Source organism: Nocardioides sp. Z30_9 (assembly GCF_058215735.1).
On the sequence record NZ_JBZAJF010000001.1, the window covers coordinates 54,799 to 166,373 of the forward strand.

At 69.8% G+C, this 111,575-nt stretch carries 106 protein-coding genes and 1 riboswitch (2 of these 107 only partly in view); of the genes, 62 read left to right on the forward strand and 44 right to left on the reverse strand.

Annotation, left to right across the window (positions count from 1 at the left end; all coding sequences use genetic code 11):
- Positions 1-112: the start of a transketolase family protein gene (locus AC4BGB_RS00290; RefSeq protein WP_490543963.1), read on the reverse strand. The gene continues 959 nt to the left of window position 1, outside the view; the window shows 112 of its 1,071 coding nt (coding positions 1-112); the start codon lies at positions 110-112; its stop codon lies off the left edge, out of view.
- Positions 109-927, reverse strand: coding sequence for a transketolase (locus tag AC4BGB_RS00295; protein ID WP_490543964.1), 819 nt, complete (start codon positions 925-927; stop codon positions 109-111). The genes AC4BGB_RS00290 and AC4BGB_RS00295 overlap by 4 nt, the downstream gene beginning before the upstream one ends.
- A gap of 304 nt (positions 928-1,231) precedes the next feature.
- Between AC4BGB_RS00295 and AC4BGB_RS00300 the strand changes: the two genes are divergently transcribed.
- On the forward strand, positions 1,232-2,713 hold the full coding sequence (locus tag AC4BGB_RS00300) for a GntP family permease (RefSeq protein WP_490543965.1): 1,482 nt from the start codon (positions 1,232-1,234) through the stop codon (positions 2,711-2,713).
- An 8-nt stretch (positions 2,714-2,721) separates the two neighbouring features.
- Here AC4BGB_RS00300 and AC4BGB_RS00305 read toward each other — a convergent pair whose 3' ends face one another.
- Positions 2,722-3,378 carry a GntR family transcriptional regulator gene (locus AC4BGB_RS00305; RefSeq protein ID WP_490543966.1) on the reverse strand — a complete coding sequence of 219 codons (657 nt, stop codon included), beginning with the start codon at positions 3,376-3,378 and terminating at the stop codon, positions 2,722-2,724.
- Between the two features lie 365 nt (positions 3,379-3,743).
- Here AC4BGB_RS00305 and AC4BGB_RS00310 point away from each other — a divergent pair, with 365 nt between their 5' ends.
- The 3 genes from AC4BGB_RS00310 to AC4BGB_RS00320 are packed head-to-tail and all read left to right on the forward strand — an operon-like array spanning position 3,744 to position 6,627.
- Positions 3,744-4,850: a FecCD family ABC transporter permease gene (locus AC4BGB_RS00310; RefSeq protein ID WP_490543967.1), complete on the forward strand. Its 1,107-nt coding sequence runs from the start codon at positions 3,744-3,746 to the stop codon at positions 4,848-4,850.
- A gap of 17 nt (positions 4,851-4,867) precedes the next feature.
- Complete coding sequence (locus AC4BGB_RS00315; protein ID WP_490543968.1) at positions 4,868-5,851, forward strand: ABC transporter substrate-binding protein; 984 nt, start codon at positions 4,868-4,870, stop codon at positions 5,849-5,851.
- Entirely contained in the window at positions 5,848-6,627 is a 780-nt protein-coding gene (locus AC4BGB_RS00320; RefSeq protein ID WP_490543969.1) for an ABC transporter ATP-binding protein, read from the forward strand. Before AC4BGB_RS00315 ends, AC4BGB_RS00320 begins: the two co-directional genes overlap by 4 nt.
- Before the next feature lie 83 nt (positions 6,628-6,710).
- Here AC4BGB_RS00320 and AC4BGB_RS00325 read toward each other — a convergent pair whose 3' ends face one another.
- Complete coding sequence (locus tag AC4BGB_RS00325) at positions 6,711-7,964, reverse strand: acetamidase/formamidase family protein (RefSeq protein WP_490543970.1); 1,254 nt, start codon at positions 7,962-7,964, stop codon at positions 6,711-6,713.
- A gap of 926 nt (positions 7,965-8,890) precedes the next feature.
- Between AC4BGB_RS00325 and AC4BGB_RS00330 the strand changes: the two genes are divergently transcribed.
- The 7 genes from AC4BGB_RS00330 (at position 8,891) to AC4BGB_RS00360 (ending at position 16,362) form a co-directional block, all read left to right on the forward strand.
- On the forward strand, positions 8,891-10,057 hold the full coding sequence (locus AC4BGB_RS00330) for an ABC transporter substrate-binding protein (protein WP_490543971.1): 1,167 nt from the start codon (positions 8,891-8,893) through the stop codon (positions 10,055-10,057).
- A gap of 86 nt (positions 10,058-10,143) precedes the next feature.
- Entirely contained in the window at positions 10,144-12,942 is a 2,799-nt protein-coding gene (locus AC4BGB_RS00335; protein ID WP_490543972.1) for an ABC transporter permease subunit, read from the forward strand.
- A complete protein-coding gene (locus AC4BGB_RS00340) occupies positions 12,939-13,667 on the forward strand; it encodes an ABC transporter ATP-binding protein (RefSeq protein WP_490543973.1) in 729 nt (242 codons plus the stop codon). Before AC4BGB_RS00335 ends, AC4BGB_RS00340 begins: the two co-directional genes overlap by 4 nt.
- 18 nt (positions 13,668-13,685) lie before the next feature.
- Positions 13,686-14,036, forward strand: a complete 351-nt coding sequence (locus AC4BGB_RS00345; protein ID WP_490543974.1) for a hypothetical protein — start codon at positions 13,686-13,688, stop codon at positions 14,034-14,036.
- Positions 14,033-14,584, forward strand: coding sequence for a UGSC family (seleno)protein (locus tag AC4BGB_RS00350; RefSeq protein ID WP_490543975.1), 552 nt, complete (start codon positions 14,033-14,035; stop codon positions 14,582-14,584). The genes AC4BGB_RS00345 and AC4BGB_RS00350 overlap by 4 nt, the downstream gene beginning before the upstream one ends.
- Entirely contained in the window at positions 14,578-15,444 is an 867-nt protein-coding gene (locus AC4BGB_RS00355; protein ID WP_490543976.1) for a DUF6081 family protein, read from the forward strand. Before AC4BGB_RS00350 ends, AC4BGB_RS00355 begins: the two co-directional genes overlap by 7 nt.
- Positions 15,445-15,897: 453 nt before the next feature.
- A complete protein-coding gene (locus tag AC4BGB_RS00360) occupies positions 15,898-16,362 on the forward strand; it encodes a carboxymuconolactone decarboxylase family protein (protein WP_490543977.1) in 465 nt (154 codons plus the stop codon).
- A gap of 24 nt (positions 16,363-16,386) precedes the next feature.
- On the opposite strand, the gene AC4BGB_RS00365 is transcribed toward AC4BGB_RS00360, so the two are convergent.
- Together AC4BGB_RS00365 and AC4BGB_RS00370 are read right to left on the reverse strand one after the other, a co-directional pair.
- The gene (locus AC4BGB_RS00365; RefSeq protein ID WP_490543978.1) at positions 16,387-17,052 is read right to left on the reverse strand and encodes a GntR family transcriptional regulator; all 666 of its coding nucleotides are present in this window, start codon (positions 17,050-17,052) and stop codon (positions 16,387-16,389) included.
- 41 nt (positions 17,053-17,093) lie between these two features.
- Positions 17,094-18,089 carry an AraC family transcriptional regulator gene (locus tag AC4BGB_RS00370; RefSeq protein WP_490543979.1) on the reverse strand — a complete coding sequence of 332 codons (996 nt, stop codon included), beginning with the start codon at positions 18,087-18,089 and terminating at the stop codon, positions 17,094-17,096.
- A gap of 182 nt (positions 18,090-18,271) precedes the next feature.
- Between AC4BGB_RS00370 and AC4BGB_RS00375 the strand changes: the two genes are divergently transcribed.
- Positions 18,272-19,900, forward strand: coding sequence for a sensor histidine kinase (locus AC4BGB_RS00375; RefSeq protein WP_490543980.1), 1,629 nt, complete (start codon positions 18,272-18,274; stop codon positions 19,898-19,900).
- 8 nt (positions 19,901-19,908) lie between these two features.
- Here AC4BGB_RS00375 and AC4BGB_RS00380 read toward each other — a convergent pair whose 3' ends face one another.
- The gene (locus AC4BGB_RS00380; RefSeq protein ID WP_490543981.1) at positions 19,909-20,460 is read right to left on the reverse strand and encodes a hemerythrin domain-containing protein; all 552 of its coding nucleotides are present in this window, start codon (positions 20,458-20,460) and stop codon (positions 19,909-19,911) included.
- A gap of 117 nt (positions 20,461-20,577) precedes the next feature.
- A complete protein-coding gene (locus AC4BGB_RS00385) occupies positions 20,578-21,387 on the reverse strand; it encodes a sigma-70 family RNA polymerase sigma factor (RefSeq protein WP_490543982.1) in 810 nt (269 codons plus the stop codon).
- 723 nt (positions 21,388-22,110) lie between these two features.
- Between AC4BGB_RS00385 and AC4BGB_RS00390 the strand changes: the two genes are divergently transcribed.
- The 6 genes from AC4BGB_RS00390 to idi are packed head-to-tail and all read left to right on the forward strand — an operon-like array spanning position 22,111 to position 27,334.
- Complete coding sequence (locus tag AC4BGB_RS00390) at positions 22,111-22,863, forward strand: UbiA family prenyltransferase (protein WP_490543983.1); 753 nt, start codon at positions 22,111-22,113, stop codon at positions 22,861-22,863.
- On the forward strand, positions 22,863-24,056 hold the full coding sequence (locus tag AC4BGB_RS00395; protein ID WP_490543984.1) for an NAD(P)/FAD-dependent oxidoreductase: 1,194 nt from the start codon (positions 22,863-22,865) through the stop codon (positions 24,054-24,056). Before AC4BGB_RS00390 ends, AC4BGB_RS00395 begins: the two co-directional genes overlap by 1 nt.
- Positions 24,044-25,135 (forward strand): type III polyketide synthase, encoded by a 1,092-nt coding sequence (locus AC4BGB_RS00400; RefSeq protein ID WP_490543985.1) that lies wholly within the window; start codon positions 24,044-24,046, stop codon positions 25,133-25,135. The genes AC4BGB_RS00395 and AC4BGB_RS00400 overlap by 13 nt, the downstream gene beginning before the upstream one ends.
- Complete coding sequence (locus AC4BGB_RS00405; protein WP_490543986.1) at positions 25,132-25,671, forward strand: isoprenylcysteine carboxyl methyltransferase family protein; 540 nt, start codon at positions 25,132-25,134, stop codon at positions 25,669-25,671. The genes AC4BGB_RS00400 and AC4BGB_RS00405 overlap by 4 nt, the downstream gene beginning before the upstream one ends.
- The gene (locus tag AC4BGB_RS00410; protein ID WP_490543987.1) at positions 25,668-26,690 is read left to right on the forward strand and encodes an NAD(P)/FAD-dependent oxidoreductase; all 1,023 of its coding nucleotides are present in this window, start codon (positions 25,668-25,670) and stop codon (positions 26,688-26,690) included. Before AC4BGB_RS00405 ends, AC4BGB_RS00410 begins: the two co-directional genes overlap by 4 nt.
- Positions 26,687-27,334, forward strand: coding sequence for an isopentenyl-diphosphate Delta-isomerase (gene idi, locus AC4BGB_RS00415; protein WP_490543988.1), 648 nt, complete (start codon positions 26,687-26,689; stop codon positions 27,332-27,334). The genes AC4BGB_RS00410 and idi overlap by 4 nt, the downstream gene beginning before the upstream one ends.
- Before the next feature lie 6 nt (positions 27,335-27,340).
- Here idi and AC4BGB_RS00420 read toward each other — a convergent pair whose 3' ends face one another.
- Both AC4BGB_RS00420 and AC4BGB_RS00425 read right to left on the reverse strand, forming a co-directional pair.
- Positions 27,341-28,153 carry an ABC transporter permease subunit gene (locus tag AC4BGB_RS00420; protein WP_490543989.1) on the reverse strand — a complete coding sequence of 271 codons (813 nt, stop codon included), beginning with the start codon at positions 28,151-28,153 and terminating at the stop codon, positions 27,341-27,343.
- Positions 28,150-29,049 (reverse strand): ABC transporter ATP-binding protein, encoded by a 900-nt coding sequence (locus AC4BGB_RS00425; RefSeq protein WP_490543990.1) that lies wholly within the window; start codon positions 29,047-29,049, stop codon positions 28,150-28,152. Before AC4BGB_RS00425 ends, AC4BGB_RS00420 begins: the two co-directional genes overlap by 4 nt.
- A gap of 130 nt (positions 29,050-29,179) precedes the next feature.
- Between AC4BGB_RS00425 and AC4BGB_RS00430 the strand changes: the two genes are divergently transcribed.
- From AC4BGB_RS00430 to AC4BGB_RS00440, 3 genes are all read left to right on the forward strand, one after another.
- Positions 29,180-30,319 carry a sensor histidine kinase gene (locus AC4BGB_RS00430; protein ID WP_490543991.1) on the forward strand — a complete coding sequence of 380 codons (1,140 nt, stop codon included), beginning with the start codon at positions 29,180-29,182 and terminating at the stop codon, positions 30,317-30,319.
- Positions 30,316-30,972, forward strand: coding sequence for a response regulator (locus AC4BGB_RS00435; RefSeq protein ID WP_490543992.1), 657 nt, complete (start codon positions 30,316-30,318; stop codon positions 30,970-30,972). Before AC4BGB_RS00430 ends, AC4BGB_RS00435 begins: the two co-directional genes overlap by 4 nt.
- Positions 30,973-31,286: 314 nt before the next feature.
- Positions 31,287-32,093: an SDR family NAD(P)-dependent oxidoreductase gene (locus AC4BGB_RS00440; protein ID WP_490543993.1), complete on the forward strand. Its 807-nt coding sequence runs from the start codon at positions 31,287-31,289 to the stop codon at positions 32,091-32,093.
- A gap of 31 nt (positions 32,094-32,124) precedes the next feature.
- Here the strand turns inward: AC4BGB_RS00440 and AC4BGB_RS00445 are convergent, their stop codons facing one another.
- The gene (locus tag AC4BGB_RS00445) at positions 32,125-32,823 is read right to left on the reverse strand and encodes a GAF and ANTAR domain-containing protein (RefSeq protein WP_490543994.1); all 699 of its coding nucleotides are present in this window, start codon (positions 32,821-32,823) and stop codon (positions 32,125-32,127) included.
- Between the two features lie 270 nt (positions 32,824-33,093).
- On the opposite strand from AC4BGB_RS00445, the gene AC4BGB_RS00450 reads away from it, so the two are divergent.
- Together AC4BGB_RS00450 and AC4BGB_RS00455 are read left to right on the forward strand one after the other, a co-directional pair.
- Positions 33,094-33,798 (forward strand): GAF domain-containing protein, encoded by a 705-nt coding sequence (locus tag AC4BGB_RS00450; RefSeq protein ID WP_490543995.1) that lies wholly within the window; start codon positions 33,094-33,096, stop codon positions 33,796-33,798.
- A 138-nt stretch (positions 33,799-33,936) separates the two neighbouring features.
- Positions 33,937-34,644 (forward strand): GAF and ANTAR domain-containing protein, encoded by a 708-nt coding sequence (locus AC4BGB_RS00455; RefSeq protein WP_490543996.1) that lies wholly within the window; start codon positions 33,937-33,939, stop codon positions 34,642-34,644.
- A gap of 24 nt (positions 34,645-34,668) precedes the next feature.
- Here AC4BGB_RS00455 and AC4BGB_RS00460 read toward each other — a convergent pair whose 3' ends face one another.
- Entirely contained in the window at positions 34,669-36,447 is a 1,779-nt protein-coding gene (locus AC4BGB_RS00460) for a PKD domain-containing protein (RefSeq protein ID WP_490543997.1), read from the reverse strand.
- A gap of 163 nt (positions 36,448-36,610) precedes the next feature.
- On the opposite strand from AC4BGB_RS00460, the gene AC4BGB_RS00465 reads away from it, so the two are divergent.
- The 3 genes from AC4BGB_RS00465 to AC4BGB_RS00475 all read left to right on the forward strand — a co-directional run bounded on the left by AC4BGB_RS00465 (position 36,611) and on the right by AC4BGB_RS00475 (position 40,927).
- Entirely contained in the window at positions 36,611-37,297 is a 687-nt protein-coding gene (locus tag AC4BGB_RS00465; protein WP_490543998.1) for a DUF2238 domain-containing protein, read from the forward strand.
- Between the two features lie 110 nt (positions 37,298-37,407).
- A complete protein-coding gene (locus AC4BGB_RS00470) occupies positions 37,408-38,325 on the forward strand; it encodes a universal stress protein (protein ID WP_490543999.1) in 918 nt (305 codons plus the stop codon).
- Between the two features lie 37 nt (positions 38,326-38,362).
- Positions 38,363-40,927 carry a cation-translocating P-type ATPase gene (locus AC4BGB_RS00475; protein WP_490544000.1) on the forward strand — a complete coding sequence of 855 codons (2,565 nt, stop codon included), beginning with the start codon at positions 38,363-38,365 and terminating at the stop codon, positions 40,925-40,927.
- A 7-nt stretch (positions 40,928-40,934) separates the two neighbouring features.
- On the opposite strand, the gene AC4BGB_RS00480 is transcribed toward AC4BGB_RS00475, so the two are convergent.
- On the reverse strand, positions 40,935-41,102 hold the full coding sequence (locus tag AC4BGB_RS00480) for a DUF8730 family Cys-rich protein (protein WP_490544001.1): 168 nt from the start codon (positions 41,100-41,102) through the stop codon (positions 40,935-40,937).
- Between the two features lie 128 nt (positions 41,103-41,230).
- Here AC4BGB_RS00480 and AC4BGB_RS00485 point away from each other — a divergent pair, with 128 nt between their 5' ends.
- On the forward strand, positions 41,231-41,497 hold the full coding sequence (locus AC4BGB_RS00485) for a metal-sensitive transcriptional regulator (RefSeq protein ID WP_490544002.1): 267 nt from the start codon (positions 41,231-41,233) through the stop codon (positions 41,495-41,497).
- Between the two features lie 10 nt (positions 41,498-41,507).
- Here AC4BGB_RS00485 and AC4BGB_RS00490 read toward each other — a convergent pair whose 3' ends face one another.
- The 3 genes from AC4BGB_RS00490 to AC4BGB_RS00500 all read right to left on the reverse strand — a co-directional run bounded on the left by AC4BGB_RS00490 (position 41,508) and on the right by AC4BGB_RS00500 (position 45,784).
- Positions 41,508-42,161, reverse strand: coding sequence for a DUF2238 domain-containing protein (locus AC4BGB_RS00490; RefSeq protein ID WP_490544003.1), 654 nt, complete (start codon positions 42,159-42,161; stop codon positions 41,508-41,510).
- A gap of 76 nt (positions 42,162-42,237) precedes the next feature.
- Positions 42,238-43,560, reverse strand: coding sequence for a Na+/H+ antiporter NhaA (nhaA, locus tag AC4BGB_RS00495; protein ID WP_490544004.1), 1,323 nt, complete (start codon positions 43,558-43,560; stop codon positions 42,238-42,240).
- 82 nt (positions 43,561-43,642) lie between these two features.
- The gene (locus AC4BGB_RS00500) at positions 43,643-45,784 is read right to left on the reverse strand and encodes a hypothetical protein (protein WP_490544005.1); all 2,142 of its coding nucleotides are present in this window, start codon (positions 45,782-45,784) and stop codon (positions 43,643-43,645) included.
- Between the two features lie 93 nt (positions 45,785-45,877).
- Here AC4BGB_RS00500 and AC4BGB_RS00505 point away from each other — a divergent pair, with 93 nt between their 5' ends.
- On the forward strand, positions 45,878-46,486 hold the full coding sequence (locus AC4BGB_RS00505) for a TetR/AcrR family transcriptional regulator (RefSeq protein ID WP_490544006.1): 609 nt from the start codon (positions 45,878-45,880) through the stop codon (positions 46,484-46,486).
- 74 nt (positions 46,487-46,560) lie between these two features.
- Positions 46,561-47,583, forward strand: a complete 1,023-nt coding sequence (locus AC4BGB_RS00510; RefSeq protein ID WP_490544007.1) for a M48 family metallopeptidase — start codon at positions 46,561-46,563, stop codon at positions 47,581-47,583.
- A 6-nt stretch (positions 47,584-47,589) separates the two neighbouring features.
- On the opposite strand, the gene AC4BGB_RS00515 is transcribed toward AC4BGB_RS00510, so the two are convergent.
- A complete protein-coding gene (locus tag AC4BGB_RS00515) occupies positions 47,590-49,443 on the reverse strand; it encodes an FAD-dependent oxidoreductase (protein WP_490544008.1) in 1,854 nt (617 codons plus the stop codon).
- A 38-nt stretch (positions 49,444-49,481) separates the two neighbouring features.
- On the opposite strand from AC4BGB_RS00515, the gene AC4BGB_RS00520 reads away from it, so the two are divergent.
- The 8 genes from AC4BGB_RS00520 (at position 49,482) to AC4BGB_RS00555 (ending at position 59,114) form a co-directional block, all read left to right on the forward strand.
- Positions 49,482-50,135: a PaaI family thioesterase gene (locus AC4BGB_RS00520; protein ID WP_490544009.1), complete on the forward strand. Its 654-nt coding sequence runs from the start codon at positions 49,482-49,484 to the stop codon at positions 50,133-50,135.
- A gap of 26 nt (positions 50,136-50,161) precedes the next feature.
- Positions 50,162-50,539, forward strand: a complete 378-nt coding sequence (locus AC4BGB_RS00525) for a PaaI family thioesterase (RefSeq protein ID WP_490544010.1) — start codon at positions 50,162-50,164, stop codon at positions 50,537-50,539.
- 121 nt (positions 50,540-50,660) lie between these two features.
- Positions 50,661-51,893 carry an MFS transporter gene (locus AC4BGB_RS00530; RefSeq protein ID WP_490544011.1) on the forward strand — a complete coding sequence of 411 codons (1,233 nt, stop codon included), beginning with the start codon at positions 50,661-50,663 and terminating at the stop codon, positions 51,891-51,893.
- The gene (locus tag AC4BGB_RS00535; RefSeq protein WP_490544012.1) at positions 51,890-55,633 is read left to right on the forward strand and encodes a nitrate reductase subunit alpha; all 3,744 of its coding nucleotides are present in this window, start codon (positions 51,890-51,892) and stop codon (positions 55,631-55,633) included. Before AC4BGB_RS00530 ends, AC4BGB_RS00535 begins: the two co-directional genes overlap by 4 nt.
- Before the next feature lie 2 nt (positions 55,634-55,635).
- Positions 55,636-57,303: a nitrate reductase subunit beta gene (narH, locus tag AC4BGB_RS00540; RefSeq protein ID WP_490544013.1), complete on the forward strand. Its 1,668-nt coding sequence runs from the start codon at positions 55,636-55,638 to the stop codon at positions 57,301-57,303.
- A complete protein-coding gene (gene narJ / locus AC4BGB_RS00545) occupies positions 57,300-58,004 on the forward strand; it encodes a nitrate reductase molybdenum cofactor assembly chaperone (protein WP_490544014.1) in 705 nt (234 codons plus the stop codon). Before narH ends, narJ begins: the two co-directional genes overlap by 4 nt.
- On the forward strand, positions 58,001-58,732 hold the full coding sequence (gene narI, locus AC4BGB_RS00550; RefSeq protein ID WP_490544015.1) for a respiratory nitrate reductase subunit gamma: 732 nt from the start codon (positions 58,001-58,003) through the stop codon (positions 58,730-58,732). The genes narJ and narI overlap by 4 nt, the downstream gene beginning before the upstream one ends.
- 49 nt (positions 58,733-58,781) lie before the next feature.
- The gene (locus AC4BGB_RS00555; RefSeq protein WP_490544016.1) at positions 58,782-59,114 is read left to right on the forward strand and encodes a cupin domain-containing protein; all 333 of its coding nucleotides are present in this window, start codon (positions 58,782-58,784) and stop codon (positions 59,112-59,114) included.
- Between the two features lie 19 nt (positions 59,115-59,133).
- On the opposite strand, the gene AC4BGB_RS00560 is transcribed toward AC4BGB_RS00555, so the two are convergent.
- Positions 59,134-60,501: a serine/threonine-protein kinase gene (locus AC4BGB_RS00560; protein ID WP_490544017.1), complete on the reverse strand. Its 1,368-nt coding sequence runs from the start codon at positions 60,499-60,501 to the stop codon at positions 59,134-59,136.
- Positions 60,502-60,634: 133 nt separating this feature from the next.
- Here AC4BGB_RS00560 and AC4BGB_RS00565 point away from each other — a divergent pair, with 133 nt between their 5' ends.
- Positions 60,635-62,896: a catalase gene (locus tag AC4BGB_RS00565; RefSeq protein WP_490544018.1), complete on the forward strand. Its 2,262-nt coding sequence runs from the start codon at positions 60,635-60,637 to the stop codon at positions 62,894-62,896.
- Positions 62,897-62,904: 8 nt separating this feature from the next.
- Positions 62,905-63,642, forward strand: coding sequence for a TetR/AcrR family transcriptional regulator C-terminal domain-containing protein (locus tag AC4BGB_RS00570; RefSeq protein WP_490544019.1), 738 nt, complete (start codon positions 62,905-62,907; stop codon positions 63,640-63,642).
- Here the strand turns inward: AC4BGB_RS00570 and AC4BGB_RS00575 are convergent.
- The 8 genes from AC4BGB_RS00575 to AC4BGB_RS00610 all read right to left on the reverse strand — a co-directional run bounded on the left by AC4BGB_RS00575 (position 63,634) and on the right by AC4BGB_RS00610 (position 69,623).
- Entirely contained in the window at positions 63,634-64,146 is a 513-nt protein-coding gene (locus AC4BGB_RS00575) for a MarR family winged helix-turn-helix transcriptional regulator (protein WP_490544020.1), read from the reverse strand. The genes AC4BGB_RS00570 and AC4BGB_RS00575 overlap by 9 nt on opposite strands.
- A 265-nt stretch (positions 64,147-64,411) precedes the next feature.
- Positions 64,412-64,903: a hypothetical protein gene (locus AC4BGB_RS00580; protein ID WP_490544021.1), complete on the reverse strand. Its 492-nt coding sequence runs from the start codon at positions 64,901-64,903 to the stop codon at positions 64,412-64,414.
- A gap of 16 nt (positions 64,904-64,919) precedes the next feature.
- Positions 64,920-66,059 carry a zinc-dependent alcohol dehydrogenase gene (locus AC4BGB_RS00585; RefSeq protein ID WP_490546761.1) on the reverse strand — a complete coding sequence of 380 codons (1,140 nt, stop codon included), beginning with the start codon at positions 66,057-66,059 and terminating at the stop codon, positions 64,920-64,922.
- A gap of 71 nt (positions 66,060-66,130) precedes the next feature.
- Positions 66,131-66,913: an MBL fold metallo-hydrolase gene (locus tag AC4BGB_RS00590; protein ID WP_490544022.1), complete on the reverse strand. Its 783-nt coding sequence runs from the start codon at positions 66,911-66,913 to the stop codon at positions 66,131-66,133.
- Between the two features lie 10 nt (positions 66,914-66,923).
- Entirely contained in the window at positions 66,924-67,082 is a 159-nt protein-coding gene (locus AC4BGB_RS00595) for a hypothetical protein (protein ID WP_490544023.1), read from the reverse strand.
- 20 nt (positions 67,083-67,102) lie between these two features.
- Positions 67,103-67,324, reverse strand: a complete 222-nt coding sequence (locus tag AC4BGB_RS00600; RefSeq protein ID WP_490544024.1) for a siderophore-interacting protein — start codon at positions 67,322-67,324, stop codon at positions 67,103-67,105.
- A gap of 13 nt (positions 67,325-67,337) precedes the next feature.
- A complete protein-coding gene (locus AC4BGB_RS00605; protein ID WP_490544025.1) occupies positions 67,338-68,345 on the reverse strand; it encodes an ATP-dependent DNA ligase in 1,008 nt (335 codons plus the stop codon).
- Positions 68,346-68,438: 93 nt separating this feature from the next.
- Positions 68,439-69,623 (reverse strand): MFS transporter, encoded by a 1,185-nt coding sequence (locus tag AC4BGB_RS00610; RefSeq protein ID WP_490544026.1) that lies wholly within the window; start codon positions 69,621-69,623, stop codon positions 68,439-68,441.
- A 159-nt stretch (positions 69,624-69,782) separates the two neighbouring features.
- Here AC4BGB_RS00610 and AC4BGB_RS00615 point away from each other — a divergent pair, with 159 nt between their 5' ends.
- Positions 69,783-70,292, forward strand: coding sequence for a DUF2243 domain-containing protein (locus AC4BGB_RS00615; RefSeq protein ID WP_490544027.1), 510 nt, complete (start codon positions 69,783-69,785; stop codon positions 70,290-70,292).
- Here AC4BGB_RS00615 and AC4BGB_RS00620 read toward each other — a convergent pair.
- Positions 70,286-70,783: a hypothetical protein gene (locus tag AC4BGB_RS00620; RefSeq protein ID WP_490544028.1), complete on the reverse strand. Its 498-nt coding sequence runs from the start codon at positions 70,781-70,783 to the stop codon at positions 70,286-70,288. The genes AC4BGB_RS00615 and AC4BGB_RS00620 overlap by 7 nt on opposite strands.
- 145 nt (positions 70,784-70,928) lie before the next feature.
- Here AC4BGB_RS00620 and AC4BGB_RS00625 point away from each other — a divergent pair, with 145 nt between their 5' ends.
- Positions 70,929-71,429: a hemerythrin domain-containing protein gene (locus AC4BGB_RS00625; RefSeq protein ID WP_490544029.1), complete on the forward strand. Its 501-nt coding sequence runs from the start codon at positions 70,929-70,931 to the stop codon at positions 71,427-71,429.
- Positions 71,430-71,543: 114 nt separating this feature from the next.
- Positions 71,544-71,972 carry a pyridoxamine 5'-phosphate oxidase family protein gene (locus AC4BGB_RS00630; protein WP_490544030.1) on the forward strand — a complete coding sequence of 143 codons (429 nt, stop codon included), beginning with the start codon at positions 71,544-71,546 and terminating at the stop codon, positions 71,970-71,972.
- Between the two features lie 10 nt (positions 71,973-71,982).
- Here AC4BGB_RS00630 and AC4BGB_RS00635 read toward each other — a convergent pair whose 3' ends face one another.
- The 3 genes from AC4BGB_RS00635 to AC4BGB_RS00645 are packed head-to-tail and all read right to left on the reverse strand — an operon-like array spanning position 71,983 to position 75,159.
- The gene (locus tag AC4BGB_RS00635) at positions 71,983-72,684 is read right to left on the reverse strand and encodes a glycoside hydrolase family 16 protein (protein WP_490544031.1); all 702 of its coding nucleotides are present in this window, start codon (positions 72,682-72,684) and stop codon (positions 71,983-71,985) included.
- Positions 72,685-72,709: 25 nt separating this feature from the next.
- Positions 72,710-74,344 (reverse strand): sensor histidine kinase, encoded by a 1,635-nt coding sequence (locus AC4BGB_RS00640; protein WP_490544032.1) that lies wholly within the window; start codon positions 74,342-74,344, stop codon positions 72,710-72,712.
- Between the two features lie 2 nt (positions 74,345-74,346).
- Complete coding sequence (locus tag AC4BGB_RS00645) at positions 74,347-75,159, reverse strand: alpha/beta fold hydrolase (protein WP_490544033.1); 813 nt, start codon at positions 75,157-75,159, stop codon at positions 74,347-74,349.
- Between the two features lie 191 nt (positions 75,160-75,350).
- On the opposite strand from AC4BGB_RS00645, the gene AC4BGB_RS00650 reads away from it, so the two are divergent.
- On the forward strand, positions 75,351-75,671 hold the full coding sequence (locus tag AC4BGB_RS00650) for a hypothetical protein (protein ID WP_490544034.1): 321 nt from the start codon (positions 75,351-75,353) through the stop codon (positions 75,669-75,671).
- A 14-nt stretch (positions 75,672-75,685) separates the two neighbouring features.
- The gene (locus AC4BGB_RS00655; RefSeq protein ID WP_490544035.1) at positions 75,686-76,540 is read left to right on the forward strand and encodes an NAD(P)-dependent oxidoreductase; all 855 of its coding nucleotides are present in this window, start codon (positions 75,686-75,688) and stop codon (positions 76,538-76,540) included.
- Here AC4BGB_RS00655 and AC4BGB_RS00660 read toward each other — a convergent pair.
- From AC4BGB_RS00660 to pcaH, 7 genes are read right to left on the reverse strand one after another with little or no spacing between them, the layout of a single operon-like run.
- Positions 76,537-77,190 (reverse strand): 3-oxoacid CoA-transferase subunit B, encoded by a 654-nt coding sequence (locus AC4BGB_RS00660; RefSeq protein WP_490544036.1) that lies wholly within the window; start codon positions 77,188-77,190, stop codon positions 76,537-76,539. The two genes, AC4BGB_RS00655 and AC4BGB_RS00660, sit on opposite strands and share 4 nt — an antisense overlap.
- Entirely contained in the window at positions 77,187-77,870 is a 684-nt protein-coding gene (locus AC4BGB_RS00665) for a 3-oxoacid CoA-transferase subunit A (RefSeq protein WP_490544037.1), read from the reverse strand. The genes AC4BGB_RS00660 and AC4BGB_RS00665 overlap by 4 nt, the downstream gene beginning before the upstream one ends.
- Positions 77,867-79,069, reverse strand: coding sequence for a thiolase family protein (locus AC4BGB_RS00670; RefSeq protein WP_490544038.1), 1,203 nt, complete (start codon positions 79,067-79,069; stop codon positions 77,867-77,869). The genes AC4BGB_RS00665 and AC4BGB_RS00670 overlap by 4 nt, the downstream gene beginning before the upstream one ends.
- Positions 79,069-80,271: a bifunctional 3-oxoadipate enol-lactonase/4-carboxymuconolactone decarboxylase PcaDC gene (pcaDC, locus tag AC4BGB_RS00675; RefSeq protein WP_490544039.1), complete on the reverse strand. Its 1,203-nt coding sequence runs from the start codon at positions 80,269-80,271 to the stop codon at positions 79,069-79,071. Before pcaDC ends, AC4BGB_RS00670 begins: the two co-directional genes overlap by 1 nt.
- Positions 80,268-81,527, reverse strand: coding sequence for a lyase family protein (locus AC4BGB_RS00680; protein ID WP_490544040.1), 1,260 nt, complete (start codon positions 81,525-81,527; stop codon positions 80,268-80,270). The genes pcaDC and AC4BGB_RS00680 overlap by 4 nt, the downstream gene beginning before the upstream one ends.
- Positions 81,527-82,081, reverse strand: a complete 555-nt coding sequence (gene pcaG, locus AC4BGB_RS00685; RefSeq protein ID WP_490544041.1) for a protocatechuate 3,4-dioxygenase subunit alpha — start codon at positions 82,079-82,081, stop codon at positions 81,527-81,529. Before pcaG ends, AC4BGB_RS00680 begins: the two co-directional genes overlap by 1 nt.
- A complete protein-coding gene (gene pcaH / locus AC4BGB_RS00690) occupies positions 82,078-82,887 on the reverse strand; it encodes a protocatechuate 3,4-dioxygenase subunit beta (RefSeq protein ID WP_490544042.1) in 810 nt (269 codons plus the stop codon). Before pcaH ends, pcaG begins: the two co-directional genes overlap by 4 nt.
- Before the next feature lie 124 nt (positions 82,888-83,011).
- Between pcaH and AC4BGB_RS00695 the strand changes: the two genes are divergently transcribed.
- The 17 genes from AC4BGB_RS00695 (at position 83,012) to AC4BGB_RS00775 (ending at position 100,635) form a co-directional block, all read left to right on the forward strand.
- Positions 83,012-84,244 (forward strand): MFS transporter, encoded by a 1,233-nt coding sequence (locus AC4BGB_RS00695; protein WP_490544043.1) that lies wholly within the window; start codon positions 83,012-83,014, stop codon positions 84,242-84,244.
- A 52-nt stretch (positions 84,245-84,296) separates the two neighbouring features.
- The gene (locus AC4BGB_RS00700; protein ID WP_490544044.1) at positions 84,297-85,973 is read left to right on the forward strand and encodes a long-chain-fatty-acid--CoA ligase; all 1,677 of its coding nucleotides are present in this window, start codon (positions 84,297-84,299) and stop codon (positions 85,971-85,973) included.
- 32 nt (positions 85,974-86,005) lie between these two features.
- Complete coding sequence (locus AC4BGB_RS00705) at positions 86,006-86,782, forward strand: IclR family transcriptional regulator (protein WP_490544045.1); 777 nt, start codon at positions 86,006-86,008, stop codon at positions 86,780-86,782.
- A gap of 49 nt (positions 86,783-86,831) precedes the next feature.
- Positions 86,832-88,022 (forward strand): 4-hydroxybenzoate 3-monooxygenase, encoded by a 1,191-nt coding sequence (locus AC4BGB_RS00710; protein WP_490544046.1) that lies wholly within the window; start codon positions 86,832-86,834, stop codon positions 88,020-88,022.
- A gap of 362 nt (positions 88,023-88,384) precedes the next feature.
- A complete protein-coding gene (gene clsA, locus AC4BGB_RS00715; protein ID WP_490544047.1) occupies positions 88,385-89,005 on the forward strand; it encodes a cardiolipin synthase ClsA in 621 nt (206 codons plus the stop codon).
- A 1-nt stretch (position 89,006) separates the two neighbouring features.
- Positions 89,007-89,825 carry a DUF881 domain-containing protein gene (locus AC4BGB_RS00720; RefSeq protein ID WP_490544048.1) on the forward strand — a complete coding sequence of 273 codons (819 nt, stop codon included), beginning with the start codon at positions 89,007-89,009 and terminating at the stop codon, positions 89,823-89,825.
- Between the two features lie 9 nt (positions 89,826-89,834).
- Positions 89,835-90,167 carry a small basic family protein gene (locus AC4BGB_RS00725; protein WP_490544049.1) on the forward strand — a complete coding sequence of 111 codons (333 nt, stop codon included), beginning with the start codon at positions 89,835-89,837 and terminating at the stop codon, positions 90,165-90,167.
- Positions 90,168-90,172: 5 nt separating this feature from the next.
- A complete protein-coding gene (locus AC4BGB_RS00730) occupies positions 90,173-90,934 on the forward strand; it encodes a DUF881 domain-containing protein (protein ID WP_490546762.1) in 762 nt (253 codons plus the stop codon).
- A 29-nt stretch (positions 90,935-90,963) separates the two neighbouring features.
- On the forward strand, positions 90,964-91,347 hold the full coding sequence (gcvH, locus tag AC4BGB_RS00735) for a glycine cleavage system protein GcvH (protein ID WP_490544050.1): 384 nt from the start codon (positions 90,964-90,966) through the stop codon (positions 91,345-91,347).
- A 19-nt stretch (positions 91,348-91,366) separates the two neighbouring features.
- On the forward strand, positions 91,367-91,960 hold the full coding sequence (locus AC4BGB_RS00740) for a double zinc ribbon and FHA domain-containing protein (RefSeq protein ID WP_490544051.1): 594 nt from the start codon (positions 91,367-91,369) through the stop codon (positions 91,958-91,960).
- 2 nt (positions 91,961-91,962) lie between these two features.
- Complete coding sequence (gene ftsR / locus AC4BGB_RS00745; protein WP_490544052.1) at positions 91,963-92,697, forward strand: transcriptional regulator FtsR; 735 nt, start codon at positions 91,963-91,965, stop codon at positions 92,695-92,697.
- Between the two features lie 29 nt (positions 92,698-92,726).
- Positions 92,727-93,212 carry a bifunctional nuclease family protein gene (locus tag AC4BGB_RS00750; RefSeq protein WP_490544053.1) on the forward strand — a complete coding sequence of 162 codons (486 nt, stop codon included), beginning with the start codon at positions 92,727-92,729 and terminating at the stop codon, positions 93,210-93,212.
- Positions 93,213-93,422: 210 nt separating this feature from the next.
- Positions 93,423-94,010, forward strand: coding sequence for a MerR family transcriptional regulator (locus tag AC4BGB_RS00755; RefSeq protein WP_490546763.1), 588 nt, complete (start codon positions 93,423-93,425; stop codon positions 94,008-94,010).
- Positions 94,011-94,028: 18 nt separating this feature from the next.
- A riboswitch (glycine riboswitch) is annotated at positions 94,029-94,133 on the forward strand.
- A gap of 80 nt (positions 94,134-94,213) precedes the next feature.
- Positions 94,214-97,099: an aminomethyl-transferring glycine dehydrogenase gene (gcvP, locus tag AC4BGB_RS00760; protein ID WP_490544054.1), complete on the forward strand. Its 2,886-nt coding sequence runs from the start codon at positions 94,214-94,216 to the stop codon at positions 97,097-97,099.
- Entirely contained in the window at positions 97,096-98,355 is a 1,260-nt protein-coding gene (locus AC4BGB_RS00765; RefSeq protein WP_490544055.1) for a serine hydrolase domain-containing protein, read from the forward strand. The genes gcvP and AC4BGB_RS00765 overlap by 4 nt, the downstream gene beginning before the upstream one ends.
- A gap of 5 nt (positions 98,356-98,360) precedes the next feature.
- Positions 98,361-98,816, forward strand: coding sequence for a DUF3817 domain-containing protein (locus AC4BGB_RS00770; RefSeq protein WP_490544056.1), 456 nt, complete (start codon positions 98,361-98,363; stop codon positions 98,814-98,816).
- Between the two features lie 178 nt (positions 98,817-98,994).
- Positions 98,995-100,635 (forward strand): ATP-binding protein, encoded by a 1,641-nt coding sequence (locus tag AC4BGB_RS00775; RefSeq protein WP_490544057.1) that lies wholly within the window; start codon positions 98,995-98,997, stop codon positions 100,633-100,635.
- A 22-nt stretch (positions 100,636-100,657) separates the two neighbouring features.
- On the opposite strand, the gene AC4BGB_RS00780 is transcribed toward AC4BGB_RS00775, so the two are convergent.
- The 5 genes from AC4BGB_RS00780 to AC4BGB_RS00800 all read right to left on the reverse strand — a co-directional run bounded on the left by AC4BGB_RS00780 (position 100,658) and on the right by AC4BGB_RS00800 (position 108,019).
- Entirely contained in the window at positions 100,658-102,049 is a 1,392-nt protein-coding gene (locus AC4BGB_RS00780) for a metallopeptidase TldD-related protein (RefSeq protein WP_490544058.1), read from the reverse strand.
- Positions 102,049-103,572, reverse strand: coding sequence for a TldD/PmbA family protein (locus tag AC4BGB_RS00785; protein WP_490544059.1), 1,524 nt, complete (start codon positions 103,570-103,572; stop codon positions 102,049-102,051). Before AC4BGB_RS00785 ends, AC4BGB_RS00780 begins: the two co-directional genes overlap by 1 nt.
- Positions 103,573-103,582: 10 nt before the next feature.
- Complete coding sequence (locus AC4BGB_RS00790; protein WP_490544060.1) at positions 103,583-106,594, reverse strand: AAA family ATPase; 3,012 nt, start codon at positions 106,592-106,594, stop codon at positions 103,583-103,585.
- Positions 106,594-107,763: an exonuclease SbcCD subunit D gene (locus AC4BGB_RS00795; RefSeq protein WP_490544061.1), complete on the reverse strand. Its 1,170-nt coding sequence runs from the start codon at positions 107,761-107,763 to the stop codon at positions 106,594-106,596. Before AC4BGB_RS00795 ends, AC4BGB_RS00790 begins: the two co-directional genes overlap by 1 nt.
- 76 nt (positions 107,764-107,839) lie before the next feature.
- Positions 107,840-108,019 (reverse strand): hypothetical protein, encoded by a 180-nt coding sequence (locus AC4BGB_RS00800; RefSeq protein WP_490544062.1) that lies wholly within the window; start codon positions 108,017-108,019, stop codon positions 107,840-107,842.
- A 67-nt stretch (positions 108,020-108,086) separates the two neighbouring features.
- On the opposite strand from AC4BGB_RS00800, the gene AC4BGB_RS00805 reads away from it, so the two are divergent.
- Positions 108,087-109,598 carry an amidase gene (locus tag AC4BGB_RS00805; RefSeq protein ID WP_490544063.1) on the forward strand — a complete coding sequence of 504 codons (1,512 nt, stop codon included), beginning with the start codon at positions 108,087-108,089 and terminating at the stop codon, positions 109,596-109,598.
- Positions 109,599-110,360: 762 nt separating this feature from the next.
- On the opposite strand, the gene AC4BGB_RS00810 is transcribed toward AC4BGB_RS00805, so the two are convergent.
- Together AC4BGB_RS00810 and AC4BGB_RS00815 are read right to left on the reverse strand one after the other, a co-directional pair.
- The gene (locus tag AC4BGB_RS00810) at positions 110,361-111,164 is read right to left on the reverse strand and encodes an NYN domain-containing protein (RefSeq protein WP_490544064.1); all 804 of its coding nucleotides are present in this window, start codon (positions 111,162-111,164) and stop codon (positions 110,361-110,363) included.
- 260 nt (positions 111,165-111,424) lie between these two features.
- On the reverse strand, positions 111,425-111,575 hold the 3' portion of the coding sequence (locus tag AC4BGB_RS00815; protein WP_490544065.1) for an AzlD domain-containing protein. Its footprint extends 167 nt past the window's final position; the window shows 151 of its 318 coding nt (coding positions 168-318); the start codon falls outside the window, past its right edge; it ends in the stop codon at positions 111,425-111,427.

Below are 111,575 nucleotides of genomic sequence, written 5' to 3' on the forward strand. Positions count from 1 at the left end.
CCGGGGTCGTCTGCTGCCCAGGATCGGCGAACGAGGCGATCATGGCTGACGTCTTGAGCCTGGGCGGTGCCACCCGGGTGCTCGACTGGTCGCTGGTCTGGTTGGTGGTCATCGGGTGGACCCCTCCTCGAGCTGGGTGCGGGCGACCTGCCATTCGTGTTCCTCGACGCGCATGAAGTGCGCCTTCTCCCGCTCCATGAGCAGGGGTACGCCGTAGCCGATGCGGGTGTCGCAGATCAGCACTGACGGGGAGCCGCGGTGCTCGGCGATCTCGTCGAACGCGGCCACCAGGGCGGCGATGTCGTTGCCGTCCACGCGCAGGGCGTGCCACCCGAACGCCTGCCACTTCTCCAGCACCGGTTCGGTGCGCAGCACCCCGACGGTGGGCCCGTCGGCCTGGAGGGCATTGACGTCCACGATGGCGGTGACGTTGTCCAGTCCGTGATGAGCACACGCCATCGCGGCCTCCCAGGTGGAGCCTTCGTCGAGCTCACCGTCGGAGAGGAGGTTGAACACCCGGGCCGGGTTGCCCTGGTGGCGCAGGCCCAGGCCCATGCCGGTGGCCACGGTCAGCCCGTGACCGAGGGAGCCGCCAGAGATCTCCACCCCCGGGGTGTAGGAGGCCATGCTCGACATCGGCAGGCGCGAGTCGTCCGAGCCGTAGTTGTCCAGCTCGTCGAGGGGGATGGTGCCGGCTTCGGCGAGGGCGGCGTACAGCGCGATGGCGTAGTGACCGATGGAGAGCAGGAACCGGTCGCGGTTCTCCCAGTGTGGATCCTCGGGACGGTGCCGCAGCTGGTCGCAGTAGATGACCGCGAGGACGTCTGCGACGCCGAGCGCCTGGCCGATGTAGCCCTGGCCCTGCACCTCGCCCATGTGCAGGGCATGACCCCGGACCCGCTGGGCAGCGGCGCGCAACCTCTCCACTCGTTGTTCGGTGGCCTCCGGGGCCGGCGAGCCAGCCTGGTCTGTGTGTAGCGACGTCACGACGTCACTTCCCTTTCCTGGATGGGTTCTGCGAGACCTGCGCGCAGCCGCTGGGCTGGGAGTCCGCGTCATCCAGCGTGACGGCGATCACTCTTGATGTCAACACTAAATCGTCCGAAAGATGACTGTTGACATTCAGCAGTGATCCTCGTCACTATGAAATCCAAGGCACGTTGACCTGACCCTCACCGCCCGATGGAGATCACGATGAACACACCGCATCTGTCCCTGCAGGAGCGATGACATGGTCGGCACCACGGCGCTCCTGATCCACACCGCGATCACGGTGGGCATCGTCGTCGGGCTCATCGTGATCGCCAAGCTGAACCCGGTCATCTCGCTGGTGATCGGGGCCCTGTACCTCGGGCTCGCCGCCGGACTTGGATACGAGGCCACGACGGTCGCCATCTCCGCAGGTTTCGGCAACCTGATGGCCGAGGTGGGCCTGATCATCGGCTTCGGGGTGATGTTGGGCGCGCTGTTGTCAGCGATGGGGACCCTGCACCGCGTGGTGGAGGGGATGCTGCGGCTCGTCGGGGCGAAGCGCTCGCCCTACGTGGTCGGCCTGGCCTCGGGAATCGTGTTTCCCGCGATCTACTTCGACGTCGCGCTGATCATCTTGGGGCCGATGGCGCGCTCGATCGCCCTGCGGACCGGCATGAGCATCGCTCCGCTGGCCGGGGCTCTGGCCATCGGCCTCGAGGTCGGTCTGCTGATGGTCCCGCCAGGTGCGGCCGCACTTGCGATCGCAGCCTCCCTGGACCTGTCGCTGGGCACCATGCTCCTGTGGGGGGTCCCGTTCGGCACCGTGGTGATCATCGTCAGCGTCCTGCTGCACACGCTGCTGATGCGCTTCACCTGGAACGACGCGAAGGATGACGACCCGCTGACCGACCCCGAGCACACTGGCGAGATCGCGGGTCAGGGCCTGCCATCGGTTGCTGAGAGCGCGCCGGACCAGGCAGTCATCGCTGAGCACCAGGGGATCTCCCCGGCTGAGGGCGGGGGTGGCGGGGCGACCGTGACCGAGCGTCGGCGGGGCAGCGGCGGTGAAGCCGGTGTGCACGACGACACAGCGAAGCAGCAGCCCCTGTTCATCGCCTTGATCCCACTGCTCGTCCCGGTGGCCCTGATCGTCGCGGACACCAGCACGAGTGCAGCCGGCACGGAGATCGCGCTGCTCGGGTTCCTGGGGAACCCCGTGGTGGCCCTGCTGATCGGGTTGCTCCTGGGCGTCGCGATCGCTGTGCCGTCGCTTGGGCGGACGGGGGTCGAGGAGGTGATCGTGGCAGCGGCTGGGACCAGCGGCGTCATCCTGCTGTTCACCGGGGTCGCCGGTTCGCTGGGACAGGTCATCGCGGAGACCAACGTCGGGGGCCTCGTGGCCGGTCTCTTCAGCGCCAACGCCGCCTTCCCGCTGGTCCTGGCCTGGCTGGTCGCGGCGATGCTGCGACTGGCCCAGGGTTCCGGGTCCGTGGCCGCGATCACCGCAGCGGCCCTGCTGGCGCCGGTCGTCCAGGACCTGGGCCTTTCCGCCGTGCTGATCTGGCTCGCCGCGGCATCCGGAGCCGCCTTCGGCGGGCAAGTCACCGACAACACCTTCTGGATCTTCAAGACCTTGCTGGGCCTGTCGGTGCGCGGTGCCTTTCAGGTCTACACGGTGGCCCAGGCGGTGCTGTCCTTCGTCGGTCTCGGCGCGGTGCTCCTGCTGAGCATCTTCGTGTGACGGCAGCCTCAGTCGCCGGCGTAGACGTCAGCCGCGGCGTTCATGTGGTCCGCCACGATGCGCAGTGCCGCCGCGATGTCGCCCTCCTCGATGGCGTCGACGATGGGCGAGTGTCGGTGCTCGGACATGATGTCCGGTAGGTCGGTCGCGTCGTGACTCATGATGGAGACCCTGATCCGTCCCTCGAGATGGCGCCAGGTCTCGACCAGCATGGTGTTCTCCGCCAGCTCGCACAGCAGCAGGTGGAACGCGAGGTCTGCTTCCACCCGCTCCAGGAAGTCCACGTCCTCGCTGCTCAGTCGGGCGAGTGCGGCGCGCAGGGCCGCCACCGATTCGTCGCGGTTCGCGGACTTGATGATGTTGGTCGCAGCCAGCCCTTCCAACGCGGCACGGACCTGGTAGAGGCCGCGGATCTCCTCGGCCGAGAGCTTGTTGACGCGGAGACGCCCACGGGAGGCGGCCTCGACCAGCCCTTCCTGCTCGAGGTGCCTCAGTGCCTCGCGAACCGTCCCGCGGCTGACTCCGAGATGCGTGGCGAGCTCCACCTCGCCGAGGTGGTCGCCAGGGCGGTACTGGCCGTTGGTGATCGCAGCCCGCAGCGCCGCGAGGGCCCGCTCGCGGAGTGTGCTGCGGTCGAGGCTGACCAGAGGCTCGAGGTTGCTCAACACTGCTCCTGACGAGTGGGGTGCGCCTGGATTCGTAGTACGGCGCCTAGTGTCAACATGCGAATGTTAGCAAGGGGTTCCTCGCAAGCCCGCCAAAACGGGCCAGCGTGCTCGCCGTGCCGCGCTACGGGGCGGCCGGGGTGACGCTGTCTCGGTAGTCCGGCGGGTCTTTTCTCCGTGGCGGGGGCTGCTACGCCGGGCGGCGGGCATGGCCAGCGGCCTGCGGCTTCGGCGACGTACGTCGCATCCCGGCCATCTATCTACACCACGGCATTCGGGTGGAGGGCCCGGGGCCCGGGTTCGGAGTGTCGGCACCCGCCGGTAGGTTATTGCGAACTATTCGCAATAACGAGGAGCTCGGCAGCGTGGCAGGGGGTCTGGCGGCGGCAACGGGGGCAGCGCAGCAGGCGGCGTACGACCCGTTGGGGATCCGGCAGCGCAGGCGCCGGACGACGACCTGGCTGGTCGGCCTCACCGTGGGACTGCTCGCCACGATCGTGGCAGGCGTCGCCTCGGGCGCGGTGTTCATCCCGTTCACGACGGTGGTCCAGGTGCTCGGTCATCACCTGGTGGGACAGCCGAGCGGCGCGTCGTGGAGCCTGCCCACCGACGCCATCGTCTGGCAGGTGCGCCTTCCGCGGGTGCTGCTCGGTGTGCTCGTCGGTGCCGGCCTCGCGGTGTGCGGGGTGGCGCTGCAGGCGATGGTGCGCAACGTGCTCGCCGATCCCTACCTGCTCGGCATCAACTCCGGTGCCTCGAGCGGGGCGGCGGCCGCGATCCTGTTCGGCTTCGGTGCCGGCTTCGGCGAGCACGCACTGCAGGTGAGTGCCTTCTCCGGTGCGCTCGCCGCGTCCCTGCTGGTCTTCCTGGTCGCGCGCAGCGGTGGTCGGGTGACCTCGATCCGGTTGCTGCTCGCGGGTGTGGCCGTGGGTTACGCCCTCTATGCCGCCACCAGCTTCCTGATCTTCGCCTCCGGGTCGGCCGAAGGGGCGCGCTCGGTGCTGTTCTGGCTGCTGGGCTCCCTCGGGCTCGCCGAGTGGAACAGCGCGCTGGTCGTGGTGGCCCTCGTCGTCGGCGGGACGGTGCTGTCGCTGACCCTGTGGGGCCGGCGGCTGGACGCCCTGGCGATCGGTGACGAGACCGCACACACGCTCGGGGTCTCTCCGGAGCGGTTCCGCACCCTCCTGCTGGTGGTGGTCTCGCTGTGCGTGGGCGTGGTGGTCTCCGCCGCAGGAAGCATCGGCTTCGTGGGGCTCGTCGTACCCCACGTCGCGCGGCGGGTCGTCGGAGCCGTCCACACCCGCGTCGTCCCGGTGGCCGCGCTGATGGGAGCGATCCTGCTCGTCTGGGCCGATGTGATCGCCCGGGTCCTGCTCCAGCCCCAGGAGATCCCGATCGGGATCATCACCTCCCTTGTCGGGGCTCCGTTCCTGCTCCTGCTCATCCGCCGACTGCAGTCCACCGGTTCATGAACCCAACGAGGAGCACCATGAGACGCCGATCAGCCCTGGCCGCCGCGGCCGCTGCGCTCGCGCTCGCGACGACGGCCTGCGGGTCCGCAGCAGCACCCGCCGATGGCCCGGGCGCGGACGCCGAGACCGTCACCGTCGAGAACTGCGGCGCGAAGGTCACCTTCACGGCAGCACCGGAGCGGGTGGTCCTGCTCAGGAGCGGTGCCGTGCCGTTCCTGCACGAGCTCGGCGTGCTGGATCGAGTCACGGCCAGGGCGGGGCAGTACCCCGAGGAGTACTACGACGAGGACACCCTCGCCGAGCTCGAGGACATCCCGCTCCTGACCGACAAGGTCGACACCAGCGGGCACCTGCAGATCTCGAAGGAGGTCGTCATCAGCCAGGAGCCCGACCTCGTCCTCGGACAGGTGGAGAACCTGTCCCGGAGCAGCCTGTCCGCGGTGGGCATCCCGCTCCTGGAGGAGCCCGCCCTGTGCGAGCAGGCCACGCAGAACCCCGACTTCGACGACGTCTTCTCGCAGATGACCACCTACGGACGGGTCTTCGGCAAGGAGCAGGAGGCCGCTGCCGCAGTGGCCCGGCTCGAGAAGCGCCTGGCCGAGGTGCAGCGCAAGGTCGGCGCCTCCAGCGGGCGAACGGCCGCGGTGCTCTATCCCACCGTCGGAGGTGGCGTCACCTACGCCTACGGCAACAGGTCCGCCGCCGACCCGCAGCTGCGCGCGGCCGGGCTGGAGAACGTCTTCGGTGACGTCGAGGAGCGGGTCTTCGAGGTCACCCTCGAGGCGCTCCTGGACCGGGACCCCGACGTCCTGGTCCTGCTCCACAACGACGGCTCCCCTGCGCAGGTGGAGCAGGCGGTCACCGAGCTTCCCGGTGCGGAGCGGCTCACCGCCGTACGGGAGGGCGAGGTGATGACCCAGCTGTTCAACTTCACCGAGCCGCCCACACCGCTCACGGTCGACGGGCTCGAGCGGATCGTGGAACGGTTCGGGCCCGGATGATCCGTGCCGAGAAGCTCGCCTGGTCCTACGGGCTCGACGAGGTCCTGGCCGGCGTGGACATCGCAGCCGGACCGGGCCGGGTGCTGGGCCTGATCGGCCCCAACGGCAGCGGCAAGACCACGTTGCTGCGCCTGCTCTACGGGGCCCTCCGGACGTCCACGGGCGAGGTGCGGGTCGACGGTGACCGGCTCGGCGAGCTCACTCCCCGGGAGACCGCGCGCCGCCTCGCGGTGGTGGTCCAGGAGTCCGGCGCTGAGTCGACGATGACGGTGGTGGAGATGGTGCTGCTCGGGCGGACCCCGCACCTGAGCGCCTTCCAGCGCACCTCCGAGCACGACCACCGGATCGCGGCGGACGCGCTGAGCCGGGTCGGCGGCCTCCACCTCGCGACTCGCGCGTTCGCCGACCTCTCGGGTGGCGAGCGGCAGCGGGTGCTGATCGCGCGCGCCCTCGCCCAGGAGGCCACCCACCTGCTCCTCGACGAGCCGACCAACCACCTCGACATCCGGTTCCAGCACGAGGTGCTCTCCTTGGTGCGTGGCCTCGGGACGGTCACGATCGTGGTGCTCCACGACCTGAACCTGGCGGCGCGCTACTGCGACGACCTGGTGCTGCTGGACCAGCAGGGCGGGGTCGCTGCCAGCGGTGAAGCGGGCGACGTGCTCGAGCCGGACCTGCTCGCACGGATCTACGGCATCGGCGTACAGCGCGTCGATCTCGACGGCGAGATCCATCTCCTGTTCCGCCCGGACGCGGGGGAGTGCTCGCCCTCCTGATCACCACCTGTGACGCTCCACCGCACGACGGGTCAGGTCACGGTGGTCGTGACCTGACCCGCCGATGCGGCCGCGACCAGGGCCTAGCGGCGGCGCTTGAAGACGTCCTTGGGGATGTAGCCCGTGACGACCTGGGTGCGGTCCACGACCTCGGCGTTGTGGTAGTTCACGGCGATGGAGGCGAACGAGTAGGCCTTGGGCACGGTGAGCCCCTGGGTGGTCACCAGGAAGTCGACGGTCTTCTCGACCGCCATCCGCATCGCGCGGTCGAGGTCCCAGTGGATGCCCATCATGATCCAGTGTGTGTCGTTCTCGGCCCAGGGCAGCTCGGTCTCGGTCTTCTTGATCAGGGTGATCCGGAAGTTGCCGACGCACGAGTGCTCGACGGCAGTGCCGCTGACCTCGCCGTCGCCCTGGCAGCTGTGCGGGTCGCCCATGAACACCTGGCCACCGGGCTGGAACACCGGCAGGTAGAGCGTCGAGCCCGAGCACAGGTCACGGACGTCCATGTTGCCGCCGAACGTCCAGGGCGGCGTCGAGTTCTGCACCCCGCTCTCCGGCGGCGCTGCGTCCTCGGTGTTGCCGATGAAGACCCCGCTCTCCGGCGCCACCGCGATGATGCCCGGGAAGGGCTGGGCCGGGATCTTCAGGCCGCCGGAGAAGAACACGACGTCCTCTCCCTTGTGCTTGCCCACGCGATACATGTGGGTGCGTACGTCGGGCCACACCCCAGCCGGCATGTTCGGCGGGATCACCGCGGGGATGTCGAGGCCGACGTCGCCCTGGCGCCAGCCGGGGTAGAACTCCGCCATCACGCCGCTGGTCGGTGAGGTGTTGTTGAAGCCGTACGGCGCACGCGTCTCCACGTCCATGATGTCGATCGCGAGCGTGTCACCGGGCTCGGCGCCCTCGACGTAGATGGGACCGGTGAGCACGTGGCCGCCGTACTGCCGTCCGCTGGCCGTGCGCTCGGCCCGGGTCTTCCAGAACTCGATCGCGTCGGGCAGGACCGCCTCCGGTCCGGCACCGAAGGCCGCGAAGTACTCGATCGGGTGCGTCGCCTGGGTCGCGCCCTGGTGGGAGAGCATGTCGACCCGGACGGTCTTGCCCGACCTGATCACCATGCCCGGCTTCGCGCCGATCGGGAACCCGCCCCAGTGCAGGTTGGCGGGGGTCGCCTTCAGGTGGTGGTCCCAGCGCCCCTTCTTCCCCGGAGGACGCCCGTGGTGCCGGGGGCCGTTGGCCTGGGCCGGTGCGGCGGCGCTCGCCGCGATCGGGGTGGCGAGTCCGGCAGCCAGCAGGCTGCGCCGGCTGGCTGAGCTCCAGTGGTTGGACAAGGTGAACTCCTTCGACGTGGATGTCGGCGCCCGAGACAGGGAGCCGTGCGTTGCGGCATCTCCGCGCAGCCGTGGCTGCACGGACCCACGTTCGCCTGCTCACATTTCGGGCACGTCACGGCTGTGCAAACAGTCGACGCGACCGGTCCGAGTTACTGGGTGGCGTCCCTATGGCATGGGCGAGAGTCGGGTCACCGTGCGGGGATGTCATACCTCGATGACCTGACAGAGGAGCACTGAGCGCGAATCGCGAGCTGAGCAGATGCGGCGGTGGGCAATCGTTGCTCAGTCAACATCCTATTCGCGCACGTAGCGCCCTTTGTCGATTTTGGCCTGGCATCAACCACCGGCACTCAATAGGACTTGGCACGAGATTCGGTGTGCGAACCACCAACTCCGTGCAGGACCCGAGACGGTTGCCGTTCTCGGGTCCTCGGCCCATAAGCGCCGGCCGCAGTCCCATCACCCTCCCACGGGCCAGCAGCTCTGGGCAGCCGCGTGGCGAACGTGCAGGTGGGGGTGTGGCCAGGCGGAATGGCTGCCACGCGCCCAACAATGTAATGGATGCACGGATTCCGGATTCGTGTGTGGTGGGCGCGTCCTTCGCGTGCTGGGAGTTGTTGTCGGCGTCATCGACCCATCGCGCAGTGGGGCAGAAACGAGCCTGATTGTTCTGGGTTTGGCACTCGGGGACGTGGTCTGAGAATGGCACATCGTATGCAATGCGAGAGCGAGGACGCCGGCGCCTGACTCAACCAGAGGGTCCAGTGTTACGTCAATCACAATCAATGGAGCCTTCCTGTATACATTTCTGTAGAACCTTGCTAGCCTCCCCGAAATCGTCTGCAGTCAGGGATCGAATTCTGCTCTGAAGAGGGCATTCGGACCCGTAACCGCGGGTGCCGATGCCACTCGAGAGGACCAAAATGAAGTTCACAAGAATCCAGGGCGTTGGCTTTACGCTCGCCTGCCTTGCGGTCGGAACGCTGTCAGCTTGTGGCGGTGATGCTGCGAGTGACGCCACGTCGCCAATTGATATCGGGGTGATCTTCGCCCAAACAGGGGAGGCGAGCGCGCTGGGCGTCTCCGCACGCACCGGCGCCGTCGCCGCGGTCGAGCACGTGAACAAGGACGGCGGAGTCAAGGGCCGTGACCTGAAGATCCACTTTTGTGATGACGGTGGAAAGGTCACCGGTTCGGTGAACTGTGCACGAGAGCTGATCGACAAGAAGGTGGTCGCCATAGTCGGCCCCATCACCAGCCCGCTCGCCCTCGCTGCGGCTCCTTTGGCTGAGGCGGCGAAGATCCCACAGTTCGGCGTGGCGTCCGCCAGCGACCTCACGGATCCAGTCCGGCCCTACTTGTTCCGTGCGAGCTCTGGCAATAGCGATGAAGTGCAGATGATGGCTGACTGGGTCAAAGAGCAGGGTGTCAAGAAGGTTGCGCTGATTACGGACAGCGGAGCATCGGGTCAGGACCAGGCCGAACTGCTCACCAAGGAGTTGCCAACTCGGGGCGTTGAGATCGTTGGGGCGGAGAGCTACCAGCTCACGGACACGGACATGACCGCGCAACTCACCAAGTTGAACGGATCCGGTGCGGAAATGTTGCTGGCTCCGGGGTCAGTGCAGCCGGTCGCCATGGTCGCAAAGAACAGAGCAGCGCTCGGTATGACGATGCCAATCGTCTCCGGTGCAGGGATTTCAAGCGAGTCCTTCACGAAGCTCGCCGGGAAGAGCGCGGAGGGCATCATTGCGTTCGGGTGGAAAGTCTCGGTTCTCGACCAGCTGGAGACGTCGGACCCGCTGTACGAGGCCATCGACCTCTTCGCCAAGAATCTTCCGTCCGGCACTGCGCCAGACGCGTTCAGTGGATTGGCCTGGGACGCAGTGCACCTCCTGGCAGTTGCAATGGAGACGCTCGAGGATCCGACTGATGCCAAGCTGGTTCGGGACGCGATCGAGAAGACGACCGACCATGTCGGAGCGACCGCCGTGTGGGGCTATTCATCGAAGAACCACCGGGGAAACGATCAGTCGGGATTCATCGTGTCCACGCTCAAGAGCGGCAAGTGGGCACCTCTCACTGACTGAGGACGCCGGTGCGGACCGGCGGAAATCCCGCCGGTCCGCTCCGATCGGTGCACGCAGAAATCCGTACCCTCACTGAAGGACCCTCCATGGACGTCTTCGCCCAGTTGACCGCCACCGGCATCGTCAACGGAATGATTTACGCGTTGGTCGCATTCGGCTTCATCGCCATCTACCGGGTGACGAATGTGGTCAACTTCGCGCAAGGTGAATACCTGATGCTCGGCGGGTTCATCTTCCTCGCCTTGGGTCGCCTAGGACTTCCTTGGCCCATCTCGATCCTCGGGGCAGTGGCTGTCACTGCGTTGGCGGGGATGCTCATGCACAGAACGGTCATCCAGCCGGCCGGGAAGAACGCGAGCGTCGAGGCGCTGGTGATCATCACAATTGGCGCGTCGTTGTTGTTGCGCGGAGGTGCGCAACTCATCTGGGGTTCAGACCCCATCACTGTCCCAGCCTTTGTAGCCGGGGAACCGGTCAAATTCCTCGGGATCTCGCTGGCTCGCCAGTCCTTCTGGGTCGTGGGTTTCGGAGTTGTTGTCTGCCTTCTGCTTTGGTTGTTCTTCACTCGAACGACTTTGGGTCTAGGGCTGCGGGCATGCGCGGACAGTCGAGCGGGGGCAGACCTGGTGGGCATCGATAGTTGGACCATGGGGCGGACGGCGTTCGCGCTTGGGTGCGGCTTAGCCGGACTAGCAGGTGTGCTTATGGCGCCCCTCTCATTCGTGTCCTTCAGTGTCGGCGTGATGCTGGGGTTCAAGGGCTTCACCGTGGCAATTCTGGGTGGTCTGCGCAGCTTCTCCGCGGCCATGGTGGGTGGTTTGGTGCTGGGAATTCTCGAGTCGTACTCCGCCGGTTACGGATCGTCCGCCTACCGCGACGCGACTACGTTCTTCCTCTTGCTCGTCGTGCTGATTCTCAGGCCGCAAGGATTCACGCGCGGCCCGAAGCCGAGTCACGCTGTGATTGGCGGTGGAGCGTCGCACGATGGGATGGCGGCCGTGGCGGGCGGGCTCCGTCGCCACTGGCCAGGTATCGCGGTGGCGGCGCTGATCGTCGTGCTCATCCCGAAACTCGTGGAGACCTCATCCGTGTCCGCGTTCGTCTTCGCCGGGCACTTCGCCTTGGTCGCCGTGGGGGTTGTGCTTCTGCTCGGATACACAGGGCAGATCTCCCTTGGGCACGCAACTCTCATGGGAATCGGGGCGTACAGTTCCGCCATCCTGACGAGTCGCTGGGGATGGACACCTGTGTTCTCGCTTTTAGCGGGAGTAGTTGCCGCATGCGTAGTGGCGTGGTTGGTCGCCAAGATCTTGTTCCGCTTCGAAGGCTTCTACTTGGCTATGGTCACGCTTGGACTGGCCGTGATCTTCACGGTGACTGTCTCACAGCCGAACTCCTTCACCGGAGGATCCAACGGACTGCCGGGGTTGGTGCCCTTCCGGATCGCTGGCTTTGAAGTGATCGGGACGGAGCACAGTTTCTATCTGGCTTGGGCAGCGGTGTTGATTGCCATCGTTCTCGCGTTCCAGCTGATCGACTCGCGTTTCGGCCGGTCGATGCGGGCCATCAAGGGGAGCGAATCTGCAGCAATCGCGGCAGGGATCGATCCCGCTCGAGTCAAGCGGCAGGTATTCGTGATGGCCGCCGGGTTGGCCGCGATTGCTGGGTCTCTCTATGTGCATTATGCCTCTATCGCTGACCCGGGCAGTTTCGACCTCTTCAGGGCGATCAATATCCTGGCGATGAACGTGGTAGGTGGCATGCAGACCATCTGGGGGGCGGCGCTTGGCACCGTCTTCATGACGGTGCTGCCACAGACAGTGCAGCAGTTGGTGCCGGGCCCCAGAGCGGGGCAGATCGAACAGGTTGTCTTCGGCCTCATCTTGATGACTGTCATGGTGATGAAGCCGGAGGGACTGTCCGGTCTACTCAGGTCGGGGACGCAGTTCGCACGTCGAGGAGTTCATCGGCTCCGGCCCGGCCTTCGGGATTCAGCAGCCTCGACGCTCGTCCCCGACGGGCCAGAACTGGTCGACAGCGAAACGCTTACCCGTCCTCCGGCCGTCACCAGCCTTTTAGCGCCTCCACAATGGAACCTCACAGCGACCCGGTCTGAGCCGGGACAACCCTTGCTTCAGGTGGCCGGACTCGGCAAGGCCTTCGGTGGGTTGCAAGCTCTGAAACCGCTCGACCTGACCGTGACCAAGGGATCGATCACTGCGCTCATCGGCCCTAACGGTGCGGGAAAGACCACCGCGTTCAACTGCATTTCCGGTGCTATCAGGCCGGACACGGGAAAGGTTTCCCTGGACGGTCAAGAGTTGGTTGACCTATCACAGCACAACGTGGTTCGGCACGGTCTGATGCGGACGTTCCAGAATGTGCAGCTGTTCGGAAACATGACGGCGTTGGAGAACGTGATGGTCGGTTGCCACTCCTGGACCGGGGCGGGCGTTGCCGGGGCAATGTTGCGGGTCGGGACGCACAAGCGTGAGGAAGCGAAGATCGCCGAGGCAGCCCGATTCTGGGTCGAGTACGTAGGTCTGAGCGGTGTTGCAGATAGGCCAGCCGGGACATTACCTTTCGGCCATCAGCGAATGCTCGAACTGGCGCGCGCCATGGCCGCCCAGCCTCGGATCCTTCTCCTTGATGAGCCGGCAGCAGGCCTGAACCGGGTAGAGAAGAACGGCCTCAGCGAACTGATCCTGCGTATCCAATCTCTTGGTGTGACTGTGCTGTTGGTTGAACACGACATGACCTTGGTGATGCAGCTCGCCGAGTCCGTGGTGGTGCTCGACCACGGCTCCGTCATCGCGCAGGGGTCGCCTCTTGCGGTGCGCGAAGACAGTGCCGTGGTGCAGGCCTATCTGGGAGCGAACGCATGATCGAGTGCACTGATCTGTCCGTTCGCTACGGCGGGATCCGAGCCCTTAGCAACGCCAGCCTATACGTTGCCGACGGCGAATTCGTCGCCCTGACGGGAGCCAACGGGGCGGGTAAGTCCAGCCTCATCAAGGCGCTGATGGGCATTGTCGATGTTGCCGAAGGGGAGATCCAGTTCGACGGGGAACAGATCACCCGGCTGAGTACGCAGCGGCGGGTACGGATGGGCATCGGCCTCGTGCCCGAAGGGCGTGACCTGTTCGCGGGGATGACCGTGCGCGAGAACCTCACCCTCGGGGCCTACCAGCATTTGGGTCGGCGCCCCCAGATTGGCGGCACCAACCTTGAGCGGATCTTCACCATGTTCCCTCGGCTGGAGAAGCGCCAGACACAGGTAGCAGGGACGCTCTCCGGTGGCGAACAGCAGATGCTGGCTCTCTCGCGAGCTTTGATGGGACAGCCGAAGGTGCTGATTTGCGACGAACCCTCCACTGGGCTGGCGCCACTGCTCGTCACTGAGATCTTCTCCACTCTTCGCTGGCTGTGCAACGAAGGAATGACCATTCTGCTCGCGGAGCAGAACGCTGCTGCGGCCCTGGAGATTGCCGACCGCGGCTATGTCCTTGAGAACGGCGAAGTGGTCATGCAAGGGCCGTCCCGGGAACTGCTCAACGACCCGGCAATCATCAATGCATATCTCGGGGAAGCACCTCGAGATGCCGGCTAGGAATCAAAGGAGAAACCCATGAAGTTGATCACTACCCTGCGCCACCTGGACCAGCCACCTACCCCGGCGACAATCGCTCGGTTGACCGATTTCCTGGACAATGAAGTGATCGATCTGGCCGTCACGTACGCCGACTTGAACGCTATTGCTTTCATGTTGTCAGCAGACGGCAGTCACATGCTCTCCTTCACAGCGTGGCCAGACGCGGTGTCCACGCAGGATGCCGAGGTCAGTTACCAACATCAGCACAACAGTCAGTTGATCGAGGAGATGCTGCGGGTGACCCGTCCGAGGGAGCAGGGACACTATCGAGTCTTGACTTCGCGCAACCTCGGAGGGTCGATCGTCGTGCCCCGGGGACCGGCATGACATTCCCGCCGCCACAACTGGCCGTCCGTCCCACAGAACTGGATGGTGCACGTCTCAGCGTGATTGCGGGTCCGTCATCGACGGCGGGGCAAGGGGCTGAATCGCTGCTTGCGGTGCTGTCCAAGCGCCACTACCTAGGTTCGGTGGAGGTCAGGCGGGTGACATCCGATGATCTAGGAGGCCAGTCAGTGACGGCCCAAGAGATCGCGAACAGTTGGGATCTCGTTGTCTTGCTGACGATCGAGGACGCTGAATCTCTGTGGCTCGTGGATTTTGGACTCACCTTGGAGGCGCTCGGCACCCCCTGTGTGGTTCTGGTGATGGAGACGGCCAGGCCTGCCGCAGACAGCCGGCTCGCCACGCTTGGTGCTCCATCGATCCCCTTCGTCGAATTGTCTGATGGTCAGCTGGGGGTGCTCGGATCTCCGGGGCCGGTGGTGACGAAGGTTGAACGAGGCCTGACGAAGAGCACAGAGCCTTCACCCGCCCCGAATGGATCCCTGAGCTCAGACTCGCCCACCGGCTCTGGGATCGAGTGCGCATGCTGAGTGAGGACGACAAGGTCGTGCTGTTCATGCGCCAGGGATGTCACGTATGTGCTCGGGTAAAGAAGCATCTGGCGGAGCGTGGCATCGATTTCACCGTCCGCGATGTGGATCGCGAGACCCTGACTCCGCGTGAGCTCTGGGAGATCTTCAACCGCAAGGCGAGCCGGCTACGCGTCCCGTTCACGGTCCTGAACGATGGTGAAGATGTCGTCCTTGGGTACGACCCGCTCCGGCTCGACGGAGTGTTCCAGCACGGAGACCACGGTGGATGGCAAGCATCGAGCCCAGTGATCGAGCCTCGAATCTACGACCCCTTCGCAGAAGGTGGGCTTGACCCCCTGTACTGGGAGATTGCCGGGGGAAGGATTTCGGAGCCCGAGATCGGTGACGGATGGCTAAAGATGTCAGCCGGGACGTCGCCGTCGCAACTGAGATCGCGTGAGCGCTTCGCGACGCCGCCTGGCTCGCGCGTCACTTTTGAGGTGCGGATGTCTGCGGAAGCAGGGGAGTCTGGCTACGGTTCCATGACAGTTACGGATGTCGCAGGCGGAATGCGGTTCGGGTTTCGCCTGGAGCGCGGAATCACGTACGCCGAGCACGAGCGACAGCTCATCGCCGGCGTGACCTTGAAAGAAGAGCAGTATCGGCACCAAGTGCTGCTCACTCTCCCTGATCCGACAAGTGAAGCTCGCCACTACGCCGTTCAATACACTCACTCGACAGGTGCGGTGAAGTGGCTCGTCGATGGCTTGTGCGTGTACTGGGCCACGGCGGCCACTCCGTTGGAAGGTTGCACGCTGGAGGTGGCAGCCGCGTCGGCTCAAGTGCGGTTGGGACCCTGGGTGATCTCTGCCGGGTGAACGCTGACGGGCATGTCACTGTGCGGGACCTCGTTCGTTGGCAGACCGCACGCCCCAGGCGGCCTCGACACGGCGCCACGGCTCGTGCCCGGCAGTCGAATCCCTGGCGTGCACGTCGGCCATGCGCGACGTTCAGACGCCAGACAGGTGGTCGCCAATCAACGCCCTTACCCGTGAAGTGAACGGCGACCTTGCGTCGGTCCAGACATCGATCCCGTGACGATGACGACGCATCCAGGACGAAGGACAGATGCTTGTATACATACGACGCAGGTGACTTCCCCGTTGGCCAATTAATCCTTGCTATCGAGGGCGATTTGCATACAAACTGGCAGTCTTCAAGTGAAAGAGGTAATCGTGTTCATCAGCCCCAAAGCCCCCGAGGACATGCTCCCCGTAGCCCGTGAGGCGTGGGAGAAGTCGTCTGCTGGTGCCCGACACTTCGTGGAGGCGGTGACGCACGCTCCGGAGCACGCCGAGCGCCTGCTGCCGTACTACAACGAGCTCCGGTTCAACACGATCATCGGGCCGAAGACCTCCGAGCTGCTGCGGCTGGCGATCGCGCAGACGACCCAGTGCCCGATCTGCCTGGCCGGTCGTCGCGAGGAGGCCTTCGCCGAGGGGCTGACCGAGGAGCAGATCGCGGCCATCGTCGCCCCCGACGAGGAGTCCTTCACTGCGGCCGAGCTGGCCGTGGTGTCGTACGGGACCAAGTTCGGCGCTGACCACTTCGCGATCGGGGAGGCCGACTTCGTCGAGCTCCGCCGGCACTTCACGGAGGAGGAGCTGATGGAGATCTGCCTGCTGAGTGCGCAGTTCCTGGGGCTCGGGCGGATGGTGATGGTGCTGGGGCTGGAGAACCCGGTGTGCCCGATCCCGGCGCCTCCGACCGGGCTGGTCGCTCCCGCCGAGGCCTGATCAGCCGGTCGGGTGGCAGGCCGCTCAGGCAGAGGGCGGACCGGTCTCGTCGCCGTCCTGGGGGTCGTTCCCGACGGTGCTGACCACCGTGCTCTGTGCCGCCGTGATGTGCGCGCGCATCATCGCCTCCGCCCAGGCCGCGTTGCCGGCCCGCAGGGCTGCGACCAGGTCGCGGTGGTGCGCGTGCGAGGCGGTCCGCCGCTCGTCGGAGTAGTTCTCGAAGGTGCGGTGCACCAGCGGCATGTCGACGATGCCGCGAAGCAGCGTGTCGAGCTGGGAGTTGCGCGAGGCATTGACGATCAGCCAGTGGAACTCGCTGTTCAGGGTCTTCACGACCTCGAGGTCCTCGGCTGCCTCCATCCGCGCAGCGAGGTCGCCGAGCGCTTCGACCTCCTCGGGGGTGATGCGCTCGGCGGCCAGCCGGGCGGCGTGCGCCTCGAGGAGGGCGCGGATCTCGTAGAGGTCCTCGAGCTCGCGGGCCGACCACCCGGCAACGCGGGCTCCCCGGTTGGGCAGGAACTCCACCAGGCCCTCGGCGTCGAGCCGGCGCAGGGCTTCGCGTACCGGGGTGCGCGAGACGCCCATCTCCGCAGCGAGCTTCTCCTCGCGCAAGCGGGTGCCGCGTTCGAGCTTCCCGTTGAGGATGCCGTCGCGAATGGACGAGTAGGCGGTCTCCGCTGCGCTTGCCACCTCCGCAGCCTAGTGGCCTGCGCTCCCGCGAACGGCGGGTCTCACGGCACCGGGCGGGCCAGCGTCGTCGAGGGACTCTCGCCGAACTCCTCGCGGTAGCTGATCGAGAAGCGCCCCAGGTGCAGGAGCCCGTGGGTCAACGCCACTTCCTGCACGGTGGTCTCGCCCGGTCGGGCCGCCCGCAAGGTCTCGTACGCCCTGCGGAGCCGCACCCGGCGCAGGTAGGTCATCGGGGGACAGTCGTGGTGCCGCTTGAACCCGTCCTGCAGCGCGCGGACGCTGAGATGGACCTCGCTCGCGAGCGTGACCGTCGTCCAGGGTTCGTCGGCCCGCTCCTCCAGGAGCTGTGTGGCGCGTTCGATCGGGGTGATGACCGCCGAGGGGACGGGGCGATGCAGCTCGTCGCTGTAGTTGTGCCGGTGCGCGAGCAGGAAGCTGTCCACGAGCAGTGCCTCGACGTGGCGTTGCACCGCGGGCGTCGCGCTCACCGGGGTCGGGCGCTCCAGCTGCGCGACCACCAGCGGGAGTGCGGGCGCCAGGGCCTGGGCGACAGCATCGGCCTCCATAAGGGGTTCGGGGCGCAGCGGCTCGCGCAGCCGGTGCCCCAGGAGGGACTCCAGCTCGTCCTCCACGACCCGCTGGGGGAGGAGCAGCGTCAGCACGCGACACCCGCGGGACCAGTGGGCGTCGGTGACAGCCCCGGGTCCGTAGACGAGTGCCTCGCCGGGTGACGCGGTCACGGGCGGGGCCCCGTCGGCGGCACCGGTCGCCCGACCTCGCAGGGTGAGGTTGACGTGGAAGCCGCTGGTCCGGCCGGTGACCACTCGGGCACCGACGCCGAACGACAGCAGTCCGGTCGTCGAGGTGGCCAGGCCGGTCTCGGTCAGGTTCATCTGGAAGTCGCCGAGACCCTGGGCGGGCAGGATCAGCCGGCTCGGGACCTGGTACGTCGCGGCGACGGTGGCCTCTGCCTCTGCGGGGTCGGTCGTCCGCACCGTCGAGACACGCTCCGTCGCGCGCGGGCCCCGGCGTTTCATCACGGTCACTTTAGTGGGAGATGCCCGCGTCTATCCGATTCGCGCACGGTGCTGCGCCAGGTACGCACCGGGTCTGCGGTCACCGGACGACGACGGGTCTCCGAACGTAGTGTCCGGAACCGCGAGCCGACGTCGTCCGGGAGCGTCGTGCTGCGCCGAACCCTTGGAGCTGGCCCACGCCCATGACCACCAGGACACCGCCTGCCGAACGCACCCGGAGCCACCAGGCATGGCAGCTACCCACGCTGTGCCTCACGGCGATCGCCGCGGCCGGACTACGTCTCGAGCCGATGTCCTCCATCCCGGCGCCGACGGCGGTCGGCATGCTGCTGGTGGCGGCCTCGCCCCTGCTGATCCACGTCGTCCGGTGGTGCGAGATCCCCCGGCGCCGGCACATCCTGCTGCCGCTGCTGACCGTGGGGGCGGTTGCCCTGATGATCTTCGGGTCCGTCTCCGTGATGCCTTCGGTGGTGCTGGTGGCGGTGGCCCCCGTGCTGTGGACGGTCTTCGAGTTCGGACGACGTGGCACCGCCCTGGCCGTGCTGGCGGTGGCCGGCCTCTTGGGAGCAGCCTTCCTGGGCGAGGCCACGGTGCCATCCTCGGGTCTGGCCTGGACCCAGCTCGCCCTGCTGCTCGCGGTCGCCGCGGGGCTGTGCTTCGGGGTCGATCACGTCGCGAGTCGGCTGCGCCGCGAACGCCGGGTGCTGGAGGAGCAGTCGACCCTCCTGGAGAGCACGCTGGAACTGGCACATGACCGGCTTCTCGTCGTACAGGCGCTCCTGGACTCGGTGGACGCGGCCATCATCGGCTACGACCACGACGGGGAGGTGATGCTGGAGAACGCCGCCGCGCAGGACCTCGCTGCTCGGGTCGGAGTGCGAGTTTCCGGGGTGGACACTGGTGGGCCGATCCACCTCTACCGTGAGGACCGGGTCACGGCGGTGCCTTCGGAGGAGTGGGTGTCCGCGCTGGCCAGGAGGGGTGAGGAGGTGGGTCCCGAGACCTTGTGGTGCGGCCCACCCGCGGACCAGGTGGCCGTGATGGTCTCCGCGCGCCAGATCCATCGTCCCAACGGTGATCGGCTCGGAGCCGTGGTGGTCGGGTGGGACGTCAGCGACATCGTCGAGGCCGTCCGGGTGCGCGAGGAGTTCCTCACCACCGTCTCCCACGAGCTGCGGACGCCGCTCACCTCGATCATCGGCTACCAGGAGCTGATCGCCGAGGAGCTGCAGTCACAGGACCCCCAGGTCGCGGCCATGCTCGCGGTGGCCCAGCGCAACGCCGGGGTGCTGTTGTCGAGGGTCTCCCAGCTCCTGCAGGCCTCGGGTGCGGAGGCGCCGCAGATCGAGATCCGGGAGCTGGACGTCTCGACCTTGCTGGACGACGCTCTCGACAAGCACCGCACCGCGGCCACCTCGGCCGGCATCCGCCTGGCCACCGTGGTGGAGCCCGGAGTCAGTGCACACGTGGATCCGGACGCGTGGGAGCAGGTGGTGGACAACCTGGTCTCCAACGCCATCAAGTACACGCCCCGCGACGGCGAGGTCACGGTGTGCCTGGGGCGCTGCGACGACTCGCTTGCGCTACAAGTGGTCGACACCGGCGTCGGCATGTCGCAGACCGAGCAGCAACGAGCCTTCGAGCGCTTCTACCGGACGACGTCCGCGAGGGACCAGGCGATCCAGGGACTCGGCGTCGGGTTGTCGATCGTCGAGGAGATCGTCGACGCCCACGGCGGAGGGATCAGCCTCTCCAGCACTCCCGGCAGGGGCACCACCGTGAGCGTCGACCTCCCACTACGGCCGGCCTGAGGACCAGGTCAGCCCATCGCCTTCCGGATCGCGTCGCGGGTGCGGTCGATGACCGAGGCGAGCGGCCCGGCCATCAGGTTGGTGGTCATCGAGCTTCCGACCGAGGGGTGGGGGTGCGTGGGAGCGATCGCCTCCGCGGCGCGGACCCCGAGGGCCATCTTCTGCAGCATCCGTGGGCCGTTGTTGCTGCGCAGCAGGGGGAACTCTTCGCGTTCCTCGGCGTCGGCGTGGGCCAGCACGGCTGACTTGAGCTTCGCGAACCCCGCCTCGAAGCCGGGCTCGCTCACCTTCATCCCGTCGAGGTCCGCCAGCATCTTCTTCGACTCGGTCTCCTCCTCGAGGCGCGCGTCGACGACGGCGTTGCCACCCTCGGCGGTGCGGACGTTGGGGTGCGTGACCAGCTCCTCGGCGGTCTCGTGGACGGCGAGCAGGCGACGCAGCTCCTCGAACTTCTGCTGCTTGGCGGCGCCTTCGGCGCTCTCCACCTCGGCGAACAGGGTGCGGATCAGCTCGTGCTGCTCGATCAGCAGGTCCACGACATCACGCTCTGGGGTGCTCATGGTGATCCTTTCGTGCATTCGGGACTTCGCGGGCCGAGGCAGGGGTACCCAGGTGGATGCCGATCCACGCGCCGGCGTCGTGCCGCCCCGAGGTCAGGTGCAGGGTCAGGTGCAGGGTCAGTACGACGAGAGCTCGCCCACCCGGTGCCGGAGCTGGCCCAGCACCCGGCTCAGGATCCGGGAGACCTGCATCTGGGTCACCCCGAGCTTCTCGCCGATCTCGCGCTGGGTGAGCCCTTCGTAGAAGCGCATCCCCAGGACGAGCCGATCGCGGTCGCCGAGCGTGGCCAGCACGGGGTCGAGCATCAGGCGGGCCTCGGCGGCACCGTGCTCGTTGGCACTCGCGGGCAGCAGCTCGCCCAGGGTGGTGGTGGTGCCGTCGCCGCCCACGGTCTGGTCGAGCGAGGTCATCGTGAAGTAGCCGTCGCTGGCCAGAGCCTCGATCACCGACTCGGTCGGCACCCGGAGGTGCTGGGCGACCTCGGCCGGTTGCGGGGAGCGTCCCAGCAGGTGCGAGAGCTCGGCGTCCGCGACGCTGATCCGGGCCTGGAGCTCCTGGATCCTACGGGTGGGGCGGATCATCCAGCCGTGGTCGCGGAAGTGCTTGCGCAGCTCGCCTCGGATGGTCGGAGCCGCGTAGGACATGAAGTCGAAGCCCGAGGTGACGTCGTACCCTCGCGCAGCCTTCGTCAGGGCCATCGCGGCGACCTGCTTCAGATCCTCGAGGGGTACGCCGCGGGAGCGGTACCGGGCCGCCTGGGCGTGCGCGTAGTCGAGGTGCATCTCGACCACGCTGTTCAGCAGCTCGAGTCGCTCCTGCTCGCTTCCGCACGACTGGGCCAGCAGGAACAGTTCGCGAGCCCGGTCCGAGCGTCCTTCGATGGAGGAGCGACCTGAATGGTCGTGGATCTGGGGATAGGTAGTCATCGCGCGCACCAAAGCTCAGGTCTCCGCGTGGAGACCGAATGGTGAGTGCCGCTCGACTAGAGCACCCTGGAACCTGGTCGAGTGTCTGCAACGAGGTCATCGCCACCGAAAGGCAGCGGTGCCACTCACTCTAGAGGGTCGGTGTCTGCCGACAAAGAACCCGCTCGGAGGTCACTGGTCCACCCTGGCGGCGAGCAGGTCCAGCAGCCGGTCGATCTCCTCGACGGTCGGTCTGACGACGGAGAACACGAACAGGTCGCTCTCGGCTGACCGGCCAAGTGGCCTTGCGCCCGCGTTGGTGCCTCGGCGATGGGTACAGACACCGTCACACCGCTCGGGCTCCCGGAGGCATTATGCGCATCGTCATCACCGGCGAGAATGGCAATCTCCGCTCGGCTCGGACGCGCCGATTGGCTGCCGGCGGCGTACACGACTTGGACTACCTCGACATAACAGGCACCCGCCGGGTCATCGCGGCGCACGAGGTGGCGGGGCACGGAACTCGCGTCCCGCCTACGGCCCGGCAATGTGGGACAGCGGACAGCCGGCAGCGCGCTGCTTCGTCATGGCGTCCTCGTCGGGTGCCCGCCGGGCGCAGAATCTCGTGCGGGTACTTCCCTTGGACCGTCGGCTGAAGTGACTGACGCGAAGAGCATCCCAGTCGAGCGCGCATCGCGGCCAAGCTCACTCGCACTACTGCGGGCTGCGCACATCGGACCAACCGTGGCCGTCACGGTGCTGGCGGCACTGCTTGCAACCGCCGCCGAGCCCAACGCTTCCACCGCGTTCCTGGTGACCGCGGCGGTCCTCACCGGGCAGCTGACGATCGGCTGGGCCAACGACCTGCTCGACCGCGAACGCGACACGCACAGCGGGCGCAGCGACAAGCCGCTGGCCACTGGCGAACTGCGCCCAGGGCTCGTCCAGGTGAGTCTGGTCCTGGCCGGCGCCGCGTGCGTCGTGCTGTCGTTCTCCGTGGGCTGGCGCAGTGCCGTGGTCCATCTGCTCCTCGGGGTGGCAGCTGGGCACGCCTACAACCTGGGGCTGAAGTCCACCGTGGTGTCGTGGGTGCCCTATGCATTCGCCTTCGGCACCCTGCCGGCGGTCGTCACCCTCGCTGGCACCCCGCCCGAGTGGCCGCCGTGGTGGCTGATGACTGCGGCCGCGACGCTGGGCGTCGCCGCGCACTTCTTGAACACCCTCCCGGACTTCGAGGACGACGCCGCCACCGGAGTCCGTGGGTTGCCCCATCGGCTGGGCCAGACGGCCTCGCGCGTGGTCGCGACCACGCTGCTCGTGACAGCTTCCGCGACGGCGATCCTGGGTCCAGGCTCCCTGTCCACCTGGAGCTGGGTCGCCCTGGCCACGACCGCAGGACTAGCGGCTGTCGCCCTGATCGGGCCAGGCAAGGTGCCGTTCTACGCGGCTGTCGTCATCGCCTTCCTCGATGTCGCGCTGCTGACGGTGATGACCTGATGCGCTATGACCTCGCCATCGTCGGCGCCGGACCGGCCGGTGCCGCCACTGCCATCGGCGCCCTGCGAGCCGACCCCTCGCTCTCGGTGGCGTTGATCGACCGAGCCGACTTCCCACGTGACAAGACCTGCGGCGACGGCATCGCCCCCCATGTGGTCGACCTGCTCACCGCAGTCGGTGTCACCAACCTGATGGAAGACCAGGTCCCGGTTCGACGTCTCCGGCTCACCAGGCGGGGCCTCAGCGTGGACCGAGCGATGGCACGTCCGGCCTGGGTCGTGCCGCGGACCGTCTTCGACCACCGACTGGTCCTGGAGGCATGCTCCAGGGGTGCCGATCTCGTCCGCCACCGGGTGCGTCATCTCGAGGAGGGCGCGAACTCGGTCGTCCTGGACGATGCTTTCGAGGCCAGTGTGCTCGTAGGCGCCGACGGTGCGCATTCGGTCGTCCGACGGGCCGTCGGCGCCGGCGGCGGGCCGATGGCGGTGGCGATCCGTGGCTACGCGCCCACCTGCCAGGACCGCGCGGGAGCCCAGGTCATCGTCTTCGGGACGCAACGCCAGCCGTCGTACGCCTGGTCCTTCGACCGCGGGGACGGCACCTCCAACATCGGGTACGGCGAGATGCAGACCCGTCGTGGGGGGCGGCCGAGCCGTGCCCTGCTCCTGGAGCAGCTGGAGACGCTGCTTCCCGGCTCGACGATCGGGGGGCGCGGGTGGCGGGGACACCACCTGGCGCTCTCGACCTGGCGAGGTCCCCATCGAGGTGGCGGGCGTCTGCTGTTGGCAGGTGACGCCGCCGGACTCGTGAACCCCATGACCGGTGAGGGCATCTTCTACGCCGTGGCCACCGGCCTGCATGCCGGACGAGCGGCTGCGGAAGCCCTGGCAGCCGACGGTGGCGCAAGCGCTGCGCGTCGGCAGGCGAAGCTCGACCAGGCATTGCTCGCGGGACACCTCCGGCACACGGATCTCGCCGCCAGGCTGTGTCGCTCGGGCGCGGTGCTCGACGCCGGGCTGCGGGCAGCCGCTGCAGACCAGCGCGTGTTCGACGACCTGGTCGAGCTCGGGCTCGCACGGGGCCGCATCAGCGCCACCATGGCCTTCGGCCTGCTCAAGGCCGCGCCACGCGTACTGACCAACCGACCTTGCAGCAGCGACCACGTCGAGGAGACACGAGCATGCAGATCCTGAGCGTCCGGGGGGTCCTCCCCGAAAACCGTTACCAGCAGTCCCAGATCACCACAGCGTTCACAGAGACGATGCTCAACGGTGCCGTCGACCGGACGGTTGTCGAACGGCTCCACCGCAACGCGGGAGTCGAGTCCCGACACCTCGCTCTGCCGCTCGAGCGATACGCCGAGCTGCGCGACTTCGGCGAGTCCAACGACGCCTTCATCGAGGTGGGAGTCGAGCTCGGAGCGCAGGCCGTGACCGAGGCGCTCAAAGCCGCTGGGCTCACCCCGGGGGACGTCGACCTCATCGTGTCGGCCACCGTGACCGGCCTGGCCGTCCCATCGCTGGAGGCGCGCGTCGCGTCGGTCATCGGGATGCGACCGGACGTGGTCCGAATGCCGCTGGTGGGCTTGGGCTGCGTGGCCGGCGCCGCAGGGGTCGCCCGCCTGCACGACTACCTGGTGGGCCACCCGGACAAAGTTGCCGTGCTGATGTCCGTCGAGCTGTGCTCCCTGACCTTGCAGCGCAACGACGCCTCGATCCCGAACCTGGTGGCCAGTGGGCTGTTCGGGGACGGTGCCGCGGCCGTGGTGGCGGTGGGCGCTGACCGAGCAGCCGAGGTGGCCTCCGACCCATGCTCGCCCCGGCCCGAGGTCCTGGCCAGCCGCAGCAGGCTCTACCCCGATTCCGAGCGCACGATGGGCTGGGACGTCGGCGCCACCGGGCTGAAGATCGTGCTGGACGCCAAGGTGCCTGACCTGGTGCGCACCTACGTGGGCGAGGACGTGCAGGACTTTCTCGCCGACCACGGGCTCGGTCACGCGGACATCGAGTGGTACGTCGCCCATCCGGGAGGCCCGAAAGTGCTGGAGGCGCTCGAGACCGCCCTCGACGTCAGCCGGGACGCTCTGCAGCTCACCTGGGACTCACTCGCGCGCATCGGCAACCTTTCCTCCGCCTCGGTCCTCAACGTCCTCGCAGACACCCTCGCAACCCGGCCCCCGCGGCCCGGTTCCTACGGCCTGATGCTCGCGATGGGGCCCGGATTCTGCTCCGAGCTCGTCCTGCTCCGCGCGCCGGAGGAGGTCGCCGCATGAGCGGGGTGCTGTTCACCGTCCTCATCGGAGCGGTGGCAGTGGAGCGGCTGGCCGAGCTCGTCGTCTCCAAGCGCAACGCTGCGTGGAGCTTCGAGCGCGGTGCGGTCGAGACCGGGCAGAGGCACTACCTCGCGATGGTGATCCTGCACTCTGGGCTGCTGGTGGGAGCACTCGTCGAGGTCTGGGTGCTCAGGCCGGACTTCGAGCCGGCCCTGGGCTATCTGATGCTGGTCGTCGTGGTGGGGTCGCAGGCGTTGCGGTGGTGGTGCATCCAGACCCTCGGACGTCGCTGGAACACCCGGGTGATCGTCGTGCCGGGGCTACCGCTCGTGACGGGCGGTCCATACCGTCTGACGTCGCACCCCAACTACGTCGCGGTCGTCGCGGAGGGGCTAGCGCTTCCGCTGGTGCACTCGGCGTGGATCACCGCGGTCGTCTTCACAGTCTGCAACGCCATCCTGCTCGCGGTGCGACTGCGGGTGGAGAACGAGGCGCTGGTCGCTGCTGCACCACGGTCCCAAGGCGCACACACGTGACGGACCTGCTGGTCGCTGGCGGCGGACCCGCGGGGCTGGCGGCAGGGCTGTACGCCGCACGGGCAGGGCTGAAAGTGACCGTTCGGGACCCGCGGGGCAGCGTGATCGACAAGGCCTGCGGCGAAGGACTCATGCCGGGTGCGCTCGCGGCCCTGCTTGGCCTCGGCATCGACCCCCCAGGTCACGAACTGCACGGCATCCGCTACGTCGCCGGTGAGCGAGCCGCCGCGGCCAACTTCCGGAACGGTCCCGGCCGAGGCGTGCGGCGCACGAGCTTGCACGCGAGCATGCGCGAAGCCGCCGTCCACGCCGGCGTGGTCATCGAGCAGAGCACCGTGACCGACGTGGTGCAGGACGACTCCGGTGTGGTCGTGGACGGGACCCGGGCACGGTTCCTGATTGTCGCCGACGGGCTGCACTCACCCTTGAGGCGGTCCCTTGGCCTGGAGACGCGACCCGCGTTGCTCCGTCGCTACGGACTGCGTCGTCATTTCGCCATGGCTCCCTGGACGAGCCACGTCGAGGTGCACTGGTCCGACTCGACCGAGGCCTACGTGACCCCCGTCGGTCCGAATCTCGTGGGGGTCGCGATGCTCACCTCGACCCGTGGGTCCTTCGACTCCCATCTGGCCCAGTTCCCCGCCCTCGGGTCCAAGTTGTCGGGACACGAGGGCGGTGCGGTCATGGGCGCCGGCCCGTTGCGGCAACGGGCAACCCGCCGCGTGCACGGACGATCGCTGCTCGTGGGAGACGCCGGAGGGTACGTCGACGCGCTGACGGGCGAGGGAATCGCACTTGCCCTGGCCCAGGCGCGATCCGCCGTGCGCGCCATCGCTGACGATGCCCCGGGACGATACGAGCACGAGTGGCACGCCATTACGCGCCGCTACCGACTGATCACCGCTGGACTGCTGGGAGCCACCCGCGTGCCTCCGGTCCGTCGCGCGCTGGTGCCTGCCGCGGCTCTTCTTCCCGGTGTGTTCACGGCGGCTGTCGACGCCCTTGCGAAGCCGGCATGAGCGCGGCGCCCGAAATGGTCGTCCTGGTGGACGACAGTGGCAAAGCGATCGGCACCGCCCCGAAGGCGACCGTCCACCACCGCCAGACTCCGCTCCACCTGGCGTTCTCCTGCTACATCTTCGACCACCAGAATCGCCTGCTGCTCACCCAACGGGCGCTGGTCAAACCGACTTGGCCCGGGGCCTGGACGAACAGCTTCTGCGGTCACCCCACCCCTTCGGAGGACATCTTCGAGGCCGTCAGGCGACGCGCCCGCCAGGAGCTGGGGATCACTCTCGACCATCTGCAGCTCACTTTGCCGAAGTTCCGCTACGAGGCCACGATGGCCAACGGCACGCGCGAGAACGAGCTGTGTCCGGTGTTCACGGCCACGACACCGGACGCGGTGCTGCCGGAACCCTCCGAGGTCGCGGACCTCAGGTGGGCCGACTGGAACGCCTTCCGCGACGAGGTACTGGAAGGACGCCGCGCGATCTCCCCGTGGAGTCTCCAGCAGGTGACCCACCTCGCAGCGCACGAGACCGGCACCGGGTTCGAGACGGCACCGACGTCAGACCTGCCCCTCGCGGCCAGGACACCCGAATCCACCACGAAACTGCGGTATCCGGAGCCCACAGATGAGTTCCGGACACCGCCTGTCTAGTGTCGGCTACTTGACCTCGGATCGGCGCAGGGAGAGCAGCCCGACGACGAGGGGAATGACGATCCAGATCATCGTGGTCGAGCCGAGCATCGCCCACTCCTTACCGGTGTTCATGGCGCCCTCGAGGAGCGCCACCTGCGTCTCGTTCCAGTCGATCCACGGCTGCAGGTCCTCGAACCACGGGCGCACCTGGGCCAGGAGGACGAGGACGCCCGGCAGGACCAGGGAGACGAGGAAGTAGCCCACGATCGCTGCCACGGAGCTGCGCAGCACGACACCGAGGGTGAAGCCGATGGCCATGCCGATCAGGTTGAAGAGCACCATCTGGGGCGCCATCGACAACGAGATGTCCCACACGGTGTCGACGCCGGCGAGCGCGGAGCCGGCCACGTTGCCGAGGGCGCCGATGGCGAAGGCGGCGGCCACGGAGCCGAGGCCCACCAGGAGGGTCGCGATCGCCTTGGCGCCGATCACGCGTCCGCGGCTCGGCACCAGCGTGAACGTGGTGAGCCCACTGCGCTGGCTCCACTCATTGGTGACGGCCAGGATCGCGATCATCGGCAAGATCAGCGACATCGGGAACCCGCTCGCCCTCGTGAAACTCTCGTAGGTGATGTCACGGTCGGGAGCGAAGACGAGGACCGACCCGGCCGCGATGGGCGTCAGGAAGCCGATGCTGACGAGCAGCCAGAAGCCCGAGCGGGTGTTGAACATCTTGCGCAGCTCGACCGTGACCAGCCGGGTGGTCGGGATGGGAGGGGCGGTCCCGCGGACGGGGGCGGCCTCGTTGGTGTCAGGGGGGACGATCGTGGCGGTCATGCGGCAACTCCTTCGCGTTGGGTGTCGGCAGTGAGCGACAGGAACATGTCTTCGAGCCCGGCGCCCTCGGCGGACCGGAGCTCGGTGAGGGCGATGCCGGCGGTCAGCGCCACGGCCCCGACCCGAGCAGGGTCGGCATCGGTGCGGACCGAGCCGTCTCCGGCGAGTGTGCTGGTGATGCCGGCCTGCTCGAGTGCGTGAGTGAGGTCGCTCGGTGACGTCGACCGGGCGAGCGTCCCGGCGGCTGCGAGGAGCTCGTCCTTGCTGCCGGACGCGACGATCTTGCCGTTGCCGATCACGACCAGGTCATCGGCGACGACCTCGATCTCGTGCAGCAGGTGCGAGGACAACAGGACGGTGCCGCCCTGGCTGGCGAAGCCCGTCAGCAGGTCGCGCATCCACCGGATCCCGGCGGGGTCGAGTCCGTTGGCGGGCTCGTCGAGGATCAGCACCCGGGGGTCCGCGAGGAGTGCGGTGCCGATGCCCAGTCGCTGGCGCATGCCGAGGGAGTAGTTGCGCACGCGGCGCTTGGCCTCCGGTGATGTCAGGCTGACGAGGTCGAGCATCTCGTCGACGCGGCGGCGGGGCAGACCCATGGTGTCTGCGGCGATCGTGAGGATCTCGCGTCCGGTGCGACCGGCGTGCTGGGCGGAGGCGTCCAGGAGGACGCCCACCTCGAGGCCGGGGTTGGGGAGGTCGGCGAACCGTTCTCCGTTGATGGTCGCGGTGCCGGACGTCGGGACGGTCAGTCCGACCATCATTCGCATCGTGGTGGACTTGCCGGCGCCGTTGGGGCCGAGGAAGCCGGTGACGCGACCGGGCAGGGCGGTGAAGGAGACGTTGTCGACGGCGGTGAAGCCGGCGTACCTCCGGGTCAGTGACTCAACAGTGATCATGTGACAACCCTCGACGGGTCGCGGCGTGCGCACATCGGCGTCGAGGCCGGACCCTCGTCCGCCGTTGGGAGGAAGGGGTCTCGTTCTTTCGGTCGGTACCCGACGCCTCTGCAGTCCCTAGGGTGGGCAGGTGACCACCGCCCTGCGCTCGCTGTGGGACGAGCCCCGCGCAGCCGCCGTTCCCGCACGGGGGTGGCGCGACTGGGTGCTGGTCGGCGCGGTGATGGTGACGGCGCTGCTCGAGGGAGTCCTCCGCGACGACGTCACCTGGCGGGTGTTCGTGACGATCGTGGTAGTCGGGCTCGCACCGGTGCTGCTGTGGCGGCGTACGCACCCGTTGACCTGCGTCGTGGTGGGCTTCGGCGTCGGTATGGCGTTGGGACTGGTGACTCTGACCAGCGGCGTCCCGGCCCTGGGCCTCGACACGATGATCTACGTCCTGGTGCTCGTCTACGCGTTGGTCCGCTGGGGCTCAGGGCGCGAGATCGTGATCGGGCTGGCGGTCGTGCTGGTCGCTGGGGTGATCGGCACGTTCGCCGACTACACCGGGCCTGCCGAGCTCATCGGTGGGTTCGGCGTCCTGGTGGCCGCGGCCGCGGGCGGAGCCGCCTTCCGCTACCGCGCCGAGAGCTGGCGCCGGGCGCTGGACCAGATCCGCAGCCAGGAGCGGGTCGGCCTCGCGCGCGAGCTGCACGACATGGTCGCCCACCACGTCTCGGCGATCGCTGTGCAGGCGCAGGCGGGCCGGGCGATGGCCGGGCAGCGACCTGAGGCGGGGCTCGAGGCGTTGGCGGTCATCGAAGGTGAGGCGTCGCGGACACTCGCGGAGATGCGGGCGATGGTCAGGGTGCTGCGCGACGGAGCCCCGGCGGAGTACGCCCCCCAGTCCGGCGTCGCCGACCTGGCGTCGCTCGCCCGCCGAGACCCGATCCCGGTCGTTGACGTAGAGGTGTCGGGAGACCTGGACGAACTCCCGCCCCAGGTCGACGCGGCGGTATACCGGCTGGCCCAAGAGTCGCTGACGAACGCCCTGCGGCACGCCCGCAACGCCTCGCGGGTGGAGATCCGGGTCGTCGAGGGTGGAGGAAGGCTCCGGCTGCGCGTGACCGACGACGGACAGATCGACTCGGTGTGGCCGGCGAGCCACGGCTTCGGGCTGCTGGGGATGACCGAGCGCGTTGAGCTGCTCGGCGGCACGCTTCACGCCGGGCCGGCGCCCGAGGGCGGGTGGACGGTCGACGCCGAGCTGCCGACGAAGGTCCGCAGATGACGGTGCGAGTGCTGGTGGCCGACGACCAGGACCTGGTGCGGACCGGGCTGTCCATGATCCTTGAGGCCCAGCCCGACATCGAGGTGGTCGGCCAGGCCGCCGACGGACCTGCCGCGGTCGAGCTGGCTCGTCGGCTCCGCCCCGACGTGTGCCTGGTCGACATCCGGATGCCCGGGCTCGACGGGATCGAGGTGACCGAGCTCCTCGCCGGGCGGGGCGTCCCGGACCCGGTCGCGGTGGTGGTGATCACGACCTTCGACCTCGACGAGTACGTCCACGGCGCGCTTCGGGCCGGCGCCCGGGGCTTTCTGCTCAAGGACGCCGGGCAGGAGCTGCTCGTCCAGGCCGTGCATGCCGCCGCCGCCGGCGATGCCCTGATCGCACCGAACATCACGCGACGGCTGCTGTCCACCCTGGCCGCCAGGGAACCGTCGAATCGACGTACTCAACCGATCCAGCCGCTCACCGACCGCGAGGAGCAGGTGCTGGTGCTGGTCGCCCGCGGCCGCACGAACGCCGAGATCGCCGCCGACCTCTTCATCGGCCTGACGACCGCCAAGACCCACGTCGCGAGCCTGCTGACCAAGATCGGCGCCCGCAACAGGGTCGAGATCGCGATGTGGGCCTACGACACCGGCCGGGTCGGGGACTGAAGCCGCCGTCCGAGGACTCGGAAAAGCCGTAGCGCCGTAAAAGCAGGACTCGATGAACGCGGTCTCGTCAAGAAGATGCGCCGCCAGCCACGCATGGCGTGTGCGGTGAGAACCGTGACCGCCCGACTCACTCCCGCCGGTGGAAGCGCACCTTCCCGTTGGGCAGCCGGTGTCCAGGGTGCACACGCCTGCGGCGTCGCGGGTGCGATCACCTCGAACAGGTGCCGGCCCAGGAGGCGCAGCATCTTGGCGTCGTGATCGGCGTGGACACCCGTGCTCGGGTTGACCTGGGCCTGTCCGGGTACTGCGGCCGCATGGACGTCGAGGCTGCCTCTACCACCCGTCCGCTCGCGCTCGTCACGGGCGCCTCCAGCGGCATCGGCTACCAGCTCGCGCTGGAGCTGGCGCGACGCGACCACGACCTGCTGATCACCGCGGAGGACGCCGAGCTCGACGCCGCCGCCGCGGCGATCCGCGGGCTGGGCTGCTGGGTCGAGGCCGTCCGCTGCGACTTGCGCGAGACGGCCGGCGTGGACCAGCTGGCCGCTGCCCTCGCAGCCGTGGGCCGCCCGGTCGCGGTGGTCGCCCTCAACGCCGGGGTCGGCCGGGGTGGCGCGTTCGTCGACAACGAGCTGGCGAACGAGCTGTCGGTCATCGACCTCAACATCACCTCGACCGTCCGCCTGGCGAAGCTGGTGCTGCGCGACATGGTGAGCGTCGACGCCGGGCGGATGCTGGTCACCTCCTCGATCGCCGCCGAGATGCCCGGGTCGTTCCAAGCGGTCTACAACGCCTCGAAGGCCTTTCTCCAGTCCTTCGTCCAGGGTCTTCAGGACGAGCTGAGGAGCACCGGCGTCACCCTCACGCTGCTGATGCCGGGACCCACGGAGACCGAGTTCTTCGATCGTGCCGAGATGCAGGACACCAGGATGGGACAGTCCGACAAGGACGACCCCGCGACCGTGGCACGGCAGGGAGTGGACGCATTGTTCGCCGGCAAGGCGCGGGTCACCGGGGGTGGCGTGCGCACCCGGCTGCAGGACGCTGCCAGCAAGGTGGTGCCGGACCGGCTGAAGGCGGCCATGCACCGGGGGGCGGCGCAGCCGGGCTCAGCCGACTGAGACTGGCTCGTACGCCGGAAGGTCAGCCGGGTCAGCGCGTCGATTCCTTGTTGGCGTCGTCGACCATGCGCTGCGCGATGTCACGGATCTTGGTGTTGGAGTGCGACGACGCCCGGACCAGCAGACCGAACGCGGCGTCCTGGCTGAGGTGGTACTGCTGCATCACCATGCCCACCGCGGTGCCGATCACCGTGCGTGACGCGAGGGCCTCCTGGAGACCGGAGATCTCGGTGGTGAAACCCAACGCGATCGCGGCGTGGGAGGCGAAGAGCCGGCCGAGGCTGATGGCTCCCGGGTCGATGTCCTCGGTGGTGGTCGAGTAGACGTTGAGACCGCCGACAGTGCCCTCGGAGTCGAGGTAGAGCTTGAGGCCGAGCTGGGACCTCAGGCCGAGTTCGACGGCTCGCGGGACGTACCCCGGCCACCGCGTGTCCTGCTCGAGCCGGGGCGCCTCGACGACCCAGGCGTCGGAAGTGTCCTGGAGGCTGTCGAGACAGGGGCCCTCGCCGAGCGCGTACTGGAGCCGGTCCAGCTCCCAGACCAGCTCGTCCGTCCCGACCCGGGTCGTGACGTGTCCGTCCTTGTCCACGGTGGAGATGCCGACCGCGTCGAACCCCGGCAGGGAGTCCTTCGCCGTCTCGACGATGTTGCTCAAGTGCTCGTCCACGGTGGAGCTCGCGCGGACACTGCGGGCTGCCTGCTCGAGAGCCTCGTTGAAGTCGGTGGTCATGCGGCGTCTCTTCCGACAAATGGGTGACGTCGTGCGCCAAGGACAGGCCTGCTGATCTGACCAGCGCACCGCGGCGACCGGTGTTGAGTCGCTGAGGGCCACGCCATCGTAACGCGGAAGTCCGGCAGGGCCACCGGTCCGCTACTCACCCCGGGACGATCGCCGACCGGCGTGGACGCACCGAAGCGCCACCTCCCGCCCGCTTGCTGCCGATGGGTTCGGGGTACCGGAAGTGTTATGGCGCCCAGCGAGTCGCACAGCGATGATGCGATGCAGCCCGTTGCGGAGACGCGGGTGGCGTTGGACTGGTTGTCCTCCTGCGACCCGGACCGGCAGATGGGCACCTCGATCGCCGAGGTCGGCCGGCGGGTGCGGGAGATCGTGCCGGAGTGCTTCGCCCTCAGCGTGGGGCTCGTCGAGGACGAGCTCACCTTCACCTTCGTGGCCGAGAGCGCGGAGGACGCTGCCCTCGACGCGGTGCAGTACCTCGAGGACGGCTCCCGCGTGCAGGCCGCACGGAAGGACGCGCCGCAGGAAGATGCGCCGTCGCCGATCGACGAGACCAGCTGGCACCTCTACGCCCGAGCCGAGGAGCCGGCCGGCGTCACGACCACCCTGTCGCTACCGATCATGGAGGGCGAGAAGGTCGTTGCCGGGGTGAGTCTCTACGCCTCGCAGGCCCAGGCCTTCGACGGCCACCACGAGGAGCTCGCCGAGGCGTGCGGTGCCTGGGCGAAGGGAGTCGTGACCAACGCCGACCTGTCCTTCACCAGCCGGTTGCGTGCGGCCGCTGCTCCGGCGCGCTTGCGCGAGCAGGCGTCCATGGACGCCGCCATCGGGTTCGTCGCGGCTCGTCAGCGGGTCGACACCGCCACGGCTGCGGCTCGGATCCGGGACTCCGCGACCCACGCAGGGGTGCGGGAGTCCGACGTCGCCAGGTTCATCGTGGACGCGGATCCCACGGCAGATTCCTGACCCCGGCACAGCCCGGAGGTGTACTCTCAGCAAGCCCCAGCAGGTCCGACAAGTGGCCTCTGTGGAGGGTATGCAGCGTCAGTGACTCGACACCCTCTCTGTGCCCCTTCATCCAGTTCGGATAGCAGAGTGGACAACGTGGACGACAGAACTCTGAGCGCCGCCCTCACGCACGCCGCGCGCTCGATCGGCCAGGCAGGCACCCCCGAAGAGACGTTGCAGAACATCGCCGCGACAGCCCTGCTGTCGATCCCGGGGATCGACCACGTCGGGGTGTCGGTGATCGACGAGCACGGCGCCCCGCAGACCCGGGCCGCCACCAGCGAGCTGGTCTGGACGCTCGACGAGCTGCAGTACTCCCTGAACGAGGGACCGTGCCTGCAGGGCCTCCTGGAAGCGGAGGTGGTCGAGGCTCCCCGGATCAGCGAGGACCCTCGCTGGCCCCGCTACGTCGAGGCCGCGGTCGAGCTCGGCCTCAAGGCCCAGCTGGCCGTCAGGCTGTACGTCGACGACCAGGGCACCGTCGGTGGCCTGAACATGTACTCGACGCAGTCGGAGGACATCGACCCCCAGGCGCCGGGAATCGCTGACCTGTTCGCGACGCACGCCGCTCTGGCGCTCGGCAAGGTCAGGATCATCGACAACCTGACCGAGGCGCTGCGCACCCGCGAGGTGATCAGCCAGGCCGTGGGGCTGCTGATGGCGAGGTACCAGCTCGATCCCGACGCCGCGTTCGGCTTCCTGGTGCGCACCTCCTCGCACTCGAACACGAAGGTGCGCGACATCGCGGCCATGATGATCAAGCACCACGTGGCGCAGGTACAGCGGCCCGACTCCAAGAAGTAGTCGGGTCGGGCCGCCGCCACCTCATCAGTAGGTGAGCGTCACGCTGGCTCCGAGCTTGGCGTAGGAGGTCAGCCAGATCCTGCTGGCGCCGTGCCCGGACAGGACGTAGCCGTTGGCCGGGATCGGCAGGTTGCCGATCTGGTTGGCCACCTGCGTCACCTTGCCGTCGACCACCGCGGCCTCGTAGCCGTACTCGTTCGTCCTGGTGCTGGCGCCGTACGCCGGCGTGTAGCGGATCAGGGCGTCGGTCGACCGGTACACGTTGCTGCCGGTGATGTTCCGGGTCTGGGTGCCGATCCTGACCGCCTTGGGAGCCGTCGTGGGCGTCGCTGTCGGAGTGGGGGTGGGTGTCGGGGTGGGTGTCGGGGTGGGTGTTGGGGTGGGTGTAGGAGTCGGAGTCGGAGTCGGGGTGGGTGTCGGGGTGGGTGTCGGCGGGGGAGTCGGGGTGGGTGTCGGTGTCGACGTACGAGCCATGACTGCGCCGACGGTCTTGACCTGGGTGGACGCGGGCCGGGTGGCCAGCCAGTCCACGAACGCGGTGAAGGTCCCGAGGTCGATCGAGTTCGCCGCGCAGCCGGAGCAGATGCTGTGGAAGACCAGGGGCACCCAACCGCCCTTGTCGTTCTCGGCCTGGGTCACGTAGGTCTTCAGCATCTCCAGCGTGGTGTCGGACTGCACGGACTTGTTGGTCCGCACCTGGTAGGGATCGGCGGGCGGGATGGTCTCCGCGGTGGCGCAGGAGAGGCAGCCATAGCCGGGTGAGCGCAAGCTCCCGACACCCCGGGCGCTGTCGTAGCCGCAGTTCTTGACGATGCCCTTCACGGTCGCGTTGGTCGAACCGAAGGGATAGGCGAAGCTGGGGACGCCGCCTCCTAGCCCCGTCCGGTCGTCGCAGATCTGCCGGGTGGCCTCGGCCGTGGTCACCGTCGGGAGATCGGCGTGCGTGAGGGTGTGTCCACCGACCTCGTGCCAGGTCTTGAGGGCATCGACCTGCGCCCGGCTCATGTACGACGACGAGGTGCCGATCCGGGGGCTGTTGATGTAGAACGTGCCCTTCATGCCTCGCGCCTTCAGCACGTCCGCCGCCGGGACCTGGTTGGAGAACGTGTCGTCGAAGGTGAACGAGACCACCGTGGACTTCGTCGGGGCGGTCGGCTCGGCCGCGGCTGTCACGGCAAGTGTGGTCGTGGTCGTGTCGGTGGCCCCCGCGGTGTCGGTGACGGTCACCCTCATCTCGTAGGTGCCTGACTTCTTGAAGTGGTGGCGCACGGTGGAAGCCGGTTGGGAGAGGGTGCGGCTGCCGTCACCGAAGCTGAACTGGTAGCTGGTGATGCGCCGGTCGTCGACCGAGGACCCCGCGTCGACCACGACGTCGCCGGCGCCGCCCTTGGTCACGGTCAGGTCGGCGACCGGCGGGCGGTCCGGACCCGGTGCCGCGGCGACCACCTCGACGGTCTTCTGGGTGCTGGCTGGTCGGCCCTCGGCGTCGCGCACGGTGAGCTTGACGGTGTAGGTGCCGGGTTTGCTGTAGACGTGTGAGGCCGTCGACGGCGGCTCCGGGGGAGTCCGGCTGCCGTCGCCCCAGGAGACGCCGTAGGCGGTGATCTCCTTGTCGTCGCTCGAGCCGGACCCGTCCGCGACCACGGTCAGGGGTGCCGCGCCTTTCGGGGGGTTGAGCACCAGGTCGGCCACGGGCGCCTGGTTGGGCGTCGCCGCAGCGACGCTCTGGTCGTTGTTCATGGATCCGACGACAGGTGCAGCGATGACGAGCAGCGCAGCGACCACACCGATGTGACGCTTCATCTCTTTGTTCTCCTCCAGGGTTAACCCCCCCCGGACAGGAAGAACATTCCCATTTGTGTCCGCGTCATCCCATGCCGGGTTCCGGGTGGTCTAGAGCGTTCCACCCGGGAGGATCACAACGTGAGACAGATCCGGCTGGGGGAGTGACTCCTAGGCTCGAAGCATGGCCAACGGTGAGCACGACCGGTTCGTCCGTGCACCACTGATCGCCGGGGCCGATGCGGCGCTGAAGCTGGTGCTGCTGTGGTTCCTGGTGCTCGTGCTGATCGATCCCACCTGGGGACACCTGGACGGGAAGGCGCCCACCGCCCGTGCGCTGACCTATCCGCTGGTCGCCTTCGCGATCCCGGCGTGGTGGCTGCTCCGTCGTCCCCGCAAGCCCTACCCGTGGCTCTCGGACCTGTTGCTGACCTACCTGGGGTTCAGCGACATCCTGGGGAACCGGTTGGACCTGTACGACCGGGTCGTGTGGTTCGACGACTGGATGCACCTGAGCAACGTCACCTGCGTCTCGGCGGCCCTCGTGGTGCTGACCATGCACGGCACCACCCGCCTCGGACCGGTCGTGGAGCGCTCGGTCGCGCTCGGCATGACGGCGGCCCTGGGGTGGGAGGTGTTCGAGTACTTCTCATTCCTCACCCGGTCCTCGGAGCTGCCCATGGCGTACGCCGACACCCTCGGCGACCTGGTGATGGGCTGGTTCGGCACCCTGCTCGCGGCCCTGCTGGTGCACGCGTTCTGGAGAACGCACATGTCCGGGCGTCTGGCGTCACGATCGCTCCCGCGCTCCGTGACGACGCCGTCCGCCCGAGCCGCGATGTCCTCGGAGTCCCTCAAGGCGCGCTGGTAGAGCCCCGGGGGACGGGAGGGAAGAAGGTCCTGAATCGGCGTGCCCGTGGACCCTGCTGACCTGAGTTCCCGCGCGCCAGCATGGGAGGAACCCGGCGAGAGGATCCCGCGATGTCGGATCGCGACCCCGTCCTGGTGGGTGTGGACGGTTCCGAACCGGTCACCGCAGCCATCCAGTACGCCGCCCAGGAGGCCCAGCGCCAGGGAGCCACGCTCGAGCTGGTGCACGTCGTCCCCCGGCACCTGCCGCTCGCACCCATCCGTGGGGTGTCGGCCGCAGAACTCGACGAGATGGGCCACCGGATCCTGGCTGCGGCCACGGAGCGGGCACGGTCGTTGCTGGGCCCTGACCGCGTCGCCACCTCCCTGCACCACGGCACCCGGGTCTCCACCCTGCTCGAGCTCGCCGAGCACGCGCGACTCGTCGTCCTGGGCGCCGGGCAGCGACCAGCACTGGAGAGGCTGCTGACCGGCTCCACGCTGACCGGCATCGCCTCCCGGGCCACGGCCCCGGTGGTGGCGGTGCCGGCCACCTGGGTCCCGGGGGAGGAGCGCCACCGCGTCGTGGCGGGGGTGAAGTCGACCCAGCACTCGCCCGAGCTGATCCGCCGTGCACTGGAGGTCGCCGACGAACGGGACGCCGCGCTCGTGCTGGTGCACGCGTGGGAGCTGCCGGGGGAGTACGACGACCTCGTCTCCGGTCGCGTGGAGCAGGACGAGTGGAGGCGACGTGCGGAGGAGATGGTCCAGCACAGCCTCGAGGAGCTGCGCGAGGAGTTCCCCACCACGCCGGTCGAGGTCCGCGTCGTCCACGGCCAGCCGGCCCGGGCGCTGCAGGCCGCGTGTGCCGAGGCCGACCTGCTGATGCTGGCACGGCGCCACCGGGGAGTCCCGGTCGGTCACCTGGGTGGGACGGGGCGCGCGCTGCTGCGGGCGGCGCCGTGTCCGGTCCAGGTGGTCCCACCTGCCGACGTGCCCGTGGACCTGGAGGGCCTGGTCCTGGAGCGGGACGGGCACGTGGAGAAGTGACTGTCCCGGTCGTAGCCGTCGCTCGGTGGCCGACCGGGTGACCCAGCCACTCGCCCCGGCCGGCCTGACGACGGCCGAGGTGACGGCCCGCCGCAACCGCGACGGGACCAACGAGGTGCCTGCGCCGCGTGGCACCCCCGCCTGGCGGCAGCTGCTGGCCCAGCTGACCCACTTCTTCGCACTCATGCTGTGGGTGGCGGCACTGCTGGCGCTGGTGGCCGGGATGGCCTCGCTCGCGGTGGCGATCGTGGTGATCGTGCTCCTGAACGGTGTCTTCGCCTTCGCCCAGGAGCGCAAGGCCGACACCGCGGCCGCTGAGCTGGGCTCGATGGTCCCGGCGTCCGCGCGGGTGCGGCGCGACGGTGAGGAGACCACGGTCGAGGTCGCCGAGCTGGTCCGCGGCGACGTGGTCATCCTCGAGGCGGGCGACCGTGTGGGCGCGGACCTGTGCCTCCTGGAGGCGCACGACCTCACCCTGGACGAGTCGATGCTGACCGGGGAGAGCGTCCCCGTCCCGCGCAGTGTGGGCGAGGAGGTGTTCACCGGGACCTTCGCCGTGCAGGGGGATGCCACAGGCGTCGTGGTCGCGACCGGCACCCACACCCGGCTGGCCGGCATCTCTGCACTGACCACGCAGGCGAGCCGTCCACCGAGCCCGCTCAACGTGCAGCTGCACAGGCTCGTCCTGGTCGTCGCCGTCGTGGCAGTCTCGGTCGGGATGGTGCTCAGTGCCACGGCACTGGCCCTGGACTCGAGCATCACGGCCGCACTGCTGCTCGGGGTAGGGGTGATGGTGGCCCTGGTGCCTGAGGGCCTGTTGCCGACGGTCACGCTCTCGCTGGCCCGCGGCGCACAGCGCATGGCCCGCGTCAACGCCCTGGTGAGGCGGCTCGACGCGGTCGAGACGCTGGGCGCCACCACCTTCATCTGCACCGACAAGACCGGCACGCTGACGCGCAACGAGATGGCCGTGGTGGAGGGGTGGACCCCTGCAGGCCCCTTCCAGGTCAGTGGCGTGGGCTACGACCCGCAGGGGGAGGTGCGGGGCGAGGGCGACGCGGTCGCCGGCGCGGCCACGGCGGCCGCGGGAGCCACCGGGTGCATCACCGGGGGGAGCGTCCTGCGCGAGGGCAGCTGGACCGCCGAGGGCGACCCGATGGATGCCGCGCTGGACACGTTCGCCCGGCGGCTGCGCCTCGCGCCCCAGGACCGGCCCGCGTCGAGTGCACGCCTGCCCTTCACCTCCACGACCATGTCGAGCGCTGCGGCGCTGGGAGGAACGGGCTACGTGATGGGAGCGCCCGAGGGCGTCCTCGGCCGCTGCACCGGCATCGCCAGCGACAGCGAGGAGTGGTCGCGCCTGGCGGAGATGTCCGGGCGGGGCCTGCGGGTGCTCGCGGTTGCCCGCACCGGGACCGCCGAGCCCGTCAGTACCGAGGCCGAGCTGGCCTCCGCGGTCCAGGAGCCGCTGACGCTGCTGGCACTGATCGCCATCCAGGACCCTCCCCGCGACGAGGTGCCTGCGGCGATCGCGTCCTGCCACGGGGCCGGGATCAGGGTCGCGATGATCACCGGGGACAGCACGACGACCGGAGAGGCGGTCGGTCGCCAGGTCGGTGTGCTGGGGCCCCAGGGCGTGGTGGTGCTCGGGTCCGACCTGCCGGGGACCGACGAGGCCCTCGCGGAGCTGCTGGACGTGCCGGACGGTGCCGTGGTGGCCCGGGTGACGCCGGCCGACAAGCTGCGGATCGCGCGGGCGCTGCGCACGCGGGGACACGTGGTGGCGATGACCGGCGACGGCGTGAACGATGCCGCTGCGTTGCGCGAGGCCGACGTCGGCGTCGCCATGGGGAGGTCAGGCAGCGACGTGGCCCGTCAGGCCGCCGACCTCGTCCTGCTCGACGACAGCTTCGCCTCCGTCCCGATGGCGATCGCCCTGGGGCGCGGCACCTTCGCGAACATCCGGCGGTTCCTGACCTTCCACCTCACCGACAACGTCGCCCAGCTGGTCCCGTTCGCTGTCTGGGCGATCACGGGGAACGACATCCCCCTGGCGATCGGTGTCCTCCAGGTCCTGGCCCTGGACATCGGCACCGACATGCTCCCGGCGCTGGCGCTGGGGGTGGAGCCCGCCGACGACCACACCATGCAGGACCCCCGACGGACCGGGGACGTGGTCGACGGGCGGCTGCTGCGGCGCGCGCTGCTGGTGCTGGGGCCGACGGAGGCGACCGTGTCCATGGTCGCCTTCCTGACCATCCTGGTCACGGGCGGCTGGAGCTACGGGGAGGAGCCATCCTTCTCGCTGCTCGCGGTGGCGTCCGGCTCGGCCTTCGCGGTGATCGCGGTGGCTCAGATGGCCAACGCGTTCGCCTGCCGCAGCGAGACGAGGCCCGCCTGGCGGATCGACCCTCGGCGCAACCCGCCACTGTTGTACGCGGTGCTCGTCGAGGTGGTCCTCCTCGTGGCGTTCGTGGGGATCCCCTGGCTGGCGGACCTGCTCGGGGGCACCTGGCCCTCGATGCTGGGCTGGGCATTCTGCCTGCTGGCGGCGATTGCGATGCTGCTGGTGGACGCCGTCCACAAGCGGGCTGTCGTCTGAGGCTGCCTCAGCGGCCGAGCAGCCGCCGCAGCCAGCTGTCCTGGGACGCCGTCGCGTGCGGGTGGCCGGCGCACCACTGGCCGGCCGGGACCGACGCCTTGACCTGGGCGACGTGCTGGCCGCAGCCGGCCCAGGTGGTCTTCTTGCAGGTCTTGCAGGTGGTCGGGCGACACATGTGGAGCTCCTCCTGGATACCTAGGGGGGTATAGTGAGAACGACGATAACACCCCCTGGGGTATCTTTCTCTCCTCGTGCCGCGACGCCGGCACGGGCCACACCCCGGACTACCGAAGGACTCAGCAGATGCCGCAGCTCGATCCCGAAGAGATGGGTGCGGTCATCAACCGCATCAAGCGCGCGCAGGGCCAGCTCGGTGGCGTGCTCCGGATGCTGGAGGAGGGCCGCGAGTGCGAGGACGTGGTCACCCAGCTGGCCGCCGTCTCCCGCGCCCTGGACCGTGCCGGCTTCGCCATCGTCGCCGCCGGACTCCAGCAGTGCCTGACCAGCGGTGAAGGTGTGGACAGCCTGGACGTGAAGAAGATGGAGAAGCTGTTCCTCTCCCTGGCGTGACCGCGGGTCGCTAGATGACCAGGGGACGCGAGCTCAGCGTGGTCTCCAGCTGGGGTGCCGCGGACATCAGCAGCCCGCGTCGCCACAGCCGGTGCACCAGCACACCCGCGACCAACGACCCGATGGATCCCAGGGCGAGGTCGCCCAGGGTGTCGGCGTACGCGTGCTGCTTCGCCGAGGACTTGCTGATGAAGGCGAAGTACTCCGCGATCTCCCAACCGACCGCTGCGGTGACGCCGAACGCGAGCGACCGCTCGACCACTGCGGCCAGGGTCGAGCTGTGCCGCATCGTCAACAAGATGACGGCGGCGGTGAGCAGACCCGTGTTCACCAGGTGCATCATGTCGTCGAACCACACCACCGAGTCGTACAGGTCCAGCCTGTTGCCGAGCGTGTCGGTGAAGCAGGTCGAGGTCACCATCAGGTCCGCCACCCAGGGGAACGATGCCCGGTCGCGCCAGAACACCCACCAGATCAGGGGCACGGTGAAGGACAGCGCCGGGTAGGCGACTGCGCGAAGCCCTGCGGCCTTGTCCTCGACGTTGCCCAGCTCGGGGAAGAGCAGGGAGATCACCAGCAGCACCACGAGCCCGATCTTGGCCGTGACGTCGAGTGCCGCCACCACCGGCGGAGTCGTGTGGCGCAGCGCCTCGGTCTCGTTCATCGGACGCAACGCTATGTCACCCTTCGCCAGGTTCGAGCACCAGCAGTCCTGGGGCTGGTGATGCTCGTGAGACTCGTCACGAGTTCTCGGTGTAGATGTCGGGCACGCCGTCCGCGTCGTCGTCGCGTTCCTCGTCCTCCTGGATCCGGCGGTAGACCCGGTTGCGAGAACGCAGCACCACCGTGGCGAGCAGGGCTGCGAGCAGGGAGCCCGCCAGGACCCCCACCTTCACGTGCTCGTCGGTGGCGCTGCCGGCACCGAAGGCGAGATCGCCGATCAGCAGCGAGACGGTGAACCCGATGCCGGCGAGGATCGAGACCCCGAGCACGTCCACCCAAGCCAGGTCGTCGTCGAGCCGTGCGTGGGTGAACCGCGCCATCAGGTACGTCGAGCCGAAGATCCCGAGCATCTTGCCGACCACGAGGCCGGCGACGATCCCGAGCGCGACGGGGTCGGTGAAGGCGTCCGCGAGGCCGTCGAGACCCCCCACCGTCACCCCGGCCGCGAACAGGGCGAACACCGGGACCGCGAAGCCCGAGGAGAGTGGACGGAGCAGGTGCTCGAAGTGCTCGGCCATCCCGGGCCCGGCGTCCGGGCCGCCCGCGGCGTCGCTGCGGACGACCGGGACGGTGAGCGCGAGGAGCACTCCGGCGACGGTGGCGTGCACGCCCGACGCGTGCACGAGGGCCCAGGCGGCCAGCGCGAGGGGGAGCAGCAGCCACCAGGACCGGACCCGGCGCTGGACCAGGAAGCCGAATACGGCGATCGGGACCAGGGAGAGCAGTAGCCAGACCAGCTCCAGCGAGCGGGTGTAGAACAGCGCGATGATCGTGATCGCGAGCAGGTCGTCGACCACGGCCAGGGTGAGCAGGAACGTCCGCAACGCGGCCGGCAGGTGAGTGCTGATCACGGCCAGTACGGCGACGGCGAAGGCGATGTCGGTCGCGGTCGGGATCGCCCACCCGCCCAGCGCCTCGCTGCCCGAGCCAGCGGCGAGGTTGACCGCGACGTACACCAGCGCGGGGACCGCCATGCCGCCGACCGCGGCCAGCACGGGAATGGCAGCGCGTCGGGGGTCGCGCAGGTCGCCGGCGACGAACTCGCGCTTGACCTCGAGCCCAGCCACGAAGAAGAAGATCGCCAGCAGCCCGTCCGCGGCCCAGGTGCCCAGGCTGAGGTCGAGGTGCAGTGCCGCCGGACCCACGGTGAAGTCCTTGAGGGCGGTGTAGCCCGAGGCCCACCCCGAGTTGGCCCAGACCAGAGCGACCACGGTCGCCACCAGCAACAGCGCCCCGCCCACCGTCTCGTGCCGCAACAGCGCGGTGATGCGCGAGGTCTCCGACCAGGTCCCCCGGGACAGGAGGCCTGGTCGTCGAGAGTCTGGGGCGCGTTCAGTCATGGGGTCCTTCGGGGTCGCCGGCTTCGTTGCCGACCAGACTTCCCGGCGCACCGCGTCCAACCCTACTGACCCGATTCGAGGTTCAGGCGGCCGCCTCGATCTCCTCCGGCTTCGCCCGGCCGTGCCGGGGTCCCATGGGGGCGTGGGGGCGGGCGGTCGCCCTGTTCACCCAGCGATCCACCACCAGCAGGTTCACGATCAGCCCGACCGCACCCCAGATCGCCAGGACCAGGAGGTCGCCCCAGACACCGATCCCGTCGAAGTAGGTCAGGGACCGGGCGATGTCGACCGCGGCAGGCAGCGGCAGTACGTCGGCGAGGGGCCGGAAGAACTCCGGAACCATGTAGACCGAGAGCCCACCTCCGGAGGCGGGTACGCCGGCGAGCATCACCATCACCATCACCGGGATCAGCCCACCTAGGCCGAGGCTGCGGATCACGATCGCCGAGGCCCAGGCGATCGCGAAGACGGTGAACGCGCCGTACCCGATCATCTGCAGGGCGTTGCCGTTGACCGCCCCGATGATCACGTCGAAGAGGAACCACAGCCACACCGAGATGCCCACCGACCACCCGGCCACGAACGGCAGCAGCTGACGGGTGCGGGTCAGGTCGGGAGCGCCCCCGCGCATGACGGCGAAGAACAGGAAGCCGGCCATGATCCAGCTCATCCCGACGTACATGCTGTTGGAGCTGTTCACGTCGTCGTCGCTCAACGGTGCGAGGTCCTCGACCACCAGCTCGGCGCCGCTCGCGGCGGCGACCCCCTGGAACATCTGCGTCACGGCCGACTGCTGGCTGGCGCCGGCACCCGAGGCGGTCAGCAGGGTGGGGCTCTCCCCGGCCTTCGTGGGCAGCACGTACGCCGCCACGAGGTCCTGGCTGCGGATGCCGTCGGCTGCCTCGTCGGCGGTGAAGTTCAGCTGCAGGTCGGCGTACTGGCCCAGGGTGGGCTCGACCGAGGCGGCGAACTGCACCGCCTGGGCGTTGGGAGCCACCACCGCGACCGGCATGTCGCGGACCTCCGGCTGGTGCATCGAGAGCCCCATCAGGGTGACCACGGAGACCAGGATGCTGAGTGGGAACAGCGCGGCCGCGATGACGCGGGCACGGTAGGACGCGACCGGGCCGCCCGAGAGCGAGGCGAGCGGGGCATCGCGTCCGATGTGGACGGGGCCGGCGATCACCACGTCGCCCGACTTGCGCTCCTTGGCCACCGCGAGCAGCAGTGCCACGACCAGCAACCCGGCGAGCGTCGCGACGTGCTTCCAGAACCCCTCGCCGTCGAAGTACACCGCCGAGCGCAGCGCCTCTCCGGCGGCAGGCAGCGGCAGCACGCCGTGCAGCCACTGGAAGAAGCCGGGCTGGGAGTGGATCGACATCGCCAGGTTGGAGGACGGCATCCCGAAGATGACCCACAGCAGCATCCCGAGCAGTACGGCGAACGGGCCCATCACCTTGGTGAGCAGCAGCTGTGCGACACCCACCGCGGCCACGGCAAGTGTGCCGACACCGAGGAACAGCGGGTAGTGGCCCTCGACCGCGCCCACGATCGGACCCAGGATCAACCAGATCAGCGAGCTGGTGAGTGCGCCCCAGCCGATCGCGATCGGGAAGAACTTGCGCACCCGCAGCAGGTTCGGCGTGCCCATCATCATGGTGCTGAGCGGGACGTAGCCGGCGAGCATCATCCCCATCGCCGCGAACAGCACCATCGTCCCGGAGCCGTCACCCTCGGGCAGTGGCTCCGGGTCGACCGTCTCCACCTGCCAGCCGTTCGCCGCTGCGGCGGGGCCGAGCAGCTTGTCGACCACGGTGGCCTGGGACGCGCCCGCGGCCATGGTGCGGTGCACGGTCGCCTTGCCGTCCGCGCTGTCCGGGATCGCGATGGAGCCGGCGATCTCCTGGTCGTGGACGAGGTCCTCGGCCTCGGCGGCGTCGCCGACCAGCCGCACCTCCAGGGCCCCGTCGGAGTCACGTTCCAGATCGGCGGCGAACCGCTCCGCCACTGCGCCCTGGCCCACCACCGCCACCGGCAGGTCGCGCGGGTGCGGGTTGTGCATCGTGCCCATGTACGTCGCGTACATCATCGTGATGATGATGAACGGCATCACGAACAGCGCAGCGAGACGGCCCTTGCGCTCGGCCGGCGACTCCGGCGGGGGAGGCGGGTACTTCACCGAGTAGTGGTCCGTGGGAGGAGTCAGCGAAGCAGTCGAGGTCACTCGTCGAGGCTAAGTCACATGACTTAAAATGGCGGGATCGCACTAGGGTTAGCCGGGTCACAGTCCACCGGGTGGCGTCACGAGAGGGGAGCGATGGCCCGCAACGACGGCCGGCAGAGTCTCCTCGACGCCGCCGAACGGCTCTTCGCCGAGCGCGGGATCCCGACGGTCTCCGACCGCCAGGTGGCCGAGGCTGCGGGCAACAGCAACCACTCCGCGGTGCACTACTACTTCGGCGGCCGCGAGGGACTGCTGATGGAGCTCATCGGGCGGCACCGGCAGACCCTCGAGCCGGAGTACCGGCGGATGTTCGAGGAGTCGGACTCGTTGCTCGGCGACATCCGGGCGCTGATCATCCCGCTCACGGCGAGCTTCGCCGAGCTGCCCACCCCCACCTGGCGGGCCCGGTTCCTGGACCAGGCCCTGCACGACCCGCCCACCGCGCAGCTGCTGCGCGAGCGTGGTGACCGCGAGTCGGTGGCGGCGGACGTGGTGAGGTCCGTGGTCAGGCGCCTCGCGCACCTGGACCCGCAGATCGTCGAGGGCCGGGCCCGGCTGACCACCCACGTCGTCAGCACCGCGTGCGCCGAGGTCGAGGAGCAAGCGGCCGACACCGGAGAGCCTGCGCGCTGGCACGAGGTGGGCGTGTTCCTGTGCGACGCGATCGCGGGCATGCTCCAGGCTCCGATCACCCGGCCCTAGGGAGCCCTGCGGGACCTCGGCCTCCGTGCAGGCCTGAGCCGGTTCGCCCGCGCAGGGCCAGGCACAGTGGCAGGATGCGCGACATGCCCGAGACGAGGCCTGTGCGCCCCCGCGTCCTGTTCCCCGAGATCAGCTCGCGTGCCTGGGAGCACCCCGCGGACCGCGGTGCACTGGTCGCGCTGCGCAAGCTCAAGGGCTTCGACACCGTGCTCAAGGCGCTCTCGGGGATGTTCAACGAACGGGCGGTACGCCTGCAGTTCCTCGGGTCAGGGATCCGGGTCGATGAGCGGCAGTTCCAGCGCCTGCACCTGCTGCTGGCCGACGTGGGCAGGACCCTGGACGTGGCCGAGCTGCCCGAGATGTACGTCGTGGCCGACCCGAACCTGAACGCCATGACGATCGGCATGAACAAGCCGATCGTCGTGCTCACCAGCGCGCTGGTGAACCTGCTCGACGAGGACGAGCTGCGCTTCGTGATCGCGCACGAGGTCGGTCACGCCGCGAGCGGGCACGCGGTCTACCAGACCCTGCTGCAGCGGCTGCTCGTGCTCACCGGCGTCGTGAACGCCACCGTGATCGGCGGTCTCGGCTTCCGGGTGATCGTCGCCGCGCTGATGGAGTGGTCACGCAAGGCCGAGCTCTCGGCCGACCGGGCCGGTGTGCTGGCCACCCAGGATCCCGGCGTCGCGTTCCGGGTGCACATGAAGCTGGCCAGCGGCGGCAACCTCGACGACCTCGACACCACGTCGTTCTTCGCCCAGGGCATCGAGTACGACGAGGCCGGCGACCTGCGGGAGTCGCTGCTCAAGCTGATGCTCGTGGAGAACCAGTCCCACCCGTTCGCCGTCGTCCGGGCCTGGGAGCTGCGGCGATGGGTGGAGAGCGGGGAGTACACCCGCATCCTCGGCGGCACCTACCCGCGTCGCACCGAGGACGACGGCGCCAGCATGAGCGAGTCGGCGCGCGAGGCCGCCCAGAGCTATGCCGAGTCCTTCCGCAGTACCCAGGACGCCCTGGGCCGGTTCGTGCACGAGACCGCGGGAGCGCTGGGCAGCCTCAAGGGCTGGCTCGACGAGACGCTGCGCCGACGGCCCTAAGGCAGCTCACGACTCCCTTGGGCGACCGATGTCGCCCAGCCAGAGCGCCGCGGGTGCGTGCGCCGGCACGGCGGGGGAGCGCGGAGCCACCGGGGACACCCGGGCGTAGGGCGCGCCGAGCGGAGGACGCGGATCAGGCTCGCCTCGGTTGGGCCAGAACGAGACCGCGCGCTCGGCCATCGCGGTGATGGTCAGAGAGGGGTTCACGCCGAGGTTGGCCGAGACGGTGGAGCCGTCGATGACGTGCAGGTTCTCGTAGCCGTGCAGCCGGTGGTGCGCGTCGACCACCCCGGTGGAGGAGGTCTCGCCGATCGCGCAGCCGCCGATGAAGTGCCCGGTCGTCGGGATGTCGAACATGTCGGCCCAGCCCGCCCCCGCGATGCCGTTCATCTGCCGCGCTGCGCTGCGAGCGAAGGTGTGGGCCTCGGGAAGCCACGTGGGATTGGGCTCGCCGACCCCCTGGCGCGTGGTCATCGTCCGTCTGCCGGTGATCCGGCGCTTGCGTGTGTAGGTCGTCAACGAGTTGTCGGCGCTCTGCATCACCAGGAACGCCACCGTCTGCTGCGACCAGCGTCGTGGGTCGTGCAGCCGGCGCAGGTCGGCTCGGCGCGCCCACATCTCCTTGAGGGCGACCGCCATCCGCCTGCGGTCGGGCACGGGGTCGGTGAGCACCGCCATCATCAGGCCCATGGTGTTGGAGCCGTGGCCGTAGCGGCACGGCTCGACATGGGTGGACTCGTCGAGGTGGATCGAGGAGGTGATCGCCACGCCCTCGGAGTAGTCGATGTCGTCCCCCCGGGCGCGCACGCCGAGCACCGCCTCGGAGTTGGTCCGTGAGAGCTCACCGAGACGGGGTGAGATGCGTGGGAGGCTGCCGGAGTCGCGCAGCTTGTGCAGCAGCTTCTGGGTGCCCATCGCCGCGGCCGCGAAGACGACGTGCTCGGCGGTGAAGGTACGCCGGCCGCGGCGCGTCGTACGCCCCGTGCGATGGGTCTCGACCGCATAGCCGCCCGAGTCCCGGGGCCGGACATCGGTCACGGTGGTCAACGGGTGGACCACCGCCCCGGCTTCCTCGGCCAGATAGAGGTAGTTCTTCGGCATCGTGTTCTTGGCGTTGTGCCGGCACCCGGTCATGCACTCGCCGCAGTGCAGGCAGGCGTTGCGGTCGGGACCGGCGCCACCGAAGTAGGGATCAGGCACCCGCTCACCGGGACCGGTTCCGAAGCTCTCGCCGAACAGGACGCCCACCTGGGTCTGACGGTAGGTCCGCGAGACGCCGAGCTCGTCTGCCACCGACTGCATCAGCTCGTCGGCCGGGGTCACCCGCGGGTTCTCGTCCACACCCAGCATCCGCTTGGCCTGGTCGTAGTGCGGCGCCAGCTCGTCGGCCCAGTCGGTGATGTCGCGCCACTGCGGGTCGTCGTAGAAGGCTCGGGGCGGCTCATAGAGGGTGTTGCCGTAGACCAGGGAGCCGCCGCCGACCCCTGCTCCGCTGATCACCAGGATGTTGCGGAGCAGGTCGAGACGCTGGATGCCCGTCAGGCCCAGCGCGGGGGCGAACAGGTAGTCGCGGCTCTTCCACGACGTCTGTGCGAACTCGTGGTCGGCGAACCGGCGTCCTGCCTCGAGCACGCCGACCCGGTAGCCCTTCTCGGTGAGCCGCAACGCGGTGACGCTGCCGCCGAAGCCGGAGCCGATGACCAGGACGTCGTAGTCGTGCCCGGGGATGGAGTCGGGGGTGGAGTCGAGGGCGGAATCGGGGGTGGAGTCGGGAATCGGGGGCTCCTCGGGTCGTCCGGCATCAGCGGGGCTGCGTCGCGAAACGTAGGGCCAGAATTGACACGCGTCAACTTCATGCACGATGGTGCCCGTCCCATGACCTCGAGGGTGGAGCTGAGATGGCGGACGACGACCTGATGGCACGGCTGCCGGACGGCTGGGAGCTCGACGACGCCAGCCCCGAGGAGATCGAGGAGGAGCGGCAGGTCCGGGTGCCGTTCACCGAGAGCCTGCGCGAGCTCGTGGACCTCGGCATCCGCAGCGAGGTCGGCCTCGACGACGTACGCCGGGCGCGGGAGCACATCGAGGCGGCCAACGAGCTCCTGCGGGGCAAGGTGGCCCCGCACTCGTACGGCGTCCGCATCGGCAACGGGACCGGCCGCAACTGGGGCAACGCGATCATGGGGCTGCGCAACGCGATCGCACCGCCGCTGGCGATCGAGAGCGACGGGGTCAGCCGGTCGTGGTGTGAGTTCACCCTGGGAGCCGCCTACGAGGGCCCACCCAGGCTGGTCCACGGGGGAGTCACCGCGCTGGTCCTGGACCACGTGTTCGGCGCCGCAGCGGGGGCCGACCAGGTGCCGCGGATGACGGGGACCCTGTCGATCCGCTACCGCCGCGGCACCCGCCTCCACGTCCCCCTCCGCGCCGAGGCGTGGGTCGACCGTGTCGAGGGGTGGAAGTCCTTCGTGGTCGGGCACCTCGCCGACGAGGAGGGTGTCACCGTGGAGGCCGAGGGAGTCTTCATCCGGCCCCGCTGGGCACGCGTGTAGGCCGCGGCAGACGGTACGGTCGAGCGATGACGGACAACGACCCCGGTTTCATCGAGCTCGTCGGCGCCCACCAGCCCGAGGCGGAGGACGGGACCGCGCACCTCTCGGTCGAGGTGGACGAGCGGCACCTCAATCCCGGCGGCACCGTGCACGGCGGCATGCTCGCCACGCTGGTGGACACCACCATGGGCGCCGCCGTACGCAGTGCCATCGACGAGGAGCTCCCGGCGACCAGCCAGCTCACGATCACCTACCTGCGACCGGGCAAGCCCGGCACCCTCGAGGTGACCGCGAAGGTGAGCAAGCGGGGGGACAGCCTCACCGTGTGCGAGGCGGACGTGGAGCAGGACGGGAAGCCGCTCGTGCACGCGCTGGCGACCTTCGCCCTGGTGGGGAAGAAGTGACCAAGGTCACATCCTGAACCATCGTTGGTCCCTCCGTTGCTGACCGTCCCCGACGAACAGTGGAAGGTGTGGCGCCGGAACTCGGTCCGCGCCAACGCGTCGGCGGTGAGGGGCCCAGGCGATGGCATCAGCCAGCACCGGCACCCGGACCGGAGCGCCCGTCGTGCCGGCTCGCGCGTGGATCACGCTGGTCCTCGCCACGGTCGGCTTCGCGATCAACTTCTGGGCCTGGGCGCTGCTGAGCCCGCTGGGCCCGCTGCTGCGCACCGAGGGCCGTCTCGGCGACCTCTCCGAGTCCGACGTGGCGCTGCTGGTGGCCGTGCCGGTCATCGTGGGCTCCCTGGGCAGGATCCTCGTCGGCGCCTGGACCGACCGGTTCGGGGGCCGGATCATGTTCCCGCTGGTCTCGGTGGCCACGATCTTCCCGGTCCTGTTCATCGGGTTCTTCGCCCTCGACAGCTACGCCGCCCTGCTCGTCGCCGGCTTCTTCCTCGGGATCGGCGGCACGGCCTTCGCCGTGGGAGTGCCGATGGTCAACGCCTGGTTCCCGCCGGAACGCCGTGGCCTGGCGACGGGAATCTTCGGCGCAGGCATGGGCGGCACCGCGATCGGCGCGCTGACCACGGTCACGCTGTACGACGACTACGGGGAGTCGTCTCCCTTCGTCCTCACCGCGTCGTTCCTGGCCGTCTACGCCGTGGTGGCCTGGGTCTTCATGAGGGACGCCCCCGGCCGGACGGTCCCGGAGGGAAGCCTGGGGAGCCGGCTCGCGGCCAACGCCAGGCTCCCGATCACCTGGCAGGCGTGCATCCTCTACGCCGTCGCATTCGGTGGGTACGTCGCGTTCTCGGTCTACCTGCCGACGTACCTCAAGACCGCCTACGGCCTCGAGGCCGGTGACGCCGCCAACCGGATGGCCGGCTTCGTGGTGATCGCGGTGGCGATGCGTCCCGTCGGGGGGTGGCTCTCCGACCGGTTCGGCGCCATCCCAGTGCTTGCCGTCGGCTACGCCGTCGTGGTCGCCGGGGCCGGGGTCGCCGCGGGGAACCCGGTGCTCGAGTGGCTCGGCACGATCGCCTTCCTCGCCATGGCCGCAGCCCTGGGCTCGGGCAGCGGCGCCACGTTCGCCCTGATCGCACAGGTCACCGACCCCAAGCGCGTGGGCGGGGTGACCGGGCTCGTCGGCGCCGCGGGCGGTCTCGGCGGGTTCGTGCCTCCGCTGGTGATGGGCTACATCTACGGCCAGACGGACTCCTACGCCATCGGGCTGGTGCTCCTCGCCGTCGCCGCCGCGCTGACGCTGGTGCTGACCCTGACCGTCGTACGCCGGACCGCTGAGCGGAGCCGCACATGACCGAGATCCTCGACCCGCTGGGCGACGCGATGATCCGCAGCCGCCGGTTCTTCACCAAGGGTGAGGTCTCCGACGACCTGCGCACCCTGCACCGCAAGGGTGGCCGCGGGGCCGACAGCTTCTACCGCGACCGGTGGAGCCACGACACCGTGGTGCGCTCCACCCACGGGGTCAACTGCACCGGGTCGTGCTCGTGGAAGGTCTACGTCAAGGACGGGATCATCACCTGGGAGACCCAGCAGACCGACTACCCCTCGGCAGGCCCCGACTCCCCGGAGTACGAGCCTCGCGGGTGCCCACGTGGTGCCGCGTTCTCCTGGTACACCTACTCGCCGACCCGGGTCCGCTACCCCTACGTCCGCGGGGTGCTGCTCCAGCTGTACCGGGAGGCCAAGGCGCTGCACGGCGGCGACCCGGTGCGTGCCTGGGAACACATCGTGGAGACCCCCGAGCTGGCGCGCGCCTACAAGTCCGCCCGCGGCAAGGGCGGCCTGGTCCGCGCCACGTGGGACGAGGCCACCGAGATCATCGCGGCGGCCCACGTGCACACGATCAAGGAGTACGGCCCGGACCGGGTCGCGGGCTTCTCCCCGATCCCGGCGATGTCGCTGGTCTCGCACGCCTCCGGGGCCAGGTTCGTGAACCTGGTCGGCGGCTCGATGCTGAGCTTCTACGACTGGTACGCCGACCTCCCGGTCGCCTCTCCCCAGGTCTTCGGCGACCAGACCGACGTGCCCGAGTCGGGGGACTGGTGGAACGCCGGCTACCTGATCATGTGGGGCTCGAACCTGCCGGTGACCAGGACGCCCGACGCGCACTGGATGACCGAGGCGCGCTACCGCGGGCAGAAGGTGATCGCGGTGGCCCCGGACTACGCGGACAACGTGAAGTTCGCCGACGAGTGGCTGTCGGCGAAGCCGGGCACCGACGGGGCCCTGGCGATGGCGATGGGGCACGTCGTGCTCAAGGAGTTCTTCGTCGACCGGCACACGCCGTACTTCACCGAGTACGTGAAGAAGTACACCGATCTGCCCCACCTCGTCCGGCTCGAGGAGGGGGCGGACGGGGTGTTCCGGCCGGGGAAGTTCCTCACGGCCGCGGACCTGGTTTCGACAAGCTCAACCACCGAGGACGGCTCAACCACCGAGGACGGCTCAACCGGCGGGGCGGGGGAGAACGCGGAGTTCAAGACCGTCCTGGTGGACGCGCGGACCGACGAGGCGGTGGTGCCGAACGGGTCGCTGGGGCACCGGTTCGGTGAGGCCGGGGTGGGGAAGTGGAACCTCGACCTCGGCGAGGTGGACCCGAAGCTGTCGTTGCGCGACCCGGTGGGTCCATCGGTGCGGGTGCGGCTGCCGCGCTTCGACACCCCCGACGGTGCGGCTGACGACCTCGTCCGCGGGGTCCCCGTGCGGCACGTGGCGGGGCACCTGGTGACCACGGTCTTCGACCTCCTGCTCGCGCAGTACGGCGTGGGGCGCGAGGGGCTGCCCGGCCAGTGGCCCACGTCGTACGCCGACGCGGACTCGCCGTGCACCCCGGCCTGGCAGGAGCAGATCACCGGCGTCAAGGCGGAGACGGCCGCGCGCATCGGTCGCGAGTTCGCTCAGAACGCAGCCGACTCGAAGGGCCGCTCGATGATCGTGATGGGGGCCGGCACCAACCACTGGTTCCACTCCGACACCATCTACCGGGCGTTCCTGACCCTGACCAACCTCACCGGCTGCCAGGGGGTCAACGGCGGGGGATGGGCGCACTACGTCGGCCAGGAGAAGGTGCGCCCGATCACCGGCTACACCCAGGTCGCGAACGCCCTGGACTGGAACCGGCCGCCGCGCAACATGATCCAGACCGCGTTCTGGTACCTGCACACGGACCAGTTCCGCTACGACCCGTTCGGTGCCGACACGCTCGCCGCGACCACGGGACAGGGCCAGCTGGCCGGCAAGACCACCGCGGACGTGATCGCGCAGAGCGCCCGGATGGGGTGGATGCCGTCGTACCCGACCTTCGACCGCAACCCGCTCACGATCTGCGAGGACGCTGCCGCCGCGGACAAGCCGGTGGCGCAGTACGTCGTCGACCAGCTCCGGTCCGGGGACCTGTCGTTCGCCGGGGAGGACCCGGACGCCCCGCAGAACCACCCGCGGATCCTGTCGATCTGGCGCGCCAACCTGCTCGGCTCCTCCGGCAAGGGCAACGAGTACTTCCTCAAGCACCTGCTCGGGACCGGCTCCTCGCTGCGGGCGACCGAGGCGCCGGAGGGCCAGCGGCCCAAGGACGTCCGGTGGCGCGAGGAGGCACCCGAGGGCAAGCTCGACCTGCTGATGACGATCGACTTCCGGCAGACGAGCACGACGATCTACTCCGACGTCGTCCTGCCCGCGGCCACCTGGTACGAGAAGCACGACCTGAACACCACCGACATGCACCCGTTCGTGCACTCGTTCAACCCGGCGATCGCGCCGCCGTGGCAGACCCGGACCGACTGGGACGCCTGGCAGAGCATCGCGGCGAAGTTCAGCGAGCTCGCCGCCGGCCGCCTCGGGGTGCGCAAGGACGTGGTGGCGGTGGCGCTCACCCACGACACCCCTGACGCGATGGCCAACCCCCACGGCGTGGTCCGGGACTGGAAGAAGGGGGAGTGCGACCCGGTGCCCGGCGTCACGATGCCGAAGCTCGTCGAGGTGACCCGTGACTACGGTGCCGTCGCGGAGAAGATGAACGCCCTCGGCCCGCTGATGGACACGTTGGGGGCGACCACGAAGGGGGTCACCTTCGAGCTCTCCGAGCAGGTCGACTACCTGCGCCGGAAGAACGGCGCCGTCCGCGGGGGAGTGGCCGACGGGCGGCCCTCGCTGCTGCGCGACGTGCACGTCTGCGAGGCGATCCTGGCGATGTCGGGCACCACCAACGGCAAGCTGGCGACGCAGGGGTTCAAGACGCTGGAGCAGCGCACCGGCGTACGGCTCGCCGACCTCGCCGAGGAGCACGCGGGCAAGCAGATCACCTTCGCCGACACCCAGGGCCCGCCGGTGCCGGTGATCACCTCGCCGGAGTGGTCCGGGTCGGAGTCCGGCGGCCGGCGCTACTCGCCGTTCACGATCAACGTGGAGCGGCTCAAGCCGTGGCACACGCTGACCGGGCGGATGCACTTCTACCTCGACCACGACTGGATGGCCGAGCTCGGCGAGTCGCTCCCGGTCTACCGCCCGCCGCTGAACATGGCGTCGCTGTTCGCCGAGCCGGTCCTGGGCACCACCGACGGGTCGGCGGGCGTGGAGGGGCTCGCCGTGCGTTACCTGACCCCGCACAACAAGTGGTCGATCCACTCGGAGTACCAGGACAACCTGTTCATGCTCTCGCTTTCCCGCGGTGGCCAGAACATCTGGATCAGCGACCGCGACGCGGCGAAGGTCGGGATCGAGGACAACGACTGGATCGAGGCCGTCAACCGCAACGGGGTCGTGGTCGCCCGGGCGATCGTCTCCCACCGGATGCCCGAGGGGACGGTGTTCATGTACCACGCACAGGACCGGCTGATCGACGTACCGATCGCGGAGGCCTCCGGTCGCCGGGGCGGGATCCACAACTCCTTGACCCGGCTGCTGGTCAAGCCCAGCCACCTGATCGGCGGCTACGGCCAGCTCGCCTTCGCCTTCAACTACCTCGGCCCCACCGGCAACCAGCGCGACGAGGTCACGATCATCCGGAAGCGCTCACAGGACGTGGAGTACTGAAGATGCGAGTCATGGCCCAGATGGCGATGGTGATGAACCTCGACAAGTGCATCGGCTGCCACACCTGCTCGGTGACCTGCAAGCAGGCGTGGACCAACAGGTCCGGCACGGAGTACGTCTGGTTCAACAACGTGGAGACCCGGCCCGGGCTCGGCTACCCGCGCACCTACGAGGACCAGGAGCGGTGGCAGGGCGGCTGGGAGCTGGGCAGGCGGGGCCGGCTCCGGCTCAAGGCCGGTGGCCGGTTCAAGAAGCTGCTCACGATCTTCGCCAACCCCAAGCTGCCCTCGATCGACGAGTACTACGAGCCGTGGACCTACGACTACGCCACCCTCACCGACGCCCCGGCCCAGGAGCACTCACCGGTGGCCCGGCCGAAGTCGCTGATCTCGGGGAAGGACCTGAAGATCGAGTGGTCGGCGAACTGGGACGACGACCTCGGCGGCTCCACGAAGACAGCCCACCTCGATCCGATGCTGGAGAAGATCGGCGACAAGGTGAAGTTCGAGTTCGAGCAGACGTTCATGTTCTACCTGCCGCGGATCTGCGAGCACTGCCTGAACCCGTCGTGCGCGGCGTCGTGCCCCAGCGGCGCGATCTACAAGCGCGAGGAGGACGGCATCGTCCTCGTCGACCAGGACCGGTGCCGCGGCTGGCGCGAGTGCGTCACCGGATGCCCCTACAAGAAGGTCTACTTCAACCACCGCACCGGCAAGGCCGAGAAGTGCACGTTCTGCTTCCCGCGGGTCGAGGTGGGCCTGCCGACCGTGTGCTCGGAGACCTGCGTGGGTCGGCTGCGCTACATCGGTCTGGTGCTCTACGACGCCGACAAGGTCCTCGCGGCTGCCTCCACCGAGGACGAGCACGGTCTCTACGAGGCCCAGCGTGAGGTGTTCCTGGACCCCGCCGACCCCGAGGTCGTCCGCGAGGCCGAGAGGGCCGGGATCCCGCACGACTGGATCGAGGCGGCACAGCGATCGCCGATCCACGCGCTGATCAACACCTTCCGGGTGGCGCTTCCCCTGCACCCGGAGTACCGCACGATGCCGATGGTCTGGTACATCCCGCCGCTGTCGCCGGTGGTGGAGGTGGTCCGCGAGACCGGCGAGGACGCCGAGGACCAGCGCAACCTGTTCGCGGCGATCGACGCGCTGCGCATTCCGGTGGAGTACCTCGCGGAGCTGTTCACCGCCGGCGACGTACGGCCGGTGGACGCCGTGCTGCACCGGCTGGCCGCGATGCGCTCCTACATGCGCGACATCAACCTGGGCCGCGACCCCGACGGGTCCATCCCCGAGTCGGTCGGGATGAGCGAGGAGGACATGTATGACATGTATCGCCTGCTCGCCCTCGCCAAGTACGACGAGCGCTACGTGATCCCGCCCGCGCACGCGGAGCAGGCGCACTCGCTCGAGGAGCTCGCCACCGAGTGCTCGCTGAACTACGAGGGCGGCCCGGGCATGGGCGGCTCGGGACCGTTCGGGGAGGGCTCCGGCGCCCCCACGCCGATCGCGGTCGAGAACTTCCAGATGCTGCGCAGCCGGCAGACCTCGGACTCGATGGCGGGTCCTGAGGGCAAGAACGAGCGGGTGAACCTGCTCAACTGGGACGGCAAGGGCTCACCCGGCGGGCTGTTCCCGCCACGCGCCGGCGAGGGGGAGGACGAGTGACCCGGCGCAGCCGGCCGAGGCCGGCGCACTCCGAGCAGACGCTGACGCTGGCCTGGCAGGCGGCGTCGCTGCTGCTCGACTACCCCGACGAGCCGCTTCGCGAGCAGCTCCCGGTGCTGCGCTCGGTCGCCCGGGCGCTCCCCGACCCGGTCGGCCCCTCGATCGGGGAGTTCCTCGCCCACCTCGCGGCGACCGACCTCGGTGTGCTGCAGCAGGACTACGTGGAGACCTTCGACAGCAGACGGCGCTGCAACCTGTTCCTGACCTACTTCGCCCACGGCGACACCCGCAAGCGCGGCATGGCCCTGCTCCGGTTCAAGCAGACCTACCTCGAGTCCGGGTTCGAGCTCAGTGATGCCGAGCTGCCCGACCACCTCTGCGTCGTGCTCGAGTACGCCGCGACGATCGACCACCGTCGCGGACGGGACCTGATCCTCGACCACCGCGCCGGCCTGGAGCTGCTGCGCCTCTCGCTGGGCGGCCTCGGCTCGCCCTGGGCCACGGTGGTCGACGCGGTGTGCGCCACGTTGCCGCCGCTGCGGGGCGAGGAGCAGGACGCCGTACGCCGACTGGCCGCCGAGGGTCCTCCGGAGGAGGAGGTCGGCCTGGCCCCCTTCGCCACCCCGGAGTTCAGCCCCGGAGCACCGCACGGCGAACAGGTGGCGCTCCCGATGCCGACCTTCCCGGGAGCGCGAGCATGAACGAGTTCCTCTGGATCATCGTGCCGTACCTGTGCCTGGCCACGTTCGTGGTGGGGCACTTCTGGCGCTACCGCTACGACAAGTTCGGGTGGACCACCCGGTCCTCGCAGCTCTACGAGAGCCGGCTGCTGCGCATCGGCAGCCCGCTGTTCCACTTCGGGATGCTCGGCGTGGTCGGCGGCCACGTGCTCGGCCTGCTGATCCCGCAGTCGTGGACCGACGCGGTGGGGATCAGTCCCGAGGCCTACCACGTGATCGCGGTCGTGGGCGGACTGATCGCGGGGCTGATGACGGTCGTGGGGATGGCGATCCTGGTCTACCGGCGCCGCACCGTCGGCCCGGTGTTCTCCGCGACCACGGGGATGGACAAGTTGATGTACGCGTTCCTGGCGACGGCCATCGTGCTGGGCATGTGGAACACCGTCGCGGGTTCCATCCTGACCATCGGCGGTGACTACAACTACCGCGAGGGCGTCTCGGTCTGGTACCGGTCCTTCCTCGCCTTCCAGCCGGACGCCGACCTGATGGGCGAGGCGCCGCTGGGCTTCCAGCTGCACGCGCTGGTGGCCTTCGGGTTGTTCGCGCTGTGGCCGTTCACCCGGCTCGTGCACGTGTTCAGTGCCCCGCTCGGCTACCTGACCCGGCCCTATATCGTCTACCGCAGCCGCGACGACACGCAGCTGGGCATGCACGGGCCGCGCCGCGGCTGGGAGAGCATCGACCGTTGAGGCCCCGTTGAGGCCCCGTGCCCCACGACCACGCACAGATCGGAAGCAGATGGACAACACCTCACTGACCGCGCTCGCCCGGGAACAGCTCGACCTCGCGCGCTCCTCCTCCAGCGGCCGCAGCGCGAAGACGGTGTACGGCGGTCAGGAGCACATCCTGCGCCAGACGGTGATCGCCCTGGTCGCCGGTCAACTCCTCGACGAGCACGAGAACCCGGGCGAGGCCACGGTGCACGTGCTCCAGGGCCGGGTCCGGATCGTCTCCGGCGAGATCGTCCGCAAGGGCGCGGCCGGCCACCTGGTCGTCGTGCCCGACGCCCGGCACACGCTGGAGGCCGACGAGGACTCGGTCGTGCTGCTCACCACCGCCCTGCACCGCTGAGCGGCAGGTCGCCGGGGCCTCAGCCCGCCGGGACGAAGCCCTCCGACTCCTCGCCGTCGATCAGGTAGCGGCCGTCCTCGAACTTCAGCTTGAGCACGGTCGGGCCGGGCCCGTTGGCGAAGTTGTCGAACCGGACCTGGTAGCTGACCACCAGGTCCTCCGGGTCGGCGGAGATGCTCAGCACGCGACCGTTGGTCGCCGGCGTCCAGAACCGGCGATACCTCTCGAACCCGCCGCTCTCCCGCTGGAACTTGGGGGTGAGCATCTGCCAGGACTGCGCCGGGTCCTCCGCCACCGCGCGCACGTAGTCGCGGATGAAGGTCTCCATCCCTTCCGCGGTCGGCTGGGGGGCGGCGCTCTCGGTGGCGGAAGGAGTCGGCGACGGTTTCGGTGTCGCCTGGTCGGTGGCCGGGTCGTCGCCGGAGAGGACTGCGTACAGCGCCACGGCGACGGCGAGGAGCAGCGCCACCAGGGCCAGCCCGATCCCGAGCGCCCGGCCCCGGGGGCCCCGGGAGCGTCGCTCGCGGGCCGGAGCCACAACAGCGGGCGCGACGGTGGTGAGCGGTTGGGTCGAGGACTCCGCCCGGGGCGGCACCGGGTGCGCGGGGTCGCGCAGGAAGTCGCGCACCTGCTCCATCGTCCAGCGCCGGCCGGGGTCGCGGACCATCGTGCCCTCGAGCATCGGGTTCATCCAGCCTGCGTCGATGCGCGGCGGCTCCTCGTTCACGATCCGGTAGAGGCCCCCGAGCACGTGGTCGCCGATCTCGTACGGCGGCCGGCCGGCCAGGAGATGGAAGGCCGTCGCCCCCAGTGACCACACATCGGCCGACTCGGTGCTGCCCTGGCCGGTGGCCACCTCCGGGGCGAGGTAGGCCGGTGACCCGGTGACCAGGCCGGTCTGGGTCAGGGAGGGGTCGGTGGCGATCCGCGCGATCCCGAAGTCGGTGAGCTTCGCGTTCCCGGAGCGGTCGACCAGCACGTTGGAGGGCTTCACGTCACGGTGCACGATGCCGGCGGCATGGGCCTCGACGAGGGCGTCGGCGACCTGTCCCAGCAGCGGCGCGGCCTCGTCGGGGGAGAGAGCGCCGCGCTGCTTGACCAGCTCGGCGAGGGTCAGCCCCTCGACGTACTCCATCACCAGCCAGTGGGCGTCGGTGGCGGCGTCCACGACGGTGTCGAAGACCGCGACAACGTGCGGGTGGTTGAGGCGGGCGCTCAACCGCGCCTCGCGCTCGGCGCGTGCCAGGTCGGTGCCGTCGGCGCCCGGCAGCATGCCGATCCGCTTGAGGGCGACCGGCCGCCCGAGCACCTCGTCACGACCGAGCCAGACCACGCCGGTGCCGCCTCGGCCGACCTCGCGCTCGAGCGTGTACCTACCTGCGATCACGGGTGTCCTTCGGTCGAGATGTCGATGCCGGGGACCATCGTAGGCAACGGCGTGGCGATGAGATGGGTGTGTGACCCACCGGCGGGCTGGGTACAGGTAGGAGTCCACCTTCCCCCAGTAAGTAGGAGTACACATGGATGTCAGCAAGCCCGCCAAGGCTGTGAAGGACGCGGTGGAAGCAACCGCCGAGAAGGCTGCGGAAATGCTGACCCCGAGGGTGCCCGGAGTGCCTGGAAGCGCACCCGCGCCGCTCGAGGAGCCGACCGAGCCCAAGCCGCCGCTGCCTCCCAAGGACGAGCAGGGCGCCCCGGACACGCGGACCCCCACGGGAGCAGAGACCGGCGCACCGGTCACGTCGGCCGCCCAGCAGGGCGCCTACCTGACCACCGCGAACGGTGCGCGGCTGCGGGACACCGACCACTCGCTCAAGGCGGGGGAGCGCGGCCCGACGCTGCTGCAGGACCACCACCTGCGCGAGAAGATCACCCACTTCGACCACGAGCGCATCCCCGAGCGGGTGGTGCACGCACGTGGGACCGGCGCCCACGGCGTCTTCGAGGGCTACGGCACCGCCGACGACGTGACCATGGCCGGATTCCTGAAGAAGGGCAAGAAGACCGACGTCTTCGTGCGCTTCTCCACGGTCCTGGGCAACCGGGGCTCGGCCGACACGGTGCGGGACACGCGTGGGTTCGCCACGAAGTTCTACACCGAGGAGGGCACCTTCGACCTGGTCGCCAACAACATCCCGGTGTTCTTCATCCAGGACGGCATCAAGTTCCCGGACATCATCCACGCGGCCAAGCCCCACCCCGACCGCGAGATCCCCCAGGCACAGAGCGCCCACGACACGTTCTGGGACTTCGTCTCGCTGCACACCGAGGCCCAGCACCACACGATGTGGAACATGTCCGACCGGGGCATCCCCCGCTCCTACCGGATGATGGAGGGCTTCGGCGTCCACACCTTCCGCCTGGTCAACGCCGAGGGCGCCACGGTGCTGGTGAAGTTCCACTGGAAGCCGGTGCTGGGCGTGCACTCCCTGACCTGGGAGGAGGCGCAGATGCTCGCCGGGATCGACCCCGACTTCCACCGTCGGGATCTCTACGACGCCATCGAGGCCGGCGCGTTCCCGGAGTGGGAGCTCGGCATCCAGGTGATGCCGGACATCCCCGAGGAGACCTTCGAGGGGATCGACCTGCTCGACCCCACCAAGATCGTTCCCGAGGAGATCGCACCGGTCCAGCCGATCGGCAAGCTGACCCTGAACGCGACCCCGTCCGACTTCTTCTCCGAGGTCGAGCAGGTCGCCTACCACCTCGGGCACCTGCCTCCGGGCATCGACGTCACCAACGACCCGTTGCTCCAGGCCAGGCTGTTCTCCTACCTGGACACGCAGCTGACCCGCCTCGGCGGGCCCAACTTCGTGCAGATCCCGATCAACCGGCCGCACGCCCCGGTGAACTCGATGCATCGCGAGGGCTTCCACCAGCACGGTGTGCACAGCGGTGTCGCGGCGTACAAGCCGAACTCGCTGGACGGCGGCAACCCGTTCGTCGCCGGTCCCGAGGACGGCGCGTTCGTGGACACCCCGGTGCGGGTCGCGGAGGCGACCAAGGTGCGCGCCAACCCGGTGTCCTTCGACGACCACTACAGCCAGGTCCGGCTGTTCTGGGAGAGCATGACGCCGGTGGAGAAGGAGCACATCATCCGGGCGTACACCTTCGAGCTCGGCAAGTGCTACGAGCAGGCCATCAAGGAGCGCCAGCTGCAGTGCCTGGCCAACATCGACCCGGTGCTGTGCGCCGAGGTCGCGACCGGGCTCGGCCTGCCTGCACCGGAGCCGACCGTTCCCCTGGCCGAGGTGACGCCCAGCCCGGCGCTCTCGCAGATCGGCGGCGAGTGGCCGCCGGACGGCCGGATGGTGGGCATCGTCGTCGACCCCGACGGCGACCTGTCCGGTGTCCCCGAGCTCCGTGCCACGATCTTCTCCGCCGGGATGGTGCCGTTGCTGATCGCACCCCACGGCGGGATGGTCGACGGCATGCCGGTGCAGCGCACCTTCTCCACGGGCCGCTCGGTGGAGTACGACGTGCTGCTGCTCGCCGGCAACCCGGTGCCGGCGCCCGACGCCGTGATCGCCCGTGAGTCCGAGGCGGGTGCCTCCACCGATGCCGACCTCGACCCGCGGGTGATCCTGATGATCGAGGAGTGCTGGCGTCACGGGAAGGTGATCGGCGCCTGGGGCGAGGGAGTCGCTGCTGTGCAGCGCACCGTCGCCGCCGGTAGCGTCGGCGTGGTCACCGGGGAACGTGCCAGCGCGGTGTTCACCGAGGTGCAGCAGCAGATGGCCTCGCACCGTGTCTGGGAGAGGTTCCCCGCGACGGTCGCCTAGGAGCCCACGTGTCGCAACCCGGTCTGGACGCCGACAAGGATGTCGTCGCGGGGGAGGAGCGTCCCTCGGCGAGGACGCCGCTGAGCCGCGAGCGCGTCGTCGAGGCGGCAGTCGCGTTCATCGACGAGGAGGGGCTCTCCGGGCTGACCATGCGTCGGCTCGGGGAGCGCCTCGACGTGGAGGCGATGTCGCTGTACCGCTACGTCCCCGGCAGGGACGCGCTGCTGGACGCGGTGGTGACCCACATCGTGGACGAGATGCGCGAGGACCCGGACCTGGCCCAGGAGCCCGCGTCCGGGTGGCAGGACTTCCTGCAGCGGATGGCGCACGCCGTCCGTCGGGTGGCCCTGGCCCATCCCAAGGCGTTCCCACTGGTGGCCTCGCGCCCCCCGGAGGCCCCGTGGCTGCGTCCGCCGCTGCGCAGCCTGAAGTGGGTCGAGACCTTCCTCGAGGGGCTGGTCGCCGAGGGCTTCGACGACGACTCGGCCGTGGCCGCCTACCGGGCGTTCACCAGTTTCCTGCTCGGACACCTGCTGCTCGAGGTGGCCAGCCACGGCGCCGACCTCGGCCCTCTGGACGTGGTCGAGGAGACCGAGGCCCCGGTCCTGGACGCGCTGGCGGGGTATCCCCTGGTGAAGCGGCTTCGGCGGGCGCTCTCGGAGGACCAGGCGGCGGTCGAGTTCGAGATGTCGCTCGAGGAGCTGCTCAACCGGATCGCGTTCACGGTGAAGTCGCCGTCACCGTGAACCAGCCTCCCCGCGCCTGTCGTAGCGCTCGTAGGTGGCGATCATCTTGCCGTCGGGGTCCAGCCGGCGCAGGATCGCGTCGGTGATCTCCCCGAGTTGGAGCACCTGGTCGGGGGTGAGCGCGTCGATCACGTGCTGGCGCACGGTGGCCACGTGCGTGGGGGCGGTGCGGGTGACCGTGGACAGGCCGTCCTCGGTCAGCGTGACATCGGTGGCGCGTGCGTCCTCGGGCGCCGGGGCCCGTTCGACCAGGCCGCGTTCCTCGAGTCGGCGTACGACGTGGGAGAGCCGGGGGAGGGTCGCGTTGGTCTGGCGGGCCAGCAGCGTCATCCGCAGCGTCAGTCCGGGCGCCTCGGAGAGCATCGCGAGGACCCAGTACTCGTAGTGCGTCAGGTCCGCGTCACGACGCAGCTGGGAGTCCAGTACGCCGGGCAGCAGCTCCAGCACGGCGGCCATCCGCACCCACGAGGACAGCTCGGCCTCGGTCAACCAGTTCGGCTCCATGGGTCCATCGTCGCAAGAACGTGGCCGGTCCGGCCGCACGGCGGGCCGGTCCTCGTCCATCGTCCACCAGCTCGTCGTCGGGACGTCCTAGTTCAGGTCAGGGTACGGCGGGCAGGGCCGGAGCAGGGCCCAGAAACGTTCATCGAGCTGGTGTGGGGACCAGCCGTCGTTCACGCCGTAGTGGTTGGCAGGCGTTGCATCCATGCAGTTCGTGCTCCTCGGGACCGGGACCGGACGAGCGTGTAACGAAGCGGACCGGCGGGGGTCACGCGCGAATCCGGTTCCTCCTGAGTCGCCGCAGGGTGCGGTACGCCACGCCCGCGGCGAGGAGCCCCGGGACGGCGACGATGACCGGGTTGTCCGGACGGCCACGGAGCGGGGAGCCCAGGGTGCTCTCCAGGGCGTCCACCCGGTCCGCGCCCAGCAGGATCAGCCAGTGGGCGGCGCGGGCCTCGCTGTAGCGGGCGTAGGCCAGCTTGCGCAGCCGGCCGGAGAGCCCCTTGGGTGGGCAGCTGGTGCCGAAGACGGGCGTCAGGAAGGCGTGCTCCAGGGAGCGCTCCCGGGGCCAGGTCTCCGGCTGCCGGTCGGGGAACTCCCAGTGGGCACCGGTACGCTCGGGATCGAACTGCAGCTTGGGCACCGAGGGCCGGTCCCGGGGGTCGAGGTCGACTCCCCAGCCGGGGATCCGTGCCCGGAGGTCATCACTGGACTTCGACAGCGGCGGCTTGTGCGGCCCGTAGGTGTAGCTCTCGGTCATCGTCGGTCTCCGTCACTCATGCGGGGGTGGGCACGATCAGCGGCTTGATGCACCCGTCGAGCTTGGCCGAGAAGATGTGGTAGCCCTCGGCGATGTGCTCCAGCGGAATCCGGTGGGTGACGATGTCGCTGGGCTTGAGGTGGCCGTTGCGGACGTGCTCGAACAGGCGGGGCCACTGCCGCTTGACCGGGCACTGGTTCATCCGCAGGGTGAGGCCCTTGTTCATGGCGTCGCCGAACTTGACCGCGCTGAACATCGGGCCGTAGGCGCCCATCACCGAGATGGTGCCGCCCTTGCGCACCGAGTCGATCGCCCAGTTGAGCGCGATCGGCGAACCGCCCTGCAGCTTGAGCTTCGCGGACGTGACGTGCTGGATCAGGTTGCCGTCCGCCTCCGCGCCCACGGCGTCGATCGCGACGTCGGCGCCGAGGAAGCCGGTGAGCTTCTTCAGCTCCACCACGATGTCTGCGTACTGGGTGAAGTTGTAGGTCTCGGCGTGGGCGAACGTGCGGGCCTTCTCCAGCCGGTTCTCGAGGTGGTCGATCACGATGACCCTGCCCGCTCCCATCAGCCAGGCGGACTTGGCCGCGTACAGCCCCACGGGACCGGCGCCGAAGACCACCACGACGTCACCCTCGGCGATGTCGCCGAGCTGGGCCCCGAAGTAGCCGGTGGCCAGGGCGTCGGTGAGCAGCACGGCGTCCTCGTCGTCCATCCAGTCGGGGATCTTGCTCGGCCCCACGTCGGCGAACGGCACCCGTACGAACTCGGCCTGGCCGCCGTCGTACCCGCCGGTGGTGTGGGAGTAGCCGTAGATTCCGCCCACCGCTGTGGCGTTCGGGTTCACGTTGTGGCAGTTGGAGTAGAGGCCGCGCACGCAGTAGAAGCACGACCCGCAGAACACGTTGAACGGGACCATCACCCGGTCGCCGACCTTCAGGTTCTGCACCGAGGGACCCACCTCGTCGATCACTCCGATGAACTCGTGGCCGAAGGTGTGCCCGACCCGGGTGTCCGGCATCATCCCGTGGTAGAGGTGCAGGTCCGACCCGCAGATCGCCGCCAGGGTCACTCGGACGATCGCGTCGTTGGGGTGCTCGATCCGCGGACGGTCCTTCTCCTCGACGCGGATCCGGTACGGACCGCGGTAGACCATGGCTCTCACGTCGACCTCCTCAGGCTGCTCGGTCCGGGGGCGGTACCCAGGCCGCGCGATGCCAATCGCCGCTACGCGCCCAGCTCGATGGTCTCGCCGCGGCGTACGGGACGGACCAGGTGCGCGAGGCCGGTCGCCTCGGCCAGCTGCTCGAAGTCGGACAGCGGGGAGCGGAAGACGCGGTAGTCGTCGTAGTGGACCGGGATCGCCTGGCGGGGCTGCACCCGGCGCAGGAAGTCGACGCCCTGCTCGGCGTCCATGGTCACCGTGTGGAACAGCACCCGGGTCCCGCCGAGGTGCACCACCGCCACGTCGATCTCGGGGTGACGGGAGGCGATCTCGTCGAGGTGTGCCCCGGTCAGCGTGTCACCGGTGAGGTAGACCCGCCGCCGGACCCGACCACCCTCACTGTGCTCGAGCAGGCTCCCCATCACCGGGGGCAGCAGCCGGCCCATCACGCCCCGGGCGTGGATGCCGGGGAGCGCGGTCACCGTCAGGGACTCCTCACCGCGGGTGAGGGTCCGGGAGTCCCACACCGCGATCCCGTCCGCCGCGAAGCCCCAGTCGGTGAGGCGGTCGGCCGCCTCCGGCGTGGTCAGCACCGGTTGCGCGCGGGACAGCTCCGCGCGGGCGACCCGGTCGAAGTGGTCGCCGTGCAGGTGCGAGAGCACGACGGCGTCCAGGGCCGGCAGGTCCGCCGGTGACATCGCCGGATCGGTCAGCCGCCGGGACCACAGGCCCTTGCCGAGATAGGCGCGCTGGCCGCGGTGCAGGAAGTTCGGGTCGGTGAGCAACGTGAACGACCCGAGCCGGATCACGGTGGTGGCGGTCCCGACGAACGTCAACGTGTCCACGCGGCTGTCGTTACCCAGCGACCCCCGACGCATGCGGCACCTCGACGTCGGCCTCCATCGCGGCGACGAAGTCGCGCTTGACCTCGTGCTCCGGCCCGTCGCACAGCAGCCGGACGACCACCGGGGTGCCCGGGGGCACCACCTCCAGGGACGCGGCGATCGCGGGCATAGCCGACTCGTCGCCGACCATCAGCAGCCAGTCCGCCTCCGGGTCGGGGCGGTAGCCGCCCGCGCACGCACTTCTGCCGGGTCGAAGACCGGGCCGTATGGCGCCCCCGGTGGCGCGAACGCGAGGTTCACGTAGGCGTCGGTCGCCTCGACCATCGCGAAAGCGTCGAGGTCCCCGCCACCGAGGACGACGCGGACCAGGTTGGGGGCGAGGTGACGGGTGTGCAGCACCTGTCCGTGCATCAGCGGTGTCCGCTCACTTGCCGGCGCCGTCGATCTCCGCTATCCGAGCCGACGCGACCTGGGTCACGGCCTCGTCGAACGCCGGCACCTCGCTGCGGAGCTTGGCGAAGGCCGAGGTGGGGAACGCCAGCGTGACGAGCGGTTCCAGTGCGGTGACGGTGGCGGTGCGCAGCCGGTGGGCGATCGGGGCGATCTCGCCGACGAAGTCGCCCGGTCCCAGCTCGGTCACGGTGTCCTTGCGCAGGCTGACCCGGACCCGGCCCTCCAGGATCAGATAGGCGGTGTCGGGTGGCTCGAGTTCGTGCACCATCGACCAGCCGGCGGGAACCGTGACCACCGTGCCGCCGGCCCAGACCTGCTCGACGTCCTGCTCGCTGAGTCCAGGTACGTCGCGCAGCGAATCGTGGACCGGCGCGGACGCGTCCCGCTTGTTCATGTGGCTCTCCTCTGGTCGTGGTGGATTCTGGCACTTGAACTTCAGCCAGTGCCCGGTGCGTCCGGGTGCGTAGAGCCCGTCAGCACGCTTGGCCACCACACCCTCCCATCCATCACCACAGATCTTGGAGAACCACTCCTCGCCAGCGTCCACACGGTGGGACAGCGGCCGGAGGGGGTCCGACCAGTCCAGCGAGGCCAGGAGCAGCCGCTTGCGGTCGAGCAGGGGCTGGGAGCGCAGGTCCCTGCCGTTGAGCTCGAGGAGGTCGAAGACGTAGAACCAGACCGGGATCTCGCTCGCCCGGGCCCGTTGCTCGTCCTCGATCCGGATCCGGGGCCGCAGCAGGGCGAAGCTGGTGCGCTCACCCTCGAAGGCGACGATCTCCCCGTCGAGGACGAACCAGTCGTGGTGCTGCTGCTGGAGCGCGTCGGTGACCTCCGGGAAGGTGTTGGTGATCTCCCGGCCGCTGCGCGAGTACAGGCGGATGCCCTCCGCGTCGCGCACGGCCAGGCACCGGTGACCACCGAGGCTGCGCTCGTAGATCCAGTCACTGCTCCAGAACCGGTCGTGACTCAAGATGGCCACTGCTGGCCTGGGCACCGCCGAGGAACCCTGCATGTGATGGCAGTACCCGCGGACCGTCGTACACATGAGTGCGCGCCGGGTGCTGCCTCGCGCTCAGCCGAGGGAGTCGACTCGCGTCGAGGGCTCCGGGAGCCGCAACGCCACCACGCCTGCGAGCAGGAGCAGCGCCGCCAGCACCGTCAGGGACGGGGTGAAGGATCCCGAGGAGGTCCGGGTCAGCGACATCAGCACGACGAACACCACCGAGGACTGCCCGGCGAGCTGGATGAGCCCGTTGGAGGTGCCTGCGGGGGTGGGCGCCGTGATCTCGGCGGCGTACTGCAGGCCGACCGGCAGCGCGCTGGTCATGAAGAACCCGAGGACGAACGCTGCGGTGAGCAGTCCGGCGAGGGAGTCGGCCAGGGCCATCGTCAGCAGTGCGGGAGCGGAGAGGCCGAGCGCCGCCGCGATGTAGGGCACCCGCCGCCCGGAGCGGTCCGAGAGAGCCGAGATCGCCATCGCGCCCACCACACCGCCGAGCAGCAGCAGCGCACCGGTGTTGCCTGCGTCCGTCGAGGAGAACCCACGTGGGCTGACGATGTCCTCGATCCACGTGGAGAGGCCGTTGAAGACCCCCATGGTCACGAACGCCATCACCAGGAACGCCACGAACGGGCCGACGGTCAGGGCGTGGCGTACGCCGGCGAGCGGGGGCACGGCCGCGCCGGTCCCGAGGGCGTCCGGCAGCTCGTGGGGCGAGGGCCGGTCCCGCGCCACCAGCACGAAGACCACGCCCCCGAGCAGGGCGAGCCCGCCGTACACCAGCTGCACCTGGGCGATGGACATCGACTTCACCAGGGTGGGGGTCAGGGCGAGCCCGACGCCGGCCCCGACCAGGTTCGACAGCGTGACCAGGGAGACCGCGGTGGCGCGCTGGGAGAGCGCGAACCACTGGGTGGACATGGTGGTCCAGGCGTTCAGCAGGAAGGGCTGCGCGATCGCGGCCCCGATCGTGGCCAGGATCGCGAACGCGTAGTGCGGACCGGACAGTCCCCGTGCCACCCCGGACACCCCGGCCAGCAGCGCCCCGAGGCCTGCCGCGAACCGGAAGCCGCGACTGGTGATGGCGTGCGAGGCGATGAAGGAGACGGGCAGGTAGGCCACCATGAACAGGATCGCGAACACCCCGATCGCCCCGGCGGAGACGCCGTAGTAGTCCTGGGCGGTGCTCGAGACCGGGGCGTAGCTGATCCACAGGGTCTGGATGGTGGCGTTGACCCCCATGAAGGACGCCAGCACGACCCATCGGTAGCCGGAGACACCCACTTGTTCGCGTACGACCACTGGACCCTCGTATCTGCTCGGCGAACGCGGTTGCTCCGGGATCGCGCGCGGTCACGCTACCGTCCGTGCTCGGTTCCGTGCATGCGTCGCGGTCCGGCCGGGTAGGAAGGCTCCATGTCCACAGCCCGAGTCCCGGAAGTCCCGCGTGCCGAGCTTCGCCCCTCTCGCCTGCCGGGCCTGCTCTACGGCCTCGGCCTCGGTGGCTTCGTCGACGGGATCGTGCTGCACCAGATCCTCCAGTGGCACCACATGATCAGTCACACCGCGGACCACCCGATGACCACGCTGGCCGGACTGGAGATGAACACGCTGGCCGACGGGTTCTTCCACCTCGCGACGTGGGTGCTGGTGCTGGCCGCGTCGATCCTCACCCTGGTCCAGTGGCGCCAGGGCCGGCTGGCGCCCAGCTGGAGCTTCCACTTCGGCCTGGTCCTCGCCGGCTGGGGGATCTTCAACCTCGTCGAGGGGATCATCGATCACCAGATCCTCGGCGTGCACCACGTCCGCGACGACCTCGGTGGGCCGCTGTCGTGGGACATCGGCTTCCTGGTGTTCGGCGCTCTGCTCGTGGCCGTCGGCTGGGCGCTGCAGTCGAGGGGTTCGCGCAGCCTGCGGCGTCAGTGACTCTCGGTCCCGCGCCGTGACTCGAGGGCCGCGGGGATCCAGGCGTCGCTGACCAGGCCGGTCACGACCGAGTACACCGCCTTGTGGGCCAGGTCGACCGCCCGCTCGTCGGCGGGCCACGTCATCGGCGGAGCCCCCGCGCCGGTGGCGTTCTCCATCGTCTGGTCGAAGGCCAGCCGGACCACGGCGTGGGTGGCGCTCGCCTGGGCGCCGCGGATCCCGGTCACCGACCAGACCCCGCGCAGGGCGCCGAGCGCCGCACCCGTGCCCCAGTGCATCGCGTGGTTCCACGCCGGGGGAGTGGCCGACTCCGGTGGGCGGCGGCCCACGAGCGTGAGCAGGGTCCGGCCCGGCACGTAGGAGTTCGCGCGCCGGGTCAGCCGCTGCTCCACCTTCTCGGCAGCCGTCATCGCCAGCACCCCCACGAGCCCGGCCACGGCACCACGCCCGGCAGCCTGGAGCAGGGCGGTGCCCCTGTCCGTCGTACGCATTGATCGACCCCCTCGAGAGGCCCTCCCGGTACCCCGAGAGACGGACCCGATGCGTCCCAGGGACCCGGGGAAGGGTTGCCTTCCGTGTGAGGGGGTCCGCATCCGGGTAGGACGTACTCACATTCCCTCTCACTTCAGGAGCCCCATGTCCACCGACGCCATCGTCCTGCTCAAGAACGACCACAAGGAGATCCGCAAGGCCTTCCGCGACTTCGAGAAGGCCGGCGAGAACGCCCACGTCACGAAGGGCAAGCTGGTCGACAAGATCATCGAGCTGCTGACGGTGCATACCTACATCGAGAACGAGGTGATGTACCCCCGCGTGCGCGAGCTGCTCCCCGAGCTCGAGGACGACGTCCTCGAGTCCTACGAGGAGCACCACGTCGCCGACGTGCTGATCATGGAGCTGGCCGCGATGAAGCCCGACGCGGAGCGGTTCACCGCCAAGACCACTGTCCTGATCGAGAACGTCGACCACCACATCGACGAGGAGGAGAAGGAGTGGTTCCCCAAGGTTCGCGAGGGGCTTGGTCGCAAGCTGCTGCAGGATCTCGGCGCCGAGATGCTCGAGGCGAAGAAGTCGGCTCCCAGGCGACCTTCGCAGCCGAGTGCCCTGAAGAAGACCGTCGACGCGGTCATCTCCTGAGGCCGTAGGAGCAAGGTCCCCGGGCGCAGGGACAAGGGGCCCTTCCACCCGCCCGGCAGAAGCGGGTGAAATGGGGGCGGAGAGGGCGCCCGGCCCGCCCACGAAGGAGGAGCCATGTCACCCGAGGACCCGGTCCGCGAGCTCAGTGCTGAGGCCTGCTGGGAGATGCTGCGGACCGAGGAGTTCGGGCGCCTCGCGTTCCTCCTGGTCGACGAGGTGCACATCACCCCGATCAACTACGCGGTGGACGGCAAGACCTTGCTGTTCCGCACGGCCGAGGGCAGCAAGCTCCTGGCCGTGGTGATGGGCCGCGAGGTGGCGTTCGAGGTGGACCAGTACGACGAGGTGAGCGCGCGCAGCGTCGTGGTGCGTGGCACCGCACGGCTGCTCCCCGAGGACGAGGCGCACCGGGCGGAGAACGTGCCGCTGAGGCCCTGGGTCCCGTCCACGAAGTACAACGTCGTGGAGATCGCGCCCAGCGTGGTGACCGGTCGCGAGTTCGAGCTCGCCCGGCCCTGGCTCCACCTCCGCCCGCACAGCTGAGGGCGGCGGCTCAGCCCGGTCGCACGCGGATCCAGTCCACCAGCAGCACTGCCGGCAGGTCGGGGTCGTCGGTGTCGTTGCCGGGCCAGTCGCCCCCGACGGCGAGGTTGACCAGCAGGAAGTGGGGGTGGTCGAAGGGCCACGCTCCGGGCACGTCGTCGGGGGTCAGCCGGTGGTACTCCCGGCCGTCGAGGAGCCAGACGATCGAGTGCTCGTCCCAGTCGACGGCGTACTCGTGGAAGTCCTGGGACAGGTCCACGCCTGCGTCGACCGAGCCGCCGACGCCTCCCTCGAGTCCACTGAACCCGGGACCATGGGCGGTGCCGTGGCAGTGCCGCGGGTCCGCCCCGACGTGCTCCATCACGTCGATCTCGCCGCAGGCGGGCCACTCCACCCCGTCGATGTCGGCGCCGAGCATCCAGAACGCCGGCCAGGTGCCACGACCGCCCGGCACCTTGATCCGCGCCTCGACCCGGCCGTAGGTCGTGGCGAAGCCGTCCTTGGTCACGAGCCGTGCGGAGGTGACGGTGCCGTCGGGCTCGCGACGAGCCGCGATCGCCAGGTGCCCCTCGCCGTCGAGAGCGGCGTTGGCCACCTCGGCCGTGTAGACCTGCTGCTGCCGGTCACCCCAGCCGCCTCCGCCGACCTCGTGCGCCCACACCTCGGGGTCCGGCGGTGCCCCTCGCGGTCCGTCGAAGTCCTGCACCCACATGGGGCCAGTATCGGATGGTTCGAGGTCAGGCGACGGGTGCGTTCTCGTCGTACGACGGCAACGACACCGTGACGGTGGTCCCGCGTCCGTGCGTGGACGCGATCGCCATCGTGCCGGAGTGCGCGGCCACGATGGAGTCCGCCACGGTCAGTCCCAGGCCGGTGCCGGGCACCGCGAGTCGGTAGGCCTCCGTGGAGCGGTAGAACCGGTCGCGGGCCCGCTCCCGGTCCTCCTCGGTCATGCCGATTCCCGTGTCGGTGACTGTGAGCGCGAAACCCGTGGACGTGGGCGCGAGGCACACGCTGATCGACCCGCCGTCGGGGGTGAACTTGATCGCGTTGGCGCCGATGTTGGACACCACCCGTCGCAGCGCCGCAGCGTCGCCCAGCACGACGGCAGGCGCGTCCGGCACCTGCACCCGCATCGTCAGGTCACGGCCGCCGACGAGCTGGTCCAGGCCCTTCTCGGCATCGACGACGAGCGCTGCCAGGTCGTGCGGCTCGAGGCGGAGGGACTCCTGGTCAGGGGACCCGTCCCGGTCCAGGAAGACGAGGTTGTCGACCAGTGATGCAAGCCGTGTTGCGTTGCGCAGCACCGTGGCGACTGCGTCGGCCTGGGCAGGTGTGAGCTGTCCGAGGTCGCCGTCGGCGAGCAGCTCGCTGTATCCCCGGATCGAGGCGATCGGAGTACGGAGCTCGTGGCTGATCGTCGAGACCACCTCGTCCTTCATCCGGTCGGCCTCCTCGAGCCGGGCGACGGACTCCAGCTCCCTGCGCAGCGCCGCGGCCTGGGCGGCCTCGGTGCGCAGCCGGACGGAGATGTCCTCGCCCGCGCAGAGGAAGCCCAGCAGCCGGCCCTCGTCACGGATCTCGGTGAAGCTCAGCGACATGGTCCTGCGTTCACCGCTCCTGGTGACCAGCGTCCAGTCCCGTGGTGCCCCGTGGCGGACCAGCGCAGGGACAAGCGTCGCGAGGTCGGCCGGGACCCCGAGGGCCTCCGCGTGGCGACGGACCTCCTCGGGCGTACGGACCCCGACCATGGAACGCCCGATGACGTCCTCCGCCGGGTAACCCAGCATCATCTGGGCCCCACGGTTGAAATGGGTGACGACGAAGTCCGCGTTGGTCGCCACCAGAACCGTGTCAGTCGCCGCATCGAGGATCTGGCTGACGGTCGCCGTGGCGCTCGCTGCCTGCTCTGCTCGCGCCTCGAGCTCGGCCTCCTGCTCGTTGCGGGTCCGCACCAGCTCGCGCTCGTAGGCGCGCCGTCCAGTGGCGTCGAAGACCGCGACCCGGACCAAGTGGGGCTCGCCGTCCGGTGATAGGACCACGGAGGCGTTCATCAGCACGGGCAGGCGGGTCCGGTCCGCGCGCACCAGGTCGAAGGCGACCTCTTGGGCCGACCCCTGCATCCGCAGCAACGGGGCGTAGTGCGTCTCGTGGAAGATCCGGCCACCGACGCTCAGCAGGTCGACCAGGCGGCGACCCAGCAGATCGTCGACCTCCATCCCGAGCCAGCTGCAGAAGGTGGCGTTCACCTTGACGATGCGACCGTCGGGGGTCGTCGACAGGTATCCGCAGGGCGCGTGCTCGTACTCCAGAGCGGGGTCGTCCTCGAACGGCACCCTCGGGACGCCGTCGACGGCTTGCTCGAGCGACATGGCTACGCGGCCGCGTCTCCCCGGCTCAGGAAGTCGCTGATCGCCGTGACGGTCTCCTCGGGCGCGCTCAGGTTCGGGCAGTGTCCCGAGGCGGCCAGCTGCACGAAGGTGGCCCGGGGGACCGCGCTCGCGACGTACGCGCCGACAGCGGGTGGGGCGATCGCGTCGTCGCTGCACTGCAGGACCAGCGTGGGTACGCCGATCCGCGGCAGGTCCCGACGGTTGTCGGAGAGGAAGGTGGTCGTCGCGAAGCGCCGGGCGATCTCGGGGTCCATCCGGCAGAAGCTGGCGGTGAGCTCCTCTCCGAGGGCAGGTCGATCCGGGTTGCCCACGATCACGGGTGCCATCGCCGCCGACCACCCGAGGTAGTTGCTCTCCAGGGACTCCAGGAGCTCGTCGATGTCCTCCTGGGTGAAGCCACCGGCGTAGTGGTCGTCGTCGATGTACCGGGGAGAGGGGGCGACCATCACCAGGTCGGAGAACCGCTCGGGCGCCTCGATGACTGCGAGTGCGCCGATCATCGAGGACACCGAGTGACCGACGAACACGACGTCCTCGAGGTCGAGCGCTCGGACGATCTCCAGGACGTCTGTGGCATAGCCGCTGAGGTCGGCGTACTTCTGCGCGTCGAAGGCAGAGGAGTCGGAGCCGCCCGAACCGATGTGGTCGAAGGTGATCACGCGGTAGCGGTCGGTGAACGCCGGCGCCACGTGGCGCCACATGCCCTGGTCGCAGCCGAAGCCGTGGGCGAACATGATCGGCTGGCCGTCCACCGGGCCGGAGCTGGAGACATTGTGCCGAGAGAGGACATCCATGGTCGGGAATTTAGTACAAACCGGACGCCGGAGGAATGGATTGCCGACAAAGCTCTGATTGGGCGCGTGGGGGAGTGGCGGGGCGGCTCGGCTCCCGACAAGAGTTCGTTGCCACAGCCGGTCGAGGCCATCCGGTCGCACGAGTGCAGAACACATCTTGACTCGAACAGGTGTTCGATGGAGAATGACGTATGGCAGTCGTTTCCACGCCCGAGACCCATCGGGTGCTTGCGGGCCTGGAGACGAACCTGGCCGCGCTGCGCAGTGCGGAGTTCGAGCGGCTCACGCTGGCTCGTGAGTGGGCGCTGGCGCACGTGGTCACCGACCCGGACCAGCTGCGGGACTCACGTCGCCGACCGGCGCCTCTGGGAGCAGCCGCGCTCCCGGTCGACGAGTACGCAGCCGCGGCGGGTCTACGTGACCGACGGCCGCGGCACCAGACGACTGCCCGGCCGGCCGACGACACCGAGAGTCGACCTCCGTTGGCCGAGCGCTGCGTGAGTGCTGCCTGAGTAACGTGACGCCCATGACCGATGACTGCACTGTCGCCCTGCTCGGCACCGGCACCATGGGAGCCGGGATGGCCCGCAACATCGCGGCTGCCGACCTCACCCTCCGGGTGTGGAACCGGAGCCGGGAGAAGGCCGAGCCGCTCGCCGACGTCGCCCACGTGGCGGACTCGGTGGCCGAGGCCGTCGAGGGCGCCGATGTGGTCCTCACGATGCTGTACGACGTCGACAGCGTCGCCGAGACGATGGAGCAGGCCCGGGGACACCTCGGCGCCGATGCGGTGTGGCTGCAGCAGAGCACCGTCGGGGTCGAGGGCGCCGACCGGCTAGCGGGCCTCGCCGAGGACCTCGACGTGACCTTCGTGGACGCTCCCGTGCTCGGCACCCGCAAGCCCGCCGAGGACGGCACCCTGGTGGTGCTCGCCTCAGGACCGGACAGCGCCCGACCCCGGGTCGCCCCGGTCCTCGACGCCATCGGCAGCCGCACCATGTGGCTGGGCGAGGCCGGCGCGGGCAGCCGGTTGAAGCTCGCGGCGAACGCCTGGGTCGTCACCGTGCTCGAGGGAGTGGCCGATTCGCTGGCGCTCACCCGGGACCTCGGGCTGGACCCGGCGCTGTTCCTCGAGGCGGTCGGGGGCGGGCCGCTGGACTCGCCGTACGTCCAGCTCAAGGGCAAGGCGATGCTCAGCGGGAGCTTCACCCCGGCGTTCGCGCTGGCCGGTGCGCTCAAGGACGTCGACCTGATCCTCGCCGCGGCGAAGGGTGCCGGGACCGACCTCGGCCCGTTGCCGGGGATCCGCGACCACCTCGCCAGGGCCGTCGACGCCGGGCACGGCGACCTCGACATGTCCGCGACCTGGCTGGAGCACTAGTCGAGCAGGTCGAGGCCCGTCCGCTCGCGGAGCTCGTCGAGCGTGGCGCCGTACGTCGCCCGGACCCGCACCCCCTCCGGGGTGATCTCGAAGACGCCGTGGTCGGTGTAGGCCCGGCTCACGCAGGCCACCCCGGTCAACGGGTAGGTGCAGTCGGCGACCAGCTTGGAGGTGCCGTCCTTGGCGAACAGCGTCATCATCACGAACACGTCCTTGGCGCCGATCGCGAGATCCATCGCGCCGCCCACGGCCGGGATCGCGTCCGGGGCGCCGGTGTGCCAGTTGGCGAGGTCGCCGCGGACCGAGACCTGGAACGCGCCGAGCACGCACACGTCGAGGTGACCGCCGCGCATCATCGCGAACGAGTCCGCGTGGTGGAAGTACGACGCACCGGGCGTCTCCACGACGGGGATCTTGCCGGCGTTGATCAGGTCGAGGTCGATCTCGTCGCCGACGGCGGCCCGGCCCATGCCGAGCATGCCGTTCTCGGTGTGCAGCGTGACGCCGCTCTCGAGGTCGAGGTGGTCCGCGACCAGGGTGGGCTGACCGATGCCGAGGTTCACGTAGGCGCCGGTGGGGATGTCCGCGGCGATCAGCTTCGCGATCTCGTCCTTACCCAGTGGCTCGGACGAGAGCTGCTCGGCGCTCATGCCGCGGCTCCCTGCTCGATGCGGACCACCCGGTCGACGAAGATGCTCGGCGTCACGACGTTCTCCGGGTCCAGCGAGCCGGTGTCGACGACGTTGCTGACCTGGGCGACGGTCGTGGTCGCCGCGGTCGCCATCACCGGCCCGAAGTTGCGCGCGGTCTTGCGGTAGACGAGGTTGCCGGACCGGTCCGCGGTGTGCGCCTTGATCAGCGCGTAGTCCCCGGGCAGGGGGTACTCCAGCACGTAGTCCCGGCCATTGATCGTGCGCTGCTCCTTGCCCTCGGCCAGCGGCGTGCCCACACCGGTCGGGCCGAAGAAGGCTCCGATGCCGGCTCCGGCGGCGCGCATCCGCTCGGCGAGGTTGCCCTGGGGCACGACCTCGAGCTCGATCTTCCCCGCGCGGTAGAGGTCGTCGAAGACCCACGAGTCGCTCTGCCGGGGGAAGGAGCAGATGATCTTGCGGACGTTGCCGGTCTTGAGCAGTGCGGCGAGCCCGACGTCCCCGTTGCCGGCGTTGTTGTTCACAACGGTGAGGTCGGTGGCGCCGTGGCGGCGCAGTGCGTCGATCAGCTCCATCGGCTGGCCCGCGGGACCGAAGCCGCCGATCAGGACAGTGGCCCCGTCGGGGATGTCGGCGACGGCCCGGTCGGCCGCGTCGGCCTGCTCCAGCACCTCGGTCACCGGTCGTCCCCCTGGTTCACGTTCTCCAGCACCACGGCGAGGCCCTGGCCGACGCCGATGCAGATGGCGGCGACACCCCAGCGGTGGTTGCCCTCGCGCAGGATCTTCGAGAGCGCGCCGAGGATCCGGCCCCCGGAGGCGCCGAGTGGGTGCCCCAGCGCGATCGCGCCGCCGCTGATGTTGACCAGCTCGGTGTCGAGTCCCTCCTTGGCCCAGGCGTCCATGCACACCAGCGACTGCACCGCGAACGCCTCGTTGAGCTCCACCGCGCTGACGTCGGACCAGCTGATCCCGGCACGCGCGAGCGCCTGGTTCGCGGCCTCGACGGGGGCGTAGCCGAAGTCCTGGGGGGCCACGGCGTGGGCGCCACGCCCGGCGATCCGGGCCACGGGTGCAGCGCCGATCAGGCCGGCCGCGCGCTCCGAGCCCAGCAGTACGGCGGAGGCGCCGTCGGTCAGCGGGGAGGCGTTGCCCGCGGTGATCGTCCCGTCCTTGCGGAACGACGGCCGCAGCTTCGCCAGGGACTCCACGGTGGAGCCGGCGCGCACGTTCTCGTCCCGGGTGGCGTCGGTGCCGGGGACCGGCACCACGTGGTCGTCGTAGAAGCCGCGCTCCCAGGCCGCGTGCGCGAGGTTGTGGGAGCGGACGGCGAACTCGTCCTGCCGCTCGCGGGAGACGTCGTACCGCTCGCACAGCTGCTCGTTGGCCTCACCCAGGGAGACCGTCCACTCGGCCGGCATCTGCGGGTTGACCAGTCGCCAGCCGAGCGTGGTCGAGACGGCCTCGACGTTGCCGGCGGGGAACGCGCGGCTCGGCTTGGGCAGCACCCAGGGCGAGCGGGTCATCGACTCGACGCCGCCGGTGAGCACGATCTCGGCGTCGCCGGTCTCGATCATCCGGGAGCCGTTCATGGCCGCGTCCAGGGAGGAGCCGCAGAGCCGGTTCATCGTGGTGCCGGGCACGCTGACCGGGTAGCCCGCGAGCAGGCTCGCCATCCGGGCGACGTTGCGGTTGTCCTCCCCGGCGCCGTTGGCGTTGCCGAGCACGACCTCGTCGACGGCGGCCGGGTCGAGGCCCGGGTTGCGCTCGCGTACAGCGGTGAGCACGGCCGCGGCCAGGTCGTCGGGGCGTACGCCCGACAGGCCCCCGTTGAACTTGCCGAACGGCGTGCGCACGGCGTCGTAGACATAGGCGGACATCAGGCTTCCTCTCCCTGTTCGTCGAGCTCGGCCAGCACACGCTGGGCGATCCGGAAGGCGGTGTTCGCGTCCGGGACGCCGCAGTAGATCGCGGTCTGCAAGATGAGCTCCTTGATCTCGTCGTTGGTCAGCCCGTTGGTCCGCGCCGCCCGCAGGTGCATCGCGAGCTCCTCGTGGTGGCCCCGGGCGATCAGCGCGGTCAGCGTGATCAGCGACCGGCTGCGGCGGTCGAGGCCGGGGCGGGTCCACACCCCGCCCCAGGCGTACTCGGTGATGAACTGCTGGAACTCCCGGGTGAGGTCGTTGGCGCCGGCCAGCGCGCGGTCGACGTGGGCGTCACCGAGGACCTCGCGGCGCACCACCAGCCCCGCGTCGTACGCCGAGACGGGACCCGGCTCCTCGCCGAGGAAGTGCTGTCGCAGCAGGGCGGCGACGGCGTCCGGGCGTTCGGCCGGGGCGAGGTGGGCGACGCCCTCGAGCTCGACGAACCGGCCGTCGCGGACCCCGTCCGCGAGGGCCCTCAGGTTCGCCGGGGGAGTGGCCACGTCGTCGGACCCAGCGACGGCGAGGACCGGCGCCGTGATCTCGCCGAGCCGGGAGCGCACGTCGAACTCGGCGAGGGCCTGGCAGGTCTGCACGTAGCCGCGGTCGTCTGCCTCGGACAGGGCGTGCAGCAGCGCCGAGCCCACGTCGGGGGAGCGGTCCAGGAAGCCGGCGCCGAACCAGCGTTCCGCGGACCCGGCCACCATCACCGGGGTGCCCGAGGCCTCCACCTGCTCGATCCGGCTGGTCCAGGAGTCGTGGTCGCCGACCTTGGCGCCCGTGCACAGCAGCGCGGCCCCGGCCACGCGGTCGGGATGGTCGAGCAGGAGCTGCAGGCCCACGCAGCCACCGACCGAGACACCGGCGTAGTGGAACCTGCCCCGGAACTCGTCGCGCTGGTCGAGGATCTCCTCCACGACCCGCAGCACGCCCGCGGCGAGCTCGGCCATCGTGAACGGCTCCTCCCCGACGCTGTGGTTGTAGCCGTGACCGGGCAGGTCCCAGGCGACCACGTCGAAGGCGTCGGTGAGGCCGGCCGCGCATTGGGTCCACAAGGTGGCGGCCGAGGTGCCCAGGGAAGGGCCCAGGACGAGCAGCGGCAGCTCGGCACGGTGGGCGGCGCCGGTTAGGCGCACCGCGGTGATGGTCGGGACGGTCACGTCTTCTCCTGGTGCTGCTCGACACGGGCGCGGTCGAGGATCTCGTCGATGATCCTGCCGGTCGCGCCCAGGTAGTGGCTGGGGTCGAAGTCGGGCTGCTGGCGTGCGCCGTCGCCGAAAAGGTCGCGGATGCTGCGCTGCTCGGCCAGCAAGGCAGAGCTGCGCTGCCGGACCAGGGACGCCATCTGGCCGGTGTCGACGTGCAGGCCCGCGAGCAGCTCGGCGGTCTGGGAGCCGGCGGTCACGGTGTGCCGCGACAGCGTGGCCAGCGCCGACCACTCCGTGTGCCAGCCGCCGTCGGGTCGTTCGTCGACGCTGGTGGCGGCAGCGAGGTGCACCTGGGCGGCGCTCGCCGGCGCGGCGAGGGCGGCGCGACGGATCAGCACCGAGAGCACGGGGTTCGCCTTCTGCGGCATCGTCGAGGAGCCACCCCGCCCATCCACCGGGTCCTCGGACAGCTCGCCGAGCTCAGGCCGGGCGAGCAGGAGGACGTCGTTGGCGATCCGGCCCCACGCATCGGTGGCCCCGACCAGCGCGTCGGCGTACGACGTGAACGGGGCGCGGTTGGTGTGCCACGGGACGCCGTGCTCGAGGCCCAGAGCCCGTGCTGCTCCGGCGGCCACGGCCGAGGCGTCGGTGCTCGCCCCGGAGAGCGCGACCAGCTCGTGGGTCGCGGCGAGGGTACCGGCGGCGCCGCCGAACTGGGCCGGGAGCCGAGCCGCTGCCCGGCGTACCTCTGCACGTGCGTCGAGGACGCCGTGCAGCCACTGCGCCGCCTTGAGGCCGAAGGTGACGGGCACGGCGTGCTGGGTCAGGGTGCGCCCGGCCATCAGGTGCTCGCGGTGCCGCTCGGCGAGCAGCACCAGGCTGTCCACCTGGGAGTCGAGGTCCGCGACCACCCGGCGGGCGCAGTCGCGGGCACAGAGCACCAGGGCGGTGTCGAGGACGTCCTGGCTGGTCAGCCCGCGGTGCACCCACGTCGCCGCCGCCGGGTTGCGCTCCCGGAGGCGGCTGCGGAGCAGGGCCAGCATCGGCAGCACCGGGTTGCCGGACGCCTCCGCGCCCAGCGCGACCGCGTCGGTGTCGCGCGCGGTCACCAGGCCGGCGAGATCGTCGCGGGCCTCGGCCGGTACGACGCCCGAGGTCACCAGCGACTGCAGCCAGGCTGCCTCCACCCGGACCATCGCGGCGAGCACCGAGGCCGGGGTGAACACACGCTGGGCCCGCTCGTCGCCGGGCCAGAGCAGGTCGGGCATCAGGCCCCCGGGAACTGCAGGAAGACGGTCTCGCCCTCGCCCTGGAGGCGGATGTCGAAGCGGTGGCCGTGCTCGTCGGCCTCGGTGACCAGGGTGCTGCGGCGGTCCTCGGGGAGCGAGGCCAGCAGCGGGTCGTCCGCGGTCGCGGGTCCCGGGAGGTAGGCGCGGGTGAACAGCCGGTTCAGCAGGCCGCGGGCGAAGACGGTCACCGCGAAGAACGGCGCCGCACCGGCCTCGGTGGGTCCCGGCGGCAGGGTGGTGAACGAGTAGTGGCCGTTGTCGTCCACGGCCGCGCGGCCCCAGCCGGTGAACGTCCAGCCGTCACGGCGCAGCGAGCCCTCCACCTGGGGAACGGCGCCGTCAGCGTCGGCCTGCCAGATCTCGATCAGCGCGTCGGGGACCGGCTGCCCCGCGCCGTCGGTGACGGTCCCGTGCAGGCGGACGGCGTCCCGGTGCCCCGGTGGGACGAGCTCGCTGTCACCGGGGAAGGGCAGCGCGTAGCCGTAGAAGGGGCCGACGGTCTGGCCCGGAGTTGCGGGAAGCGTCTGGGTCATCGCTGGGCCTCGTCTTCCATCGGGGTGCGGTGGGTGCCGGTGAGCACGATGTCCCACCGGTAGCCGGTGGACCACTCGTGGCGGGTCACGTCGTGGTCATAGCTGGCGACCAGGCGGGCCTGGGCGTCGGGGTCGACGATGGACTGGTAGATCGGGTCCAGGGCGAACAAGGGGTCACCGGGGAAGTACATCTGGGTGACCATCCGCTGGGTGAACTCGGTGCCGAACAGCGAGAAGTGCACGTGCGCGGGCCGCCACGCGTTGTGGTGGTTCTTCCACGGGTACGGCCCGGGCTTGATCGTGCTGAAGGTGTAGCGGCCCTCGCCGTCGGTCAGCGTCCGGCCCGCGCCGGTGAAGTTCGGGTCGAGCGGGGCCGGGTGCTGGTCGCGCTTGTGCACGTAGCGGCCCGCGGCGTTGGCCTGCCAGATCTCCACCAGCTGGTGGCGCACCGGGCGGCCCTCGCCGTCCACGACCCGGCCGGTGATGGTGATCCGCTCACCGATGGGCTCACCGGTGTGCTGGATGGTGAGGTCGGACTCGGCGCCGGCGACGTCGCGGTGCCCGAAGCACGGCGCCCAGAGCTCGATCGTCTCCGGGTCGGCGTGGTGCAGGTCCTTGGTCGGGTGCCGCAGCAGGCTGCTGCGGTACGGCGCGTAGTCCAGCCGGGGCTGGGTCTCCACTCCGGCCGCCGGGTCGTAGGCGGCGGCGATGCCGGCCATCTCGTGGCTCATCTCGGCCTGCGAGGACACGGCGGAGTCGGAGTCGGTGGCGGGCGCGTGCGGCGCGGTCTCCTGGGTCTGGGTCACCAGACGAACCTACGACGAACGGCCTGTCGCCGTCGCCGCCGGTTTTCACTGAGCGGAAGGCATCGCTGGAGGTCTGCGAGCGCCCGCTGCGACGGTGGTGGAACCCCCGACAAGGAGCTCACCCATGGCAGCACCCTCCAGCACACCCGTCCGCTCGGAGACCGGCATCTGGCCGGTCCTGCTCTGCTGGGTCGCGGTGGCCCTCGACGGCTTCGACCTCGTGGTCCTCGGGGCGGTGATCCCGACGCTGTCCAAGAGCGGCGACCTCGGCTTCACCGACTCGACGCTGACGATGACCTCCACCGTCGGTCTCGTCGGGGTCGGCATCGGGGCGGTGGCCGTGGGGCCGCTGACCGACAGGTTCGGCCGCCGTACCACCTTGATCAGCAGCATCGCCGCGTTCTCGGTGCTCACGCTCCTGATCGCGGTGGCCCAGGACGTCACCCAGTTCACGGTCCTGCGGTTCCTCGCCGGGCTCGGCCTCGGCGCCTGCCTGCCCACCGCGCTGGCCTTCATGACCGAGCACGCCCGCGAGGGCCGCGGGGGGAGCGCGGTCACCCGGATGATGACCGGCTACCACGTGGGTGCGGTGCTGACCGCCCTGCTGGCGCTGTGGCTGATCGACGACTACGGCTGGGAGTCGATGTTCGTGGTGGGCGGTGTCGCCGGCCTGCTCACGCTGCCCGTGCTGTGGTTCAAGCTGCCGGAGTCCACGACGTTTCTCGAGGCGGTGGCCGCCCGCGAGCGCGGCGAGGTCACCGTGGCGGTCCGGAGCCGCGACGTCATCAAGGGCCGCTACCTCGCGGTGAGCGCCGGTCTCTGGGTCGCCTCGTTCATGGGCCTGCTGCTCGTCTACGGGCTGAACACCTGGCTGCCGAAGATCATGGGGGAGGCCGGCTACTCCATCAAGGCCGGCACGGGACTGCTGCTCGTGCTGAACGTGGGCGCGGTGATCGGCCTGCTCGTGGCCGGACTGATCTCGGACTCGCGCGGCAACAAGCCGACCGTGCTGCTCTGGTTCGGTCTCGCGGCGGTCTTCCTGGCGGCGCTGTCGATCAAGATCGAGAGCTCTTTCCTCGTCTACGCCGCGGTGCTGCTCACCGGCATCTTCGTGTTCAGTGCGCAGGTGCTCGTCTACGCGTTCGTCGGGCACCTGTACCCGCCGCAGATCCGCGGCACCGCGCTCGGGATGGCGGCGGGGATCGGCCGGGTGGGGGCGATCGTGGGACCGTTCCTCGGGGGCGCGCTGGTCACCGCGGGGATCGCCTACCCGTGGGGCTTCTACGCCTTCGCGGTGGCCGCAGTGCTCGCCGTGCTCGCCCTGGCGACGGTGCCGGCGCACGTGCGGGAGAGCTAGCGGCCCCTGAGAGGATTGGGGTGTTCCCCCTCCCCGAGAAGAAGGACCCTCGATGCCGCTTGACCCCGTCTGGCTCAGCTCCTACCCCGAAGGGGTTCCGCACACCCTGGAGTACGCCGACACCACCGTCCTGGACCAGTTCGAGGCGACGGTGCAGCGATTCGGCGACCGGCCGGCGATGGACTTCCTGGGACGCACCACCACCTACGCCCAGCTCGACGAGCGCGTACGCCGTACCGCCGAGGGGCTGCGTCGGCTGGGGGTCGAGGCCGGGGACCGGGTGGCGCTGCTGCTGCCCAACTGCCCGCAGAACGTGATCGCCTTCTACGCGGTCCTGCGGCTGGGTGCGGTCGTGGTCGAGCACAACCCGCTCTACACCGCCAGCGAGCTGCGGCACCCGTTCGCCGACCACGGCGCCGAGGTCGCGATCGTCTGGGACAAGGCCGTACCGGTGGTCGAGCAGCTGCAGGAGGACTCCGCGGTGAAGACCATCGTCGCGGTCGACCTGACCCTCGAGCTGCCGCTGCTCAAGCGACTTGCCCTGCGGATCCCGGTGACCAGGGCGCGGGAGTCACGCGCCCAGCTCACCGGTCCGGCGCCGCACGCGATGCCGTTCGCCGAGCTGGAGTCCGCCCCGCCGATCGCCGACGACCACCCGCGGCCGGTGGCCGAGGACGTCGCGCTGCTGCTCTACACCTCGGGGACCACAGGCGTGCCCAAGGGTGTCCCGCTGCGGCACCGCAACCTGGTGGCGAACGTCGTCCAGGGCCGCGCCTGGGTGCCCGGCCTGGTGGAGGGTCGCGAGAGCTTCCTGTGCGCGCTGCCGATGTTCCACGCCTACGGCATCACCATCAGCGTGCTGTTCGGGGTCAGCCTCGGCGCGAAGCTGGTGCTGTTGCCCAAGCCCGAGATCGGGCTGCTGATGGACGCGTTCAAGCGCGAGGTCCCCACCTTCGTCCCCGCCGTGCCGCCGCTCTACGCGCGCATCGCCGAGGCGGCCGAGGAGCGCGGGATCTCGATCAAGGGCGTGCGCTACGCGCTCTCGGGTGCGATGCCGCTGCCGGCCGACCTCGTGGAGCGCTGGGAGGCGGCCACGGGCGGGCTGCTCGTCGAGGGGTACGGGCTCACCGAGACCTCCCCGGTGATCGTCGGCAACCCGATGAGCTCCGCGCGCCGGCCGGGGTCGATCGGGGTGCCGTTCCCCGACGTCGAGGTCCGCATCGCCGACCCCGAGGACCTCTCGGTCGACGTGCCGCCGGGGGAGCGGGGCGAGCTGCTCGTCCGGGGGCCGCAGGTCTTCGAGGGCTACCGCGGCATGCCCGAGGAGACCGCGGCCGCGCACCACGAGGGCTGGTTCCGCACCGGGGACGTGGTGGTGATGTCGCCGGACGGGTTCATCACGATCGTGGACCGGATCAAGGAGATCATCATCACCGGCGGCTTCAACGTCTATCCCAGCGAGGTGGAGCGCGTCCTGCGCGAGCACGCCTCGGTGGAGGACGCCGCCGTGGTCGGGATGCCGTCGACCAGTGGCAGCGAGCAGGTCGTCGCGGCCGTGGTCCTGGTGCAGGGTGCCGACCTCGACGTCGAGGAGATCGGCACCCACCTGCGCGAGGCGCTCTCGGCGTACAAGGTGCCGCGCCGGATCATCGCCGTGACCGAGCTGCCGGTGAACCAGATGGGCAAGGTGCTGCGCCGCGAGGTCTCCTCGATGCTCCGCGACGAGTGACCTGACCTCCACCCAGTGGAAGGATGGGGTGCATGGCGGGCAACCTGTCCCAACCGGGCACCTCGGTCACCAGCAGGGCTCTGGCCCTGCTGGGCGCCTTCGACGGACGTCACCGCCAGCTCTCGCTGACCGAGCTGGCCGCGCGGGCTCGCCTCCCGCTGCCCACCGCGCACCGGCTGGTCGCCGAGCTCGTCGAGTGGGGCGCCCTGGCGCGCACAGCCACGGGTGAGTACGTCGTGGGGCGGCGCCTGTGGAGCGTGGGGCTGCTCGCCCCGGTGAACACCGGCCTGCGCCAGCTCGCCTCGCCGTACCTGCACGACCTGTACGGCGCGACCCTGGCCACCGTCCACCTCGCAGTCCGCGAGGGCAACCACGTGCTCTACCTCGACCGGCTCTCCGGCAACGCCTCGGTGCCGGTGGTGAGCACGGTCGGGTCCCGGCTGCCGATGCACGCCACCGGGGTCGGCAAGGTGCTGCTGGCCCACGCGCCCGCCGAGGTGCAGGCAGAGGTCCTCGCGCACCTGGACCGGGTCACTCCGTACACCGTGAGCCAGCCGGGCGCGCTGCGGCGCCAGCTCGTCCGGGTGCACAAGGACGACTACGCCACGACGCAGGAGGAGATGAGCCTGGGCGCCTGTTCCGTGGCGGTGCCGGTGCGCGCGCGTCGGCAGCTGGTCGCCGCCCTGGGTGTGGTGGTCCCGGACCTGCGGCGCACCCGCGCCCAGCTGGTCTCGGCGTTGCGGGTCGCCTCCGGCGGTATCGGCCGCGCCCTGAACGAGCAGGTGGATCCGGACGAGGGGTTCCACTGAGCGAAAGGCCGGGGTGGGACCTCGCCGCTGCGCGCCGGATGATCGAGGAATGCCGCCTGTCCAGGAACGCACCACCGTCGCCGTCGTCGGAGGCGGCCCCGCGGGGCTGATGCTCTCCCACCTGCTCGCCCGCTCCGGGATCGAGTCCGTGGTGGTCGAGCTGCGCTCGCGCGCCGAGATCGAGCAGACCCACCGGGCCGGCATCCTGGAGCAGGACAGCGTCCGGATGCTCGTCGAGACCGGTGTCTCGGACCGGGTGCTCCGGGAGGGGTACCGGCACGAGGGCATCGAGCTGGCGTTCGGGGGCGGCGGTCACCGGATCGACTTCGAGGGTCTCGTCGGCGCCTCGGCGCAGCTCTACCCCCAGACCGATGTGTTCACCGACCTCGCCGATGCCCGCGAGCGCGACGGCGGCGACGTCCGGTTCGGGGTCAGCGAGGTCTCCGTCGCCGACGTCACCGGCGAGGCTCCCGTGGTCCGGTTCACCGACTCCGGTGGCCAGGCGCACGAGCTGCGCTGCGACTTCCTCGTCGGGTCCGACGGCTCCCGCAGCGTCTGCCGGCAGGCCTTCCCCGAGGCCAAGCGGCGGCAGTACTTCCGCGAGTACCCCTACGCCTGGTTCGGGATCCTCTGCGAGGCCCCGCCGAGCGCGCCCGAGCTGATCTACAGCCACTCCGAGCGCGGCTTCGCGCTGATCAGCCAGCGCACCGAGTCCCTGCAGCGGATGTACTTCCAGTGTGACCCCGCCGAGAACCCCGCCGACTGGTCCGACGACCGCATCTGGGAGGAGCTCCAGGCCCGGGTCGGGGCCAACGGGTACACCCTGCGGGAGGGTCCGATCACCTCGCGGACGGTGCTGCCGTTCCGCAGCTTCGTCCAGGAGCCGATGCGGCACGGGAACCTGCTGCTCGCCGGGGACGCGGCGCACACGGTCCCACCCACCGGCGCCAAGGGGCTCAACCTCGCCCTCGCCGACGTGCGGGTGCTCGCCGAGGTGCTGGAGCAGGTCGTCTCCCGCCGGGATCCGGACCTGCTCGACGACTACACCGAGCGCGCGCTGGACCGGGTGTGGAAGGCCCAGCACTTCTCCTACTGGATGACCACGATGCTGCACCTCGCACCGGAGGCCAGCCCGTTCGACCTACGCCGGCAGACCGGCGAGCTCGCCATGCTCACGTCGTCCCGGGCCGGGGCGACCTACCTGGCGGAGGGGTACACCGGCTGGCCGGCGCCACGCTGAGGGAATGCACACTTCGCGAGAAAAGCCCATAAGGGACATAACCGGTCCAGACCGGTGTCGACGAGCCATAGCCATTCTGGGTCAAAACCCATAGTCACTTCGGGCTATTTCCGCGTGTTGCTCTTAATGACAAATCGGACTTGCCGTTCTCTGGAGTGAAGGCAAGGGAGTTCCAAGATGATTGCAACAGAAGCGGCCCTGTACGGGTCGTCGAGTGCCAGCGGATCTGGCGCAACGGTGGTGCTGGTGTGCAGCTGTGGCCAGGAGATCGGCGGGAGCAAGCGGGTGCACTGCCCGCGGTGCGGCTGCTGCCTGAACTGACGATCGCCGTAGGGTGACCTCCGACCAGTCAGGAGGGACCCTTGGCCCAGCAGCCGAACCGTGCAGGCGCTTCCGCGACCTCCGCGGTGTGGACGCTGCCCAACATCGTCTCCATGGTGAGGTTGGCCGGCGTGCCGCTGTTCCTGTGGCTGGTGATGGGCCCCGAGGCCGACGTCTGGGCGCTGGTCGTGCTGATGGTCTCGGGCTTCACCGACTGGCTCGACGGCTACCTGGCGCGACGGCTGAACCAGACCTCGAAGCTGGGGGAGATCCTCGACCCGGTCGCCGACCGGCTCTACATCCTGGCCGCGGTCATCGGACTGCTCTACCGCGACATCATCCCGTGGTGGGTGGCGATCCTGCTGCCCCTGCGCGACGCGTTCCTGTGGTGCCTGGTCCCGTTCCTGCGGACCCGTGGGTACTCCGCGCTGCCGGTGCACTATCTCGGCAAGGCGGCCACCGCGGCCCTGCTCTACTCCTTCCCGATGCTCTTCCTCGGTGACGGCGACGGCCCCGTCGCGGTCCTCGCGGAGGTCTTCGGATGGGCCTTCGCCATCTGGGGGATCGGGCTCTACTGGTGGGCCGGCCTCCTTTACGCTTGGCAGGTGCGCAAGCTGATGGCCGACAGGGATCGGCGCGCTCCGGACTTCTCGGACACCTGAGGTGGCCACCCCCGACCGGCTCCCGCCACAGGCGGCGATGGGCCTGCTCGACTACCTCACCACCCACACGCTCGACGAGGACTACGCCTTCGCCTCCGAGCAGAAGCAGTCGGCGGACACGCGGCCACCGCCGCGTCGTCCGGGCCTGGTTGCCGCCGCGGTGATGGTGGTCTTCGCGTTCCTCGTCGTCACCGCCGCCGTCCAGACGGCGCGCAACTCCTCGCGCGACGAGGGCGAGCGCCGCCAGCTCGCCGAGCAGGTCAGCTCCGCGCGGGCGCAGCTGGAGGACGAGCGTGCCCAGCTGGTGAAGCTCCGGGTGGAGGCCGCGACCCTGGAGTCGCGGCAGCTGCGCAGCGACACCTCGGCGCGCGGGCTCCTGGCGAACATCAACCTGCTGGGGATCAAGGCGGGGACCGTGGCGGTGCGCGGCCCCGGCGTACGGCTGGTGGCCGACAACGCCCCGAACGCGGACAGCCCGCGCAACGAGGTGCTCGACACGGACCTGCAGCGGCTGGTCAACGGGCTCTGGGAGGCCGGCGCGGAGGCGATCGCCGTCAACGGGCAGCGGCTGACCAACCTGAGCACGATCCGGCTCGCCGGCGGGGCGATCACGATCAACGCCCGCTCGCTGCGACGTCCCTATGTCGTCAACGCGATCGGCAACCCGGACACGCTGCCCGCACGTTTCGCAGAAACCTCCAGCGGTCAGGCATGGTTGGACCTGCAACGCGAGGTCGGCCTGCAGCTGAGCATCACGCCGCTGTCCTCTGTGCGACTTCCCGGAACCGAGGTCTCGTTGCGCTATGCCAACAGTAAGTAGGAGAGCGTCATGATCGCGATCATCGGGCTGATCGTCGGCGTCGGGCTCGGGCTGTTCCTGACACCCGACGTGCCGCTGTACCTCGAGCCCTACCTGCCGATCGCCGTCGTGGCCGCGCTCGACGCCGTCCTCGGAGCCTTCCGCGCCTTCCTCGACGGGATCTTCGACGACAAGGTGTTCGTGATCTCGTTCATCAGCAACGTGCTCATCGCCGGCATGATCGTCTTCCTCGGCGACAAGCTCGGCGTCGACGCGCAGCTGTCCACCGGCGTCGTGGTCGTGCTCGGCATCCGGATCTTCTCCAACGTGGCCGCGATCCGGCGCCACATCTTCCACGCGTGAGCCCGATGAGCGATCCCGAGACCCCGGAGCAACAGGAGACCCGTCCGGCCACTGGCATCGACCGGTTGCGCCGCGCCTTCTTCCGGCCCTCGCGCGGGCAGGCCGTGGTCGCGGTCCTGGTGGGGGTGCTGGCCTTCGCGGCGGTCACCCAGGCGCGGCTGACCGGCGACGACGACACCTACGAGGGGCTGCGCCAGGACCAGCTGATCCAGGCGCTCAACGGGCTCCAGTCGGCCTCCCGCAAGGCCGAGCGCGACATCGCCGAGCTCGAGGCGACCCGCGACCAGCTGCGCAGCGGCAGCCAGCGGCGTACCACGGCCCTCGAGCAGGCGCGCCGCGAGCTGCAGACCCTGGGCGTGCTGGCCGGGACGCTGCCGGCGACCGGGCCCGGGGTGCGCGTCACCGTGGAGGACCCCAAGCGGGAGCTCAGCCTGAACAACCTGCTCGACGGCATCGAGGAGCTGCGCAACGCCGGCGTGGAGGCGATCGAGATCAACGACCGCGTCCGCGTGATCGCCCAGACCTCGTTCGAGGACGACCCCGACGGCATCAGGGTCGACCGGGTGGTGCTCCAGGCGCCCTACGTCATCGACGCCATCGGAGACCCCGACACCCTCGCCGGCGCCTTGAAGTTCCAGGGCGGGTTCACCGACGACGTCGAGGCCGAGTCCGGCACGGTCTCGGTCGAGAAATCGGACCGGATCGACGTCAGCGTGACCCGGACCCCGGCGAAACCCCGCTACGCCGAAGCGGTCCCCGGGCAGTAGCCTCGGAGTCCCGACAACCGAGGAGCAGCGTGATTCCCGAAGAGCTGAAGTACACCTCCGAGCACGAGTGGCTGCGCGAGCCCGGTCAGGCCGAGGGATCGGTCCGCGTCGGCATCACCGACTTCGCCCAGGACGCGCTCGGCGACATCGTCTTCGTGCAGCTTCCCGAGGTCGGCGACACGGTGACCTCCGGCGCCGTCGTGGGGGAGCTGGAGTCGACGAAGTCCGTCAGCGAGGTCTACGCGCCCCTGGGTGGCGAGATCGTCGCCCGCAACGAGGCGCTCGACGCCACTCCCGAGCTGGTGAACACTGATCCCTACGGCGACGGGTGGCTTTTCGAGATCGTCGCGGACAACTCCGGTTCCGCCGACCTGCTCGACGCCGCGGCGTACCAGGCGACACTCGAAGCCTGAAGCCCACGACGCTGGTAGGTTGACGCCCAGAACCCTGACCCTTCACTGCGGCTTCAAGGTTCAGCGCACGGATTCCGACGAGGACGGGAAGATCGAGATGGCCTATTGCTCGCAGTGCGGGAGCCAGAACCCCGACACCTCCAGGTTCTGCTCGCAGTGCGGCACTCCGCTGGCTCCAGCCGCCAGCGAGACCCCGCCGGTCGACGCCACCACCACGATCACCTTCGGTACGCCGACCAAGGGGGAGACCGACGACCGGACCTCGCTCAACGCCGCGGACGCGGCTGCGGTGGATGCCCTTCCCGCGCACAGCGCCCTGCTCGTGGTGCAGCGAGGGCCCGGCGCCGGCAGCCGCTACCTGCTCGACTCAGACCTCTCCACCGTGGGCCGGCACCCCGAGAGCGACATCTTCCTCGACGACATCACCGTCTCGCGTCGCCACGTGGAGTTCCGCCGTACGGGCGGGATCTTCCGCGTACACGACGTCGGCAGCCTGAACGGGACCTACCTCAACGGCGACCGCGTCGACGACGCGGAGCTGCAGAACGGTGACGAGGTGCGCATCGGCAAGTTCCGGCTGATCTTCTTCGCCAGCGACGCGAAGGACAGCTGAACGTGCGCCAGACGGCCCAGAAGATAGGCCGGATCACCATCGGGCAGGCAGTCGCCGACCTGAAGGCGGAGTTCCCCGACGTCGACATCAAGGAGTCGAAGATCCGGCACCTCGAGAACGAGGGCCTGGTCGAGCCGGAGCGGACCCCCTCGGGGTACCGGAAGTACTCCGTGGAGGACATGGAGAAGCTGCGCTACATCATCCGGGCGCAGCGGGAGCACTACCTGCCGCTCAAGGTCATCCGCGAGCACCTCGACGCCCTCGACCGCGGCCTCGAGCCGCCGCCCCTGAGCGGCTCGCCCAGCATCCCGGGCGCGCTGATGGCCAACCCGTTCCCCGGTGTGGAGTCGCTGCTCTCCGGGCACTCCGAGGTGCGGATCTCGCGGCGCGAGCTGGTCAAGACCGCCGAGATCACCGAGGAGCTGCTGGACGCGCTGGAGAACTACGGCCTGGTGCGCCCGCGCCCGGGCTCCAAGCACTACGACGCCGATGCCCTGGTGATCGCCAAGGTCGCCGGTGAGCTGGCGGCGTACGGCATCGAGCCCCGGCACCTGCGCTCGTTCAAGACCGCAGCCGACCGCGAGGTGGGGCTGATGGAGCAGGTCGTCTCCCCGATCCGGCGCAGCCGCGAGGAGGGCGCAGAGGGGCGAGCGGCCCAGACCATGGACGAGATGGCCGTGCTCTCGGTGCGGTTGCACGCCGTACTGGTGAAATCGGGCCTGCGATCCCTGCGCTGACTCCATCGCCGGACCAGTAGGCTGAACTCGTGCGCGAGGTAGAGGTTGTCGGAGTAAGGGTCGAGCTGCCCTCGAACCAGCCGATCGTGCTCCTGCGGGAGCTGGCAGGGGAGCGGTACCTCCCCATCTGGATCGGCGCGGTGGAGGCGACCGCGATCGCCTTCGCCCAGCAGGGCGTGGTGCCACCGAGGCCGCTGACCCACGACCTGCTGCGAGACGTCCTCGAGGCGACCGGCAACGAGGTCACCGAGATCCGGATCACCGAGATGCGCGACAACGTCTTCTACGCCACCGTGGTGCTGTCCTCGGGGGTCGAGGTGAGCGCCCGTCCCTCCGACTCCATCGCCCTGGCGATGCGGACCGGGTCCAAGATCGTCTGCTCCGAGGAGCTGCTCGACGACGCCGGCATCCTGGTGCCCGACGAGCAGGAGGACGAGGTGGAGAAGTTCCGTGAGTTCCTCGACCACGTCTCGCCCGAGGACTTCGAGAAGGACCAGGGGCAGCCGCCCGCCTGAGCGGACCTTCACCCTCAAGTTGAACTTGAAGGTTTGGCCGACACGCCGCGCGCCTCTTTGACCAACCCTCAAGTGAAGGTTTACCTTCACAATGTCTTCGCTGTAACTCCAAGGCTGCGATTCTCCTGACCCAGGTCAGCAGGAACCCTCGTCCGGCCACCCTTTCGGGGGTTACGCTCAGTGAAGTTGACTTCGGAGGTAACAGTGGGCATCAAGTACGAATCGCAGTCGGACAAGGTGGCGCTGGAAGCAGCGCTGCACGCCGACGAGCAGGGTCTGCTCTTCGACGACGACGTCTCGACGCTGCCCCAGGACCTCGGTTACCGCGGCCCCACCGCCTGCGCCGCAGCCGGCATCACCTACCGCCAGCTCGACTACTGGGCCCGCACCGGCCTGGTGGACCCCACCGTGCGCGGCGCCGCCGGCTCCGGCACCCAGCGCCTCTACGGCTTCCGCGACATCTTGCTCCTCAAGGTGATCAAGCGCCTCCTCGACGCAGGCATCTCGCTCCAGCAGATCCGCACCGCAGTGGCCCACCTGCGTGCCCGCGGCACCGACGACCTGACCCGCGTCACCTTGATGAGCGACGGCGCCACCGTCTACGAGTGCACCAGCAACGACGAGGTCATCGACCTGCTCCAGGGTGGGCAGGGCGTCTTCGGCATCGCGATCGGGGGAGTGTGGCGCGAGATCGAGGGGTCGCTGGCCGAGCTGCCCTCCGAGCGCACCGCCGAGTCCGCGGTCGAGTCCGCCGACGACGAGCTCGCGACGCGGCGCAAGGCCCGACTCACAGGCTGATAGATTCGGTCCTGCTGACAAACCCGCATGGGAGAGCTCCCGGACGGCTCGCAGAGCCACCCGGGGCGCCGAAGGGGCAACTCCTCCCGACAACCTCTCAGGCTCAAGGACCGTGCGGGCTGGCACTCAGGAGCAGCATCTGTTGTGACTGAGGGGAGGCGTACTCACCGTTGCCGGTAGATCGCCTCACGCTCAGGAGCCACATGTCACAGCGAACCCTCGCCGCAGCCCTGGACCAGCGCCCGTTCAGCGAACGCCACATCGGCCCGGGCGAGCAGCAGGTCGCCGAGATGCTCAAGGCGCTGGGGCTCAGCAGCCTCGAGGCGCTGATGGACGACGCGGTCCCGGGGCGGATCCGCTCCTCGGGCCTCGACCTGCCCCCAGCCGCGACCGAACGCGCCACCGCCGCCGAGCTGCGCGAGATCGCCGACCTGAACAACCCGCTGGTGCCGATGATCGGCCTGGGCTACCACGGCACGATCACCCCGCCCGTCGTACGCCGCAACGTGCTGGAGGACCCCTCTTGGTACACCGCGTACACGCCCTACCAGCCCGAGATCAGCCAGGGCCGGCTCGAGGCGCTGATCAACTTCCAGACGATGGTGGCCGACCTCACCGGGCTGGAGACCTCCAACGCGTCCCTGCTCGACGAGGGCACCGCGGCCGCCGAGGCGATGACACTGGTGCGGCGGGCGAACAAGAAGGCCACCGGGCCGTTCGTGGTCGACGCCGACGCGCTCCCTCAGACGATCGAGGTGGTCCGTACCCGCGCCCGGGCGATGGGCATCGAGGTCGTCGTGGCCGACCTCTCCGACGGGGCGCAGGGCCTGCCCGACGGTGAGCTCAGTGGCGTCCTGGTGCAGTACCCCGGCGCCTCGGGACGGGTCCTGGACCCACGGGCGGTGATCGAGGAGACCCATGCCCGCGGCGGCCTCGCCGTGGTCGCGGCCGACCTGCTCGCCCTGACCCTGCTGGAGTCCCCGGGCACCCTGGGCGCGGACGTGGCGGTGGGCTCCTCCCAGCGGTTCGGCGTCCCGCTGTTCTACGGCGGCCCGCACGCCGGTTTCATGTCCGTGCGCAAGGGCCTCGAGCGGCACCTCCCCGGTCGGCTGGTCGGCGTCTCCGTGGACTCGGCCGGGCGCCCGGCGTACCGGCTCTCGCTGCAGACCCGCGAGCAGCACATCCGCCGCGACCGGGCCACCTCCAACATCTGCACCGCCCAGGTGCTGCTCGCGGTGGTGGCCTCGATGTACGCCGTCCACCACGGCCCCGACGGCCTCACCCGGATCGCCCGCGGGGTGCATGCCCAGGCGGCGGTGCTGGCCGAGCGGTTGCGCCAGGGAGGCGTCGAGGTGGTTCACGACGCGTTCTTCGACACCGTCCTCGCCCGGGTCCCGGGCCGGGCGGCCGAGGTGGTCGGGGCGGCCCGCGCCGCCGGGGTGCACCTGCGGCTGGCCGACGAGGACCACGTCGGGATGAGCACCTCCGAGGTCACCGACGCAGACGTCCTCGACGTGGTGCTGGGGGCCTTCGGGGAAGGCTCGACCAACAGGGACGGCTCGATCGGTGGGGACACCGTCGTGGAGGCTCTCCCCGCCGCGCTGCGTCGTACCACCGACTTCCTGACCCACGAGGTGTTCAACACCCACCGCAGCGAGACCTCGATGCTGCGCTACCTGCGCCGGCTCTCCGCGCGCGACTACGCGCTGGACCGCGGGATGATCCCGCTGGGCTCGTGCACGATGAAGCTGAACGCGACCACCGAGATGGAGCCGGTCAGCCTGCCCGGGTTCGCCGACCTGCACCCGTTCGCGCCGGCCGAGGACGCGCTGGGCTACCGCCGGCTGATCGACCAGCTGGAGTCGTGGCTGGCCACGGTGACCGGCTACGCCCGTGTCTCGATCCAGCCCAACGCCGGGTCCCAGGGCGAGCTCGCCGGTCTCCTGGCGATCCGCGCCTACCACGACGCCAACGGCGAGGGGGAGCGCCGCGTGTGCCTGATCCCGGCCTCGGCGCACGGCACCAACGCGGCCTCGGCGGTGATGGCCGGGATGAAGGTCGTGGTGGTGAAGTCCGCCGACGACGGGTCGGTCGACATGGACGACCTGCGCAAGCAGTGCGAGGAGCACCGCGACGACCTCGCCGCGATCATGGTCACCTACCCCTCGACCCACGGCGCCTACGAGGACACCATCGTCGACCTGTGCGAGCTGGTGCACGCGGCCGGCGGGCAGGTCTACGTCGACGGCGCGAACCTGAACGCGCTGCTCGGGTATGCGCGTCCCGGCGAGTTCGGTGGCGACGTCTCCCACCTGAACCTGCACAAGACGTTCTGCATCCCGCACGGCGGCGGCGGGCCGGGCGTGGGCCCGGTCGGGGTACGCGAGCACCTGGCGCCGTACCTGCCTTCGCACCCGATGCACCCCGAGCCGGAGAAGCGCACCGGGATCGGGCCGATCAGCGCCGCGCCTTACGGCTCCGCGGGCATCCTGCCGATCTCCTGGGCCTACGTCCGGATGATGGGGGCCGAAGGGCTGACCCAGGCCACGGCGGTCGCCGTGCTCTCCGCGAACTACGTCGCGCACCGCCTCGGCGAGCACTTCCCGGTGCTCTACCGCGGGCACCACGACCGGGTGGCGCACGAGTGCATCCTCGACGTCCGCGGGCTGACCAAGAGCAGCGGCGTCAGCGTGGACGACGTCGCCAAGCGGCTGATCGACTACGGCTTCCACGCCCCGACGATGAGCTTCCCGGTCGCCGGCACGCTGATGGTGGAGCCGACCGAGAGCGAGGACCTCGGGGAGCTCGACCGGTTCTGCGAGGCGATGATCGCGATCCGGGGCGAGATCGCGCGGGTCGAGGCAGGGGAGTGGACCCCGGAGACCTCGCCGCTGCGCGGTGCCCCGCACACGGCGGCCTCGGTGCTGGTCGGCGAGCAGGAGCGGGCCTACCCCGTCGAGCTCGCGGTGTTCCCCGCCGGCCCGGACCCGGACAAGTACTGGCCGCCGGTCGGCCGGATCGACCAGGCCTACGGCGACCGCAACCTGGTCTGCGCCTGCCCGCCACCCGAGGCGTTCGCCGTCGAATGAGGGAGCACCACTACCAGGCGGTCCTCGACCGCTACCAGGCCGAACGCAGGCTGCCCTCGATCGTCGCGGGCGTGCTCGAAGGTCCCGAGCTTGCGTGGAGCGGTACGGCGGGCGCGGGGGCGACCGTGGACACGCAGTACCGGATCGGGTCGATCACCAAGACGATCACCGCCGTGCTCGTGATGCAGTGCCGCGACGACGGGCTGCTCGACCTCGACGACCCGGTCGCTCGCTTCCTGCCCGAGTCGGGCTACGGCGCCGCTACGGTGCGGCAGCTGCTGGCGCACACCTCGGGGATGCAGAGTGAACCGGCCGGCCCGTGGTGGGAGCGCTCGGAGGGCGTCCCCGTCGAGGAGCTGCTCGCGGCCAACGACGGGTCCGACGCGGTGTTCGGGCCAGACGAGCACCACCACTACAGCAACCTGGGCTACGGCCTGCTCGGCGAGGTGGTCGCGCGGCTGCGCGGGCGCCCCTGGGCCGAGCTGGTGCAGGAGCGGGTGCTCGATCCGCTCGGCATGACGCGGACGTCGTACCTCCCGCAGGAGCCGTACGCCCGCGGCTTCAGCGTCCACCACCTCGCCTCCACCCTGACCGAGGAGCCGCTGCACGACACCGGCGCGATGGCTCCCGCGGGCCAGCTCTGGAGCACGCTGTCGGACCTCGTCAGCTTCGCCGCGTTCCTGATGGCCGGCGAGCCCGACGTGCTGTCGGTGCGCACGCTGGCGCAGATGCGGCAGCCGGTGCCGCCCGCGATCGACTACGGGCTCGGCGTCCGGCTGGTGCCCTACGCCGCCGGGGTGCTCGCCGGCCACACCGGCTCCATGCCGGGGTTCCAATCCACCGTCTTCGCCGACCCGCTGAACCGGGTCGGGGTGGTCGCGCTCACCAACGGCACCACCGGGTTCTCCGGTCCTGAGCTTGCGCTCGCGCTGCTGGGCGACCACACCCCCGCGGCGATGCCGCAGTGGCGCCCCGCGGACTCGGTGCCCGAGTGGGCCGCCGAGCTCCTGGGCTACTGGCACTGGGGGAACTCCGCCTACGAGGTCCGCTGGAACCGCGACCGGCTGGAGTGGCGCGACCTCGCCCGCGGCGCCGTGGCCGAGCAGTTCGGCCTCACCGGCGACCGGATCATCGGCCTGGCCGGCTACCACCACGGTGAGACCCTTCACGTCGTACGCCGCGACGACGGATCGGTGGACCACCTCGAGTGCGCCACCTTCGTCTACACCCGCACGCCCTACCCGGAAGGACCCTGACACCTGTGACCCCGAGGAAGCTCTACCGCACGCTCGCCCTGGCCGAGGTGGTGACGTGGACGCTGCTGCTGCTCGGCATGTTCCTGAAGTACGTCACCGAGACCACCGAGGTGCTCGTCCGGATGGGCGGGGGAGTGCACGGTTTCGTGTTCCTGGCCTACTGCGCCACCACGGTCCTGGTCGCGGTCGACCGTCGCTGGAGCCTGGGCCGGCTCGCGACGGGACTCGCCTCGGCGGTCGTGCCCTACCTGACGATCCCGTTCGAGCGCTCGGTCGAGCGGGCCGGGCTCCTCAGCGAGAGCTGGCGGCTGCTCGAGGAGGAGCCGCGTGGACTCACGGAGCGCCCTGTGGCCGGTGCGCTGCGCAGTCCTGTGCTCGCAGCCGTGGTCACGGTCGCGGTGCTCGCGGTCGTGTTCAGCGGCCTGCTCATGGCGGGTCCGCCCACCGAGTGGGGTCAGTGACCCGCACCTGAACGCGGGGTTCGCCCCGGATCGCTGCGGCCGTTTCCCCGGCCACGACCCACGCGCGCCGTACGGCGCTAGGGTTTGGGCGAAACGGGGCATATCCCCGGGTTGGTCCCCTGAATTCGCATTGCCAGGACCACGTCAGACCGGAGGTGACATGCACAAGGGCGACCGTATGCACCCGATCGACGTCGTCCGGGTGCTCGTCCCGACCGGAGAGCCCGACCCCCGGGCGCTCCAGGTCGCCTTCGCGGTCTTCGTTTCGGCGGACTTCGCCATCCGCGGGGCCGGTGGACGAGACATCCAGCTCCTGGACTGGCCCGGCGTCGGCCTGCTGCTGGCCGCGGTGACGACGGTGCTCGCCTTCGCCGTGCCCTGGCGCAGGCTGGGCCGACCGCAGCTGGTGACGGTCCTGCCCGTGCTCGACATCGCAGCGATAGGTGCGGTCCGGATCAGCGAGGACGGCAGCGCTGCCGGCATCCTCATCGTGGTGCCTGCCCTGTGGCTGGGTCGCCAGCTCGGCCGGCGGGGCGCGCTCGTAGCGGTCCTGGCCGTGGCCGCACTGGCCGCCGCCCCGAGCCTGGCCGTGCTCGGCGCCGATCCGGTCGCGGTCGCGCGGGCGGTGCTGATCACGGTCGTCGCCGGATGGAGCGCGCTGGCAATCGCCTACAGCATCGAGCTGATCCGCGACGAGCGCGACCAGGCCGAGCTCCGCGGGGCCGAGCTGGCTCGGGCGATGGAGACCATCGAGCAGCACCAGCGGGCCTCCCAGGCCATCTTCGACACGGTGGACGTCGGGCTGGTGCTGCTGGACCGCGACGGGCGCTTTCGGGGACAGAACCAGCGGGTCGCCGACTTCTTCGCGCAGGCCTACCCCGACGGGCACCACGGTCGCGCCGGGCAGGTCGGCTTCGTGTACGGCGAGGACGGCGTGATGCCCCTGGCGAAGGAGGAGACGCCGACCTATCGCGCCGCCCAGGGCGAGGAGTTCGAGGACCGGCGTACGTGGGTGGGACCCGACCCGGCCGACCGGCGGGCGCTGTCGGTCTCCGCCCGCTCGCTGCGTGGCCCGGACGGTGCGTTCGAGGGGGCCGCCCTGTCGTTCAAGGACGTCACCGACCTGATGCGGGCGATGGCGGTCAAGGAGGACTTCGTCGCCATGGTCTCGCACGAGCTGCGTACCCCGCTCACCTCGATATCGGGGTACGTCGAGATCCTCAAGGACCGCCCCGACCTGCCGGCCGGAGTGGTCGAGCAGCTGGAGGTGATCGACCGCAACGCCGAGCGGCTGCTGCGCCTGATCGGCAACCTCCTGCACACTGCCCAGCTGAAGTCGGGTCGCACGCTGCCGATCGTGCGGCGCAGGTGCGACCTGGTGCAGATCGTGCGCGACTCCGTGGAGGCGATCGCGCCTGCCAGCGCTGCCGCGGGGGTCAGGCTGGAGGTGGACCTGCCCGAGCAGCTGTGGCTGCTGCTGGACCGTGTGCGCATCGGCCAGCTCGTCGACAACCTGTTGGCCAACGCCGTGAAGTACACCCCGGCCGGTGGGGACGTGACCGTGTGCCTGCGTGTGGACGGCTCGCGGGCCCGGCTGGGCGTGCGGGACACCGGCATCGGCATCCCCGCTGCCGACCTGGAGCAGCTGTTCACCCGGTTCTTCCGGGGCGAGGCGGCCGAGCAGCTGGCCATCCAGGGCGTGGGACTGGGGCTGAGCATCAGCCGGAGCATCGTGGAGAGCCACGGCGGCGTGATCGAGGTCGACAGCGAGGCCGGGGTGGGCAGCACCTTCTCCGTCTCCCTGCCCCTGGCCGACTGAGCCCCCACCGGGGCGCGGCAGCCTAGAGAGCCTGGGAGACCGAGCTCATGTTGAAGTCGGGGACCCGGAGCGCCGGCATCGCCGTACGGGAGAAGTAGTCCTCGCCCCACTCGCGGGAGAAGGCGGGGACGGTCCCGGAGGCATGGGTGAACCTGTTCAACAGGTCGATCGGGCTCTCGTTGAAGCGGAAGTTGTTCACTGCCCCGACGACCTCGCCACCCTGCACGCGGTAGACGCCGTCGCGGGTGAGGCCGGTGAGCAGCATCGTCTGCGGCTCCACCTCGCGGATGTACCACAGGCAGGTGAGCAGGAGCCCGTCGTCCATGCTGCCCACGAGGTCGGCCTCGGTGCCCGAGGCGCCCTCGACGTCCAGCACCAGGTTGTCGACCCCGGGGGTGGTGGGCTGCCCGGTCAGCTCGGCGGTGTGCCGGGTCTGGATCAGCGAGGTCAGCCGACCGTCGCGGATCCAGTCGACCGGCTGCAGCGGCAGTCCGTTGTCATAGACGCTGCTGCGGTCCGAGGACGCGCCGGCGACCACGAAGGGCTCGCACTCCAGCGCCGGGTGTGCGGGATCGCTGTGCAGCCGCACCGAGGCACTGACCAACTGTTCGCCGATGCGGGTGCCTCCGCCGGGCTTGGAGAAGAGCGTCTGGCCGTCGGCGGCGTTGCGTGCACCGGCGCTCCAGTAGGCGTCGATCATCAGGTCCGCGACGGCCGAGGGCGGAAGGATGGTGTCGTAGCGACCGGCGGCAAGATCCGTGCGCCGTTCCCCCCAGGAGAGCCGGCGCGCGAGGTCGGCCGACATCCGGAGCCCGTCGACGTCGGCGAAGTCGCGGGTGGCGCCCCCCACCCACGCGCTGTTGGTGAGCTCGGCGTTCTTGCCGGTGCAGCCGTAGTGACCGGTGGGCTGCTCGTGCCGCAGCCGCAGGCCGGTGGAGGAACCGAGGTAGGTAGTGGTGACCTCGTGGAAGACGAAGCCGTAGAGGATCCGGCGCTCGGCCTCGGCCTGGCCGAAGGCCTCGCCCAGCTGCGCGGCGAACTGCTCGAAGACGCCGATCGAGGTCTCACCGGGCGCGTCGTCCCAGTCGCGGGCCGCCGTGCCCGCGACCAGCTCGGCCCGGTCCTCGGCCTGGTCGGCGACGGCCGCGGCCCGGTCGGCGCCGGCCACGAGGGCTGCGACCTGGTCGAGCGACGCGGCGGTGCCGCTCACCGAGGCGTTCCCGGCACCCTGGAAGGCGATCACGGTCACGTCGACCGAGTGCATCACCCCGTTGGTGGTCAGGGTGTTGTTGGCCCACCGGAGGTTGGCGCTGGTGCTGTCGTTGACGATCACGACGCAGTTCTCGGAGGTGGAGGACTCCAGCGCGTGCTCGACGAGGCGCTGCGGGCCGCCTCCATGCCTGGACAGAGCCATCACAGCGTCCCCTCCTCGCTCGTGTTCAGGATGCGGATGTCCCGGAACAGCGCCGAGGGACACCCGTGGCTGACCGCGGCCACCTGACCCGGCTGGGCCTTGCCGCAGTTCGCGGCACCGCCCAGGACGTACGTCGAGGGCCCGCCGACGGCCTCCATCGAACCCCAGAAGTCGGTGGTGGTGGCCTGATAGGCGACGTCGCGAAGCTGGCCGCGGAGCTGCCCGTCCTCGATCCGGTAGAACCTCTGGCCGGTGAACTGGAAGTTGTAGCGCTGCATGTCGATCGACCACGACTTGTCGCCGACGACGTAGATCCCGCGTTCCACCTTGCTGATCAGTCCGTCGGTGTCGGGACCGTCGGCGGCCGGTTGCAGCGAGACGTTGGCCATCCGCTGGATCGGGACGTGGCCGGGGGAGTCGGCGTACGCGCACCCGTTGGAGCGGCCGTTGTTGAGATCGGCGCCGTAGGTGTGCGCCATCTCGCGGTCGAGCTGGTAGCCGACGAAGATCCCGTCGCGGACGAGGTCCCAGGACTGCCCCTCGACGCCGTCGTCGTCGTAGCCGACGGTGGACAGACCGTGGTCGGTGACCCGGTCGGCGGTCACGTTCATCACCGGGGACCCGTAGACCAGGTTGCCGAGCTTGTCGGGGGTCGCGAACGAGGTGCCGGCGTAGTTGGCCTCGTAACCCAGGGCCCGGTCGAGCTCGGTGGCGTGCCCGATCGACTCGTGGATGGTCAGCCACAGGTTGGACGGGTGGATCACCAGGTCGTAGATGCCGGCGTGCACGCTGGGGGCCGCGAGCTTCTCGCGCAGCAGCTCGGGCAGCTGGGCGCGCTCGAAGTCGAAGTCGAAGCCACCGTCGGTGAGGTACTCCCAGCCGCGGCCCACCGGCGGGGCGATCATGCGCATCGAGTCGAAGGTGCCCGAGGCCGCGTCGGCGCCGTGCACCTCGATGTCGGGCTCGAGCCGGACCCGCTGCTGGGTGATGGAGGAGCCGGCGAGGTCGGCGTAGTACTTGTTCTCCTGGACCTGCTGCAGTCCGCCGGTCGCGTGGTCGACGCCCTCGGCCGCGATCAGCTCACGGGTCCAGCCGGCGAAGAGTGCGGTCTTCTCCGCAAGCGGCACCGCGAGCGGGTTCACGTCGTACGCCGAGACCCAGGTGACGCCCTTGTGCACCGGCTCGGGGGCCAGCTCGACGGGCCTGCGCGTCATCGACGCCGCCACCTTGGCGACGGTGACCGCGGTCTCCGCGACGGTGACGGCCTCCGACTCGGTGAGGGCGACCCCGGAGGCGAAGCCCCAGGCGCCGTCAAGCACGACCCGGACCGCGAAGCCGAGGTCCTCGGCGTCCTGGGCGCCCTCGAGGATGCCGTCGCGCACCGAGAAGTGCTGGTAGCGGTTGCGCTCGAACCGGAAGTCCGCGTGGGTCACGCCGAAGTCCTGGGCCCGGGCGAGAGCAATCTGGCCGAGTCGTTCGTAGGGCAGCGCCAGGAACGTCGGATCGATCTCGTTCGATGCCATGTGCTCGACCCTAGCCAGTTGCCAGCGAGAGCCGGAGGGTGGAGCCCCGGCGCGCCTTGAGCACCTCCAGCTGTGCGGGCACCCGGTTGCGCAGCTCGGCGACGTGGCTGACCAGTCCGACGACCCGGCCACCGTCGCGCAGCGAGTCCAGGGTGTCCATCACCGCGTCCAGGGTGGTGGCGTCCAGGGCGCCGAAGCCCTCGTCGATGAACAGGGTGTCGAGCTGGGTGCCGCCGGCCTCGTGGGAGACGGTGTCGGCCAGGCCGAGGGCCAGGGCTAGGGAGACCAGGAACGTCTCCCCGCCGGAGAGCGTGGCCGGGTCGCGACGCTTGCCGCTCCACTCGTCGCGGACCCGCAGGCTCAGGCCGCCGCGCTGCTCACCGGCGCCCTTCTCGTCCACCTGCTCCAGCAGGTAGCGCTCGCCGGTCATGTCGCCGAGACGCTCGTTGGCTGCGGCGACCACCTGCCGCAGCCGTTCGGAGAGAACGTAGGCGGAGAGCCGCATCTTGAGCTGGTTGTCGGCGCTGCGTCCCTCGACCAGGGAGGCGAGCCCGGCGGTGACGGCGTGCTCCTGCCTGACGGGCAGCCACGCGGTGACCTCGCGGTCGAGCTCGACGCTGAGAGCGGTCAGCCGGGTGCATCGCTGCGTCGCCTGACGGGCAGCCGCGTGCGCGTGGTCGCGGACGTCATCGGCCTCACGGACCGCGTCCGCGAGGACCTCCAGGTCCGGGGCGGGAGTCGCGAGCGCCTCGACGACGACTTCCTCGGCCAGGACGCCCTCGGCTGCGGTGCGGGCGGCACGCCGTGCGTCCAGCCGCGCCGTGCGGGCCGAGGCCTCACCGCCCGGGAGCACGGCCGCCAGCGCTTGTGCCAGCGAGGCGAAGCCGGCTGCGACGGCCGCGGATTCGGCCGCCTCGGTGGCTCGCTGCAGCTCACGACCGGCCCGGTCGCGAGCGGTCAGCGCCTCGCGGGCCTCCTCCAGGACGCGGGCCGTCCCGGTGTGCTGCTCGACCAGCGCGGTGACGGAGTGGGTCCCGGGGTGCGCGGCGAGGAGCTCGCTGAGCTGCTCGGCGAGCGGCTCGCAGCGCTCGGTGGCCTCGAGGTGGCGGGCCCGGGTGGCCTCGAGGGTGGCGCGGGAGGCCGCCAGCGCCGACGTGAGCTCGCGGTCGCGCCGCTCCAGGGCGGTCGCCTCCTGCTCGAGCCGGGCGAGACGTCGCGCCGCCTGACGGCACTCGTGCAGCGCGGTGTTGGCCTCGGACAGCGCCTGCTCCCAGTGGGCGAGGTCGTGCCCCTGGCTGCGGGCCTGGGCCGCAGCCAGCTGGGAGGCCAGCGCGGAGACGGCCTCCTGGCGGGCGAGACGCTCGAAGTCGGCGGTCTCGTGACGCTCCCGGGCCGTTTCCTCGTCGGCGCGGCTCGCCGTCGTGGTGGCGGTGGCGGGGGAGGGGTGCTCCGCGCTGCCGCAGACAGGGCACGAGCACCCTGCCGCCAGCCCCACCGCTAGCTCGGCAGCCATCCCGGAGATGCGGCGTTCGCGGACGTCTAGGTAGTGGTCGCGCAGGTCCTGGGCCCGGTGCACGCTCTCCTCGAGGAGGGTCTTGGCCTCGCCCAGCCGGGCGGATACCTCCAGCACCAGGCCGGCTGCCTCCACGCCTGCCTCGGCGGTGGCCACCGCCTGCTCGTGGTGCGCGGCACCCGATGCTGCCTCGCGGGCCTCCTCGAGCGCGGGCAGGAGGGACTCGCGTCGTACCTCGAGCTCGGAGTGCTCCTGCTCGGCGGTGGCGATCTTCTCCTCGGTGCCGGCGACCTGCGCCGCCAGCATCCGCAGCCGGTTGCGCTCGTCGTGGAGCTCGGCCTCCCGCGGCAGCCAGGTCTCGGCCACCGCCCTGGCCTCGTTGGCCAGGGACGCGGCCCTGGCCAGTGCCTCGGAACGGACCTGCTCGGCTGTGGTGCCCAGCAGCGGCGCCACGGCGACGAGGTGACGACCGGCCGCGACGTCGGCGGTGAGGGCGGCCTCCGCGGCGGTCTCGGCCTGGAGCGCGAGGGGCAGCACGGAGCCGGCGCGACGGTGTGCGTCGACGGCCTCGGCCAGCTCGGCCTCGACGTCGGCGGTCTCCGCCAGCTCGGCAAGGTTGCGCCGGGCGCGCTCGCCACGGGTGCGGGCCTCGTGCACGCGCTGCCCCTGCTCGCAGTCCTGGCGTGCCTGCTGGAGACGCAGGTCGGCGTCGCTGAGCTGCAGCTCGGCCTCACGTGCGTGGTCAGCGGCGTCCCGGGCGAGGTCGTGGGCCCAGTCCACCAGCACCCCGTCGTCGACCAGCGGGTCGAGGTCGTGCAGGTCCCAGCCGTCGGGTACGCCGACCGCGGCCGCCTCCTGCAGCCGGTTGACCACCCCGGCCGTGCGGTCGTGGCAGACCTGGCAGCGGCGCCGCAGGCCGGTGCGCCGGTCGGCCAGCCAGGTCTCGACGTCTGCGAACCGCTTGGTCCGGAACAGTCGCTGGAGGACGGCGTGGCGTTCGGTCGAGCTCGCGCGCAGGAACGACTGGAACCGCCCCTGGGGGAGCATCGCGACCTGGGTGAACTGGGTGCAGGTCATCCCGAGCAGGGAGGAGACCAGCTGGCCGGCCTCGTCGAGCCGGTTGGTGTGGGTCGTCCAACCGTCTGCTTGCTGTTCCTCCACCAGCACCCGGGCCTGTTCCTTCGTGGTGCCGGTGCCGCGCCGCTTGGGCCGGTCCCAGGCGGGGGAGCGGGTGAACCGGAAGGTGCGCTCGCCGATGCTCAGCCGCAGCACGACGCGGGCCTCGGCGGTCGGGTCGGCGTGGTCGCTGCGCAGGTGGCGGGCCTGGTGCCGGTCGCCGGGGACCTCGCCGTACAGCGCGAAGCAGACCGCGTCCAGGACGCTCGTCTTCCCCGCGCCGGTGTCGCCGGTGAGCAGGAACAGTCCCCCGGCAGCGAGCTCGTCGAAGTCGACGTGGACGGTCTCGACGAACGGACCGAAGGCGGTGATCGACAGGTCGTGCAGGCGCATCAGCTGCTCACCACGCTGTCCAGGTTCGCGACGAGGTCGGGGTCCTCGGAGCAGCACTCCAGGGCGGTGCGCAGCAGGTCGGACTCCTCCTGGGTCGCGGGGGCGCCGCGCACGTGGCGCACGAAGTCCAGGGACACGTCGTGGGCCGACCTGCCCTGGGTGGAGGTCTGTCCCGGAGTCGCCTGTCCGCCCGTGGGCGCGAACCGGAGGGAGAGGGTGTGCGGGAACCGGCTGCGGACCCGGTCCATCGTGGCGGTGGGGCGCACGGGATCGGTGAGCGTCGCCTGGACCCAGGACTGCTCGTGCGCGGTGAAGCGGGCGTCGGTGAGGAGCTCCTCGAGCGTGCCGGTCAGGCAGGCGAGCGGCCGCGGGACGGGAGCGTCCACGAACGTGGCCTGGACGGAGCCTTCGGCGTCGAGGTCGACCAGCCAGGAGCCCTTGCGGTGGTTGACCTCGGAGAAGGAGTAGGCGATCGGGGAGCCGCTGTAGCGGACCGAGTCGGTGAGCACCGAGCGTCCGTGCAGGTGGCCCAGCGCGGTGTAGTCGATGCCGTCGAAGAGCTCGGTCGGCACCACGGAGATGCCGCCGACCGCGATGTCGCGCTCGCTCTCGCTGGGGACACCGCCGGCGACGAAGGCGTGCGCCAGAACCACCGAGCGGGTGCCCGCGGGGCGGGTGGCGAGGTCCTCACGGATCCGCCGCATCGCCTCGGCGAGCGCCGCGTGGTGGGAGCGCTTGGGCAGCTCCCACGCGTGCTTGAGCACGTCGGGCTCCAGGTAGGGGATGCCGTAGACCGCGACGGGTCCGTGCTCGTCGGCGAGCAGCACCGGCTCGGCGACCCGGCCCGCGTCGGTGCGCAGGTGCACCCCGGCGGCGTCGACCAGCCGGGAGCTGAAACCGAGCCGACGGGCGGAGTCGTGGTTGCCGCTGGTGACCACGACGCGTGCCCGGGAGGCGGCCAGCCGGGTGAAGGCGTCGTCGGCGAGGGCCACCGCGTCGACGGGAGGCAGCGCGCGGTCGTAGACGTCGCCGGCGACGACGACGAGGTCGACCTGCTCGGCCTCGACGGTCTCGATCAGGTGGTCGACGTACGCCGCCTGCGCGGCAAGGAGGTCCTCGCCGTGGAACGACCGGCCCAGGTGCCAGTCGGAGGTGTGCAGGATGCGCATGCGGCAACGCTAGGAGAGGCCACCGACAGAACCGGGTTCCCCACGCCGTAGGTGGGGAACCACACGCTGGCGCGGGTCAGCGCGAGCGGCGCGACTTGGCCTTGGCCTTGCGGCGGGCCCTCGACTCCTTGCTCTTGTCGGTGCCCCGCAGGGCGTCGACGGCGTTCTTGATCCGGACCTGGTTCTCGGGCTTGCGGGCCTGGTCGAACACGGTCTTGGCCACGCCGATGGCGGAGGCTGTGCGCAGAATCTTCATGGATGACGGGGTACCCCGTCTGGCCCGGCGTCACTCCTGATTGTGAGATCGGTCCTAGGCTCCGCGCATGAACATGGACGAGTACCTCACCTCCGACGCCACCACGCTGGCCGAGCACGTCGCCGCCAAGGAGGTCACGCCCGCCGAGCTGCTCGCGCTGGCCCGGGAGCGGCAGCAGGCCGTGAACCCCGCGATCAACGCCGTCGTGGCGCCGCTGGCCGGGGTCGCGGACGCGCAGGCGGCCGACCCCGACCTGTCCGGGACGTTCGCCGGGGTGCCGTTCCTGATCAAGGACCTCGCCCAGGAGTACGCCGGGTTCCCGACCTCGAACGGGTCGCGCTCGCTGCGGGCCGACGTAGCCGACCGGCACTCGCTGGTGACCCAGCGGTTCCTGGACGCCGGGTTGGTCGTGTTCGGAAAGACGAACACCCCGGAGTTCGGCGCCAAGGGAGTCACCGAGTCGGAGCTGTTCGGGCCCGCGCGCAATCCGTGGAACCTCGACCACACTCCCGGCGGCTCCTCGGGTGGCTCCGGCGCGGCGGTGGCGGCCGGGATCGTGCCGGCTGCCGGCGCGAACGACGGCGGGGGATCGGTGCGGATCCCCGCCGCGTGCAACGGCCTGGTGGGGCTGAAGACCAGTCGCGGGCTGACGCCGTACGGGCCGCAGAGCGGTGAGGTGATGTTCGGGATGGTGACCCAGGGCGTGGTCTCCCGCACGGTGCGCGACAGCGCCGGGATGCTCGACGCGATCACCGGCCCCGACCCGCGGACCGGCTACGAGGGCAAGCTGCCCGCCGCGTCCTTCACCGACGCGATCCGGCAGGCGCCGGGGAAGCTGCGGATCGGCTACTGCGCCACCTCGGCGATCAACGCGAACCCGGACCCCGAGGCCGTCGCCGCCGTGGAGAGCGCCGCGCGGCTGCTCACCGAGCTCGGCCACGAGGTCGAGGAGGTCACGCCGCCGCACGACGACGAGGCCCTGGCCCGGGACTTCCTGACGATCTGGTTCGCCCAGCTCCACGGCCAGGTGGCCGACATCAAGAAGCGTCTCGGCGCCCCCGATTCCGCCTTCGAGGCCGACACCCTGGGGTGCGCCGAGCTGGGCCGCTCAGCAGGAGTCGGCGCGCTGCTGGCGTCGCTGGCGAACGTGAACTCCTACATCCACGCACTCGCGGCCTTCCACGAGACCTACGACCTGTTCGTCACCCCGACGCTCGCACAGGCCCCGCTGAAGATCGGCGCCCTGGACACGCCCGACCGCCTGAAGAAGGCAGCCCGCGTCGTGGCCAAGGTGCGCGGAGGCAAGGCGCTCGCGGCCTCCGGCATGCTCGACCAGATCGTCCAGGAGAACATCGGCTGGGTCCCCTACACCCAGCTCGCCAACCTCACCGGCCGCCCCGCGATCAGCGTCCCCCTCCACTGGACGGCCGACAACCTCCCCCTCGGCGTACAGCTCGTGGGGCGCCTCGGCGCCGACGGCCTCCTCCTCCAGCTCGCCGCACAGCTGGAAGAGGCCCAGCCATGGTTCCACCGGTACGCCGACCTGGACCCGCGGCTGGTTGGCGGGGGAGTGAGCTGAGGTTTGCGGGTGGGGTGAGGTTCCTGGGGGTAGCCCACTCCGCCGCGAACACCGCCATGGGGCGAACGAGCTAACCAGTGCGCGGACAGGCACGGGTCAACTAAATCGAAGGACGCCGACCCAGGCACCGGCATACGCTCGCTCGACCACCTCAAGGATAGAGATCGCTCGGGAGTACACATGCGCTGGTTCTCGGCGTTCGGCCTGCTTCTCGTTGGCGGAGCAGCTGGACTCGTGCTTGGGGTCGCCATTGGACATGGTGAGGCATCCGAAGCAGAAGCGCCGTGGGGTCAAGGGCCGCCTGAGGTCTCGAATGCTTTCTGGGATGAAGTTGCCGTGGGCAAAGCGGGTAGCAGTGTGGAGCCCGAGTCCAACTGTAAGGAGTTGGCGAAGCAGGAGTTTCGCTGTTACGCGCGATGGGCGCCTGTAGGCCAAGTTGATGTGTTCACCTACGAAGGCACCGTCAACGTCTATCCAGATGGGCGGATCATCGTGTCTGGCCTCACCCGCCAGCCTGATGCCCGGGTCACGGGATAACCCGTTCGGGCCTGGACAGGTCACGGCTGAGGGCAGTGTGTTTTTCGCCGCGAAACGCGGCAACATTCCTCCGTTCCCAAACTTCAACGGTCGGGGCAGAGCCAACTCGCGTGCGCATGAGGCGATGTTGCCAACCGACTCTGACGAAGCCCTCCGTGGGGCCTACGGCACTGAAGTTGTTATCGCGGAGCCGAGATGCGTCAAAGGTGCCTTCCGACGAGCCACTCAATCACCAAGGAGTCGCACATGGAGGAACTTGTTGCCGCTGGGGCCCGGAACCTCCTTCACCTCAACAAAGGGCTGGTCGCGCACGAGCAGACCAAGTCGGGGATATCCGTAGTTGCGAGAGTCGAAAGTCGGATGGTTGGCAACGAGTTGGTGTCCGACTGTGGACAACAGCGCCCAGCCGTCATCTTCGAGTCGTGACGACACTGCGGCTCGCAGCATCTCCGCAAGAGTGGGAACGTCGCCAGCTGCAGGCGCCGCAGGTTCCATCGTTGATTCCTCGGCCGCTTCGCTGAGGTGGGTGCCAGGCTGCTCTTCTGCCGTCTGCATCTCCTTTTCGATGTCATCGGCGCCGGCGAGCACGTCCAAGAAGGTGAAGCGATCACATGCGCTACTGAACGATGCGGCCGCGCTCTTGGACCCGATCCCCACGACGCGCTTTCCAGCCTCTCGAAGCCGCATGGCCAAGCGCGTGTAGTCGCTGTCGTTCGCGACCAGGCAGAAGGTGTCGACTTGTCCGGCGTGCAGTAAATCCATCGCATCAATTACGAGCGCGATGTCGGTGGCTCCCTTGCCTGGCACGTACGCGATCTGCTGCATCGGTTGGATCGCCAGCCTCACCAGGACTGAGCGCCATCCCTTTAAGTAAGGGCTTCCCCAGTCGCCATATCCGCGCTTGACGCCGACGAGTCCATGTGTGGCGGCCTCAGCCGCGATGGCTGCAGCCTTCTGCCACGAGACGTTGTCGCAATCGACGAGGACCGCCACCCGTGCTTGTGGCACCTGCACGCCGCCTATGCTCATGAGCGCTTCACTTTACGGATGGTGGTTAGAGACAACAACTGTCCCAATGTGCTCCCTACTTGTCGAGGTGCGTTTCACCACCGCCTCGGCTGACAACTGTCTTGCCTCTCGACGCTCTGGTCGATTCCATGCCGCAAGAGGAACGTCCTTCGAACGTGGCCGCTCAGCCCCGGATCGCCGGCAACCCAAGAGGATCTGACGGGCGTTCTCTGCACACGGTTCTTACCCAGGCGTCGCCGGACCTCGCCTAGCGCTGGGACCTAAATCGCCCGCAGACCCGCGGTGATGAGGACTGCGACGACGACGCATAGCACCAGCGAGTGGCGTCGCCAGAGCATCAGCCCGGCCACGGCAACGCCGACGGTGTGGGCACCTACGGACCATGAGCGTCCGCTGGCGAACACCGCGGTC

Bases quoted from the DNA above. Each gene is read 5' to 3' on its own strand.
- AC4BGB_RS00420 (WP_490543989.1), bottom strand. From the start codon at position 28,153: ATGACCGCCACGATCGTCCCCCCTGACACCAACGAGGCCGCCCCCGTC.
- AC4BGB_RS00460 (WP_490543997.1), bottom strand. From the start codon at position 36,447: ATGAAGCGTCACATCGGTGTGGTCGCTGCGCTGCTCGTCATCGCTGCA.
- AC4BGB_RS00800 (WP_490544062.1), bottom strand. From the start codon at position 108,019: ATGAAGATTCTGCGCACAGCCTCCGCCATCGGCGTGGCCAAGACCGTG.
- AC4BGB_RS00600 (WP_490544024.1), bottom strand. From the start codon at position 67,324: ATGCACGGACAGGTGCTGCACACCCGTCACCTCGCCCCCAACCTGGTC.
- AC4BGB_RS00710 (WP_490544046.1), top strand. From the start codon at position 86,832: ATGCCGCCTGTCCAGGAACGCACCACCGTCGCCGTCGTCGGAGGCGGC.
- AC4BGB_RS00595 (WP_490544023.1), bottom strand. From the start codon at position 67,082: ATGCCCGCGATCGCCGCGTCCCTGGAGGTGGTGCCCCCGGGCACCCCG.
- AC4BGB_RS00320 (WP_490543969.1), top strand. From the start codon at position 5,848: ATGATCCGTGCCGAGAAGCTCGCCTGGTCCTACGGGCTCGACGAGGTC.
- AC4BGB_RS00380 (WP_490543981.1), bottom strand. From the start codon at position 20,460: ATGAGCACCCCAGAGCGTGATGTCGTGGACCTGCTGATCGAGCAGCAC.
- AC4BGB_RS00785 (WP_490544059.1), bottom strand. From the start codon at position 103,572: ATGGCATCGAACGAGATCGATCCGACGTTCCTGGCGCTGCCCTACGAA.
- AC4BGB_RS00695 (WP_490544043.1), top strand. From the start codon at position 83,012: ATGGCAGCACCCTCCAGCACACCCGTCCGCTCGGAGACCGGCATCTGG.
- AC4BGB_RS00435 (WP_490543992.1), top strand. From the start codon at position 30,316: ATGACGGTGCGAGTGCTGGTGGCCGACGACCAGGACCTGGTGCGGACC.
- AC4BGB_RS00650 (WP_490544034.1), top strand. From the start codon at position 75,351: ATGGCAGTCGTTTCCACGCCCGAGACCCATCGGGTGCTTGCGGGCCTG.
- AC4BGB_RS00620 (WP_490544028.1), bottom strand. From the start codon at position 70,783: ATGCGTACGACGGACAGGGGCACCGCCCTGCTCCAGGCTGCCGGGCGT.
- AC4BGB_RS00440 (WP_490543993.1), top strand. From the start codon at position 31,287: ATGGACGTCGAGGCTGCCTCTACCACCCGTCCGCTCGCGCTCGTCACG.
- AC4BGB_RS00655 (WP_490544035.1), top strand. From the start codon at position 75,686: ATGACCGATGACTGCACTGTCGCCCTGCTCGGCACCGGCACCATGGGA.
- AC4BGB_RS00535 (WP_490544012.1), top strand. From the start codon at position 51,890: ATGACCGAGATCCTCGACCCGCTGGGCGACGCGATGATCCGCAGCCGC.
- AC4BGB_RS00670 (WP_490544038.1), bottom strand. From the start codon at position 79,069: ATGTCCGCCTATGTCTACGACGCCGTGCGCACGCCGTTCGGCAAGTTC.
- AC4BGB_RS00525 (WP_490544010.1), top strand. From the start codon at position 50,162: ATGACGGACAACGACCCCGGTTTCATCGAGCTCGTCGGCGCCCACCAG.
- AC4BGB_RS00790 (WP_490544060.1), bottom strand. From the start codon at position 106,594: ATGCGCCTGCACGACCTGTCGATCACCGCCTTCGGTCCGTTCGTCGAG.
- AC4BGB_RS00575 (WP_490544020.1), bottom strand. From the start codon at position 64,146: ATGGAGCCGAACTGGTTGACCGAGGCCGAGCTGTCCTCGTGGGTGCGG.
- AC4BGB_RS00485 (WP_490544002.1), top strand. From the start codon at position 41,231: ATGCCGCAGCTCGATCCCGAAGAGATGGGTGCGGTCATCAACCGCATC.
- AC4BGB_RS00340 (WP_490543973.1), top strand. From the start codon at position 12,939: ATGATCGAGTGCACTGATCTGTCCGTTCGCTACGGCGGGATCCGAGCC.
- AC4BGB_RS00635 (WP_490544031.1), bottom strand. From the start codon at position 72,684: ATGTGGGTGCAGGACTTCGACGGACCGCGAGGGGCACCGCCGGACCCC.
- AC4BGB_RS00660 (WP_490544036.1), bottom strand. From the start codon at position 77,190: ATGAGCGCCGAGCAGCTCTCGTCCGAGCCACTGGGTAAGGACGAGATC.
- AC4BGB_RS00345 (WP_490543974.1), top strand. From the start codon at position 13,686: ATGAAGTTGATCACTACCCTGCGCCACCTGGACCAGCCACCTACCCCG.
- AC4BGB_RS00555 (WP_490544016.1), top strand. From the start codon at position 58,782: ATGGACAACACCTCACTGACCGCGCTCGCCCGGGAACAGCTCGACCTC.
- AC4BGB_RS00795 (WP_490544061.1), bottom strand. From the start codon at position 107,763: ATGCGCATCCTGCACACCTCCGACTGGCACCTGGGCCGGTCGTTCCAC.
- AC4BGB_RS00370 (WP_490543979.1), bottom strand. From the start codon at position 18,089: ATGAAACGCCGGGGCCCGCGCGCGACGGAGCGTGTCTCGACGGTGCGG.
- narH (WP_490544013.1), top strand. From the start codon at position 55,636: ATGCGAGTCATGGCCCAGATGGCGATGGTGATGAACCTCGACAAGTGC.
- AC4BGB_RS00520 (WP_490544009.1), top strand. From the start codon at position 49,482: ATGGCGGACGACGACCTGATGGCACGGCTGCCGGACGGCTGGGAGCTC.
- AC4BGB_RS00615 (WP_490544027.1), top strand. From the start codon at position 69,783: ATGTCCACAGCCCGAGTCCCGGAAGTCCCGCGTGCCGAGCTTCGCCCC.
- AC4BGB_RS00645 (WP_490544033.1), bottom strand. From the start codon at position 75,159: ATGGATGTCCTCTCTCGGCACAATGTCTCCAGCTCCGGCCCGGTGGAC.
- AC4BGB_RS00630 (WP_490544030.1), top strand. From the start codon at position 71,544: ATGTCACCCGAGGACCCGGTCCGCGAGCTCAGTGCTGAGGCCTGCTGG.
- AC4BGB_RS00335 (WP_490543972.1), top strand. From the start codon at position 10,144: ATGGACGTCTTCGCCCAGTTGACCGCCACCGGCATCGTCAACGGAATG.
- AC4BGB_RS00705 (WP_490544045.1), top strand. From the start codon at position 86,006: ATGGCGGGCAACCTGTCCCAACCGGGCACCTCGGTCACCAGCAGGGCT.
- AC4BGB_RS00530 (WP_490544011.1), top strand. From the start codon at position 50,661: ATGGCATCAGCCAGCACCGGCACCCGGACCGGAGCGCCCGTCGTGCCG.
- AC4BGB_RS00585 (WP_490546761.1), bottom strand. From the start codon at position 66,059: ATGGTCTACCGCGGTCCGTACCGGATCCGCGTCGAGGAGAAGGACCGT.
- AC4BGB_RS00730 (WP_490546762.1), top strand. From the start codon at position 90,173: ATGAGCGATCCCGAGACCCCGGAGCAACAGGAGACCCGTCCGGCCACT.
- AC4BGB_RS00480 (WP_490544001.1), bottom strand. From the start codon at position 41,102: ATGTGTCGCCCGACCACCTGCAAGACCTGCAAGAAGACCACCTGGGCC.
- AC4BGB_RS00375 (WP_490543980.1), top strand. From the start codon at position 18,272: ATGACCACCAGGACACCGCCTGCCGAACGCACCCGGAGCCACCAGGCA.
- AC4BGB_RS00405 (WP_490543986.1), top strand. From the start codon at position 25,132: ATGAGCGGGGTGCTGTTCACCGTCCTCATCGGAGCGGTGGCAGTGGAG.
- AC4BGB_RS00565 (WP_490544018.1), top strand. From the start codon at position 60,635: ATGGATGTCAGCAAGCCCGCCAAGGCTGTGAAGGACGCGGTGGAAGCA.
- idi (WP_490543988.1), top strand. From the start codon at position 26,687: ATGAGCGCGGCGCCCGAAATGGTCGTCCTGGTGGACGACAGTGGCAAA.
- AC4BGB_RS00315 (WP_490543968.1), top strand. From the start codon at position 4,868: ATGAGACGCCGATCAGCCCTGGCCGCCGCGGCCGCTGCGCTCGCGCTC.
- narI (WP_490544015.1), top strand. From the start codon at position 58,001: ATGAACGAGTTCCTCTGGATCATCGTGCCGTACCTGTGCCTGGCCACG.
- AC4BGB_RS00450 (WP_490543995.1), top strand. From the start codon at position 33,094: ATGCAGCCCGTTGCGGAGACGCGGGTGGCGTTGGACTGGTTGTCCTCC.
- AC4BGB_RS00700 (WP_490544044.1), top strand. From the start codon at position 84,297: ATGCCGCTTGACCCCGTCTGGCTCAGCTCCTACCCCGAAGGGGTTCCG.
- AC4BGB_RS00640 (WP_490544032.1), bottom strand. From the start codon at position 74,344: ATGTCGCTCGAGCAAGCCGTCGACGGCGTCCCGAGGGTGCCGTTCGAG.
- AC4BGB_RS00350 (WP_490543975.1), top strand. From the start codon at position 14,033: ATGACATTCCCGCCGCCACAACTGGCCGTCCGTCCCACAGAACTGGAT.
- AC4BGB_RS00580 (WP_490544021.1), bottom strand. From the start codon at position 64,903: ATGACCGAGAGCTACACCTACGGGCCGCACAAGCCGCCGCTGTCGAAG.
- AC4BGB_RS00300 (WP_490543965.1), top strand. From the start codon at position 1,232: ATGGTCGGCACCACGGCGCTCCTGATCCACACCGCGATCACGGTGGGC.
- nhaA (WP_490544004.1), bottom strand. From the start codon at position 43,560: ATGACTGAACGCGCCCCAGACTCTCGACGACCAGGCCTCCTGTCCCGG.
- AC4BGB_RS00510 (WP_490544007.1), top strand. From the start codon at position 46,561: ATGCGCGACATGCCCGAGACGAGGCCTGTGCGCCCCCGCGTCCTGTTC.
- AC4BGB_RS00765 (WP_490544055.1), top strand. From the start codon at position 97,096: ATGAGGGAGCACCACTACCAGGCGGTCCTCGACCGCTACCAGGCCGAA.
- AC4BGB_RS00395 (WP_490543984.1), top strand. From the start codon at position 22,863: ATGCGCTATGACCTCGCCATCGTCGGCGCCGGACCGGCCGGTGCCGCC.
- AC4BGB_RS00445 (WP_490543994.1), bottom strand. From the start codon at position 32,823: ATGACCACCGACTTCAACGAGGCTCTCGAGCAGGCAGCCCGCAGTGTC.
- AC4BGB_RS00385 (WP_490543982.1), bottom strand. From the start codon at position 21,387: ATGACTACCTATCCCCAGATCCACGACCATTCAGGTCGCTCCTCCATC.
- AC4BGB_RS00355 (WP_490543976.1), top strand. From the start codon at position 14,578: ATGCTGAGTGAGGACGACAAGGTCGTGCTGTTCATGCGCCAGGGATGT.
- AC4BGB_RS00680 (WP_490544040.1), bottom strand. From the start codon at position 81,527: ATGCCCGACCTGCTCTGGCCCGGCGACGAGCGGGCCCAGCGTGTGTTC.
- AC4BGB_RS00725 (WP_490544049.1), top strand. From the start codon at position 89,835: ATGATCGCGATCATCGGGCTGATCGTCGGCGTCGGGCTCGGGCTGTTC.
- AC4BGB_RS00330 (WP_490543971.1), top strand. From the start codon at position 8,891: ATGAAGTTCACAAGAATCCAGGGCGTTGGCTTTACGCTCGCCTGCCTT.
- pcaG (WP_490544041.1), bottom strand. From the start codon at position 82,081: ATGACCCAGACGCTTCCCGCAACTCCGGGCCAGACCGTCGGCCCCTTC.
- AC4BGB_RS00805 (WP_490544063.1), top strand. From the start codon at position 108,087: ATGAACATGGACGAGTACCTCACCTCCGACGCCACCACGCTGGCCGAG.
- AC4BGB_RS00400 (WP_490543985.1), top strand. From the start codon at position 24,044: ATGCAGATCCTGAGCGTCCGGGGGGTCCTCCCCGAAAACCGTTACCAG.
- gcvP (WP_490544054.1), top strand. From the start codon at position 94,214: ATGTCACAGCGAACCCTCGCCGCAGCCCTGGACCAGCGCCCGTTCAGC.
- AC4BGB_RS00780 (WP_490544058.1), bottom strand. From the start codon at position 102,049: ATGGCTCTGTCCAGGCATGGAGGCGGCCCGCAGCGCCTCGTCGAGCAC.
- AC4BGB_RS00470 (WP_490543999.1), top strand. From the start codon at position 37,408: ATGTCGGATCGCGACCCCGTCCTGGTGGGTGTGGACGGTTCCGAACCG.
- AC4BGB_RS00505 (WP_490544006.1), top strand. From the start codon at position 45,878: ATGGCCCGCAACGACGGCCGGCAGAGTCTCCTCGACGCCGCCGAACGG.
- AC4BGB_RS00465 (WP_490543998.1), top strand. From the start codon at position 36,611: ATGGCCAACGGTGAGCACGACCGGTTCGTCCGTGCACCACTGATCGCC.
- AC4BGB_RS00775 (WP_490544057.1), top strand. From the start codon at position 98,995: ATGCACCCGATCGACGTCGTCCGGGTGCTCGTCCCGACCGGAGAGCCC.
- AC4BGB_RS00490 (WP_490544003.1), bottom strand. From the start codon at position 42,161: ATGAACGAGACCGAGGCGCTGCGCCACACGACTCCGCCGGTGGTGGCG.
- AC4BGB_RS00625 (WP_490544029.1), top strand. From the start codon at position 70,929: ATGTCCACCGACGCCATCGTCCTGCTCAAGAACGACCACAAGGAGATC.
- AC4BGB_RS00810 (WP_490544064.1), bottom strand. From the start codon at position 111,164: ATGAGCATAGGCGGCGTGCAGGTGCCACAAGCACGGGTGGCGGTCCTC.
- AC4BGB_RS00425 (WP_490543990.1), bottom strand. From the start codon at position 29,049: ATGATCACTGTTGAGTCACTGACCCGGAGGTACGCCGGCTTCACCGCC.